This window comes from Salinibacterium sp. AL4.1, from assembly GCF_059767305.1.
Genome location: NZ_JBSOQK010000001.1, coordinates 1,704,967 through 1,820,309, shown reverse-complemented (window position 1 = coordinate 1,820,309; position 115,343 = coordinate 1,704,967). Strand labels below are relative to the sequence as shown.

Here is a 115,343-nt window from a genome sequence, read left to right as displayed (position 1 = left end):
TGAACGTCGTCGGTCATGCGGTGGTAGTGGTCAACCGCAACTTCGGGGGTGTCACCGTTGGCGACGGCGAGTGGCTGGCGAGCGTAGTGATCCCAAATGGAGTCTTCTTTGCCGCCCTCGTGGGCTGCTCCCTCAATTTGGGCAGCCGCGGTAGCGGAACCCCACAGGAAGCCCTTCGGCCAGGTGGTGGTGCTGAGTGAATTCATTAGCCTTTTACTGCTCCTGCCATGATGCCCGAGACGAGTTGACGCCCCGCGAGAATGAAGACGATCAGCAGTGGCAGTGTTGCCAGTACCGCGCCCGAAAGTACGACTGAGTAGTCGACGTATTTAGCGCTCTGCAGTTGACTGAGCGCGACCTGCAAAGTGGGGTTCTGGGGCGCCACGAGCAGCGGCCACAGGTAGTCGGTCCACGCGGTCATGAACGTGAAGAGACCGAGGATCGCCATGGCCGGGCGCGCGGCCGGGATGCCGACGCTCCAGAACGTGCGGAACATGTTCGCCCCGTCGACACGGGCTGCTTCAATCAGCTCGTCGGGAATGACATCCACCAGATATTGGCGCATGAAGAACACCCCGAAGGCGGTGACTAGCGTCGGCACGATGACGGCGCCGAGGGTACCGGTCCAGCCGAGCTCTTTCATGAGCATGAACTGCGGGATGATGCCCAGCTGGGTCGGAACAGCGAGCGTCGCGATCACGAAAATCATGAGCCCTTCGCGGCCCTTGAAGCGCAGCTTGGCGAAGGCGTAGCCGGCGAGCGTAGAGAAGAAAACAACCGAAATGGTGATCGTCGTCGACACAATGATGCTGTTCAGCAGCGACTGCCAGAACGGAACCGTCGAAAGCACTTCGCTCACGTTGATCCAGAACTGACCACCGGGCAGCAGTGGCGGCCAGGTTTCAGTGATCGCGGTGTTGTCACTCGAACCAACAACATATGACCACCAGAGCGGGTATGAACCGCCCAGGAAGAGAGCCATCAGGATGCCGTAAACCAAGAAACCGGGGCGTTCGGCGAGACCACGGGCTCGGGTGCGGCCGCGGCGGTTCTCCTTCACTTGCGTGCGCGCATCCGTCGTCTCTTTCGGGGCACGTGTGGGGCTCGTGGTACTCATGAGCGCTTCTCCTCGTCTGCGACGGTTGCCGCCGGTGCACCGGTGCTGGCATTGGCGGGGGTGTTCGCCGCGCTGGTGGCGCGGTATTTCGCAAGTTTCTTAGCGCGACGCTTGGAGATGACCTTCACTTCGGTCGAGGCGATCTTGCGAGAGATCGCAAAGTTCAGCAGCCCGAAGCCGACGATGATGATGAACAGCAGCCACGCAATGGCGGAGGCCTTACCGAAGTCACCGCGGTTGAAAGCCATATCCCACAGGTAGAGCACCGTGGTTTGGTATTCGCGATGAGCGCCGCCCAGGTTGGCGCTGGTGGGGTTGAAGAGCTTCGGTTCGGTGAAGATCTGCAGGCCACCGATCGTTGCCGTGATGATCACGAAGATCATGGTGGGGCGGATGCTCGGCAACGTCATCGAGAAGAAGCGACGCACAGCGCCCGCTCCGTCTAGGGCTGCCGATTCGTAAATGTCGCGGGGAACAGCCTGCATGGCAGCGAGAAGGATGAGGGCGTTGTACCCGGTCCAGCGCCAGTTGACCATCGAGGCGATCGCGAAGTGGCTCGCGAACACTTCGCTCTTCCACATCACGGGCTCAATATTGAACGAGGTCAGGATGTTGTTGATGAGGCCGTACTTCTCGCCGAAAGCACTCGAGAAGATGATCGCAACCGCTACCGGGGTCACGATGTACGGGATGAGGATACTCATGCGCCAGAACGTCTTCGCGCGCAGGTTCTGGTCGAGCACTGCCGCAATGAAAACTGCGGCAACGAGCTGCGGGATCGCGCTCAGCAGGAAGATGCTCATCGTGTTGAAGAGCGAGTTCCAGAAGTAGGGGTCATTGAGTTCGGCGACGTAGTTGTCGAAGCCGATCCATTCGCCGGGGCCGCTGAGGATGTCCCAGTCGTTGAGGGACACCACGAACGTGTAGACCAGCGGGAAGAGCCCGATCAGCGCAAAGAGCAGGAAGAAGGGGGCGATGTAGAGGTAGGGGGATGCTTTCACATCGAGACGACTAAGACGCTGCCGTCTGGTGAGCTGGGCCTTGTAGGCCTCAGAACGTTTCTTCGCCGTACCAGCATCTGGCCGGGGAGGGCTCGTCATGGTCGTCATGTGGGGAGTCGCTTTCAAGAAATGAGGCCCCCGGCAGAGGGGACGCCGGGGGCCTCAGTTGCTTCTAGGTGATTAGTTGAGGTCGAGGTTCTTCAGAACCTCAAGCGCGTTGTTCCACGCGGTGTCGCCGTCAACACCCGAGTCGAGTTCCTTAGTTGCAGGACCGAAGACCTGCTCCTGAACAACGGCGTCGTTCGGGCCCTTGAACTGAGCCTTGACACCCTCTGCACGCGATCCGAGGATCGTGCCGATGGGAGCATCGTTGAAGAACGTGCTGAGCTCGCTGCCGCCGGTCACACCGTCGTCAGTCTGTGCAGCAACAACGCTGGGGAAGGTTCCTGCAGCTTGGAAGGCGGCAACTTCGGACTCAGCCGAGGTGAGGTAGGCGGCAAGCTTTGCTGCCTCCTCGGGGTGCTCTGACTGCGTGGGAACGGTCAAGAAGGCGCCGCCCCAGTTAGCTGCTCCGCCGGGGAAGACGTCGGCGAAGTCCCAGCCGCTGTCGGCGTCTCCGCCTGCTGCTTCAACCTGTCCCTTGACGACTCCGAGCATCCAGCCGGGGCACATGAACGTAGCGAAAGAGCCATCAGTGAAGGCCTTTCCCCCGCCCCAGTCCCACGCGCTCTGCTGTGCCGAGAGACCAGATGCTGCGCCATCGGCGAGCTTGTCCCACTGGCTCTTGAGGTCAGCGTTGCCTTCGATGTCGAGCTCTCCACCTGCGGTGTAGTAACCCTCATCGAGCTGGTTGACCATGGCGTTCCACACGAAGCCGGAGTGGTCATAGAAGGCTGCGCCGGTGGCGTCGTTGTAGTCCTTGCCCACCTGGAAGAATTCATCCCATGTTGCGTCGTCGCCACCGAAGAGCTCGGCTACGGCGTCGCGGTCGGAGGGCATGCCAGCGGCTTCGAGGAGGTCTCCGTTGTAGCAGAGGCCTTCCGGTCCGATGTCGGTTCCGTAGCCGATGATGCGGCCGTCAGCGTCGGTGCCCTGAGCGAGCTTCCAGTCGACCCAGCGGTCCTTGATGTCGTCGGCGCCGTATTCGCGGAGGTCAACGAACGTGTCGGAGACCTGCATGACCTGGCCGAGCCATCCTTCTTCAACGGCCTGAACGTCGGCGAGACCGGCGCCTGCTGCCTGCTTGGTCTTCCAGTCGGTCAACGCGTTTCCACCGGTGTCGATGTTCGTTGCCTTGATGGTGATGTTGGGGTTCTCGGCTTCGTACGCTGCGTACAGCTCGTCGAGGCCCATCGTGCCGAAGGTGGTCACGGTGAGGGTGATGGGGCCATCGCTGTCGCCGCCATCTCCTGCTGCTGAACAACCCGTGGCGAGAAGGGCGATGGATGCTGCGCCGGCGACGGCTGCAACCATCTTGGTGCGTCGTTGAGTTTTCACGGTCACTTCCTTGTGAATGAGGGATATTGGTGCCGAAAGAGGTCCCTCATCAGGAATGAGAGCGCTCTCACGATTGCGGATTGAGTCTAAGAGAGCGCTCTCACGAATGTCAAGAGAGCGCTCTCACAAATCGTAAAACGTGACCGTCACCGCAAGCGCTTGCTGTTTTAGCGTCGGCCGAAAACCAGCACAGCCCCCGTACTGTGGCCGGCTGTGCGGCTCAGTGCGGGGGCTGCTGAGAAAAATTGGAGGCGCTTACTCCCAGATGCTCGGCGCTTCGGCGCGACTGACGGGCAGCGCAACATGGTCGGCCCACTCCTGAACCCAGTCGGGCATGACGGGCGCGGGGGCATCCCATCCGATAGTTTCCAGAAGTTCGGCGACGCTGACGGTACCGCCGCCGCGCTTGAGGAACCGGGCGCGGGTCATGGCCTGGGCATAAATTTGGCCGTCGACCACGAAGCGTTGTTCGACAAAGACGGCCTTCTCGTCGTAGCCGACGACACGGCTCTCAAGCTGAAATTCTTTCCACAGATCGAGCGACTTGCGAAAGCTAATCGTTTCGTTTGCCATGACCGGGTAGTAGCCCTTGCGCTCGAGCTTTTGCCAGCCGCCGGCACGGATCAGCAGGTCCATGCGACCGATATCCATGATGGAGAAGTAGCGGCCGTTGTTCATGTGGCGCAGCAGATCAACATCCGTGGGAAGCACCCGCATCGTCATGCTGCCGACGTCGGTGATGCCGAGCGGCGAACGACGTGTGCTGAGGATGCGGTGCAGAATGGTGCGGAAGATCAGATTCACTCGCCCAGATTAGGTGAATCGTGATCGAGTTCGTAAATCGTTTGTGGGGATGCTCTAGACGAGCGATCGCCTGCGGCCCGGTGCATCGGGAACCGTTCTAGCTCGGGCGCTCTCCCTCAGCCCGCTCTAGCTAGGCTCAGCGAAACGCACCACGGCTTGCACGGGCGCATGATCTGACGGCCAGCCGCCTTCGTACCGCGTGACGTTGATGCCGGTGCTCTCGGTGATGACTCCCGGTGTGGCCAGAATCCAGTCGATCCGTTTGCGATTGTGCTTGGGTGGGCCGTAGTTGGGGAACGTGCCCCACACCTGAGTGAGGCGTTCTTCTGCTGTGTTCCAGGTGTCGAGCAGCAGCCCATTACCCGTGAGCTCGGCATAGGGATGAGTGTCAGCATCCGTGTTGAAGTCGCCGGTCATGATGGTCGGATGCGGTGTCGCCTGCACGATATTTCGCAACGCGTCAGCGGAGCGAAGGCGCGACGTGCGCGAGCGATGGTCAAGGTGCGTGTTCACGGCCTGAAAGTAGATGCCGGTAGCGAGGTCACGAAAAATCGCTTCGATAACAACGCGCGGGGTGCGATTGCCCCACGACACCGATCCCGCCACGGTCGGAGTCTCGGAGAGCGCGGACTGCCGCCACTCGACCATCTCGAGCCGCTGGGAGTCGTAAAAAATGGGGCAGCCTTCGCCGCCCGAGTTCTTTTCGCGGCCATGACCGAGCGCGCGGTACCGCTCCCCCAGCGCCTGCTGCAGAAACTGCTTCTGGCTAAAGAGTGCTTCTTGCACGCCGATGAGCGCCGGTTGTTCGGCCGTCAGCAACCGTCTCATCAGCGGCTGGCGGTGCCGCCACAGGTCGGGGTTGCGCGGCAAAAGCTTCGGCAGGCGCCGCCGAATGTTGTAGCTCATCACGTGCAAGCCGGGAGCATCGACGGGGCCGATCAGCGAACTGCCGCGGGAGGGGAACGCCAGTCGCGGCTCACGCTCCGGGGCGAGCGCAGAAAAATGCTTTGACCGTGGGGCGGTGATTCCCGTCATTGCTACACCCTATGGGGTGAAGTTCTGAGAATTTCGACCATCGAGCGAGTGGTGGTTAAGCGGATCGGGTGATCTCGCCGCTGAGCCATTCGACCTGCCACGATCGAGCATCCGTGAAATGGATCGCTTTGACCGTCGGGTGGCAGCGCGGAGGCGAACCGGCACGGCCCAAAAAGATGTCGGCAGCCTTGAAAACACTGAGCAGAGCGCTCCAGCTCCAGCCGGGGAAGTTGTCTTCGACGTACTTCTGCGTGTGGCCCCTCCCCAGCGGAATGGCGTGCCCGTAGTGAAGCAGATGGTCAATTTGGGCACTGGTGCGGTGCTCACGATAGTTGTCCCATTGTGATTCGCGATTCACGAATCCGCTGTTCGGAGCAGCCATCCGAAAGTGTGCCGCCCCGTTGAAGTTGACCGGCTCTTGGTTCTCCGGGATGCCGTCGAGGGTCTTGAGGAAGCCGATTAAGGTGTGCGAGATCAGGCTGTTCCGCGCGGGCTGTTCGCCTTCGTCGACCGGATCCCAGCTCCACATCGAGCGGTCGTTCGATTCGTAGGGGCCGAAGGGTCCGCTCGCAGTAATGACGTCGGACTCGGAGCGGTACACGGTGACCCAGGCGACCTCTCGGTAGTCGACCGTGAAGCCGAGTTCGATGAGGTGGCCGGGCTGCAGTGCGTCGAGGCGAGCGAGAAGACCGGCGGCGATGGCGGCCCAGGTCGCTGAGGCGGGGATCTTGTAGACGCCTAGAGCGGCAAGATCGTCGGGGGTGTTCGGGCTGTGCTTGTTGTGCGGGTCATTCGAGGTGTCAAAGTTGTCGGGCATGGGATGCTCCTATCCGTCGAGCTTGCGGCTCGAGAACACGAGCCGCCCGTTCTTCCCCTGGGGCACCCGCTCGATGGATCGGGTTGCCGTGCGGCCAGCCAGGTACTGTGTGGTCGCAACTCTTGAACGTAGTTCTCACGCTAGAGACAACCCCCGACATTGGGGTCAGGGTTTCTCGGGCGCTGGGGATGATCCGCGATAGCGTGAAGCATCCGCTCATCGTTGACTGCGGACCGAATACCAACCGCTGATTGCGGACTTTTGACTGCCGACCACTAATCGGATGTCTCCGGCCAGCCATATTCTGATTGAGACATGTACCTTCTCTCCGATACCGCTCTCGTCACGAGCGCCAGCGATCTGACCCAAGCCTCGAACTGCGAGTTCGGCTTTCTGCGCGTGCTCGATAAGCGGTTGGGGTTCTCGACCGATCCGCTGCCCGATGACGATGCGATGCTCATGCGGGCGGCCGAGCTCGGCAACGCTCACGAGGCCCGGCTGCGGGATCGCTATCGCGACGAGTTCGGCGACGCGATGGTCGAGTTCGATAAGCCTCCGGGGCGGGATGCTGCGGTGCTGCGCGACTACGCGGCACGCACGCGCGACGCTCTACTGGCCGGCGCGCCCGTCGTTTTTCAAGGCGTGTTCTTCGACGAAACCGACCCCGAGTCCCCGTTCATCGGCTACGCCGACTTCCTCGTCAAGCAGCCCGACGGCAGCTATCGGGTGGTCGACTCGAAGCTCTCGCGCCACGTGCGCGTCACCGCGCTTCTTCAACTGGCGGCGTATCACGAGCAACTCCTGAAGCTTGGCGTTCCCGCCGATGGCACCGTCGAGTTGATCCTCGGCAATGACACCTCCGAACTCGCTGCTGTGGCCGATATCGCCCCCGTGTTTCGGCGCCGTCGCGCTCGCATGCACGCGATCATCGCCGAGCATCGCGCCGAAGCGAAGCCGGTCGACTGGCACGACGAACGCTATGCGCGGGATGGCCGCTGCAAGTTCTGCAAGGAACCATCGCAGGCTGCCGATGACCTGTTTACCGTCGCGGGATTGCGGGCCGGGCAGCGCACGAAGTTCCTGGCGGCGGGCATCCGCACCCTCACAGACCTCGCCGAAACCGAGGAGCGTCCCGACGACCTCGCGATCCCGAAGGCGAGTTTCGCGAAGCTTCACCTTCAGGCCAAACTGCAGCACACGGTCAATCCGGCTGACAGCTACGCGAAACCGCCCGTCGTGGTGGTCGATCCCCTGCCGATCGCGAGCCTGCCCGCGCCCAACCCCGGCGACCTCTTCTTCGACTTCGAGGGCGACCCGATGTATTCGGAACCCGGTATCGGCGGAACACCGCGATGGGGCCTCGACTACCTCTTCGGTTGGGTGGATGCCGCGGGCGACTTCGACTGCCTCTGGGCGCACTCCCTCGACGAGGAACGAATCGCACTGCGGTCATTCCTGAAGTTCGTCACGGAGCGGCGGCAGCAGCATCCGGGACTCCACATTTATCACTACGCCGCCTATGAGAAGACGCATCTGCTGAGCATTGCCGCGCGACATGGCGAGGGTGAGGATGTTGTCGACCAGCTGCTGCGCGAGGGGGTGCTGGTTGACCTGTACCCGATCGTGCGGGGCGCGCTGCGCATCGGAACGCCGTCGTATTCGATTAAGAAGCTCGAGCCGCTCTATATGGGCGACGAGGAACGCGCCGGGGTGACGAACGCGGCCGATTCGATTGGCGAGTACGTGGAGTCGAGCGTCGCGGCCACCAACGGCGATGTGAAGCGAGCGACCGAGATTCGGGATGCGATCGCCCGCTACAACGAGTACGACTGCGTGTCGACGCTCAAGCTGCGCGATTGGCTGCGGGCCCTGCCCGAAGTGCAGGGCGTGACGGGCGACGTCGACGAGACCGAGCTCGATGTGAAGGCTTTCGAACCCAGCGCGCTCGATCTTCAACTGCAAGCCCTCGGTGACGACGCCGAGGAACATGGCGATGACACTGCCGCGAGCGCCTACCGGATGGCCGCTGCCGCCATCGATTATCACCGCCGTGAGGTCAAGAGTTTTTGGTGGGAGCACTACGACCGCCTCGAGCAGCCTTCCGAACTGTGGGAAGACACTCGCGGAATCTTCGTGGTCGACAGCGCAATGCTCACTCTCGGTTGGCATAAAGAGGGACGCCAACGCACCGAGCGTCGGCACCTGTATCTGCGCGGCCAATGGGCGCCGGGCAGCAGTGCGCCGCGGCCGGGCGGCGACGTGTTTCTCGTCTACGGCAACCCGCTTCCGTATGTGCCGCCGGGCCATCGCGCCGGGCAGCGTCTTGCCCGCTCCGTGCGTTTCTCTGACCCCGCCGAGGATGCCGACGGCATCTTCGTGATCGAAACCCGCCCCGACGAGCTCCCGGCGTGGGATGAGATGCCCACCCACATCACGCCCGGGCCGCCCCCGCGCGCCGACAGCATCGTCGCCGCGATCGAAGCCTGGGGCGAGACGGTCGTTGCGGCCGCTCCCGAGTGGCCCGACGACGCGATGTCTGATCTTCTCCTGCACAAAGCTCCCGCCACGGTGAGTGCCCTCGAACCGATGAAGAGCGCGGATGACGGTGTACGCGCCGTCATCGCCTCGCTGGTCTCCCGAGAGAGTGGCTATCTCGCCGTGCAGGGCCCTCCCGGCACGGGCAAGACGTATCTCGCGGCCCATGTCATCCACGAACTTGTCGAGAGACACCACTGGAAGGTGGGCATCACCGCGCAGTCGCACAAGGTGGTCGAGAACGTTCTCGATGCGGTCGTGCTCGACGCGAACCTCAACCCGGAGCTGGTGGCGAAGGCGGTGCCGGGAGAGTTCGGGCCGGGCTATTACACCGAGGGCCCCTTCAGCGAGCTGCCCTACAACGGTCACGCTGGTTTCGCGCTCGAGCACGAGAATTCGGGCTATGTCATCGGCGGCACGGCGTGGGACATGACAAACCGCAAGCGCGTGCAGGCCGACCAGCTCGACCTTCTCGTGATTGATGAGGCGGGCCAGTTTTCGCTCGCGAACACGATCGGGGTGGCGGCGAGCGCGAAACGCATCTTGCTGCTCGGCGACCCGCAGCAGCTTCCGCAGGTGAGCCAGGGCATCCATCCGGCGCCGGTTGATGGTTCGGCGCTGGGTCATGTGATTGGCGAGCTGGCGGTACTTCCGGATGACTTCGGCTACTTCCTGGAGGAGAGTCGCCGCATGGATGAGGCTGTCACGCGCCCCGTCTCGCAGCTCTCGTATGACGGCCTGCTGCGCTCGCACGCGTCAACGGAGGGGCGGATGCTCGCCGGCGTCGCCCCTGGCCTGCACTCGGTGCCGACCGCTCATGTCGACAACTCGACGTTCGCGAGCGAGGAAGCCGACCGCGTGGTGGAGCTGGTGCGCGAGCACCTCGGAGCCCTCTGGACTTCGCAGGCCGGCGGCACCCCGAAGCCGCTCGATGAGGACAGCATCATCGTGGTGACGCCGTACAACGCGCAGGTGGAGCTCATCCGCGGCCGTCTCGATGCTGCGGGCTATTCGCGCGTCGTTGTGGGCACGGTCGACAAGTTCCAGGGCCGAGAGGCAGTCATCTCGATCGTGAGCCTCGCCGCCTCGAGCGCCGACGATGTGCCCCGCGGTCTCGACTTCCTGCTCTCCCGCAACCGCCTCAACGTCTCCATCTCGCGCGCTCAGTGGGCGGCGTACCTCGTCTACTCGCCGGCGCTGCTCGACTCGCTGCCGCAGACCGCGGAGGGGGTGGCGACGTTGAGTCGGTTTATCTCGTTGGTTGAGGGTGCCGCGGACGTGCAGTGAGCTTGGCCCTTACACCGCCTCCATCTCCCGGAGTTCCTGAGCAACGTCAGTCCTTAGCGAGCTTGGTATTTGAAGAAGCGGTAGCCTCTACTTCTTTCATAGTGTTTCGGCATTTCGGATAGTTGGTACAGCCATAGAACTGCCCAAACTTGCCTGCCCGGGGCACCATGGTGCCCTCGACGCAAGCCGGGCACGGAATCACTATGGCGTGCCCACCCTCTGCATCCCTCAGCTTTAGCCCGTGATCCTTCACTAGCTCTGCAAGGAACGGTGACACCCGATTGCGTACGGTGACCAACGTCACGGTACGGCGGGCGCGGGTGATCGCCACGTAGAACAACCGTCGTTCTTCGGCATAGGGAAAAGGCTCACGCGCTGGCATCGCCAGACGCAGCACCGGGTCATCCGCGATCTTGCTCGGGAACGAAGATTTGTCTTTGGTCAGGCCCGGAATGACTACATAGTCCGCTTCGAGGCCTTTCGAGGCGTGAATGGTCGAGAACCGCACATCAAGGTGAGCCCACTGTTTCATGGCCCCATGCGGAACAAGGCTCTCCTGATGACGATAGCGCCCGAGGATGAAGACGGATGCCTTTCCGCCGCGGCCGCCCTGCGCGAGTCCGGTGGCGATGCGATCGTTCAGCTCTGCCAAGTGTTTGCGGATTACTGACTGCACGTGGTCGTCATTGTTGGCGGCGATAGCGAGGAAAGCAGGTGGATGCTCCGGCGTCGACGACAGTACTTGTTTCGATAACTGTTGCGGGTTCTTCAGAACGAAACCGCTTGAGACATCGCAGATCGGTTGCGGGCAGCGGAAGGTGCGCTCAAGCCGCAGGGTCTCGCCTTTACCGAACCACTCTTCGAATTTGGTCATCACCGAGAGGTCGGCGCCGGCGAAGCGGTTGATGCTCTGCCAGTCATCGCCCACTGCAAACAGGTAGTGGCCTGGCGCTGTTACGAGCGCCCGCGCGAGCCGAGCACGCGCCGCGCTCACGTCTTGCAATTCGTCGACCATCACTAGGCGGAAGGGACTCTTCCAACCGGCTTCGGCGTGGTCGGCGGCAAGGTTCAACATGTCTTCGAAGTCGATGCTGTCGTGCGCCGTGAGTTCTTCTTGCCACCGCTGTTCGATGGTGCGATACAGCTCGAGGAAATTCTCGTGCCGAAAAAGGAACTTGCCCGTGCTCCCTTCGCGCGCGCGCTCGAGAAGCAGCTCCACACTCAGGCGATTGCTCTTGGCATGCACCATGAACGACCGAAAAGTTGCGATCAGCCGCTTGTTGTCGATCGGCGGTTGACCTAATGCTGGGCGATCAGGATTCGGGTCGAGCACTAAGCCTCGGTAAGACAACTGCTCAGTAAGGGCAGCGAAGGCTTTACCGTTCCACAGTTCAGCCATCGTGGTCTCAATCAGAGCCGTGCCGTGCTCGGCGTGCAGTGCTCGTTTCCAGTGCACTCCGTCGAGATAGCCGACGAACTCCTCTGGAGGAATGCCCTGCTCATCGAGAGCAAAATGCTCGTGATAGAGGTTGATATCGGGGTAGTAAAAGTCCGGATGATATTGGCTGTGCTCGGCATCCGCCGTGTCGACTTCGTAGCGCTGTTCGTATCGATAGCTGACGCCGTTGTAGTACAGCCAGTCAGCGATGAGACGTTCCGCTTGTGATTTCACGACTTCGCCCGCCAGAGTGCGATGCCCTTCTCGTCGGGCAACCGGATCCCAGCCGTCCGGCTCTGCTTCCTCCTGGCCAAACTCCGGCAGGTCGCGGCCGAACACCATCCGGAACAGATCCCAGTTGGTGCGGAAGACCACATCCGCATCCCGTAGTTCGTCGACGATGCGAGCGAGCTTTTCGATGTCGCCGCCTTGCTCGATCCAGGGGGCGAGGCGCGGCTTGCGCCCGGTGGCTTGGCCGATCAGGGCAAGCCCGAAGGAGTGGAACGTGCGTGCGACGATTCGATCAGCGGCCAACCCGAGTGGGGCGAGACGTTCGGTGACGCGTTCCTGAAGTTCGGCTGCCGCCTTACTGTTGAAGGCGAGCATCAGAATTTGTTCGGGCGCGACGAGCCCGCGGTGCACCGCGTAGCCGGCTTTTGCGATCATCGTTGACGTCTTGCCGGAACCAGCCGCGGCCACTAACTGCACACGGTTGTCGAAGCACACGACTGCCCGCGATTGCTCGTCAGTTAGTGGCGAGCGCTCGACGTTGTCGAAGAAAGACTTGTACGCAACGAGTTCGTGATCGAGAAAACGGTCATTCCAGCGGGCCACGTACTGGGCAAGGTCGGAGGACCACAGGTCAATCGCTTGCAGCGCTTCACCGCTGAGTTCCCGGCGGTGGGCTTCGAGTTCAGGCGCGGCGAGCAGCTCCGCGAAGCGCCCAACGGGTTTGTGCTGTTCCCACGTTGCGGTGAATTCAGTAGTCAGCCAGCCGCTATCGCGCTGATGTGCCTTAGCTGCGGCGAAGAAGCCACGCGCCCAGCCTGTAACGAGCGGGCAAAGAGCCTCAAATTCGCGCGCCAATTCAGCGAGCCGGATGACGGCGAGCACCCGTTCCCGTTCGTGCTCAACAGTTTCGTGCAGGTCGCGGGCCTCGCGGCGGGAGAGCCCTTTTAGCTGCAGCGGGCTCACCCCGCTCAGCTCGATCCTCGATGACAGCAAGCCGTGTCGTACGGCGATCCGGTCGACTTCAGCCAGCGCATAGCGGGTTATTTCGCCTGCGCTGCTGACGAGAAGCTCATTCCCGACGAGTTCAGCGCTCCACGACAATGTTCGCGCTACCCGCGCACGCCAGCTAGACGCTGTCCATGTCGATGCCACGCCCGATCCCCCGATCGTTCCCTCCTAGAACCATAGCTATCTTCAGGTTCCCATCTCGCCCGCCGTGAAATCAGCCAAGCCTGGACGGCCACATGCTTGGCTCGATCTTTCCGGATTGACCTGAACCTGCGGTGCATATACAGAGAACGAAAGATTATTGATGAAAGCGTTGCTTTCAGTTCAATGTTGATGTAGCTTAACTTTCATGCAAACAATCTATTTCGTAGACATCGAGAACCTCTGCCGCGGCGACTTTGCGAACGGAGCCTCGACCCTCGTAAATCTTCTAGCCCAGACCGGCTGCGAAGAGGGCGACCACGTCGTCGTCGCTACGTCGCACTACGCGCTCACTTTTTTCGCTGGCGACCGCCGTTTCAGCGGAGTCCGATTCCTGAAGCCGCGGTCAGGGAAGAACGGCGCCGACTACGCTCTCGTGGAGGAGATGGGATATCTTCCCGTTGGTCGCTACGACCGCGTGGTCCTCGCGTCCGGCGACGAAAAATTTACTGCCTCGGTGAGCTTGATCGGGCGCTCAACAAAAACGACGGTAATAGCAGCACCGGGGAGCCTGTCCCGAAAGCTTGCGTTCGCCGCGCATGAGACGATTGCTTTCACACACGACATGAAAGAGGCGGCATGACTCGGCGAACAGATCTTCTGCGCCCCGCTGATATCGCCCGTCTCGCTGGCGTCGATTCGTCTACCGTGGCGAACTGGCGCCGTCGACACGAAGACTTCCCCCCGGCAGCAGCGGGAACGGAACGCCTCTTCGACCGCGATGCCGTCATCGCTTGGCTCCACTCCCGAGATTTATTGCAAAGCACTGATCCGGTCACCATTCTGCGAGAAGGAGGAGTTCGCGACCTCGAACCGTTCGCTCTCGAGGTTGCCGCGATAGCAGCGATCTTCGACGGGACAACCAAACTCTCGCTCGGTGGATCCCTCACTGCCGATCTCAGCTCAACGCTTCAGCCCGGCACTCCAGATCCACAATTTCTGTCGATTCTCGGTAATGTCATTGAACTCGCGCAGAAGTATTGGGCCACGTCGAACGACTCGACAGCGCCCCTGTTCCCTCTGCTTTCGCAGATCGCGCAGTTTCCCGATCGCTTAGCCGTCGCCCGCCTCTTGCTGCCCCAGCTAATGGACACCGATCGCGCCGATTTCATTACGCAAATATCGTCGAATGCTCAGGTCGCTTTCGCCAAGTTCATTCTGGACACAGTCGAGTTGCCCGCCACTGGACACCTCTTAGATCTCGGCGCGGGGTCTGGTATCGCTGTGGCCGAGGCCGGGAGAAGAAGCCCCGAGCTCGTTCTCACGGCGATCTCTGCAAACCCCACGGACGCGCGATTAATCACGCTGCGCGCCATTGCATTGGGTGTCGAAATTCGAGTTGAGGTGGGCGACCTCGCTACAGCAGAACGGATAGTCGCCTCAGCGCCACCGCAGGTACTCCTCAACACGACGGGCGGCGTTCTAGGTAGCCCTTCTATTCGCGCCTACGACGGCGGTTTTCTGGCTGAGGCGGATTACAGCCTCGCTGCGCTTCTCGCTGCGGGTCGATGGTTAGCCCCCAATGGCTTCGCGGCGATTGGGACTGATCAGAAGGCCGTGAGCGACCTCCCCGATTACCTACGTGTTATCCGAGACACTGTACTTCTGAGAAAGCGCACCTCCACGATCGTGGCGCTGCCCACACAGTTTCAGGAGATCTCATCCAACTTGTGGATTTTCCATAATTCGGAATATGCGTCCAATGACGTATCGATGATCGACGCACGAACCGCGAATTTCAATGACGAGGCATACGTGAAGCAACTGGCCGCAGCTGCTCGATGGGCGTGGTCTGAAGAACCCGACGACTTTGACACATGGGATGAGAGCGAGATCGCCAGTCTAGCTCGTGTGACGGATCTCACGGGCTCGGCGTCTACCGTCGAACCTGGTTACTGGGCCCCCCCACGCGGACACTCTGATTGGTCCGAATATGGGGAGTTTTACTGGCCCGCTGCCGTCAGGGCAACCGAAAACCTTCTAGCGTTTGGCAAACAGCTGGACAGCACTGAGCCGCTTGCGTTCGGGTTGCGAGGACCGGAAACCGTAGGAATTCGGCTTGATGTACTGTGCAGCTCGGGTGCCGCGTCCTTGACTCGGGCGCCGGCCAACGCACGCTCCTGGCCGCTACGACCCGGTCTGGATTTAGTCAGATCGTTGAGCGATTTTGCTGGAGCACCCGAAGGCCTCACGCACCCCGAGGATCCACTCATTGCGGAGATAGGTGACGTGATTTTCGCGATCGAGAAAGGTGCGCTTTACGCCCTTCCTGTCACAGAGAATCCGATTCCCGTTGGACGTGGAATGTGGCTGGCGAAGGTCGATGAAGGGATTCTCGATGCTCGCTACCTGGCGATGACAGCGAACTCAGGCTGGGGACAGCGCGTGTCGAGACTGGTCGATCCAAAATCTCGCAATAATCCTGGTCGTATCGAGATAGCGCTCTCCGATATCGAGACTCAGCGCGTCATTGGGTCGGAGTACGAACGCCTGTCCCGATTGCGCGTAACGCTGAGCAGCCTCGCAACCGAGGCAGAACAAGTTCTAGAGCTTTACATGGGGCGCACGGCCTCAGGTCCACGTTTGGACACCGATGAATTGCATTCGCCTAGCTGAGATTAAACATCCTGTTCCAGCACCAAGATCTTCATTCGACAATCCGCGTCCTCGACTTCGGCGGGCTCAAGTCCAACAACGGCAGCGCTGCCCCATCGACTCCACGTCGTGTCAGGATTTCCATCATGTCCTCTTGGCGCGGCTGGCCGAGCGTGAACCGGTAGAGCGTGAGCGCTTCCTTCATGCGGTCGATCTTGGCAAGATCACGGCTCAAGGGGAACGACACCAGCTGACGTTCAATTTTCGCGTCTCCCGGGTAGACCCAGAATGGCGAAAACTCTCCGAGATCTCGATGAGTGCAAGCGGCTGCCTCGAAGGCTGCCTTCCACGGATTGGGATCCTCTGAGGCCATCACATCGGCACTATGAGCAGCGGCGATGTTCTTGCGCACCGCATGACCGGCGAAACGATTGACTCTGCCTTCGCGTTGCTCGAAGTCGACGGGATTCGATGGCACGTTCCAGTGCACGACGGCGTGACTCCACCAGTGGAAGTCGATGCCTTCTTGCCCCACGCTGGTTGATGCCAGCACGAACGGCCAGAAAGGGCTGTTGAAAGCGTTCCGAATTTCTGGTTGCCGTGCGCTTTCTTCGTTTTGTGTCTTACCCCCGTATCGAAGGGCAAAACGCGCCGTAAAGGCGATGGTCTCGCCACTCCGGCCCAAATCACGAGCGTGATAGATCGAGGGCCGCAAAGCGATTGCGTTCACCGCCCGGGCGGCCAGCGCCAGCAGGAGTTCATCATCGAGCACCGCTCCCGCAGCTTCGCTTCGCAGCTGAAAGAGGTATTCGTCAAGAGCAGCCTGGAGGTTTCCGTCAGCGCAGTAGTCGAGCACAGCTAGCCAGTAGAACTCATCCTCAGTTGACTTAACCTTGTCGAGCAGAAGCATGCTCTCGGCTCGGTTGAAGAGGCTTCGGATGCCGTTCGATAGCATCGCGGCCGCTTCCCACAGGCCGGCGTCGGTGGTCGAATCGTCAACACCGCGCAGTCGTCCGAGGGCGCGATAGGCAATGTTGCCCGGCGCGTGTAAGGCGAGTCTCGCAAGGTCGGGATGGGAAGTAGGGCCAGCCGAGCCTGAGATCGTTTCGACGGCGAGCTCGACGTGATTGGTGATCCTTTTACCCGCGGCGCTGACGTTCTCTTCTTCCGTATCGGCAGGTCTAGCCGAAAGCAGTCGCGCTAGGAGTTTTGGATCCAGCGCAAGATCTCTTGGGATCGATCCCGGAGCCCTGAAGAACGATTCCCAGGCCGCAGACGACTCTGCCCCGGTCTCGAGCGATGCAGCGACAACTCTTTGCGCATCGTCCGCGGCAATAGTCGTGTCGCCGCTGCTTCGCACGATGCGTAGAGGGTCCGCCGCGTCAGCGAGGGCGGGGTGTGGCCAGAACAACGCCAACGTTGACATGCTTGCCGGTCGAGATTCTGAGGTGACTTTGTAGTCCAGGCGCGCGGAGATCGCCGTGCGCGCCTCGGAGGAATTGACCGTGAGTCGCGAACCACTGACAATTCGCCGCTCCGCCTCGTAACTCAGCAAGCTAGCGACGGCAGTGGGAGTTGCGGTCCACGACGAGAACACCACGCGTTTGGTCACGCTGCCCGGCTCGATCGAACCGTAGACATTTCCGGGAGAGAAGTACGGGAGGGACGGCGGCGTCCACAGCAACTTCCACCATCCTCGATCTACCGTTTCGTCGGCGACCGCGCCGAGATGGCTGTTGCCGAGCTCAATCTCTCCGTAGCGGCCGACGGTGCCGGCATCGATCTGTTGAAGTTCGCCAAGGTGCCGATCGATGCTTCCTTGATTCTCAATCAACCGTCTTTCTACCGCGCGCCCAATTTTGTAACCGTCCATGAAACTGGCGAAGTACGGAATTGATTTCCAGTACTCCAGCCCAATCGGCACGTCGAGTTTTTCCGACAGCCGTTCCAGCGCCACGTAGCCGGCAAGGTCTGCCGCCGAAGGAGGCAGCGAGGGCAGCTGGCGCTCTCGAACCATGTCACCCGCTGGTGGTCGCTCAGTTCGGCTCATGACCGTGAGCAGGATCTCCCGCAGCTGCTCGACGTGCTCGCCAGCTCCGCTGCCGTTCACAACTTGCTGGCGGTATTGAGCGAATCCTGTTCGGATCTCGTCCAGCGGCACGTCAGAGCCTTCGGTCAAGAATCCGAGCGTCGTCATGAGGTCGCTGTAATGGTCGTCGCCAGACTCATCGTTGGCCTCGGTGAAGGGTTTGTAGGGAGTCGCCGAGAGTAGGAGCACTTTCGCTGCCGAATAGTTGAAGAGGATGTGGGCGAGTTCTGCCGCATCCCCTCCTTCTTCTTCATCGAGCAAGTGCCGAAATCGTTGGAACTCATCGAGAATGATTAGGTCAGGCTCGAGCGAGTCGACGCTCGCCCCGGCAAGGGCCGCTCGCAACTTCGCCGTGAGGTGCCGAATGGAGCCTTCTAAGAAAGCAGGAACACTGTGCTTGAGATAGAGGCTGTTCAGAATGGTTAGGTAGTTTTCAAGGAGCCCAGAATCGGTAATGCTCCTCTCGAATGCGCGCAGTATCGATGGGTCCATAGGTCCCTTCATGGCGCGCTTCATCCGTCCGATTTGATATTGGAAGGCTTCCGGAGTTTTGATCTGCCCCTGAAAAATCATCCGAGATGCGCGCCGCTGAGGGTTCGACAACACAGCGATCTTTGTCAGCATGATGTGCAGTAGCGCGCGCTCTTCACCTGAACCGGTGCGCCCAGAACCCATTTCAAAAGAGGTCCCTGGCGTAAACGAAACCAGGTTGACGGGTTTCCGCCCTGCGATCGGCGTCCCTGCAAGACGGTGCGATTCACGCGCGAGCAAGGTAAGCCGACTGGTGAGCCCGATGTGAGGGTCCCCGGTGACGTTCAGCCGACGCAGGTTCTGGGAGGCAAGGTCTGAGTTGGAGCAGATGTAAACGATGTCTATTCGCTCGACGGTGTCGTCGTGCTGCAGTCGCTCGATAGTCCGCGCGATGATTCCGCGGGCGATGACGCTTTTACCCAAACCAGTCTCGTCAGCAATCAAGAATCGTCCGCTGGCGTTACGCGCGTCATAGAGCCGGTGCATGACGTGCTCAACTGCATCACGCTGGAAGGTCTTGAGTTCGGAAAGAATTGCGTCCGCCGAGAAATCGTTCACGCCGTCTCCCCTTTCTGCGCGAGTCTGGCGTGCCAGATCGGCTCCCACACTTCGTCGAAGCCGGCGGGTAGCGAGCCTGCGGAAGCTTCGCCGCGCATCCGCTCGACCAGTCTGGCGAGGTCGTCGAGACCTTCGGGGTTGGTGGCGAGCGAACGCACGAGGGTCTCGAAGACTCCAGCGCCATCGCTAGACCACGAGCCGAATCCGCCCGAGTTGCCGAGAGCCAGTTGCGCGCTGGTCGAGCCCCCCAAGCTCAGCATGAGCTGCAGGAAGCGGAGAAACTTCTCGGGCGTATCGATCTGTCGAGCGAGCACGGCATCTCGCCGCTGGGCAACATCTCCGATCAGCTCGGCGTTCACCACAGCGCTTCGCCGCTCTCCACGGTGGTCTACGGCGTGGATGACGACGAAAGGGGTGATTTCGGTGAGGTCGAGTCCCGTGAAAACGACGGGCGGGGCGCCGTGGAGCGGAAACGAATGGCTGTTCCCCGGTCGGGTGAGCAACTGTACTTCGGTCTCGATCTCTGCCGTAGTCTTCGCCGTGTCCAGCGCTTCAACATCGATGGAGTACTTGTCGTCCTTCTCCAGTCGAACGGTGTTGCGCAGTCGGATGGTCGCGAGGGAGCGAATGGCGTCGTCCAATGCGCGATCGGCTTTCTCCGTCTCGGTTTCCTCGACTCCGCCTGCGGTCGAGTAGGGCGCGGTGAGTTTACGAAGTTCCGAGTCTTCGCTAAACACAGCCCCCACTCCCATGCGCGGCTGAGGACCTACCATCTCGATCAAAAATTCGACATTGCTACCGAAGGCCGCTCGGGTTGCGTTGGCCGAGCCGATGATCGCACGTGAGCCCGACGATCGATCGAGAAAATAGGCTTTGGCGTGCAGCCCGACGAGAGGATCGTCTTCGAACTCGTCGCTGTCGCGAACCGCGTCGTCGAGTACATGCGGTTCGATGAACTTGAGGGTCTCCGGTCTAAGCCGATCGAAGCTCTCCGCTCGCGAGATGACTGTCACCTTCTCTTTGCGTGACGCGGTAATGCTCGCGAGCCCGTCATCCGAGAGGAAAGGTGAGATTACGAGATGACGCTTGCCTGTGAAGTCGACCGTCTGCGGCCGGCCAATACCCAGCGCATGAAAATCCAGTTCGCGGATGTCGGCGGGGAGTTCCCACGACACGTTCGAGATGCGTGTGGCTAACCCTTCGATCCGTGCGCGGCGCTTCGGCGCGAGCGGCGTGACGGCCAGCGATGGAAGCGTTCGCACGAGGTCATGCAGCGGTTCGTTCTGCTCGCGGGGTTGATCACCTTCGTTCCCGTCGAGCCGGACGACAAGGTCCCAACTGCGGTCGCTAGTGATGTTTCGGCTGGAGCACAGCATCCGATAGCTGCGGTGTTGTCCGCGGGCGTACTCGAGGATCCACACCTTGGGGTGGAAGAGGGCGCCCTGACGGCGCAAGGCAACGGGGTGAATCATCGGCTCAAGAAACGCGACGAGGTCGGAGGCCTTCCGGGGCACCGCGATGTGGCCGGCTTGCGCAAAGATGTCGACCCGGTCGGAAGCCCGGCGTACGGCATCCAGAATGGCGATCGGGTCATCACTTTCGCGCACCTGATGACCGGCGAACGCGAGCGGCACGGCGAGCGCGCTGGTGAGGTCGAGAGTGAAGGTGGTTCCGACGGCGTGCACCAGCTCGTAGCCGCTGGGTGGCCGCAGTTGCTCCGTGAGGGCGGCCCGCGAATCTGGTTCAAGCATCGTTTCGCTCCAATCCGTCGTGGAGGTCTGCGAGGATGCCTTGCACCTGACGCCAGCGGAAAGTCAGGGCTCCGGCACCGGAGGCTCCTTGCCAGTTTTGTAGCATTCGAGTGTTCTGCAGTCTCGCTTGCTTACCTTTGTGGCGCTGTTCACGTCGAGTGATGAAGGCGCGAAGGTTTTCATCATCGGCGATGGTGATCGGGTCGCTTCCGGTAACAGCATCGAGCCAGCTGTCGACGAAGGCTCGAGACGAGCCGTTGATGTTCGGATTCTTCGACTTCACCAGCGACCAGAAGTCGCTTCGATTCCAGGTCGCGAGCTGTGTCGCGGCCTGATCGCGATCGTTCTGCCATTCGTCCAAGCGTTTGCGGTAAGCCTCTACCCGGCCGGTAACGCGGTCGTTGCCCGCGGCTTCATACGCTTCAGCCAGAAGGAGGTTATAAAGCAGCGAGGCACCGTGAAGGGCGAGCGAGAACATCTGGGCATGGGCCAGATCACTGACGGCACTCGGCGACGCGCCAGCAGCGGCGGGTTCCAACCACGGTGCAGCGGTTTCGGCCTGCGGCCGGTGCTCGATGAAGTGGGCGAGCAGTGATCCTTGGCTGCCGTTGAGCATCCGATCCCGCAGCCATCCCGCTTCGTCGCGACTGAGGTCGAAGCCTCCGCCAGTGCTGGCAGGAAACTTTTCGGGAAGCGGCGGGAGCGTTGGCGACCACGGGCCCGGCGTCCGCGAAGGCTCGTCTTCGTCTCCGAGCGCGTGGGGGATGCTGGCCGCGATGGCATCGGCTTGGCTTTGCGAGGGGTCTGCGAGGATTCCGTATTGCCGGAGGGCTGCCCAGTACGTGCTCGACGGAAGGGTTTTGAGCGCGGCACCGGCGGTCTTACCAAGCAGGCCTTCGCCGTCAGTTTCCCCTTTAAGAGTGGCGATGAGGTTGCGTTCGTTTTTATCCACCCAACGCGCAATCTCAGAGGCAGGTCGGCCCGGCCTTACGGCTGCAGTGAAAGCCCAAGGTATGAGGAGCATGTAGCGGGCCCGCGTAAGTAGGGTGGAGGTTCCGGGGAAGAGCGTGTCGCTGAGCACGTCGCGGATCTGCCCGATTCCGAGTTCGTCCCGGCTGTCGCGATCGCTAAACAGGTTGACGATCTCGCGCATACGGCGCTGGTCTTCGCTAGACGCATCAAGCCACGCAATCAGTGACGGCATTCCGCATTCCCCCTGCGCCGCCGATCGGGCATCGGTGCGCGCACTCTCACACTATCGCCGAGTCCCGACAGTGCGAGGGAGCGAGCGCTGAGCGAAACCCTCGACCCTGACCCCAGCAAACTTCCTCTCCCCCAATTGGGGCTTCAGGATTTCGTGCTGCAGCGTCAGAATTGAGAAGGCTGGCTCGCGTCGCGCGAGCTGTACGGGGGCGGAACGGTACGTTGAGTTAGTCAAAGGACTGCCTCCCGACTAGCGCGACTGTGCCACGCAGTGTTCTTTGAATAAAATGCAGTTGGTCAGAGGCGTTAGCTCTCGCCTTTCTTGCGAGATAAGTACAGGTTTCAACCAAAGGAGCACTTGTGGCCCACATTCATGAGCTGATTCGGCAATTGCGCGCGGCGGATGAGAGGCTCGCGGACGAAATCCAGCGCGAGCTTGACGTGCTCTCGAAGCGGCGCGCGTTTGGGCTGAATTTCGAGCGGCACACTCCCGAAGCAGTCGAGCTGCCTGGGCGACCCGTAAGAACCGGCGACAAGGTGCACATTCTTCCGCCACGCGGCGAGAAACCGACTTCCGCAAATTCGAAGCTGTGGCGTGTGGTCAGCACGGAAGGCAAGGGAGACGAGCGCTTCGCGACTCTGGAGCCCCATCCGGCGGCGGATATACACGACCCGACCACAGCCAATGTTTCAGATCTCGTCGTGGTGGCCGAATTCCGAGACCCGATCTATCCGGGCCTCGTGTCCACAGGGAAAGTTGCGCGAGGTGGGGACAAGCCGTTCCACACAGTGATCAACAGCGAGAATTATCACGCCCTACAAACACTTCTTTTCACTCACCGCGGCAAGGTCGATGCGATCTACATCGACCCCCCCATACAATACGGGCGCGAAAGACTGGAAATACAACAACGACTATGTCGAAGGCGATGATCTGTACCGCCATTCGAAATGGTTGGCGTTCATGGAGCGTCGACTCCTTCTGGCGAAAGAGTTGCTAAACCCTGACGACTCCGTGCTCATCGTCACGATTGACGAGAAAGAGTACTTGCGGACCGGCCTTCTGCTCGAGCAACTTTTCCCACAGGCTGACATCCAAATGATTACTAGCGTGATCAACCCGAAAGGCTCGGCTCGCCAAGGGCGGTTTTCGCGGACTGACGAGTACGTCTTTTTCGTGATGTCTGGGTCAGCTTCGGTAACTCCCTGGAACACCGACATGATCCGGGATGCTTCAGAAGGCAATTCGGCGCTAGAAGTCAGGTGGGCCGGTTTGCTGCGAAATGGCGAAGGCAGTGCACGAAGCCGAATCCCGAGCATGTTTTACCCCATCTACTTTGATGCGCAGAGCGGCGACTTTCATTCTGTCGGCGAGCCTCCACCCGCAACGCAAGCACGGGACTCGATCATCGGCCCTCCCGGGACTGTAACCCTGCTACCAATTGACGGCACCGGTCGCGAGCTGATGTGGAGACTAAATCCAGCATCTCTTCGCCAGTACATAAAAGATGGTCACGCAAAGTTTGGAAAACGTAACCCTAAGACCGGGCTTCGGAGCCCCGTGTACCTGCAGTCTGGCGTTCTCTCCAAAATCAAAAGCGGCCATGTCGTTATAACCGGCCGAAACTCGGACGGCGCAGTTGAAGTCGAGTATTTAGCCGGAAAGAAGACGGTCCAACCTATGACGCTCTGGAATAGGACTTCACATTCAGCGTCTGAACACGGCGCTACCATTCTGAAATCAATGATTCCCGGTAGAAAATTTCCTTACCCTAAATCGTTGTACGCAGTTGAGGATTCGCTTCGGTTCTTTGTGACAAACAAAAAGGAAGCTACAGTAATCGATTTCTTCTCAGGATCGGGCACGACCGCCCATGCTGTGATGCGACTCAACCGTCAAGACGGTGGACGCCGATTGTCCATCTCCGTCACGAACAATGAGGTATCTGCCGACGAGCAGAGCAGACTCCGGGAGGAGCGGCTTAGGGCGGGTGACGAAGCTTGGGAGAAATGGGGCATTTGTGAGTACGTCACGAAACCCCGCATCGAAGCTGCCGTTACTGGTTTGACTCCTTCAGGAAAGCCCGTCGCTGGCGAATATAAACACACGGACGAGTTTGCGATGTCCGCCGGTTTTGAGGAAAATGTTGAGTTCTTCACGCTCACATACGAGGCTCCGCTGCGGCTGAGGGCGAACCGGGATTTCGACAGGATCGCGCCGCTCCTCTGGATACGCGCAGGGTCACGAGGTCGGCGTATTAACTCTTTGACAAACGGCTGGGACGTTGCAGACGCATATGGTGTGATCGCTAATCTGGATAGAACTGATGACTTTTTCAAGGGCATTGCCGCATCCCCCAACGCGACTCTGGCCTTCATTTTGACGGATGATGAAGGTTTGTTCGAGGCAGTCGCAGCTGGACTGCCCGAGGGCGTCGAACCAGTGCGGCTCTATGACTCCTACCTTCGCAATTTCGAGATCGACGCAATGCGAGGAACCCGTTGAAATTCAAGCTGAAGGACTACCAGCACGACGCGGTGGTTCAGGTTCTCGACAATTTGGGTCGAGCGCGGAAGTCCTACCATGTCGACGACAAGGAGACATCCTTCGCGCTGACAGCGACGACCGGAGCCGGAAAAACAGTGATGGCCGCTGCCGCAATCGAGGCGCTGTTCTACGGCAACGACGAACTCGACTTCGATCCGGATCCCGGTGCTGTAGTGATCTGGTTCTCGGACGACCCGAACCTCAACGACCAGACACGGATGCGACTCATGCAAGCATCCGACAAGCTCACCCACGACCGGCTCGTCACGATTAAACCGCCCTTCGCCGTGCCGATTCTCGAACCGCGCAAGGTGTACTTCCTGAACACCCAGCGGCTCTCGAAGAATTCACTCCTGACGCGCGGTGCTGAGCAGACAGCGGACGATGAGGCCGGGCAAGGGTCCTTCATGACTCCCGACAATCTCGCCTACAACATCTGGCAGACCCTCGAGAATACGATTGAGGAAACCGACCTCACGGTCTACCTCATCCTCGACGAGGCCCACCGTGGATTCAACACCAAGACGTCTAGAGACAAACCCACCATCATTCGCAGCCTCGTAAACGGCGAGCAAACCGGTCTGCCGATGCCCGTCGTCTGGGGCATCTCCGCGACCGTCGAGCGATTCACTGAAGCGATGACCGAAGCAGAAGCCATCGGCACCCGGACTGCTTTACCGCCGATCACTGTGGATCCATTGCGAGTACAACGATCCGGCCTGATCAAAGACACAATTCGACTCGACATCCCCGCGGAGTCCGGCAACCTAGAAACCAACCTCGCCACAAGAGCTGCGCGCAAACTGAAAGACTCCGCGAGGCGATGGGGAAAGTATCTCGCCCAACAGGAAAAACTTCCGGGCGAATCGACGACCGAAGCGGTGCAGCCACTTCTCGTTCTTCAGATTCCGAACACGGAGAACACGGATGACGTCGGTCTCTGGCTCGACATCGTCGCCGCGGAACTCGGGAATCTCACCTCCTCGGGTGTACGCCACGTTCTCGGCGACCACACCTCGAAAGTTTTCGGGTCGTGGGAGATCGACTGGATCGAACCACAGCGCGTCCAAGAAACCAACGAGGTCAGGGTCCTCATTGCGAAGGATGCCATCTCCACGGGTTGGGACTGCCCCCGCGCCGAAGTGCTGCTGTCGTTCCGCCCCGCGAAGGATCATACCCACATCACCCAACTGATCGGCCGGATGGTCCGCACGCCCCTCGCACGCCGGATCCCGGGGGATGACATGCTCAACTCGGTCGACTGCATCCTGCCCCACTTCGACCGCACCACCGCGGGTAATGTCACGAAGTTCCTTACCGGGATCATCGACTCGATGCCGGGAGTCGGCCAGAAAGTTCTTCTCGACGGACGGGAGTTGCAGATTAACCCGACCGTGCCAGAAGGAGTGTGGAAGGTGTGGGATGACCTGCCCCACCTCACCGTTCCGCAGCGAGGCGCCCGCCCCGTGAAGCAGGTCGTCCAACTCGCCCACGCTCTCAGCACCGACGAGATCAAGCCCGGTGCGATCGCGTCCGTGGAGAAACAGTTCCATGGCCTTTTTGACCAGCTGACTGCTCGCTACGACGGCCAGTTGCGAAACGCTGAAATCGAAGTACGCACCGTACGCGGCATGACGATCGCGGGGTCGTTCGGCGGCAAGAAGCTCAAGTATGCCGATTTCATCGAACGCGCTGACGACCGCGCTATCGCCGTGGCCTTCGAGGACGCCAAACGAGCGTTTGGGGCTGATGTAGCCCAGTCGTACGTTGATCACGTCGCGGGCCCGGACGAGGACGACGAAGATGGCACAGCGCTGCGCTCTGCGTACGTGAAAGCGGCAGCCCTTGCCGTCGTTCCGACCGTTCGTGACAAGGTCGATCAAGCCGCTAAGGACGTGGTCGACGAATGGTTCGACGACCACCGGGTTACGGTACTCGGCCTGGCTGACGAGCGCCGCGATGTTTACGACGAGATCCGAGCACTCGCCGTCTCTCCGCAACGAACGGACTTGAGACGCCCCCGAAACCGCCTTGAAGACTTTGCCGACGCAGAGGGCAACCAGATTGCGTCCGCCGAGCTGATCGACAAACATCTCATGTCTGACGACGACGGGTGGTTCCCCCTTACTTCACTGAACGAGTGGGAGAAGACGGTAGTCCGAAAGGAGACCGCTCGAGTCAACTGCGTCGCGTGGTATCGCAACCCATCAGTGTCTGCGGCGGACTCCCTCGGCGTGACCTATCGCGACGCGGTCGGCAACTGGCGCGCACTACACCCCGACTTCATTGTCTTTAACGAAATCGGCGGTGAGATCCGGCCCTCGATCATCGACCCGCACGGCCACCACCTTGAAGACGCTCTCGTGAAACTCGTGGGGCTGGCTGACTATGCCGAGGTTTACGGCTCGCACTTCCTGCGGATCGAGGCACTCGCCGATGCGGGCGGAGAGATGCGAGTCCTCGACCTGCAAGACGAGGCAGTACGGGTTTCGGTTCGTGCGGCGCGCAAGTCGGGTGTCTCCGCCGCCGAGCTCTACCAGACAGTGGGGAAAAAATACGCATGAGCACCGCGGGACTCTCATACACCGACGCTCAGCGCCACGCGATAGAAGCCCCCGATGATATCTTGCAGCTCATCGCTTGCGCCGGTTCCGGCAAGACTCAAGTACTTGCCCAGCGGATCGCGCACATCCTCGGGAAGCCAGGAGTGCAGCCTGCCAACGTGGTCGCCTTCACGTTCACCGAGAAAGCGGCCTCCGAGCTCAAGGAGCGAATTCACTCCGTCGTCCGTAAGGAACTTGGCGATGTCGTGGGGCTGGCTGAGATGTACGTCGGCACGATGCACGGCTACTGTCTCAACCTTCTTCAGACCTTCGTGCCCGAAACCTTCAAATATGGCGTGCTCACCGATGTTACTCAGCAGCTGCTCATTGACCGTGAAAGCAACCGGTCGGGCCTGACCACCTGCACCAAGACGGTGGGAGGGGTCACGAGCACGCTCTCTCGTTGGAAAGATACGCGCTATTACAAGAGCGCCCTTTCCGTCTTGCAGGAGGATCGTGTCGCCTTTGCCGAGGTCCCAGAAGCCGTCAAGGCGAGCCTCGCCTCCTACCGGGACCTACTTACCCAGAAGAAGTATTTCGACTACACATCGATGATGGCGGATGCCGTGAGCTTCCTCGAGCGCGCCGAGACCGGCCTCGATCTGGACACGGCGGAACTCACGCTTCGAAACCATGTCAAAGACACTGTGAAATACGTCATCGTGGACGAGTATCAAGACGTGAACCCGATACAAGAGAGATTGGTGGAGCGCCTCACTCATTTCGGAGCGAACCTGTGCGTCGTCGGCGACGATGACCAGACGATTTACCAATGGCGCGGCAGCGAAGTCAGCAACATTCTTACCTTCGCTGGTCGTCATACAGACGTCCGCACCATTGAACTCGCCGACAATTTTCGCTCGAGCAAGGGCATCGTCGAACTCGGTCGGTCGGTCGCCGAGCGCCTCGACTCGAGCGAACGCCTACCGAAGAAGATGCAGTTCGCTTCCCACCACGCCTGGGAACGCGGCGACATGCTCGCTCTGCAGTTCGGCGACACTGCGGAAGAAGCCGAATGGACTGCTGAACGGATCGTCGAGCTCCGAGGAATGCCGTTCGTTGACGCCCCTGGTTCTGAACCTAGAGGTCTGTCTTGGGCCGATTGTGCCGTCCTCTTTCGAAGCGTCAAAGACGCAGACGCCCTTGTTGCCGAGTTCAAGCGCAGAAACATCCCGTTCATCATCAAGGGGCTCGCCCGTTTGTTCGATGCGCCCGAGATCCAGGCTTGTGCCGGGCTGTTCCGCTATATGCAAGGAGAAATTTCCGGAGCGGACCTGCGGACCCTTTGGGAAGCCGCAAAGCTGATCCCGGATCCGGCACGATGGGCCGCCGTCGTCAAAATACTGGACGTTGGTGCAGACTTCGAGGCGAGCGAACGATGGGGTACCTACAACATTCAGAGACTCTTCCTCAAGGTGCTCGAAACTCTCGATCTACACGAGGGCACCATCCCTGGCGACCCCGCGCGCGCTGAGCTCGTTATGTATCAATTGGGAAAGTTTTCGCAGGTAATCTCTGATTTCGAGGCGATCTATTTCTCCTCGAAACCTGCCTCGAAATACCAGAGTTTCGTGGGGTTCCTCACGTTTCACGCCCCCGGCGTTTACGAGGACTCGGACGAAGATGCCGGTTACGTCGCCCCCGACGCGGTAGTGATTTCTACCGTCCACCGCTCGAAGGGCCTTCAATGGCCCGCCGTGTTCATTCCGTATCTGCGAAGAAACCGGTTCCCGATGAAGGCACCCGGGGGAACCCAGACGATTCCCCACATCGTGCCCCTCGAAGCCGTGCCCAATGGCGCACGATACCGAGGAAGTGTTTCGGATGAGACTCGACTCTTCTACGTTGCGACGACGCGCGCGCAAAAGTATCTCTTCGTGACGTACGCTCCCGGCGACTCTGCAATGTACCGGAACGCCTCCGACTTCTACTTACACTGCACTGCGTCCGCGTGGATGTCGACCTCCGACGAAGGCCTGCCGGACATTCCTCGGCTCCCTCCGACGCCGAAGTCCGAAACGCCCAGCGTCTCGATTTCCTTCTCGGAGCTCAAGTACCTGATCGAGTGTCCGTATCAGTTCAAATTGCGATTCATGTATGGCTTCAACCCACCCATCCACGAAGCTTTGGGCTATGGAAAGGGCCTCCACGACGCCCTTGCCGAGATGCACAAGCGCTCCCTCGCAGGCGACATCCCAACCAAGTCGGAAACCGAGGAGCTGGTCGACCGGCATCTGCACACACCGTACGCCTACCCGGCGCTGCGAGAGAATCTGCGGGCGGCAGCGGTCAAAGCGATCGACCGGTACTTCGATCGACACGGCAACGACCTGACCCGCACCATCCATTCGGAGAAACAGGTGGAAGTGCAGGTTGCCCCCGGGGTAACCGTAAACGGACGCATCGACCTCATCAAGTTCCTCGAAACCGGTGAGACCGCAATCGTCGACTTCAAATCGACGGAAGACTCCCAAGCTGAAAGCGTAACGAAGGATCAGCTATCGATCTACGCCCTCGGCTATAGGGAATTGACTGGCTCCTCCGCCGACAGAATACAGATCCTGAACCTTGACGATCATGGCAAGAGCTCCAACGACCCTGTCGACGCTCAGCTGATGAGCACCATCAAGGCTAAAGTCGAGGCGGTCGCCGCGGAAATCCGCACAAACCATTTCGGTTGCGGACACGACCACTCCACGGAGACTGCGACCAACGACCTCTCCTGGCTAACGAAGGGCGCCTCCTCGTAAGGCAGCGTTCTCTCGAGCTAGCTTCACTGGCTCTGGTCTCCGCGATCAAGCTCCCCGGACGTCTCCTACCGGCAGGAGCACTCGAACTAGGGCCTCCGCGAACGGCAGGTCGGGATAGACGACATGGGTGTGTCGGTGCCAGCGTGACGGGTGACGGGGTCGGCCCTCCAGCATCCAAGTGCGAACGCCTTGAGCCTCGATTTCAGCTTCGAGCCACGAGAGCTGGTCCCGAAAGTGGAGTCGAGCCTCACCCGACGGCTCCTGGCAACCGTAAGCCAGAACTACCGCGTCAGCCTTAGACAGAGCAGCAGAGAGGCCCGCGCGTGCGGCCAACCAGCCGCCCGCGACAGCCCCAACGCTTGAGATACCCCCGGTGCGGTAGGTCGGGATGGAAAACAAGTTGGCAATCTGCACCGCAGAATAACCCAATGTCTCTCGAGCCAGCTCCACGCGCTGGAGCGTGCGAACCCCACTCGTCGTTGGGGGGTTCGATAAAACTACAAGGAGGTTGGTTTTTTGATCCTCATCGCTGCGTTCCATCGTTGAGCTAACTTACCCGCTCTCTGCATCCAAGACTCTCCCGACGGCCCGAGGTGCCGTTTTTAGAGCGAGTCCGCGATGACAGGGCATCCAGCCCGAGCAAATAGCCGCGCAGGCTTCCCCACCGTGCCGGCGGCGAGCTCGCCTGTCGCCGCGAGCTGCGGCTCCATGGCGCGGCGGAAGCTGTCGCGCATGAGGGGTTCGCCGGCGATGGTTTCGTGCAGGTGCTGCAGTTGGCGGAGGGTGAAGGGGTGCTCCAGCAGGCGGGCCGGGTCGGGGGCTGACGCGTAGCGTGAGCGGAGGGTGGCCACCGCCTGGTCGAGGATGTCGTTGTGGCCATACGGGAGGGCTCCAGCATCCGCCACCGGCACCACCTTCGCGAGGGACTCGTCGATCGTGAGACTCGGCCAGGGCACGACATCGAGGTGGGCGACCGAAAGCACCCAGCCGCGATTGTCGCGGGCGGGATCATCGAAGACATGGACCTGGCGGGGCGACAAGCCCGAGACTCCGGCCTTGGTGCGCAGGGAGCGCAGCACGGCATCCGCCAGCAACTCGCCCTCGTGCAAGAAGGTGCCCGGCAGGCGCCAGGTGGCGCCAGTACGCGCGCCAGAGCCAGTCCCAGCACCAGAGCCAGCGTCGGCACTGACGCCAGCACCCGCGCGCACCAGCAGCACGCTGAGCTCGCCGGCCGGCGGAACCGTAAGCACCGCGGTGTCGACGGCGACGGAGGGGCGCGGGTAGTCGGTCAGGGCCCGGTCGTGTGAGTCGCGGTAGATCTCCATACAGACGATTATCGCAGATTCGCGCTAAATGTCGGTGGGGTGTCATACTCTGAATTTGCGCAACAGTGCGCTAACTATCGGAGGCATCATGAACAGAGAGATCCATCGCCACCAGAACAGACCACTCCCCCAGCTCCACGTCGGCCACGGCAGCCACTACGGCGCCCTCAGCGTCTTCCCCCTCTGGGTCGACTCGCCCCGCGTCACCGGCCTCGACTGGAAGGCCAGCAGCATCCGCACCGCTGAACGCGAGGGTTCCCCCGTCGTTGGCGAACTCGTGCTGCACAACAGCACCGCCCGCCCCGTCGTCGCCCTCGAAGGCGACCTCCTCAAAGGCGGTTGGCAGGATCGGATGCTCGCCCGCAGCCTTCTGCTCGACCCCTTCGAGGCACGAGTCGCCGAAGTGTTCTGCGTCGAAGCCGGGCGTTGGGGCGCACGCTCTGGAGAGAGCCACGCCGCCCACGAGGCCAGCGGCCGCCGCAGTGCGCTCAGCGTGCGGCGCGGTAACGCAGGGGGCGGCGACGGCGAGCGCGGCGGAAGCCAGCAGTCAGAAGTGTGGCGGCGCATCAGCCGCTTCGAGAACACTCTCGGCGCTACGGCGAGTTCGTCGATGCTCGATCATCTCGACCGTTCCGCGCCACTCCACGCCCGCCAGCTCGAAGCCCGCCCACTCGACGGCCAGCGCGGCGTCATCATCGGCATCGGCGGCCGCGTGATGGGAGCAGAACTCTTCGGCAACACCGCGGGGCTGCGCAGCCGGTGGCAGGGCATCCTCGCCGCCGCCGCCCTGGACGCCCAGCTCGCCCCACGCCGCCGCACCACCGCCCACGATGCCCGCGTCTTCACCCGTCACCTGCAGGGCGTGACCCTCGAAGACGGCGGAGACGCGGGGCTCGCTCGCGCAGTACGGTCACAACAGGGCCGACTGCGGGCATCCGGAATCGTACACACAAACGCGCACACCAGCATGCACACCAGCACCAGCGCACCAACAGCCAGCATCATCCACCTCACCGCGTTTGACGACGCGCACCCCCTATTGGAGAACGCATGAGCGAACCAACCCCCGCCCGAGAACGCCCCATCCCCGAACCGCAACGTTTCTACACCCGCTTCACCGACACCGGCTTTCTGCACGTCGGCACCTTCACCGGCATCACCCTCGACGGCGAGCGCCGCTACTTCATGTGGCAAACGAATGACTGGGAAGAGATCTACCTCTCCGGGTTCGAGTACTACCGTGACGATGATGACACCCACTTTGCCGAGACCAGCCGAGACGACATCGAGCGACTAAACCCCGGAGCCGTCGACGCAGAGCCGGGTGGCGGAAGCTTTCTCGACGCCTACTTCGGTCGGGATCCCGATGACGAGATGTATCAAAAGAAGCGCAGCCCGGAAGGCGAAAAGATGAGCAACACAACCGACGCGACCGACGCAGCCGGCCTCGAAGACGATCGCGAGAGCGACACCGACACCGACACCGACGACATGCTCATGACCGAAGTGGATGCCATGGTGCAGCACGGCATCGCCGTCGGCATTGCGTCGATCGCCCACCGCGGGCAGACCGACAAGCTCGGCTACGACTACATCGATCACCCTGCCCGCGTCGCCGAGAGCTTCGATTGGCTGAACCAGCCGGTCGAGCACTGCGCCGCCTGGCTGCACGATGTGATCGAAGACACCGACATCACCGCCACTGACCTGCTGAAGGCCGGGATGCTGCCCGAGATAGTGGAGGCCGTCGTGCTGCTGACCAGGCGAGCGGATGTCGCCGACGCCGACTATTACGAAGGCATCCGCCACCATCCGATCGCTCTCGCGGTCAAGCTTGCAGACATTGATGACAACCTCGCCGAGTGGCGTTTTCGCAAACTCGACTACGACCTTCAGGTGCGGTTGTCGAACAAGTACTTCAGCGCCCGGCAGCTGCTGCAGGCGACACCCGAGTGAAGCACTGCCGCTGAATCCCAGCCGTACGACTCACCTCTTGACAATGCAGCATCCGACACCACGGAGACCCCATGAAACTTTCTAGTGCACAAACTGACCGCGCCACCGGCGTGATGCTCGCGATGGCCTGCGGCGATGCTCTCGGCGCCGGCTACGAATTCGGGCCTCCCTTCGAGGGCGAGGTCGTCATGAAAGGTGGCGGCGGCTTCGGCTGGGCGCCCGGCGAATGGACCGACGACACCTCCATGGCCGTGCCCATCCTGCGCGCGGCGGCCACCGGTCGCGACCTGCGCGACGAGGCTGTGCTCGACGAAATCGTCGCGGCCTGGGTCAACTGGGCCACAACGGCTCCGGATGTCGGGGTGCAGACCAGCGGAGTGCTGCGCGGCATCGAACCTACCGCGAGCGCCGCCCGAGCATCCGCCCGCCGCGTGCATGACGCTCGCGGTCGCAGCGGCGGAAACGGCTCGCTCATGCGCACCGCCCCGGTCGCGCTCGCCTACCTCGGCGACGAGAAGGGGCTCGCCGAGGCGGCCCGCGCGATCAGCGACCTCACCCACTTCGATGAGGATGCCGGCGACGCCTGCGTGCTCTGGAGCCTCGCCATCCGTCACGCTATCCTCACCGGCGAGGCGGATGTTCGGGTCGGGCTCTCAGCCCTCGCCCCCGACCGCGCCGCCCGCTGGGCCGCGTTCATCGCGGACGCCGAGACCCGGCAGCCCCGCGACTTCACCAAAAACGGCTGGGTTGTGGAAGCGCTGCAGGCCGCGTGGTCGGCGATCGTCAACGGCGAGAGCCTCGTCGACGCCCTCGAGCGTGCAGTGCGGGGTGGCCGCGACACCGACACCGTTGCCGCGATCGCGGGCGGTCTCGTCGGCGCCCGCTGGGGACTCTCCGCGATCCCCGCCGCCTGGCAGCGCATCGTGCACGGCTGGCCAAACCTCACGAGCCTCGACCTGGTGCGCCTCTCCACCGAGGTCGTGCGGGGCGAGCCGGCGCCCGAACGCATTGACTACACCGAGTTAGGCGACATATCGACGCTCGTGCGGCATCCGCACGACGCCGGCGTCTGGCTCGGAGCAGTCGGCGCGCTCGACGCACTTCCGCCCGAAGTGGATGCCGTGGTCTCGCTCTGCCGCATCGGCTCCAAACAGGTGCCGGCCCGCATCCGCCACCGTGTCGAGGTGCGCCTGATCGACAAGTCAACGCCCTCCGAAAACCCGAACCTGCTCTTCGTGCTCGCCGATGCAGCGGATGCCGTGGCCGCCCTGCGCGCCGAAGGCCACACTGTGCTGCTCCACTGCGTGCAGGCGCACAGCCGCACCCCCACCGTCGCTGCGCTCTATGCCGCGCGGCACCTCGGGCTGCCGATCGACACCGCGCTGGCTGAAGTGCGCGCGGCGCTGCCGAACGCACGCCCGAACGGGGCATTTCGGGCGGCGCTTGCCGACGCTAGCTTGGTCCCAACTCAGAGAGCATCCGGTTGACGATCGGTCTCCCCTAGCCGAACTGCCGCACCCCTACTTGTTCGCGTTTCGCAGCCGCGAAACCAACATGAGCCCGGCACCGAGCAGCAGCGCGACTCCGCCACCAATGATGAGTGGCCAGGGGAGGGATTGTCCTGTGGGGGGCAACAGCTCGATCGGCTCGCCCGCTGCGGGCTCGGACGCCGCCAAAGCTGTCACCGTGTAAGTAGCAGTGGCATCCGGCAGAGTGCCGTTACTGGCAGTCACCGTAAACGTGAACTCCCCCGCAGCGGTAGGAGTACCGGAAAGAAGCCCAGCAGCCGACAGCGTCAAACCAGCGGGCAAAGCGCCCGAGCTGACCGCGAACGTCGGCGTGGTCACCCCGGTCGCCGTCAGCTGGAACGAATACGCCTCGTCGAGCACCGGTGCCGGCGGTGTTGCCGAGGTGATCACTGGCGCAACGAGACTGAACGACGCCTGGATAGTTTCGGAGGGCCCCGTGTCGAAAGCCCAAGCCGCGACAAAGTTGCTGGCGGATGTTGCAGCAACTTGTGGCAGCGCTACGTTGCCGCCCGCTGCCGAGATGTCGGCGGGAGTTGACCACGTCACGCCCTGATCGATCGAGTAGCTTGCCTGAAGAACGCGGTCACTGCCGTTGTTGCGGTTCCACACCACAACCAGGGTGTTGTCGGGAGCAGCAGCAGCTTGCGGCTGTCGAGAATCTCCTCCCACGGCCGAAATATCCGTCGGGGTCGACCACGTCACACCGTTGTCGGCAGAGGTGCTCACTTGAACAATCCGGTTCGAGCCATTATCGCGCTGCCAGAGGGCAGTGCGGACGCCGTTTGCAGAAATCGTAATCTGCACTTGTTCGGTATCGCCGCCGGCAGCAGAGAGGTTCGCCGCAGTTGACCACGTCACACCCCCATCAAGGGACGTGCTCGTTTGAGCGATGATGTTGCTGCCATCGCTTCGCTCCCACACTGCGGTCAATGAGCTGTCGGGGGCGGCAGCAATTTGTGGAGTGTTGGGGTTTTGGCCTGTGGCAGAGACATCAACCGGAACGGACCACGTCGCGCCGTTATCGGTCGAAATACTGGACCGAATAACCTGGTTGCCGCCGCCGGCGTACTGCCAGAGAGCAGCACGGGTGTTATCCGGCGCAATAACGATATTCGGAGTTGTCGAGTTGCGCGAAGCATCGGAAAGATCAACCGGGGTCGACCACGTTGCTCCCCCATCCAGCGACGTACTCGACTGAATGACAATGCGGGTGCCGTTACTGCGGCGCCACAGCGCGGTGAGCGAATTGTCTGATGCCGCGCTAATCTCCGGCATGTCGGCAGGCTGGCCCGCTGCCGAAATGTCGACTGGAGTGGACCAAGTGGCACCGCCATCAGTGGAGCTGCTGGACTGAACGATGGTGTCGCTGCCATCGGAGCGGTCCCAGATCGCCGTGACAGTGTTGTTAGGCGCAGCGGTGATCCTTACCCCGTCGGCGTCGTTGCCTGCAGCCGACAGGTTCACCGGGGCAGACCACGTCACTCCGCCATCGGATGACGCGCTCGACTGAGCGATGTCATTCGCACCGTCGGTGCGAAGCCACACGGCGACCACAGTGTCATCCGGTGCCACCACAATCTGCGGCGGCACGGCTTCCGTCGCAACGATAGAAACATCTACCGGGGTCGACCAACCGTCAATAGCGCTCGCGTTTGCCGGCGCAATGCCGGTAAAGAGGAGAGCGCCGCTCAGAGCGAGCGCACCGATAACTTTGAGCTTCATGTGATGAGACTTCCGGGTTGAGCATGATGTCTCCATCAAGAATGTCAGTAAACGGCCTGCCGCGCATTCGCCGAGGCCCTTTTGGGGCCCGCTACCGGCCCCTCACACGCCCTCCGTCACCTTAATGCGAGCGGTGATCCTGAATCGTCATCCGTGGCCCAAACGCTGGCTTGCGAAAACCGGATGCCGTGATGAGTCGCACGACGCGTTGCCGGTGGCCGCGCCAGGGCTCGAGCAGTTCGAGCATCCGCTCATCGTCGACGGGTTCGCCAATCAGGGCCCAGCCGACGACGGCAGCGAGATGGTAATCGCCGACGCTGGGGCTGTCGGGGTCGGCATGGGAGCGCTGCATAGTTTCGGCGGCTGTCCACACGCCAACGCCCACGACTGATCGCAGCGCGGCCTCGATGCGCGGCCCGCCACGACCCCAGTCGGCCGTGCGCTCGAGGGATGCCGCTACTTGCGTCGCGCGCATCACGGTCGCCGAGCGCTGCGGCCCGACTCCCGCGCGGTGCCACTCCCACGACGGGATCCGCGCCCAGCCCTGCGGCGTCGGCACCACGCGCATCCCGGCCGGGGCTGGCCCGGGCGCCGGCGAACCATGCTTGGTGACGAGGATGCGCCACCCGCGCTTCGCTTCGATGCCGGTGACTTTCTGTTCAAGAATGGCCATCACGAGCGCCTCGAACACGAGCTTGGTACGAGTGAGCCGCAGGCCAGGGTTCTGCCGCTGGGCCTCAGCCGCGAACGGAAGCGCCGAAATATCGAAGTCACTCCAGTCGTCGCCCTCCCCCAGCAGCTCGGGAACGCTCTCGATGGCCCACTCGGCTCCGGCGCCCCAGGCGGTGCATTCCACATGCGACTGGTGCTGCACGAGACGCAAAGTTGCGGGGCCGTGCGGCGTGAGCATCGTGCGCCAGGTGCCCGTGGCATCCACCTTCATGGTCGGGTCACCGACACCGCGCTTGAGCGGTCGCAGCGTCGCGCGAACATCAACGGGCCGCCCGGGCGCGAAACGCATGCGCACCGGCTCGGCGGCTGCGAGCGCGAAGGTCATGAGCCCTAGATTACGCGCTACCCCTGACGTAGAGTTTCTCTCATGATGTGGTTCGCGATTATGACTCTCAGCGGTGCAAGCCTCGGCATTTACCAAGCACTCGCGACGGTGCCGCGGCTACGAGTGTTGCCTTTCATCGGCGGAGCAGTACTCATAATGGGGCTGATCGTGTGGCCGAACATTCCGCCCAACAATGTCGTCACCCCGGCGTGGCTCAACCTTGCTGGCATGGCTGCTTTTCTGATCACGTTCATCGCCGCCTCCAGTCTGTATTCGGCCAAGCTGTGGGCAGATTGCTTCCCCGAGGCGGGTCTTAGCTACTGGCAATTCGTCTGGCGTAATTTCTCGGGCTCCCCCTATCTGCGGCAGCAATACGCCGCGATGCTCGCCGACCGCGAAACACTACGGGCAACGTGGGACTACGACGGTCGCGCACAACGTCAACCAATCGGCGGCGACCAGACAGACCCCGAGTCGCCCACTGACCGCTGACTAAACTGCGCTCATGCTTCTCTTTATCGGCGCGATCATCGGCGGCCTGCTCATTGGAGCCGTCTACGCCAAGGTGCACGTACCGGCCCCGCGGCGCCTCTCCCACGTCGCCGCGATCCTCCTTGGCTTCGCCGGCGCGATGGCCACACTCCTCCTTCAGCCCGTCGAAGCAGCCGGCCAGCAGGCTCTGGTCACCCTCATCACCTACGCCCTCAGCTTCATGCTCGCCTCGACAGTAGTGCGCGGGATGCTCTGGCACCGGCTACTCCCCGACTCCGGTCGCACTCTCGCCCAAACCATCGGGCGTGTCTTTCTGCGCCCCTACGACGTGTACGACGAATGGATGCTCTTTCTCCAGGCCGAGCTCGCCGCCACCGAGAGCGACTCCCCCACCCAACAGCCGTAAACTTGCCCTGTGGCTGTTCCTAAGATCCTTCTCTTCTACGTGTTCACGCCGCTGGCCGATCCGGAGGCTGTGCGGCTGTGGCAGCGCGACCTCTGTGAGTCCCTCGGGCTCGGCGGCCGCATCATCCTCTCCAAAGATGGCATGAATGGCACCGTCGGCGGGGAACTCAAGGATGTGAAGCGCTACGTGCGCAAGACGCGGGAGTATCCGGCGTTCAAGAACATCGACTTCAAATGGAGCGAGGGCGAAGGCAACGACTTCCCGCGCCTCAGCGTGAAGGTGCGCGACGAGATCGTCAGCTTCGGAGCTCCCGGCGAGCTGCAAGTCGATGAGAACGGCGTGGTGGGCGGCGGCACGAAGCTCAGCCCCGAAGAGCTCCACGAACTCGTGGCTCGCAAAGACGTCACCTTCTTTGACGGTCGCAACCCCATCGAGGCGGCGATCGGCAAATTCACCGATGCGATCGTTCCGGATGTCGACACCACCCGCGACTTCGTCGCCGAACTCGACAGTGGCAAGTACGACCACCTCAAGAACACGCCCGTTGTCACCTACTGCACGGGCGGCATCCGCTGCGAAGTGCTCTCCTCCCTTATGCGCAGTCGCGGATTCGGCGAGGTCTACCAACTCGACGGTGGCATCGTTCGCTACGGCGAGAAGTACGGCGACTCCGGTCTGTGGAATGGTTCGCTGTACGTCTTCGACAAGCGCATGGCCATCGACTTCACGGCCGATACGCAAGCAATTGGCGAGTGCTACCAGTGCGGCACTGCCACTAAGCGCATCGAGAACTGCCACAACAAGGCCTGCCGCGAACAGTTCGTGGTGTGCGACGAGCACGCAGCGACCACGGCCTGCTCCGAGCATCCGATCGCCAGCCTCTCCCCTGTTAAATAACGCCCGAAGTTAACATTTTCTGGTTTTCGTGGCTTTCGGGCCTAGATGAATGCGCCATGATGGGTTCATGAAGATTGGAATCCTGACCAGCGGTGGCGACTGCCCCGGGTTGAACGCGGTTATTCGCGGCGTGGTGCTCAAGGGCACCCAGGTCTACAACAAAGAGTTCGTCGGTTTCCGCGACGGCTGGCGCGGTGTCGTTGAAGGCGATGCCATGCCCCTCGAGCGCAAAGACATCCAGGGCATCTCCAAGCAGGGTGGCACCATTCTGGGCACCTCGCGCACGAACCCCTTCGAAGGCACCAACGGCGCCGAGACGGTTCGCGAAAACATGGAGCGCCTCGGCGTTGACTCCCTCATCGCCATCGGTGGCGAAGGGACCCTCGCCGCCGCCAAGCGGTTGACGGATGCCGGCATCAAGATCGTCGGCGTTCCCAAGACGGTAGACAACGACCTTTCGGCCACCGACTATACGTTCGGCTTCGACACTGCCACGCAGATCGCAACCGATGCCATGGACCGCCTGCGCACCACCGGTGACTCGCACGGCCGCTGCATGGTCGCCGAGGTTATGGGTCGCCACGTCGGCTGGATCGCGCTCCACTCGGGCATGGCTGCCGGCGCGCACGCGATCCTCATCCCCGAACAGAAGACGTCGATGGCGCAGATCGTGGAGTGGGTAAATTCTGCTCGCGACCGCGGCCGCGCTCCCCTCGTCGTTGTGGCCGAAGGCTTCACGCTCGACACGATGGATGACGCGCACTCCGAGCGTGGACTCGACGCGTTCGGTCGCCCTCGCCTCGGCGGCATCGGCGACCAGTTGGCTCCCGAAATCGAAGCCCTCACGGGCCTCGAGACGCGTTCGACCACCCTGGGTCACATCCAGCGCGGTGGAACTCCCAGCGCCTACGACCGCGTTCTCGCAACGCGCTACGGCCTCGCAGCCGTTGACGCGGTCATCCACGGCCGTTGGGGTCGCATGGTCTCCCTACGGGGAACCGAGATCACCAACGTGGCGTTCGAAGATGCCCTCGGCAAGCTAAACACGGTGCCGCAGTCGCGCTACGACGAAGCTGCGATCCTCTTCGGCTAAAACTATTCATCCAGCGCGAGTGACGCGGGCCTAGGCCTGCGCACTCGCGCTGTCTTGTTCGCGCACCACCGCCCTCGCGCCTGAGCCAGAACTCAGCCTGCGGTTCTAGGCTGACGGTATGTGGCGTGGAATCGAAGTAGTCAAGAACGAGTCCGACCCGAAAGCTCCGGCACACGTCGAGCTTTCTGAGCAGTTGGATGACAGCATCCTGATGCCAGGCGACGTCACGATCGACGTCGAGTTCTCCAGCCTTAACTACAAAGACGGCATCGCCCTCACCGGCAAGCCTGGCATTGTTCGCGCGCCCCACCTCATTGCCGGTATCGACCTTGTCGGCGTCGTCGCCGAGTCGAGCGATGAACGCTTTACCGCTGGTCAGCGCGTCCTAGTGAACGGCTGCGGCCTCAGTGAAACCCACCATGGTGGTTTCGCCGAACGGGCGCGCGTTCCCGGGGATTGGGTTGTCCCTGTGCCCGCGGGCATCAATAACCATCAGGCGGCTGCGATCGGCACCGCCGGGTTCACCGCGATGCTCTCGGTACTCGCAATCGAGCGCGGCGGAGTCTCCGGCGAGGTGCTCGTGACCGGCGCTGCGGGCGGAGTCGGCTCCGTGGCAATCGCCCTGCTGAACAAGCTCGGCTACAGCGTTACGGCATCCACGGGTCGCGAAAGCGAACACGACTACCTACGTCAGCTCGGCGCCACCACAATCATTGACCGCGCCGAACTCAGCGCGGAACCGAAAGCGCTGATGAAGCAGCGCTGGGCTGGCGCGATCGACGCCGTCGGTGGCACAACTCTGGCCTCCGCGATCGCCGCGACCGAATACGGCGGCACGGTGACCGCCTGCGGCAACGCGCAGTCGAGCGAACTGCACACGAGCGTGATGCCCTTCATTCTGCGCGGAGTGAGCCTCGTCGGCATCAACTCCGTCTTCACCCCGCGGAAGCTGCGGCTCGAAGCGTGGAGCCGGCTCGAACGAGATCTTGACCTCGGTAGCCTCGAATCGACAACCTCCACGATCGGACTGAGCAACACGATTGCAGCGGGCTCGGACATCATGGCGGGCCGCATCCGCGGTCGCACGGTTGTCGACGTGCGCGGCTAACGATCGCGCCTGTGCCAGACTTTCGAGCATGAACAGTCTCTTCGCCATTCTTGGATCAGCTTTTATCTTTCTTGCCGCTCTCGTGCACCTCATGATTTTCTTCATGGAGAGCGTGCTGTTCCACACGCCTCGCGTGCAGCAGATCTTTAGCGTGCGCGCTCAAGACGTGGATGCCGTAAAGCCGTGGGCCTATAACCAAGGCTTCTATAACGTCTTTCTCGCTCTCGGCGCCGGCACCGGCCTCGTACTCATGGGCACCGTGAGCATGTGGCCAGCCGGAATCGCCCTCGCGCTGTTCGCAGCGCTCAGTATGCTGCTCGCCGCCGTGGTCTTGATCACGTCACAGCCCAAGCAGATGGCTCGACCCGCCATCATTCAGGGCGCCCCGCCGCTGCTCGGAATTATCTTTCTCGTACTGGCGCTCAACATCGGCTAACCAGCCGCTCTCCGAACTAAACAACGCGAACCGAGGCTGCTCGCGGAACTCACCACTCCGCTAGCGGCCGAGGTACTCCGCGAGGGTATCGACGAGCGACTGGCTCGAGCGGTCCTCGGCAATGACATGAACCGTGAGTCCGGCATCCCGAGCATCGAAAGCTGTGCGCGGCCCAATACAGGCCACAATCGTGTCCTCGGGCAAGGGCGCCAATTGTTCGGCGACCTGACGGGCGACTGAGCCGGAACTCACCAGGATCGCTGAGATGCGACCGGATGCAACGTCCTCCCGCACCTTGTCGGCAACGGGGATACCGACAGTGCGGTACGCCGAGACGGCAACGACCTCATGGCCGAGAGCGCCCAAGCCATCAACCAGCGTGGTGTCAGCCAGGCTCGACTGGGGTGCGAGCACTCGCAAGCCGGGGCCGGCATCCGGCCACTCCTTGACCAGACCGCGACCGGAGTTATCGAGCTCCGGCACGAAGTCGACCCGATGCCCGGCAAGAGTCAGGGCACTAGCCGTGGTCTCACCCACGGCCGCGATCTTCGTGTTCTCGGGGATCTTTACGCCGCTCACCATCAAAACATCAACGGTGGTTGCGCTCGTGACGGCGATCCAATCGAACTGCCCATCATTGAGTTCGTGGAACGCGTTAGCGAGCGCGGGAACGTTCTCCGAGGGTGCGAAGTTGATGAGGGGTGCGATAACGGGAATTGCTGAGTGGTCCCTCAGCAACGCTGCGACGCTGTCGCCCCAATTGCCTCCGCGGGGAACGAGCACGCGCAAACCATCGAGTGCTTTGCTTGCCATGTTCCTATACTCCCCCTGTTGGGGAGTAAGACGCTAATCGAGCTAGTCGTCGTCGCTCAGAATTGCCCACGCAACTACGGCAACAACCGAGACTGCGGCGGCTGCAGCGCCAATAATCCACGGGAGCGGATTGGTCTCGTACGAGCTGCGAACGCGGGTTGCGACCTCGTCAACGCGCTTGCCGACGTTGAACTTATCTTCGATCGCGTCAAGCGTTGCTTCGAGCTCTTCGCGAGCCTGTTCGAGCTTGTCGTTGGTTTTGATGCTCATATCTTCAGACATTATGACCTCGGCTTTCGGGTGCCTTTGATGGCACGAACGTCGCTCTTAATACTTTCGATCGTCTCGGTGGGCGCTGGTGGCGTTCCCTTTTTGACGAGCGCGACGCCCACCAAAACCAGAATTGCCACGATGACCAGCAGAATGCCGGCAACAATGAGCGCTGCCGCCCACGCCGGAACTACTTCAGCAAAGCCAAGCACTGCTGCAGCGATGAGAACCATGAGAGCGAAGAGTGCGAAGAACGCAGCTCCCGCAAACAGCCCAATGCCGATGCCGGCGTTCTTGAGCTTGCCCACCATCTCGCTCTTGAGCGATTCGATTTCACCGCGAACGAGCTCGCCCAGAAGGCGGGGAACGTCAGCGATGAGTGCAGCGAGCGAACGCTTCGGTTCGCGCTGCGGGTCTGACTTCGGTGTGTCACCGTTCATGGCAGCCCCTACTTCGAGTTAGTGGACTTCGTCGTTGATGCCGAGGACGAAGACTTCTTGGCGGCAGGCTTCTTCTTGGAGGAGCTGCTCGAGGACGTCGACGACTTCGACGCGGTGCTGCTGGAGGAAGAGTCGCTGGTGCTGCTCTTGCTGGTGTTGCTCTTGCTGCTCGCAACCTGCTTGACGACCTTCTTGGCGCCGTCTGCGAGGAATTCCGCGACATCCGGGGCCTTGTCTTTCACAAAGTCTTCAGCGTTGTGACGCTGCTGCGCGATGCGCGGATCGTTCCACAGCTTGCCAGCCGTGGCCTTGATCTTCTCGTACTTTTCACGGCCTGCGCGGGTTCCGAGCACGTAGCCGATGCCGAGTCCTACTACTAGGAGGATCTTGCCCTTCATGGCGAACTCCGTTTCTATTGGCGGTTGGTTATTCCAACATACTCGCGATAGCTGCAGCCCGTGGTCAGGGTTTTCTGGTATCGCAAGTAGCCAGTTTGGAGCATATTCTCAGATAGGCATAGCCCTAGCGCCCGAACTCACACAGAGTTTGCAGTTGGGTGTCATCCGCCGTTTACCTATTCGGGGGCGGATGCTGCGGCAGCAGCCTTAGCGGCGGCAGGCAGTGCTTCGACAATCTTCGCCACCACGCCATCGTCGTGGGCAGCCGAAACGAACCACGCCTCGAACACACTCGGAGGTAGCGAGACGCCCGACTCCAACATGGAGTGGAAGAAGGGCGCGTAACGGTAGCCCTGCTGCGCCTTCACGTCGGCAAAGTTCAGCGGCGCTTCGGGCGCGAACACGAACGAGAACAGGTTGCCCGCGTGCTGCACGACGTGCTCGACTCCCTCGGCAGAGAGCGCGGCCGAGGTTTCGGTAGAGAGCGTTTCAGCAACCTGGTTGAGCCGGGAATACACGGCGTCGTCGGCGAGCCGCAGCGTAGCGAGGCCCGCGGCGACGGCAACGGGGTTTCCGCTCAGGGTACCTGCTTGATAGACGGGGCCGAGGGGAGCTAGCAACTCCATGATGCGAGCCGAACCGCCCAGAGCGGCCAACGGCATCCCGCCACCAATGACCTTGCCGAAGGTGAAGAGGTCGGGAACCCAGCGCGCCTCGGGGGCATCGGGGGTGGCGGCGGCTGCGGCGCGAGCATCCAAGCCCCAGTAGCCGGCGGGGTCAACCCGGAAGCCGGTGAGAACTTCGTCGCTGATGGCGAGGGCGCCGTGCTCGTGGGCGATGCGCACGATGGTTTCGTTGAAGCCGGGCTGCGGGGCGAGAACACCCATGTTCGCGGCGGCGGCTTCGAAGATGACGCCGGCGATGTCGTGGCCGTGTTCGGCGAACACCTGCTCAAGAGCGGCAACGTTGTTGTACTCGATCACGAGCGTTTGCGCTGCGGTCTCGGCGGTGACACCGGCAGAGCCAGGCATCGAGAGCGTCGCGAGGCCAGAACCGGCTTCGGCCAGAAGCCCGTCGGAGTGACCGTGGTAGTGCCCGGCAAACTTCACGAGCAGGCGACGACCGGTGGCACCGCGAGCCAGACGGATGGCCGTCATGGTCGCTTCGGTGCCGGTGGAGACGAGGCGCAAGCGCTCGATCGGGCTGACTCCCCCGACGCTAATGCGGGCCCGCACGAGTTCGGCGAGTTCGGTCTCGGCGGGAGTGGATGCTCCAAAGCCGAGGCCGCGCGATGCCGCCTGCTGCACGGCGTCGATCACTTCAGGATGAGCGTGGCCGAGAATGGCGGGGCCCCAGGAGTTGACGAGGTCGATGTACGACCGGCCCTCAACATCCGTCACATACGATCCGGAGGCCTTCACGTAGAAGCGAGGCGTTCCGCCGACGGAACCGAAGGCACGCACGGGCGAGTTCACGCCGCCCGGCAGCACGCCGCGAGCGCGGTCGAACGACTGCTGGTTGGTAGTGGCGCTGCTGCTGGTGCTGGTGCTGGTACTAGTGCTCATCGGCGTAGCCATTCTGCAAGTTCTGTTGCGTAGTAGGTGAGCACCGCTTCGGCGCCTGCCCTCTGGATGCTGAGTACTGATTCTTCGATAGCGCGGCGGCGGTCGATCCAGCCGTTGGCGGCGGCGGCCTCGATCATCGCGTATTCGCCGGAGACTTGGTACGCCCACACCGGCACGCTGCTGATGGCGCTGGCGTCGGCTAGCACGTCGAGAAAGCTCATGGCGGGCTTGACCATCACGACGTCGGCGCCTTCGTCGATGTCGAGTTTGACTTCGCGGATGCCTTCGCGGCGGTTGGCCGGGTTCTGTTGGTACGCACGGCGGTCGCCCTCGAGCGAGGACTGCACGGCTTCGCGGAACGGGCCGTAAAACGCCGAGGCGTATTTGGCGGCGTAACCGAGCAAGGGGGTGTCGGTGTGGCCGGCGGTGTCGAGAGCATCGCGCACTTCGGCGACTTGGCCGTCCATCATGCCGCTGAGGCCGAGCAGTTGCGAGCCTGCTTCGGCCTGCGCAACTCCCATTTTGCGATAGCGCTCAAGCGAGGCGTCGTTGTCGACGACGAGCTCAGTCACGCTAGTGACAGGGTGAGTGCGCTCGCGCAGCACCCCGCAGTGACCGTGATCAGTGAATTCGTCGAGGCAGAGGTCGGTTTGCACCACGAGGGCGTCCCCGGCCTCTTCGACGGCCGCGCGGGTGGCGACGTTGAGGATTCCGTTCGGGTCAATCGCGCCCGAGCCCTCGGCATCCTTGTGCTCAGGAACACCGAACAGCATGACGCCACCAATACCGAGCTCGGCCGCTTCGGCAATCGCACGGCGCATCGAGTCGAGCGAATGCTGCTGCACGCCCGGCATCGAACTAATCGGCACCGGTTCGCTCAAACCTTCGCGTACGAACATCGGCAAGATGAGCTGGCCGGGGTGAGTGCGGTTTTCGGCGACCAATCGACGCATCGCCGGGCTCGACCGCAAACGGCGGGGGCGGATGATCACGCCCGCGCTCCCGTGAGGTCCCCGGCGCCCTGCGACAGAAGTTCGTCGGCGACCCGCTGGGCTGCCTCGCGCGCCGGGTCCTCGACATCGTTGACGTACAGCGCGTGCGAGCTGGTGAGGTAACGGGAGCCATCGAGGGCATAGACCCGCGCATCCAAGAAGATGAGGCCGTCGTCGATCACGGCGTGCGCTCCCAGGGGAGCCGAGCATCCGGCGTCGAGGAAAGCGAGAACGTAGCGTTCGGCCTCAGTCTTGGTGCGGCTGGGCTTGTGGTCGAGAACCTTGACGAGCTTCTCGTCGCCGTCGCGAACTTCGATGGCGAGTGCACCTTGACCGGGCGCAGTGGGCCAGCCCGAGATACCGAGGTACTCGGTAATGGCAGCGGCACGACCAGCGCGGGCAAGGCCGGCGGCGGCGAGGATGACGGCATCCAGCTCACCGTTCGTCACCTTGTCGAGACGCGAATCGATGTTGCCGCGAATATCGACAACTTCAAGGTCGGGGCGTCGCGAACGCAGTTGCGCTTGACGACGCGGCGAACCGGTGCCGACGCGAGCGCCCGCCGGAAGAGTGTCGAGCGTCATCTCGTCGCGAGCACACAGCACGTCGCGCTCGTCGGCGCGCTTAGGCACCGCCGCAATCGTGAGGCCGGGCACATTGGCGGTCGGCAAGTCTTTCAGCGAGTGAACGACAACGTCGCACTCACCGGCAAGCAGTGCTTCGCGAAGCGCGTTCGCGAACACACCCTGGCCACCGATAGTGGAGAGCGATTCGGTGGAACGGTCGCCCTGAGTGGAGATCGGGATGATCTCCGTCTCAACGCCGGTCTTGCTTTCGAGCTGGCGTGCCACCGTGGTGGTCTGCGCCATGGCGAGAGTGCTTCCTCGCGTGCCGATTCGGATGACGGTCACGGTGCTACCCCCGCGGCTGCGGGCTTAAAGCCGAGCCGCACATTCTCACAGCACCCGGGACGACACACGTCGTACCAGGGGCCGAGCTTGGTCAGTGCGGGGCGATCTGCCACCGGCACTCCGTCCCGGCGCTCCAACACGAGGTCAACAAGACCCGTGACGAACGCCGGATGCACGCCAGGCGTCGGAACGCGGACGGCAAACATGTTGTGCCCTCCCGCAGTTTCGAGCGCCTCCGTGTCGAGATCCCACTTCACTTCCATGTGGTCGGAGATGAAGCCGACCGGAACAATAACGACCGCTTCAATGCCGTCGGCGGCGAGCGCGTCAATCGCATCGTTGATGTCGGGCTCGAGCCACGGCATCGAGGGCGGGCCACTGCGTGATTGGTACACGAGGCTGTGGGCCGGAAGCGGAGCCTCGGGCGAATCGACAGCCTGCGCCGCCATGACAACTTCGGAGACAGCGAGGTGCTGCGCGGCGTACGCGCCACCCTCGCCGAAGCCGCGCGACTCGGGGCCGCTCTTGGCGGCATCCGTCGAGGGGATGGAGTGAGTGGCGAAGAGTACGTGCGTCTTCTCGGGCGCGATGCCCTGAGCCGCTACCTTCGCGAGGCCGTCGCGAACACCGTCGATGAACGGCTGAACGAAACCGGGGTGATCGAAGAACTGGCGAACCTTGTCGATCTGGATCGTGCCTTCGAGACCGGTCTGCTCGAGCGCGATCGCGTAGTCTTCGCGATACTGACGGCAGCTGGAGTACGAGCTGTAGGCGCTCGTACCCACGGCGATGAGCTTCTTGTAGCCACGTTCGTTGGCTTCGGTGAGCGCATCACTCAAGTAGGGGTTCCAGTTGCGGTTTCCCCAAATGACCGGAAGGTCGATACCGCGGCGAGCAAGCTCTGCTTCGAGAGCGGCCTTCAGTTCGCGGTTCTGGTCGTTGATGGGGCTGACGCCACCGAAGGCGCGGTAGTGGTGCGCGACCTCTTCGAGGCGTTCTTCGGGGATGCCGCGGCCGCGCGTGACGTTGCGCAGGAACGGGATGACGTCGTCTTGGCCCTCGGGGCCGCCAAAGCTTGCGAGCAGAATGGCGTCGTAGGCCACCGCTTCTTCCACGTGTTCGGGGCCGGATGCTGCGGCATCCGTTGCTCCCAGAATGCGAGTCACGACAGCACCTCCGCAATCTCGTCGAGCGTGATGCGTCGGCCCGTGTAGAACGGCACCTCTTCGCGCACGTGCATTCGCGCATCCGTCTGGCGCAAGTGACGCATGAGGTCGACAAGGTCAACGAGTTCGGGAGCTTCGAGCGCGAGCATCCACTCGTAGTCGCCGAGCGCAAAGCTGGCAACGGTGTTGGCGAGAACCTGCGGCATCTCGGAGCCCTTAATGCCGTGGTCGCGAAGCATCTTGCTTCGCTCCGCTTCGGGCAGGATGTACCACTCGTAGCTGCGCACGAAGGGGTAAATGGTGAGCCAGGCTTCGGGCTCCTTGCCGCGCATGAACGCGGGCATGTGGCTCTTCGAGAACTCGGCGTCGCGGTGCACACCCATGGCGTTCCACGTGGGAAGCAGCGCCGCGAGGGGTTCGCTGCGGCGGAGTTCACGCAGGGCCCACTGGATGTCTTCGGGATTGTTGCCGTGCAGCCAGACCATGAGGTCGGCATCGGCACGCATTCCCGACACGTCGTAGAAGCCACGAACGGTGACTCCACGAGCTTCGACCGCCGCAACGGCGGGAGCGAGATCGCCCGGCCCAGCGGGACGGTGCGGATCGCGACGGAACACCGCCCAGAGGGTGTATCCCAAAACTTCGGCGGGCTTCTCGACGTCAGTCATGTCTTCCATTCTCTCCCTTGCCTTCTGGGCAAACTGGGAGAATACCTGTGAGTTAGGTGAACCTAACTAGCTTACCTCGTTGGCTGCCTGGCTCGGCTCGTCGCCGGCCGCGGCAGCCTCGTCGTCAGCGGGACCATCGGCCGCGAGCGCCAACAGCCGATCCGCCGCAGCGTTCGCGTGCGTGACAATGCCCGCCAACCCGGTGCCCCCGACGGTTTCGCCCACGACGACCACGCCATCCGTGCGTTCAGCCGGGGCCAACGGTGCGGGGCGAGTCCACTCCCGACGAGCGAAATCGATGACCGCTTCTGCGGGAAGCGAGACGCCCAAGAGAACTTCGGCATCGCGGCGAGCAACCTCGGCCAGGTCACCGGCGGGCTCTTCGTTGTACGAGAGGCGCACCACGTGACGGGCCTCTGCCTGCTCCTTGAGCCACTGCCACTTGGCCGTCGCGTGCGTAAGCGCGCGAGCGGAAACCTTTGTGCAGCCGGGCGCGACGAGCACTCCCGAGCCGCGTGGTTCGGCATCCAACTCCGGCGCATCGAGCACGAGAGTCGCGAGCGTGACCGTGCGACCACGAACCGGCGCGAGGATGCCGGGAGCAGCCACGATGACCGTGCCGTCGAGGTCGGCGAGCGCCTCAGCACTCTCGATGCGGCGCTCGAACTCGACGATGACGCCGTACGTCGTGAGGTCGGCCGCGAGCTCGGCAACCAAGCGGTTGATGCCACCCCGGATGCCCTGAACCGCGGTTCCGGCCGGCATCGCGTGGCGCATCGAACGCACCGCTGCCGCCAGCGAACCGTGCAGGGCGAGGCGCTCCTTGAGGGTGGCCACGCGCTCGAGCGGCAAGTCGTTGGGGTGCAGCGAGTACACGCCGTGCACGACGGGAGCGACGAGCTTCTCCACGACGGCCTTGCCCATGCGGCGACGCACAAGCGCCCCGAGAGACACGTCAGTGCGCTTGCCGAACCACGGAATGAGTGAATCGAGTTGAGCGCGAAAAGCGCCGCCTAAACCGATTACTGCGATGGTGTCTTTGTCGAGCGGCGTCGCCGGGATGCCGAGAATGCCGGTGGCGGGCAATGGCAGGGCCGGGCCATCCACGGGCTGCAGCCACGCACCCTCGTCACCCGGAGACACGATGTCATCGCCCAGGCCCAGCTCGCGAGCGAGGTCGGCAACAGTATTGCCGCGGGTGGCGAAGCTTTCGGCTCCGGCATCCAGATTGAGGCCGCCGACGAGGTGGGATGCCACGGTGCCGCCGAGATGATCGCTCGCCTCAATAAGACGCACGGTTCGCCCCGCCATTGCGAGGCGACGCGCCACAACGAGTCCGGCGATGCCGCCGCCAACGACGGTGAATTCTGTCGTGCTCACGGCACTAACCTTCCTGGTGAACGAGCTCCACGATCTTGGTGAGCACGTCCGGATCGGTGTCGGGGCCCACTCCGTGGCCGAGGTTCACGACGTGCGAGGGAGCGACGCGGCCGCGGCTCATGACGTCGCGCACGTGTGCTTCGAGCACATGCCACGGGGCACCAAGAAGAGCGGGGTCGATGTTGCCCTGAAGCGGAACGCCGCCGCCGAGGCGACGGTCGGCCTCGTCGAGCGGGATACGCCAGTCGACGCCCATGACGTCGGCGCCGATCGAGTGCATGGCCTGCAGCACTTCGCCGCTCCCGACACCGAAGTGAACCTTGGGTACGTCGTAGCCGCGCAAGTGTGAAAGCGCGCGCTTAGAGTGCGGGGCAACCCGGCGCACGTACTGCTGCTCTGAGAGCGAACCGACCCACGAGTCGAAGAGCTGAGCGGCCGAGGCGCCCGCTTCGATCTGTGCCTTCAAGAATTCCCCCGCGATGTCGGCGCACCAGTTGAGCAGCGTGGCCCAGGTCTGCGGGTCGGAGTACATGAGCGTGCGAGCACGCTGCTGGTCTTTACTCGGGCCACCCTCGACCATGTACGACGCGAGAGTGAAGGGTGCTCCAGCGAAACCAATGAGCGGAGTCGTGCCCAACTGAGCAACGGTTTGTGCGACAGCCTCGCGGATGGGCGCAAATGCCGCAGGGTCGATGGGGTGCAGCTTGGCGACATCCGCCGCTGTGCGCACGGGGTTCGCAAAGACCGGGCCGCGGCCAGGAACGATCTCGACCTCAACTCCGGCGAGCTTGGCCGGAATCACGATGTCGCTAAAGAAGATGGCGGCGTCGACGTTGTGGCGACGCACGGGCTGCATCGTGATCTCGCTCGCGAGGTCGGGCGTGAGGCACGCTTCGAGCATCTCGTTGCCTTCGCGCAGTTTGCGGTACTCGGGAAGCGAGCGACCGGCCTGGCGCATGAACCAGACGGGAGTGGTTTCGGGGCGATCACCGCGGTAGGCCCGGATGATAGGCGAGTTAGCTGTGCGGCCGTCGAGAAGAGGGTGGTCAGTATTCAGGGTCACGGGGTTAACATTAGGTTGTGCTCCTGTGTCTTAGCTCGAATCATCGCAACGCGAGCTTAGACGTACTCGAAAGTCTGTCTGAGGTCGCCGCTGCGGCCACCAACGACCTCGTTTCGACGAATGACTTCGTTGCCGGCGCCGTTCTCGTTGCCACCTGCAACCGCTTCGAGGCCTACCTCGATGTTGAAGAACCCCTCACTGCTGGGTCGGCCATCACCGTGTGCTCGCTTCTCGAGTCGCTCAGTGAACGCACCGGCCTCAGCGTCGACACTCTCCACTCCTCTATCGCCGTTCATGAGGGTGCGGATGCCGCAGCTCACCTCTTTGCGGTGACCTCGGGTCTTGAGTCCGTCGTGATCGGTGAGGCCGAAATCTCTGGTCAAGTCAGCCGTGCTCTGGATCAGGCCCGCAAGGATGGCACCACGACCCGCGACCTCGAGCGCCTCTTTCAGCGCGCAACGCACACGAGCCGCGGCATCAAGAACAACACGGCCATCGGCGGGGCAGGCAAGTCTCTTGTGCGCCTCGCTCTCGAACTGGCCTCCAGCCGCGTTGCCGACTGGTCGACCGCGAGCGTTCTTGTCGTGGGCACCGGCCGCTACGCCGTCACCACCGTCAACGCGCTGCGCGACAAGGGCGCTCTCGACCTGCGCGTCTTCTCCCCCTCGGGCCGCGACGCCGCGTTCGCTCTCAAGCACGGGCTTACCCCCAGCGAAGACTTCGACGTTGACGTCATCGTCACGTGTACCGCGAGCGCCGTTCTCGGCACCGAACGATTCGCAGCCGCCAGCAAGTGCCTCGTGCTCGACCTCGGCCTCCCCCGCAACGTCGACCCCGCCGTGGGTCAGCTCAACGGCGTTGACCTGCTCGACCTCGAAACCATCAGCCTGCACGCGCCACTCGAAGAACTGAACGCGCATGCGGATGCTCGCGACCTGGTGCGCACGGCCGCCCACGAATTCGCTGCCGAAAGCCAGGCGGAGCCAGCCATCGTTGCTCTTCGCAAGCACCACTTCGCCCTCCTTGAAGCGGAGATCGCTCGCGCCACCGCCCGCGGAGCTGGCGACGAAACCATCTCCGCGCTGCGCCACCTCGGCGGCGTTCTGCTGCACGGCCCGTCAGTGCGTGCTCGCGAGTTTGCGGCGGAAGGCCGCGTCGCAGAGTTCGATGCTGCGCTCTCCGCGCTCTACAACATCCCGGTAGAGAGGTCGGCTCAGTCGACGGATGCTCGCGCTCGACCACACTCGGCCTAACTGCCTGCCATCACTACCCACAACGACGAGGGTCTCCGATGAAACCGTATGACTCACTCGCTCCGATCGTCACCGAACGTCTCGTGCTGCGTCGCCTTACTCTGAGCGATAACGACATCGATGACCTGCACGCGCAGCAGTCGAACACCGAGCTCACGACCTACATGCTGTACGACCCCCGCGACCGCGCGACGGTCATCGAGAAGATTCGCGAGTGGACGGGCAACGAAGTTCTCTCTGCCACCGACGACTACCTGCAGCTGGCCATCGATTTGCCGGATGCCGTTCCCCCGACCGCGGTGGATGGTACAGCCACCACAGACACCAGCACCACTTCCGCCACCGCCTCCCCCGGAGCCGCGACCACACCGCCCGCGGCACGCCGCAACGTGATGATCGGCACGCTGTATTTCAAGCTCACCAACGCCGAACAATCGACCGCGGAAATCGGCTGGGCGCTGCATCCGAATTTTCAGGGCACGGGCTATGCCCGGGAGGCAGCATCCGCACTCCTCGATGTTGCTTTCGGCGAGATGGAGCTGCACCGGGTGACCGCGCTCCTCGACCCGCGCAACGGCGACTCCATTCGGTTGTGCGAAGCCTTGGGCATGCGACGAGAGGCTCACTTCGTCGAGGATCTGTGGTTCCGCGGCGCCTGGGAAGACACCTACAGCTACGGAATTCTGGCTCGCGAATGGGCTTCTCTCCCGCGCCGCTAAACAGAAACAGCATGGCGCGGAGCCTCTCAGCTCTCCGCAAAGATGCCTGAAAACGTCGCATTTTGCGAGAAAAACTTACACCCACTTACGGGGACAGACAGAACGTTCTGGTGCAGTTTTCCGGGGGTCTTGTCAACATGTCCCCCCGAGTGGGGACTCGCCAATGCCTGCAAGGCCAAAGAGTCTAAATACAGCGCGGTACAACCCGACCCGTACCGCCGCTGTCTCAGTGCCTCGTTTCTGGCACTTCTCTGCACTCCAACCAACCGAAGTGGATCTATGTCTGAGCATGTCGTTTTGTTCGCCGGCCCGATGGGCTCCGGCAAGACGACCGCAATTCGCAGTCTGAGCGAGATCGACGTGGTGTCCACCGAGGCTACCAACACTGATCGCGCCACCGCAGATAAAGAGACCACTACCGTGGCTCTCGACTACGGCGAGATCACGCTCGACGATGTCACGAAGGTGCGTCTCTACGGAGTTCCGGGGCAGAAACGCTTCGACTTCATGTGGTCAATTTTGGCTGGCCGCGCACGTGGTCTACTGCTGCTGATCAACAATGATGCGCCCGACTCCGTCAACCTGCTCATTGAGTACCTCAGCGACTTCCGTGAGCTTCACGAACGCGGTGCCGTGATCATCGGCGTCACCAAGTCTGATGTTGCCTCCACACCGACAGTCGCCGAGTATTCGGCCGCGCTCACGGCTGCTGTTCCCGAACAACTGATTCCCGTGTTCACCGTCGACCCCCGCAACGCTGAAGAGATGCGCACGCTGCTCTTGAGTCTGGTTGCCAGCGTCGAAATGCGTGAACTCCTCGCCGCCGCCCCAGGAAAGATCTGATGAACCAGCCCATCGCACCCGCTGCCGCCGTCCCTTCGCACCTCAACCCTGTGCACATCGACGCCGGCAACCGCACCCTCGCCGAAATGCAAGACCTCGCGAGCTCGCTCACCTTTGCAGCAATGCTCACCGACGACGGCTTCGAAATTGTGCACCTCAACGGCGCCCACACCGACGGCGGTCGTTTCGCTAGCATGTCCAGCTCGGTGCAAGCCCTCAGCGACGCTGTCGCCCACGAACTGAAAATCGGCACGAACGAATACGTGATCATCGCGTCTGAGCTCGGCCACGTCATCCAACTGCGCGTACAGGGTCACCCCATCGTTCTCGCAGCTCTGTTCGACACCCACGAAACTTTGGGCAAAGGCCTCTCGATCGCGCGCATCGCCGCGCGACGCATGGCCGAGCTCATCGCGTAACCACGCACCGCTAGAAGTAACACCAAACCCGACACCATAAACGGAGAACACAATGTCAAACATCACCGAAACCCTCACCGCTCTTCTCGACACCGATGGCGCCATGGCAGCCGCCGTTGTCGACAGTGGCTCGGGCATGCTCCTCGGAAGCGCTGGAAGCGGCATCGACCTCGACGCAGCAGCAGCCGGCAACACCGAGGTAGTGCGCGCCAAGCTCAAGACCATGAAGGCACTGGGCCTCAGCGACTCCATCGATGACATCCTCATCACGCTGTCGAGCCAGTACCACATCATTCGCCCGCTGACCTCGAACCCTGAGGTCTTCATCTACTTCGTACTCGACAAGGCGAAGTCGAACCTCGCCCTTGCTCGCATCAACGCCAAGTCTGCAGACTCGAGCTTGAGCCTCTAAATAACTTCAGCTGTGGCGGTCACATGTTGACCGCCACAGTGGGTTAACCGCCCAGAAAGATTCACTATGACCGACGGCACCGACGTTCCCGCAGGGTGGTACCGCGACCCTCTGGGTGGCGAGCACCTCCGTTGGTGGGATGCGAACTCCTGGACTGAGCACATCGCCCAACTCGATAGCTCACCCCAGCCACCCACCTCGTCAGTGAATGGCACAACCAATTCCTTCGATGCCGCGTCAACCGCGCGCGCGCCCGAAGTCATGATCATTCACCCGTCGTCGAGCAAGCGCAGCGGGCGCTCCAATGGAGCGACCTCCACCGCGTCACAGGCAACACGCACCGGTGCCTCGGATGACAGCGGCACCGTTATCGAGGAGCCCACCCGGGCCAGCATCAAAGCTGCAGCCGCGGCGGCCGCCGCCGAGGAACCTCGCAATTCGGGATTCTCTGACATCGCCCTGACCGCGGAGACCTGGAACAAACTCAACCGCGCCATCACCGACGCGGTGAACTCGCCCACTGAGCCTCTCGTTGAACTGCGCTTCTCCGATGCACCCACGCTGGTCATCGACCCGCGCGGTTGCGCGTATTGGTGGGCAGACTCTATCGAGAACCTCGCCACGGCATCCACCGACGGCGACGTCGAAACTGTCCCACGCCCGCTCGGAATTCATCAGGATGAGGCGGGCCGCGACTGGGAGCCCCTCGTCTGGCTTATTGGTACTCACGCCCAGCCCGATTCCTTCGATCCGCTGAGCCTTTCAGGCGCTCGCTTCAAGCTGCGCCGCTGGCCCAACCTGACGACGCTGAACCACACGACCGAGCAAATGGGCATGACGGCAATGCTCGGCGCCGCCTTCTTGACCGTCACCGAATTGGCGTCTCTCGCCAAGGTCGAGGTCGACGATGCTCGCCGACTCATCTCCACGTTCGAGCTGATGGGCCTGTTGACTCACACCGTCGACACCATTGCCGACGATGCTCGCCAGCCAATGGCCACCCAGCCTGCAAAAGAGAGCATTTTCTCTCGTTTGAAAACTCGCTTCAGCCGCTAACCACAAGTGTCGCGCCGCGTACGTCGCGCCGCGTCGCAATAGCGCGCTTAGTGCACGTACTCCATGAGATCGAGTCCGAAGGTGCGCAGAGCTTCGATCACTTGCAGCCGCGAGTGCATGCTCTTGTCATCGAACTGAATGGATGCCGCATAAGCGACAGCGCGCCGGTTGCCGCGTAGCGCTCCGGCTTCCGCTCGCACGCCTCGGTCGATGCCGGTTTTGTTCACCAGCAGCGTGTTGTGGTCGGCACCGCGGTGAGCGAGTGGATCAAGCCCAAACGCGCTCGAGACCAACGACAGGTCGGTGTTGAGCGAGAGCCAGCCGAGTACGCGCTGACTCGCGATCGCGTTCACAATTTCGCCGCGCGCTAGGGCACCGAACAACCAACTGAGTTCCACCGCAGATCCGACGGAAAGTTGCGGGGCATCGTCGGGACCGCGGGTATCACGCACGAGGTCAAGCAGTGCCGTTTTGGTCAGGCCGAGGGATTCGGTACGAGCTCGCACAGCATCCAGCCCGATCAGGCGAAGCAGGATGTTCGTTGCCAAGTTGTCGCTTGTTGCCCCTACCAGGGCAGCAAGGTCGGCGACGGGCAGCGATGGTGCCTGCAAGTGTTGCCACAGGCCGGCGGCGCCCACGGATGCTCCAGGGACCTTGTCGAGGATGCCGTAGGGCGCAAAGTCGCTGTCTTCGAAGCGGGCAGAAACTTCGATCAGCAGCAGAATCTTGCCGATGCTGGCCGTGGGTAGCGCGACGCGATCGTCGATGCTGAGCACGGTGCGACCGCTGTTGATGTCGACGGCGCTGGCAGACACGCGAATGCTGCGATCAGCGAGCCGCAGTTTTCCAAGCGCGGCAAAGGTGCTGGTGAAGTTGGGTTCTTCTCCAGTTCCGGCGTGTTTCGCAACTCGGGGGGTGCGAATGCGACTCCGGCGTTCTCGGGTTTGCTCGATCTCTACCAAATAGTGACGCGATCTTTCGGGTCCAGCCACAACGAATCGGATTTCGTCACACCAAATGTCTCATAGAACGCATCAAGATTGCGAACAATTTGGTTACATCGGAACTCATTGGGCGAATGTGGGTCGATCGCGAGGAGACGGATGACTTCTTCGTCGCGCCCCTTCTGCTGCCAGGCCTGCGCCCACGACATGAAGAAGCGCTGCGCGCCGGTGAGACCGTCAATGACGGGGGCTTCGGCGCCGTTGAGGGAGAGTTGGTAGGCCTTCCACGCAATCGCGAGCCCACCGAGGTCACCGATGTTCTCGCCAATCGTCAGCGATCCGTTGACGTGGTGATCGGGAACCTGAGCAGGCGCCAGAGCGTTGTACTGGTCAATAAGCGACTTGGTGCGCTCTTCGAAAGCGGCCTTGTCTTCGGGAGTCCACCAGTCGATGAGTCGACCGTCGCCGTCGTACTTCGCGCCCTGATCATCGAAGCCGTGCCCGATTTCGTGACCGATAACCGCACCGATAGCGGCGTAGTTAGCAGCGTCATCCCGACCCTCATCAAAGAACGGGTACTGCAGGATGGCGGCCGGGAAGACGATCTCATTGAAACCGGGGTTGTAATAGGCGTTGATGGTTTGCGGCGTCATGAACCACTCGTCGCGGTCGAGCTCTTTGCCAATCTTGCCGAGTTCGCGCTGGAACTCGAACTCGTTAGCGGCCCGCACGTTGCCGGCGAGGTCATCCGCGCTGATCTCCAGTGTTGAGTAGTCGCGCCACTTGTCGGGGAACCCGATCTTGGGGGTGAACTTGTCGAGCTTCTCAAGCGCACGCTGCTGCGTGGTGGGCGTCATCCAGTCGAGACCGTTAATCGACTGGCGGTAGGCCTCGACCAGGTTGGCGACAAGAATGTCCATGGCCGACTTGGCGGTAGGCGGGAAGTGGCGCTCAACGTAAATCTTGCCGACGGCCTCGCCGAGCACGCCCTCTACGAGCGAGACACCGCGCTTCCAGCGAGCACGAAGTTCGGGAGTTCCCGAAAGTGTGCGGCCATAGAAATCGAAGTTAGCTTCTACGAAATCCCCCGACAGGTACGCAGCGTTGTTGCGGATGACCTGCCACGCCAGCCAGTCACTCCAGGCCTGCAGGTGGTCGTCGCTCAAGATCGCCTCAAGCCCCTCCACGAAGCTGGGCTGGCGCACAACGACCTCGTCGAAAGCGTGGGCTGGAACATCGATGGCGTCGAGCCAGACGTTCAAGTCAATGGAACCCGTGAGCTCGTTAGCAGCCTGCCACGTCATCGGGTTGTAGGTCTTTTCGCTGTCGCGGTTGGCGACGTTATCCCAGTGCTTCGACGCGATCTCGGTCTCGAGCGCGACGATGCGGGCGGCCCGCTCGGCGGGAGCGTCGAGGCCGGCGAGCGTGAGCATCCGCTCAATGAAGGTTTCGTACTTGGAGAGAATTTCGGCGAACTTCTCGTCGCGGTAGTACGACTCATCGGGAAGGCCAAGGCCCCCCTGCTCGAGGAAGACGAGATAGCGCTCCGGGTTGCCGGGATCGTTGTCAACGAAAAGCTGGAAGAAGCCGCTCGTGCCGCCGCGTTCGAGGCGACCGAGCGTGCTGAGCAGGGTGGGGATGGAGTCGACGGCAGCGGCCTCCGCGAGCGGCGCCGCTATGGGTGTGGCACCGAGTTCATCAGCCCGAGCTTCGTCGAGAAAACTCGCGTACAGGTCACCGACCTTGCGGGCTTCGGTGCCGGACTCAGCCGACTGCGACTCAATAATAATGTCGCGAACCGCCTCTTCAGCCTCTTCAGCGAGCACCATGAAGGAGCCATAGCGCGCCTTGTCGGAAGGGATCTCGGTGCGGTCGATCCACGCGCCGTTCACATGGCGAAAAAGGTCGTCTTGAGGGCGCACCTTTTCATCAAGATCGTTGACGGCAATTCCGGATGACAATGACGATTCGGCACTCATGCCATCCAGCCTAGAGCGTTCTTCCTATGCACGAGCCGCGAATCTCAGACCGGTGGATAGCCCTACACTTAACTGATGACAGCCCCTGACTCGGCCGCCACACCACCATCTCTTCCCCACGGCCTCACCAGCCGCAACGTGCTTTCGTGGCGCAATGCGATCGCGACGCTGTTCGCGCTCGCTGGCTTTTCGTTTGCCAGTTGGGTGGGCCGCATCCCGACGGTGCGAGATGCTTTCGATGCCAGCCATTCGGAGATTGGCATCCTGCTTTTTGGGCTCGCGATCGGATCGTTGCTCGGGCTCGTCGTTGCAGGCAAGCTCGTCGAACGGTTAGGCGCCAAGATTGTTGTGCGGGCCTGCGTCGTGCTGTTCGTGGCATCCCTTGCCGCCACCGCAATCATCATTGGTGTGATTGGCAGCTTCTTTGGGGCGGTGATTTCGCTCGCCGTATTTGGCCTCGCATTCAGCACTTACGACGTCGCGATCAACCTGTCGGGTACGGCAAACGAGCGCCTGCTCGGCCGTTCGAGCATGCCGACCTTGCACGGCTTCTACAGTCTCGGAACGATGGCGGGCGCCGGCTTTGGTGCTGCGGCGGAGGCACTAAGCGTTCCCCTCGCCACTCACCTCGTGATCGTCTCCGCGATCGTGCTGATCACCGCGCTGATCGTATCTGCGTTCATCCTGCCCGAACGGCTCGCTGACCCGCCGCTCAATACCGTCGAAATCAAGGTCGCTGCTGGGGAAATGGAAGCCCCGAAGCTGAAGAGCGTCTGGCTCGAGCCCCGCACCATCCTCATCGGCATCATTGTGCTCGGCATGGCCTTCGCTGAAGGCTCCGCGATCGACTGGCTCGCTCTCGCCATGGTCGACGGTTACGAAATCTCCAACGCCTTCGGCACTCTGATCTTCGGCGTCTTCGTGACGGCAATGACGGCAACTCGCTTCTTTGGCGTTCGCGCCCTCGACCGCTTCGGTCGCGTTCCCGTGCTGCGGACATCCGCTGGCCTTGCCGCTGCAGGTTTGTTGCTCGTCATCTTCTCGCCGGCTGTCTGGCTCGCCGTAATCGGCACCGCGCTCTGGGGTGCGGGTGCCGCGCTCGGTTTCCCCGTGGGCATCTCCGCCGCTGCGGATGACCCCAAGCGCGCCACTGCCAGGGTCACCGCCGTGGCAACCATTGCCTACGCCTCGACGCTGATCGGACCGCCGATGATCGGCGTTCTCAGTGACCAGGTCGGCGTACTGCACGCTCTGCTGCTGATCGTGGTTCTTGCGATCATCTCGGGGCTGCTATCGCCCTACGCCCGCGAACTGGCAGGTCGCCACGCGTACCCGTACGTCGACTTCTCGTCGCCGGGTCCGACATCCGCTGCCGTCACTATGGCCACGACCGAAATGCACTTCGTCATCACGCCCGAGCAGATCGAAGAGGCGCAGCGCGAGAACGAACGTCGAGGTCTGGGCCGGTTCAAGCGCAAGCGCCCCGGCGGGAAGTAGCACCGGGCGGCTCCCTCGATGATTCTCGGGTGCCTACTTCGTTTGATTCGGATGCGCCGTGTGAACAGCGACTAGGTTCACAGTTTTGTCCTCAACATAAAACCAAATGCGCGCGCCATTTTTGAGTTCGTACTGCCATTGGTCGTGGCTTCTACCTGCACGCACCACTACCGCTAGATCGCCCTTGAGCGGATGGCACGTGCCATCGATTCTCTGCGGATCGCGCGTGAGACGATCCCACGCATCGACAACCGTATTGAGTTGGGTCGCACGAACGTCACGCCAGCCCTTTTCGGCGGAAGCAGTCGCAAAAACGATCCCGTACTCAGCTCTCTTGATCGGTCGCGGCACCGATTGATTCTTAGGGCTCAAGTCGCGCGCGGGTCGGCGACTTCAGCCGCGACATCGAGCCAGTCGTTGGTCGTGTTTCGCAGCCCAGCCGCGTAGGCCTCGGCAGTGCCACGCCAGCCGTTCAGCGTGCCGAGGAAAAGGTTGTGTTGTTTGAGCGAGAAGCACGCCCGCGCCGACGCAACAAGCTCGTCCGCAAAAAGTGCACGCTCGTTCTCTGAAAGCGCCGCTGCCCATGGGAAAGCGTCGGTTAGTCGTTGAGCAAAAACTTCTGGATCGACCATGACTGCTACCCCAATAAGCGAAGCAGCTGCGGATAAGACCTGATCGGTTTCGTCTGCCGCCGCTTTGGAAGTAAGCACCAACGGCTCAGCGTCACGCCGCGTCACCAAGACGGGGCCGCTCTCCGCAGCACGAAAAACCTCGGCAGAGTTGCGCGACAGCTCCGACGACTGCACTTGAGAGGTAACCGCAGGCCGCGGTGTGGCGATTGACATAACTCCATTATTCCGAACACGTTCTGAATTGGCAACTCTACGGCTCGAATTCTCAGTAATGCCGACTGCAAAAATAAGTCACTAATGCTCACGGCTGCGCTCTTAGGCTAGAGGCGTGTTCGAACCCATCGCACCCCATTCGCACGGCTGGCTGAGCCGCCCCGATGGAGCGCGCTTGTTTTGGGAGGAATCCGGCAACCCACGCGGGCAGGCAGCGCTCTACCTCCACGGTGGCCCCGGCAGCGGGCTCGGCCCCGGAGGCTACCGGCGACGCTTCGACCCCACAGCGTATCGAATCATCGGGCTCGATCAGCGTGGCTGCGGGCAGAGTACCCCGCTCGCCATCGACGAACTCGATTCGCTCGATATCAACACCACTCAAGCGCTCATCGCCGACCTCGAAGCCTTGCGCGAGCACCTCGGTGTAGCTACATGGGTTCTGCACGGGGTCTCGTGGGGCTGCACGTTAGCGATGGCGTACGCGCTCGAGCATCCGGACAGAGTGCTCGGTCTGGTGCTCGTCGCTGTCACCACCGGCTCGCGCGAAGAAATCGAGTGGATCACCGACGGCGTTGGCACGATCTTCCCTGAGGCGTGGGCGCAGTTCAGTTCAGCAGCACGCGAGGGAGAGCGCCCAGTCGCTGCCTATGCGCGGCTTTTGCGAGACGAGGATCCGCAGGTTCGAGCTCACGCGGCTCACGCGTGGGAAACCTGGGAGAGCACCCACATATCGCTGGATCCTCATTGGGCGCCCGGCCCGCTGTTCGACAACGATCGTGACCGGGAAAACTTCGCCACCCTCGTGACTCACTATTGGGCGAACGACTGTTTTCTCGGCGGCGCCTCGCGAATCCACGATCGCATCTCAGAGCTCGCGGGGATTCCTGCGACTCTGATTCACGGTCGCCACGACATCAGCGGGCCCGTCAGCACCCCTTGGCGCCTTCACCACAGCTGGCCGAGCAGTGAACTTATCGTTGTCGAAGACGAAGGGCATGGTGGGCCCCGCGAGATGGAGTGCGCCGCCGCCGCTCTCTCGAAGCTGATCTCATCGGCTGATGATCCCGCCTCCGGTCAGCTACCGTAGGACGGTGCGACTTGTCATAGCCAAATGCTCCGTTGATTACGCCGGACGCCTCAGTGCCCATCTGCCCCTCGCGACGCGACTGCTGTTGCTGAAGGCTGACGGCAGTGTGCTCGTGCACTCCGATGCGCTCTCGTACAAGCCGCTCAACTGGATGAGCCCGCCCTGCGTGCTCTCCACTCTTGAACCCGAAGCCGAGCAGTCGGATGCCGGAGTCACCGAGATCTGGAAAGTCGCCCACACTAAGTCGGCCGACATGCTCATCGTCTCGATTCACGAAATCCTGCACGACTCAAGCCACGAACTAGGCGTCGACCCCGGACTGCAAAAGGACGGTGTCGAGGCTCACCTGCAGAAGCTGCTGGCCGAGCACATCGACATTCTGGGTGACGGCTACCGCCTCGTTCGCCGCGAATACATGACCGCCATCGGGCCGGTCGATATTCTCGCGACCGATGAGAAGGGCGCGAGCGTCGCCGTGGAGCTCAAGCGCCGCGGCGATATCGATGGCGTGGAGCAGCTGACGCGCTACCTCGAGCTGATGAACCGCGACCCGCTGCTGGCTCCGGTCACCGGCATCTTTGCAGCCCAGGAAATCAAGCCGCAGGCACGCACGCTCGCGAAGGATCGCGGCATCCGCTGTGTGCTGTTGGATTACGACGAGATGCGCGGCCTCGACGACCCCAACATGCGGTTGTTCTAGTCTTCCGGCGGTTGTTCTAGTGTTCAGGCACACGGCCTAGGCTGGTAGCGATGGCTACTAATTGGACTTGCATTCTCGTTGACCTTGACGGCACGATCGCTGACTCAGCGCCCGGAATTACGGCGTCTCTCGCGTTCATGTTTGAGGAAATGGGCCACCCCGTTCCCTCCGCTGAAGAACTGCGCGCCTACGTTGGCCCGCCCATCGTTGACTCGTTCCGCGACCGCGCCGGGTTCACTCCCGTTGAAGCAGCGCAGGCGCTCTCGATTTACCGCCGCCACTACATGGAGGGCAACAACGCCAACGGAAGCGACATCTTCCCCGGCATGCCCGAGGTGCTGAAGACGCTGCACGCGACCGGGATTCCGCTGTCGCTGGCGACCTCGAAGCCGGAGTTTCCGGCATCCGTGATTCTGGATCACGCGAACCTCACGCAGTACTTCCGCGTGATGGCCGGTGCTTCGATTGATGAGATCCGTAGCGCCAAGAAGGATGTCGTGGCCGAGGCGCTCAACCGCCTGAAGATGATCGGTGCCGACGTGAGCAATCCGGTCATGATCGGTGACCGCTTCTACGACATCGAGGGCGCGGCCGAGCACAACATCCCCACGATTTATGTTGACTGGGGCTACGGCAACCCCGGCGAAGCCGAGGGATCGCTCGCGGTGGTGTCGAAGGCAGAAGAGTTGCTGCCGCTGCTGCTTCCTAGCTAGCGCGCAATCAGGCCGTTTCGGCGGGTGCGAGTGCGGGCAAGCCGGATGTGCGCGCTACCATTCTCCGAACTTGGGGTCGAGCGGGTACTTGATTTCGCAGACGTACTGCACGGCGTAAAACTTCTCTTGGTCAAAGTCTTCGTTCACCACCCAGCCCATGCCGCCGCTGTCGTCGACCGTTACATCGAACCCTTCAGCGTTGAGGCAGTCGGCCCGTGCAGTCGGCAGTTCTTCGGGCGTGACATAGCGCACGAGCGACGTCTCTGGCACTTCGATGTCGGGATACAGCTCGAGCAATCTGTCGCGCGCGCGGTCGGCCTGCTCTGCGGCAAGCTGTGCCGCTTCGGCTGGTGGCACGACCGGGTGTGTGACCACCTTGGGATCCTCGGCGGCGCAGCCAGCGAGTATCGCGACGACTGACGCGAGGACCACGATAGAGATCCGGTGTGGTGCGCGCATCGTTGACATCGTTTGCTCTTCCTCGGCCGTGGAAACGTCGGTTGTCTCAACGTACGGCGCGGCCTGAAAGCCGTCAATGCATCCCAGCAGTTTTGCAGAGAAAATGTCAGATTGATGCGCCGGATGCTCGCCCGTTGCCTCTGCTGCTACCGGGCGAGGCTCTCCACCACGCGACCGTAAATGCCGGGCAGTCGCGCGGCGAACGGCACGATGGCTCGGCGCAGCGGTGAGTTCGCAGCCGCCACAAGCCCGGTAGTGAGCATCCGAAAATCGCGGGTCACTCGACGCCATTCGCGTTCGTACCGTTCAGGTTTGCCGGCGACGATGCACTCGATGGCGGCGCGCGCCTCCGCGAGCCCTAAGCGGATACCCTCCCCCGTGATCGCATCGACGTAGCCAGCAGCATCACCCACGAGCAACACTCGGCCCGCACGTTGCCCGGTCGTGTTCTGCAAGAGCGGGCCAGCCCCCCGCACGCTCGACGCAGGAGTCGCCCCGCGAAGTCGTTCGGCGAGCGCCGGCACACTCGCCAACGCCTCCTCGAACGATGTTCCCCGCGGGCCCAACACGGCAACACCCACCTCGGTGTCGCTCACCGGCGTGACATACAGCTCCGCGGTCGGAGCCCAATGCACCTCCACGAGATCAGTCCACGGAGCAATCTCAAAGTGCTGCCGGATGCCGAACCGCCGAGAATCACGTCGCCTCACGCGGCGAGGGCGCGCGGCCAGGCCAACCAGCTCGCGCACCGTGGAGTGCAGGCCATCGCAGCCGAGCATCCACCGCCCCTCGATGGTGCGACCGTCAGCGAGGTGCGCGGATACCGCGCCGCGCTTCTCGCCGTCGTCGCCTTGCTCGATCGCCTCGACCTTGCCGCGGTCGAACGCGACACCGAGCTCTAGCGCCCGGTCGCTGAGCGCCCGGTGCAGTTCGGTGCGACGGACGCCGAGCGCGGCATCCGAAGCGAAGCGATGTTCGGCGGTGCGGGTGCCGTCCTGATAGCTGATGCCCGCGATCCTGCGCCCGCGCGGGTGAACCCCGAGGGCAGCGAGTTCGGTGACGGCGCCGGGCATGACTCCTTCGCCGCAGGCTTTGTCGATGGTGCCGGTGCGGGGTTCGATCACGAGAGCGGTGAGGCCGTGCATCCGCGCATTGATGGCTGCGGCGAGACCAATCGGCCCGCCACCGACGACGATGACGTCGACGACTGGCAATGCGTTCGAGCTCGCCCCGCTTGCACCACCAGCGCCCACGTTGTCCGCACCCGCCCCCACGCCACTCATGGCGTCAGTTCGCGCAGGGCCCGGTTTTCGGTCGGGATGCGGAACGCCAACAGCAGCACCGCATTCAGCACGGTGAAGACGATCGCGGTGACCCACGCGGTGTGCACGAGCGGCAACGCGATGCCCTCGATCGCGACAACCAGGTAGTTGGGATGCGGCAACCACGTCAGCTTGTACGGCCCGCGGTTCTGCACACGGCCGGCTCCGGGCACGACGATCACGCGCGTGTTCCACTGGGCGCCGAGCGAGTTGATGATCCAGTAGCGCGCCGCTTGGCACAGCAGGGTGATGACGAGCATCGGGATTCCGAGCCACAGCAGGAAGGGGCGATCGCCGGCGATCACTTCGACAACGCAGGCGATCAGTAGGCCCGTATGCAGAGCCACCATCCACGGAAAATGCTTCTGCCCATACTCGCGACCGCCGCGCTCGAAGGCCGCCGCAGCGTTGCGCTTCGAGATGCGCAGCTCGTAGAGGCGCTCCATGCCGGTGCCGAGTACAAGCGCGATGTAGGCAATCACGGTCATGCGCGGGGCTCCTTCATGCTCATCACTCGGCCGCTACGACCGGCGCGAACTCCGGCAGCGGCGGCCATCACGACCACTCCAACAGAACGAATTCGGCGCTCACTCCTGGTCCGAGAGCGAAGGCGAGAGCGTGACTACCGGGGGCTGGCGCGGGATCGGCGTGCAGCGCATCCGCCAGCACAAGCAGCACCGCTGCCGACGACAGGTTGCCGACGCGAGCGAGGCAATCCCAACTCGACTGCAGGTCGCTGCGCTCAAGCCCGAGCGAACTCTCGAACGCTTCGAGCACGCGCGGGCCACCCGGATGCGCGATCCACGTATCGATGTCGGCAAGCGTCAGGCCGTTGCGGCCCAGAAACTCGCTGACCTCGCCCGGGAAGCTGTTCTGAATGACGTCAGCGACGCCCGCCGTCAGCACAATTTCGAAGCCGGTTCCGCCCACATTCCAGCCGATCACATCGTGGCTGTCGGCAATGAACGTGCTGCGCGTGTCAATGATGCGTGGGCCGACCTCACTGCGGTTCTCCCCCACCATCACGACAGCGGCGGCCCCGTCGCCGAAGAGGCCAGTGGCGACGAAGTTGGCCATGCTGTGGTCATCGCGCTGCAGGGTCAGCGAGCAGAGTTCGACGCTCAGCAGCACGCCGACCTCATCCGGATGCCCGACCAAATAGTCATGCACGCGGGCCAAGCCCGCGGCCCCCGCCAAGCAGCCCAAGCCAAACGAGGGAACCCGTTTCACGTCGGGGCGCAGCCCCAGCCGCGGGATCAGCAGCGCGTCGATCGACGGCGCCGAGATGCCGGTGACGGAGGTGAAGAAGACGAAGTCGACATCGCTCGGGGCGAGGCCGGCATCGGCGAGCGCCGCGGTCAGTGCACGCTCGAGAAGGTCGGTCGAGACGCGGATGAACTCGTCGTTGGTTTCGCGAAAACTGCCGAGTTCGCGGTAGCGCTCCAGCGGGAGGGCAGTGTGACGACGCTCGATGCCGCTGGCTCCGTGCATCCGCTTGATGACCGCCTGATGCGAGGGAGAGCCGGAGAGAAGCGGGCCAAGCTCTGCTGTGATTTCGGCCTGCGTGTAGCTGTGCTCGGGCACCACCGGGGCGACTGCTGCCACTCTGCTCATTCAGAGACTCCGCTCATTCAACAACTTCGCCGGTACCTCAACCTTGCTTCTGTAGGGAAAGTATCACGCAGTGAGGCCGAGCCCTCCCGTGCGGCGAGCGGCACGCCACGCGCGCCACGCCCCGGTAGACCACAGGGCCCAAAGAATCAGCACGGGTTGGAACGGCATCCGAATCCAGCGTTTGAGGTCGGAGTCCATACCGAGGGAATCGACCTGGTTCACGAGTTGGGAGACGTTTCCGGGATAGATCGCAATGAAGAAGGCGGCCGCGATCCAGCCGACCGCCGGGCGGTACTTCTTGGAGAAAACCAGAGCACTACCGAGAGCGATCTCGACGACGCCGGATGCCACGACCACAAAGTCTTGGTCGAACGGTTGCCAATTCGGCACCTGCGCTTGAAAGTCTTCGCGCGCGAAGGTGAGGTGGCTGATGCCGGCGAACACGAGTGAGGCGCCGAGCGCAATGCGTCCGATGCGGCGGCCAATACGGCTGGCTCGGGAGAGTTCGCCGGGCGCGGTTGAACCTCTCACTGATGCGACGTCGATCTGCTCGCGGGGTGGTGTCTGCTCCATCTGCCCTATCTTGGTGGGCTCGGCTTAGAGTCTGCCGAGCCTGACGCCTGCCGCGGCCCGAAAACCACGAACATCACGGCGACGATAATCGCCCATACCGGGTAGGTCAGCCAGACCCAGGATGCCCCGGGTTCGCCCGAATCGGCGAGCGCGTAGATCACACCGGCCGAGCCGCTTCCGGCAGCGCCACCGATCGCGTTGGCGAGACCCTGCACTCCGAAGTAGCTGGCGACGGCGCCTTCGGGGGCAAAGCGAGAAACGGTGGCATTGAGCACCGGCTGCGCAAGCATTTGGCCGACGATGAACACGGCAACGCCCACGAGCATCCCGAGCAGATTTGTGGAGAGGCCCATGATGCCAACGCCGACACCCAGACATGTTGTCGCGCCGGCGAGGGTGACGCGGTCGGGCAGAAAACGATTGGCGGCACCCGTGAGCGGCAGCATTGTGAGCACCATCACGATCGCGGCGCCCGAGTAGATGAAACCGAGATCGGACGGTCCCGAGGTGAACTCGGCGGCCCGAAACGGGATCACAAGATAGAACTGAGCAATCAGTACCGCGGTGCCCGCGACGAGAGCACAGTACCGCACGAACGCGAGGTCGGCGAAGGCAACTCGTAAGCGCGGCGGAGTGCGCGCCTTGTCATCCTCCCCCGGCCCGGGCAAACCGAACGCGCTGATGATGAACGCGATCACGAACATCCCGGCCGCCGACAAACTCACGAAAGCAAAGTCGGCCCCCGCTAAGAAACCACCGATGATCGGGCCGACGATGAAGCCGACATTGCTGACGACCTCGCGCGTCGAATACACGCGGATGCGGTCGCTGCCGGTCGTGAGCGCGGCATACGCCGAATAGCTGGCGGGGTGAAAGAGCGCGCCGCCGAGCCCCGTGAGAATCGAGGCCACTACGAGCAGCGGCACCGACTCCACCGTGCCGAGCATGGCGAATCCCGAGGCGCGAATCAGCACGCCGATCAGGATGGCGCGGCGAAAGTTGATGCGGTCGGCCACCCACCCGGCGATCGGCATCATGCCGTTTTGGGCGGCCGTTCGCAGCGCCGTCAGGGCCGCAACCACCGCGATCGTAAGGGTCAGATCTTGCAGAAAGTAGTACGCCAGCAGGGGCACCAGCATGTAGAACCCGACCGCCATGATGAAGGTGTCGCTGTAGAGAACCTTCAGCGCGAACGAGACCGGTGGGCGCTTCGCCACTGCCTAGTCCTGCTCGTCGTTCGCGGGCGGGCGCGGGCCCCAGGCTCGCACTCCCACGTACACCGGCACCGCGATGATCACGAACGGCGCCAAGCTCGGCAGCAGAATCGACGCCACGATCACCACCGTCAGCGTGAGCAACACGAGCAGCGAGTGACGCGGATGCTGCAGCATCAACACGAATCCCTCACGTGCCCAGGTGCGGGCATCCGCCTCGGGAAGGATCGTCGTGGCGGCCGTCAGCGCGACGGCGAATACTCCCACGGCGGCAGCGATCGGCATCACGGCGGCGGCGAACATGAGCGCGAGCGGATCGCCCGAGCTCGTCAGCTGTGCCGCGAGGAAGATGCCGTCGGCCACCAAGATTGCGAACACGACGGTCGCGATGACCCCGAGCCCCAGCGTGCGTCGCCACGTCTGGCGGAACTCGCGGAACGTATTCGTAAACACCTTATCGTTGTTCGTGACGTTCCAGTCGGCACACGCGCGGGCGTACGCAATCGCGGCCGGCAGCACCGTAACGATGCCGAGCGAAAGAATAAGAACCGCCAGCGACCCCAGGAAGATGTTTCCCGGATACGCGAGCGCACCGAGCAGAGTGGTCTCCCAGCGGGGAGACCGTCTCGTGCCCTGCGGTCGCTGCGGTCGTTGTCTCATCGGTGCGTGCTCGTGCTCCCCTGGAATCCATCGCCCACGACGGCCGTTGCGCCCAGCGTGGGAGCGTCGCCGTCAAAGCCCAACGATACGGTTTCGGTCACTCCATTGCGCTCGATCTCCACACGCACCCCGCCCGCTGCGACGTCGTAGCGGATGGCCGCCGGGGCAGTGTCATCCCAGCGACGCGACTCGAGCACCGTCACAAAGCGTGCGCTCGTGGTCGGTTCGCTCACGCGCTTGAGCGTGTGCTGCTTCTTGCTGATCGCCAAACTCGGCGTGGATGACGTGGGGTTGGCATGCACGAAGGTCTCGACAATCTCACTGGCGGCATTGTCGTCGAGCGCAGCGATCGGCATGACACCGTGACCGGCATCCGCTCGCCAGCGCTTATCGCCAAGGGCAACGGGTGCGTTGTCGGTTTGCAGCAGCCACGTCCAGGTGCGGGGCTGGTCGGCGGCGAGGTCGTCAGCGATCACGAGGGTTCCGCCGGGCGTGAGCACGAGGTGACGGCGAACCCGCGTGACGCCAAGGTCGCGGTCGTACATCGCGGAAGACTCGCTCACTGCGTGCGTCCAGCCATCCTTGATCGTTGTCGTCAGAATCTCGGCCGTGAACTCCTCGGCCAGCTCTTCGAACACGTGGTACCGGTCTTCATTCACGAAGCCGTTGCCGTCAATGAGGATCGAGTTGTGGTGTTCGGTGAGCTTGCGCGACGAGTAACCCTCGTCGATTGCCAAGTACGAGCCCTGACCTAAGAACACGAAGCTGCCCGAGTCGGGGTGGTGGTGTCCCGCGTTCAGCGTGACCCAGCCGTTCTCTTCACGCTGGCGATGCGATTGGTTCCACGCTTTGTGGCCGCCACCGGGTGATGCTTTGAACGAGACGAGGCTCGCCTGTTCATCCCACGAGCTGCGCCCGACGACGAGCCCGAGGTCTTCGAAGTACTTGCTCGGCGGGAGGGTTTCCGGGCCGGCCGGCTCAACTGTGGGGTCGAACCAGAGAAGCTCTTGATACGCCTCGGGGCGAACGCCGGGCCGCACTCCGCTCTCGTACGCTTCGCGCCAGTAGAACTCGGTCGATACCTTGTTGGCCAACCACTGGGCCTGCGGGATGCGGTACTCGGCGGCGAGCTTGTAATAGAGGGCGAGCGGATGCCCGCTGCGGCGGTCGTGGCAGTCACCGTGGTCAACGATGCGTTCCAGATCGGGAGCCGCTTGGTAGAGGCGGTACCAGAAGGTCTCCTTCAAGTAGGTGCCGCGGTTGAACCAGTCGATGCCTTCTTGGTCGCGCAGCACGTCAAGGTAGCTCGCGATCCACGGCACCCCGTAGCGCCAATAGACAATACCCTCGTTGTTGGAACCGTCGTCGGGAAGCGAGTCGAGAACCTTGCCGAAGTTGTCCTTCGCGCGCTCCGTCCAGGCCTTCGCTTCGGGGTACTTCTCTTGCAGGGCATAGCCGGCGGTCGCGAGGCCCGCGTAGCAAATCCAGTTGTGGTTCTGCCAGTACGACGACGACCACCATCCGCCCTCTTTCTCAACCGCGAACTCGTACATGCGCTGGCCCTGAAGCAAAAGCTTGTCTTCGAGGGCCTGCTTCTCTTCGGGGCGCAGCGCGTCACCCGCCCAGGAATACGCGAGCGACAGCCCGTGCAGAATCCAGCCGGCATCGAGATCGTGGTCGGGCAGATTCGCCTTGCCCCAGTGCGGGAACGACAGCGGCGGCGCCAACCAGCGACGCAACTCTTCGAGATACGCCTCTTGACCGGTCAAGCGGTACGCGAGCGCGAGGTTCGCCGAACCCGGCCCGAAATAGGTGATGGATGCCAGTGGGTGTTCCTGCGGAAGTTCCATCCCCTTCGCGCGCTCACACTCCTCAAGCAGCCGCCGGAACTGCGCGCTCCTGCTGCCGTCAAGTTCGCTGCGCAGCTGCTGCTCGCGGTCGCCGATGAGCATCGCGCGGCCCGTTGCCGACGAGAGTGACGCTGCGGTCGATGATCTGGGGGTTGTGGTCTCGGCGATATTGGTCACAGTCCTACCTCTATTAGTGATGAGTCGGGGGCGGCAGTGGGAACGGTAATCCGCACTGCGGTGTCAGAGAAGTCGGCTTCGACAGTGTCGAGGCTGAGCTCGGGGTCGAAGGAGTACACGCTCACGAAAGTTGCGGCGTTGGCGGTCATCGACCAGTCGCCAACATGCTGCAGACGACTGGGGTCATCCGATGGTCCGCGGCCCGCGGCCAGTTCAAGCGTGGCGTCGCGGGATGCGCGATGCCAGCCGGTCAGCGCATCGCCCCAGCCCGAACGCCACGAGTCGCCGTCAACCGTCACGCTGAAGTTGACGGCGGGACGAAGGCCAAGCGAGATCTCGTGGGGTTCGCCGTCATCGCAAACGACGTGCACGACATCCACGAGCAGTCCGTCGGCGAGCTGCACGGTGCGGCTCAGGCGCACACCCTCGATCGCGGTCGTGGTGACGGCCGTCACGCGAGAGGTCGCAGCATCCCACGCGGTGATGTCAGCGGTGGCTTCGACCTGGTCAGCGCCGTCAACGCGAACGGTCGGATGCGCGATCGTGCGCGCGTAGTACGAGTGACGGAGCGCGTGCCCATACGGCGGCACGGCCGGAGCCGGCTGCCACTTCGGGCCATCGCCGTACAGATAGAGAGCGAGCTTGTCGAAGTGACCGTGGGCTCCCCCATGAGGTCCAGCATCGAGGATGCCGACCATGCGATTGCGTGAATCACGCAACACGACATACCCGGCATCCTCGAATGCTCGCGAACCGACCACCACCGGTGCGCGGTCAAGCGGTGCGCCCACAAACCAGCCATCGAGCATCCACTCGAGACCATCGTGGTCAGCACCAAGCCTTTCAATGACCCACGACTGCACAGTCGTCAGGCCGGTATCGCTGAAGAGTTGTGCTCCCAGCGTGCAAATTTCGAGCACTTCGCGGTGCATCGCGACCCGGTCGTACGGACCGTCGTGCAGGGCCGGCAAGAAACCGTCGGGCGCCGCGATCGAGACCAGCACGTCGACCATGCGACGCAGAGTGTCGACGACGTCGGCCGGCAGTTCCGCGAGCTCGATTCCGCGCAGCCCCAAAAGATAGGCCCGTAAAACGAACACGTGATAGTAAGTGGATGCCTCCCACTCCCACCCGTCGGAACGTACCGCGAGCTGCATATGGTCGAAGACCGCCGCCGCAAAGTGCGGTGCGACCGAAGGCCCGCCCAGCGTGTGCGAGGCCAGTGCTACCAACCGGGCTGCGGCATCCAGCCAGGCGGTGTAGTTGCTGCGCTGATCGTCACGATCCTCCACGAGGATGCGGCGCGACTCGGCTAGTGTCGCGGCCAAGCCGTCGAGGGTGCGACTGAGGTCGCTCGATTCCTGGAGTTCGGGAAGCGGCCCCAGCGTGATGATGGCATCCGCGAACCCGACAGCCCACTGCGCCTCAGAGAGCGCTTGAGCAAAAAGCTTGCCCTGCAGCATCCAGGATTCGCTCTTGTCGCTCCAGCCGCCGGCCGAGATCTGCACATAGAGAGCGGAGTAGTCGAGAACGAGCTCGACGGCCCGTTCTCGATCGGCCGCCTCGCCGTGCAACGCATACCGTCGCGCAGCAACCCGGGCGGCACGAGCGAGCGCTTGATGTTCAAGCGCGAGCCACGCGGCCTCGACCTTGTCGCCTGAGAGACGACAGCCGTGGTCGCACAGAAACTCGTCGCAGTCGCGGGCGCCCAACTCGATGCCATGCGTGGGGCAGACATAGTCATGCCACCACCCACCCGGCTGCTGCGGAACAGAACTCATCGGAAGTTGAGGCCTCCATTGATATCGACAACCTGGCCCGTGACATACGACGAGAGGTCGGATGCCAAGAACAGGGCGACGTCGGCGACGTCTCCCGCGGTGCCCGCCCGACCGAGCGGGATGCCCGCGACGATGTTCTTCTGAGCTTCGCCCGGCGTAAAGGTCTCGTGGAAGGCCGTCTCGCCGATGAAGCCGGGAGCAACAGCGTTGACCGTGATCTTCTTGCCGGCGATCTCTTTGGCAAGTGCCCGTGTGAAGCCGACAACCGCAGCCTTCGAGGTAGCGTAGACAACCGATCCGGCACCGCCACCGTTTTCGGCGGCAAGCGATGCCATCGTGATGATGCGTCCGTGCTCCGACTCGGCGAGCGCGGGAAGCGCCTGCCGGGTGGTGAAGAAGGTGCTGGCGACGTTCACATCCATAATCTCGTTCCAGCGCTCATCCGTGGTCTCGGGGATGGTCGCGCGGCCCACCAAGTGGCCGGCGTTGTTGACGAGGATGTCGAGGCCACCGAGAAATTCAACGGCGGCATCCACCAAAGTGGTCGCCTGCGCTGAATCGGTGAGGTCAGCCTGAACGGCGAGCGAGCGCTGGCCGCCCGCTTCGATATCTTCCTTTACCGCGGTGGCGCCCGCTTCACTGTGGGCGTAGTGCACCACAACGTCAGCGCCCGCCGCCGCCAGTGCTTTCGCGATGGCCGCGCCGATTCCTGCTCCTGCGCCTGTAACGAGTGCGCGTCGTCCGGTGAGGTCAATGCTCATGTCTATCTACCGTGCCTATCTATTTGTGGGATGGGCGGCTGCCGTAGAGCAACCGTTCGTGAAGGGATGCGGCTACTTGATGCCAGCGTTGGTGAAGCCCTGAATGAAGTACTTCTGGGCGAAGATGAACAGCACCACCATGGGCACTGTCGCCATCGTGGTTCCCGCCATCAGGTACTGCCATTGCGTGTTGTCGAGCTGCTGGAACACCGCGAGCCCCACCTGAATCACGCGCAAGTCACTGCTGGTCGTGACGAGCAAGGGCCACAGGAAGTTATTCCAGCTCTCCTGAAAGGTGAGCAGTCCCACGGTCGCGATTGCCGGCTTGATGAGCGGCGTATAGATCTGCGCGAAGATGCGGAACTCGCCCAGCCCATCGATGCGAGCGGCCTCTTCGAGGTCTTTCGGCAGCGACAAGTAGAACTGACGGAACAGGAAGATGGCGGATGCGCTGAGCCCACCAGGAATGATGAGAGCCCACCACGTGTCTAGCCAACCGCTACCGCCTTGACCGAGGATGTCGTTGCCACCGAACAGCGGCATGAACTTCACGAGCAAGAACTGGGGAACGATCTTCGTATAGGTGGGGATCATCAGCATCGCAATGAAGGCGAGGAAGATCGCTTCACGGCCACGGAAGTAGATGCGGGCCAGCGAGTAGCCGGCCATCGCTCCGAGCGCGATCGTGATGAGCGTGTGAGTGGTCGCGATCACCAAGCTGTTGCGAAAGTAAAGGCCGAACGGCGCAGCATCCAGAGTCGCGGCGTAGTTGCTCCACATCCACTCCTGTGGGAGCACCGTTGGCGGAAACTGGGCTAGCTCGGCCGGCGACTTGAGGCTCGTCAGCACCATCCAGAGGAAGGGCACGAGCATCGTGATCGCGCCGAGGCTGAGAGCAACGTTGACGAGCACCGCCTGACGCCCTTTGGCGTGATGAAACCAGCGCTTGCGGGGTGCGACCGTGATCTCTTCGCTGATCGCGAGGGCCTTGATGGTGGGGAGAGTCATCGCTAGTCCTCTTCTTTCGTGGCACGACGGCTAATGAGGGTGACAACCAGCAGGAAAGCGAACAGCGCGACCGACTGAGCCGATGCCATCCCCATCCGGAACTCCTGGAACGCCGAGCGATAGACCTCGTAGGTCATCATCGTGGTCGCGTTTGCGGGCCCACCGTCAGTGAGCACGTAGATCTGGTCGAAGACTTGGAATGCTCCGATGATCGAGATGATGAAGACGAAGAACGTGGCCGGCTTGAGCATCGGAACGGTGATGCTGAAGAATTTGCGCACCGAAGAGGCACCGTCGAGCGAAGCCGCCTCATAGAGCGATTCATCGATGTTCTGCAGCGCCGCAATGTAGATGAGCATCTTGATACCGATGCCCTGCCACGCGCCGACCAGAATCACGGAGGGCAGTGCCCACTGCGGGTCAACAAGCCACGCTTGCCCGGGGAGGCCCACGGATTCGAGCATGGCGTTGAGCAGACCGTACTGCGGGTTGAAGATCCAGAGCCACACCATCGCAATGGCAACGGTGGCGGTGACCTGCGGGAGGAAGAAGGCGGTGCGATAGAACTTCTGAAGCTTCAGGCCCTGGTTGAGGAGAACCGCCACGACGACGGCCACGGCCATCGACACCGGCACGGTCCAGAAGGTGTACCAAATCGTGTTGCCGATCGACTGCATGAAGACCGGGTCGGTGAACATCTCAACGTAGTTGTCGAACCAGATCCACTTGGGCGCCGAGAAGATCCCGTAGTCCGTAAAGGAGAGGTAGAAGGTGGCGATGACGGGAATCAGCGTCCAGAGACCAACGTGAATCACCGATGGCGTGATCATCAGCCAGCCAGCACGTCGCCGCTTCTTTTCGGCAGTGGTGATGCGCTTGCGCTTGCGCGGTGGTGCTGTCGCAGTGCCGGGTACAGGCGCCGCTTTCGCGACCTGCACTGGCTGGTGGTCTGTAGTAGTCATCACGCCCTCGTGTGTTTGGTGCTGGGGAGAGGGATGCTCGGGCACGTGGAGTACCCGAGCATCCGGGGAGGAACTAGCGGTCTATCGAGGTCTGAACGAGAGCGGCGAGGTCGTCGAGCGCCTCTTCCGGTGTCTTCTGACCAAGCAGAGCTGCTTGAACGGCAGGGGCGAAGTCACCACGGACTTCGAGCCACTGAGAGGGGCCACCTTCACGCTGGGCGACCTCAAGGTTTTCCATCGCGAACTGAACGAAACGGTTCGACTGCACGTAGTCAGAGTCGAGCAGTTCGGTCAGGGCCGGCACATTTCCGCGCTGTTCGTTGGCGGCGAGTGCAGCATCCGGGCTCGACAGGAACTCGAGCAGTGCGCGCGCAGCCTGAGGGTTCTTGGAGTTGTTGGCCACGGTCGCCAAGGTTCCGCCAAAGAACATTCCGGATGCATCACCCTGAATAACGAAGGGCTCGAGGTTGTCGAGAACGGTTTCATCCGCTTCGAGCGCCTGCGTCCAGAGGTTGTTGTGGGCGATACCCATCGCGGCCCGACCGTTGATGAGCGGGTTCACGATGTCATCCGTCGACGTGAAGCCGATGTCTTCCACTTCGTACACGTTGACGAGGTCAGCCATGAGGCCCAGAGCGGCGACACCTTCATCACTGTTAAACGCGGGCTCCGTGGCATCCTCATTGAAGAGTTCGCCGCCGGCCGAGAAGAGCATCGTCTCGAACGCTTGGCGAGCATCCAACGACATCATGTCGAACCCAGCGCGTTCAAGTGAACCGTTTGATGAACGCACGGTGGTCGCTTCGGCGATCTCGATGAGCTCTTCCCACGAGGAGGGCGGGCTGTCGTAGCCAGCTTCCTCGAGGATGTCCATGCGAGCGACTCCGAAGCGAGTGTCGAGCATGATCGGCACAGCGTAGACGTTGCCGTCCCACATGCCTGCTTCGACGATCTCGTCGGTGTAGCTCTCCTTGAGGTCGGCTTCGCTGAGGCCGAGTTCACCGAGGTCGGCGAGCACTCCCTTGTCGGCGAATGCTTCGATCCAGCCGACGCCCATGAGCATTACGTCGGGCACGAGGCCCGAGACGACCGCCGTAGTGAGCTTCTCGTTCAGGTTTCCGTAGGTCGTGTAGTCAACGTTGACCGTGACGTTGGGGTACTCCTCGTAGAACTGCGGAAGCAGCTCATCTTCGAGAAGGTCTTGCCCGGGGCTTCCTTCAAAAATGGGGGTAAGCAGGCTGATCTCGCCCGAAACCTCATCGGGGTTCAGATCGGCATCCGCTTCTCCTGCTGAACAGGCGGCGAGACCGAGACCCATCAGGGCCACCATCGCGACCGATGCTGTGCGGCGCATTCGTGACTTCACTTCCATGTGCATGTCCTCTCAAGCTGAGACTGAGCGACGGCTCCAGTGCCTTCGTTCCGCGACGTCGTCGTCGGCTCATTCGATTCCTAACCGATTTCCTAAGGGGGGTGGATGAAATCGGTGTAACGATGCACTGACCATAGACGAGTCGTTCTCCATGAGTCAAGAGAGCCGCCGGATTATTTCTGAACGCTCAAGCAAGAACTGGACCACTGGTTGCTGAGATTCAATAAATCGTTACACTAAAACGACGATCATCAGGATCGACGACAACTGAAGGAGGTCGCGTGGCTCGAGTAACCATCCAGCACGTGGCGCAAGCTGCTGGGGTCTCCCCCAGTACCGTCTCCAACTTTCTGAACGACCGCCAGGGTCGAATGGTCGCGGCAACGCGAGCCCGCATCGAGGCGGCTATCGCAGAACTTGGCTACCGCCCCAACCGTGCTGCTCGCCAGCTGCGCAACGGCAAGACTCAAACCGTCGGCCTCGTCGTGCCCTCCGTCGGAAACCCTTTCTGGGGAGCCTTCGCTCATGAAGTAGAGGTCGCCGCATTGGCTTTGGGCTGCAGTGTTTTGCTCTGCAACAGTGAGCGTGACCCCGAACGCGAGCGCCGCTATGTCGAAGAGCTGTGGGAAGACGGCGTTCGCAGCATCATCCTGTGCACTTCGCTGCCCTCGCTCGACCACGTCAACCATGTCATTGAAGAGGGCCTGCGTCTCGTGACCTTCGACCGGCCAGCACAGCCCAACGACCCGCAGTCTGTCGTGAGCATCAGCATCGACAACAACGTAGGCGGCCAGGTTGCCACCGCGCATCTCTTAGAACTGGGCCACACGAACATCGCCTTTGTGTCGGGTTCGATCCGCTCGGTCAACCGTTCGGCGCGCTACCGCGGGTATTGCGATGCCCTCGAAGCCGCCGGCCTCTCGGTCGCGGATATGCCGCAGTGGACTGGGATGGATGCTTCGCACTTCGGTGACGTCGAAGCCGCCGAGGTGGGGCGAGCCTCAGCGCGCGATCTCTTCGCTGATCCCAAGACTGCGCCGACCGCGGTGGTAGCGATCAACGATATGACGGCGCTGGGATTCTGCCGCGGGCTCCGCGATCTCGGTCTCAAGGTCGGGCGCGATGTGTCCGTGATCGGGTTTGACGACATCATCCTCGCCGACCTCTACGACCCGCCGCTCACGAGCGTTCGCCAGCCCATCACGCGGATGGCGCAGCTTGCCGTCTCGGAGGCCATTGAGCGCGGCTCAAACGAGTCGACTGACCCGGGCAGCTCCGTTCTCTTGCGCCCAGAGCTTGTGGTGCGAGAATCGACGGAACATGTCTCCTCAGTCGCACAGCCCTAAGCAGCCTGCCGCACCGGCATCCGCACCCGCACCCACACCCCAGCGAGACCGCCCCGCCCTGCTGCGCCACTGGAACGCCACCGCGATCACGTTCGCGGTGCTCTCCGTCATCGGCCTAGTCGGCACGTGGGTCTTCAACGCGCTAGCGATTGTGCAGATGCGCGACTACCTCGGCGACTGGTTCGGCAGCGGGCCCGCCGTCAACTCGCTCGGTGTCGACCTTCTCGTCGTAGCCGTGGCGGGCAGCATCCTGATCATCATCGAAGCGCGTCGCCTCGGGATGAAGCGGGCCTGGCTCTACATCGTGCTCTCGGGCATCACGGCCTTTGCGTTCACTTTTCCGCTGTTCCTCGCGATGCGCGAGCGCAAGCTCGTGGAGCTCGGGCGTCGCTAACTCAGGGCACCAAAAAGGGGAGCAGCCGCTTGCGGCCACTCCCCTAATCACACAACTACGCCCGACGAATGAGCTTGCGGTTCACGAATTCGGCCATGCCGTATTCGCCAAGCTCTCGGCCCATTCCTGATGACTTCACTCCACCGAAGGGGAGGTCGGCCTGGGTTTGCGACGGGGCGTTGATTGCGACCATGCCGACTTCGAGCTGCTCGGCAACAGCTTGCGCACGCGCATCGTCAGAGGTGAAGATCACACTTCCGAGTCCATACGGCGAATCATTGGCGAGACGAATCGCGGCATCCTGATCCGCAACCCGGTACACCGCGGCGACAGGCCCGAAGATCTCTTCCGTGTACGCGCGGGTGCCCGGTTGCACATCCGCGATGACGGTCGGCTCCACGTAGGCGCCGGGGCGATCGATGCGCCCGCCACCGGTTAGGAGCGTTGCGCCATTGGCTACCGCATCCTCAACCTGTCCAACGACCTGAGTTGCAGCAGCTTCAGAAGACAGAGGGCCGAAGGCGACGCCTCCCTCTCTAGGCTCACCCACCTTCAGCGCCTGAACCTGAGCCACGAAGCCCTCAACGAAACGGTCATAGATCGCATCGAGCACGATGATGCGCTTCGAGTTGTTGCAGGCCTGACCCGCGTTACCCATGCGGCCGGCCACAGCGCCCGCGATCGCTGCATCGAGGTCGGCGTCGTCGAGCACAATGAACGGGTCTGATCCACCCAGCTCAAGAACGAGCTTCTTCATCTCGCGGCCAGCGATAGCGCCCACGGCACGCCCGGCACGTTCCGAGCCGGTCAAGGAGACGCCCTGTATAACGGGGCTTGAGATGATCGTCTCGACCTGCTCGTTGGTGGCGAAGAGGTTGACGTACACGCCTTCGGGGAATCCAGCATCCTCGAAGATCTCGGCAATGGCTTCGGCCGACTCGGGGCAGCTCGGAGCGTGCTTGAGCACCATCGTGTTGCCCAAGGCGAGGTTCGGCGCGGCGAAGCGGGCCACTTGGTAGTACGGGTAGTTCCACGGCATGATGCCGAGAAGTGCGCCGATGGGTTCGCTGCGCACATAGGCCGAACCAGATGCCACGGTGATGGGCTTGTCGGCGGCAAATGCTTCAGCGTTGTCGGCGTAGAAAGCGTAGATGCTCACGCACAGGTCAACTTCGCCGAGAGCTTCCGCAGTGGTCTTACCCATCTCGCGAATGATGATCTCTGCAAGACGTTCGCGATCGGCAGCGTAGCGGTCGGCAACCTTCTGCAGCAGTGCAGCGCGCTCGGCGATAGGCACGAGGCGCCACTGGCGGTACGCGTCTCCGACTGCGTCAACAGCCACGGTTACTTGCTCATCGGTCGCGGTGTCGTAGCGTGCGACGACAAGCCCGGTCGCGGGGTCAGTTACGGCGTAGTCGGTCATGAGCGGTCCTTGTCGGTGTCGTCAGCGGAGTCGGATGCCGTCGGCGCGAGTTCGCCCGCGACCAGCCGGAGCGTCACGTCGGCGATCACGGCGAGACCAGCAACGAGGTCGTCATCAGTGGTGAATTCGCCCTCAGCGTGGGAGATTCCTTCGACTGAAGGCACGAAGAGCATGACCGTGGGCACGATGTCTTTCATGTTGGTCGAGTCATGACCGGCAACCGTCATGATGTCCATGTGCGAAAGCCCCAAGGCCTTCGCCGAGGAACGGCTGACATCGACACCCTCGGGCTGGTAGGGATTGATGCCCCACGAGTGCGACAAATTCATGTCGACCGTGACCTTGGCATCCGCTTCAATCTCGGCGATAGTGCTGGCCAGAATTTCGTCGGCTTCCTTGAGAACTGCTTCATCACCCGACCGCAAGTCGAGAAGAAGAGTTACTTTCGACGCCACGACGACGGGTGAGTTCGGGTACACGTCGAGTTGACCGATCGCGGTGTGGAGACGGCCGGGAAAACGGTCGGCGAGGCGCCGGGCGGCAACAACAAGAAGGGATGCTCCCAGCAGCGCGTCGTGACGGTCTTCCATGACGGTTGCGCCCGAGTGGGCTTGCTCGCCGTTGACGACGATGCGGTATTTACTTGCCGCCCACGTCGCCGTGACGAGGCCAATCGTGACCTTGGCGTTCTCGAGCAGGCGACCCTGTTCAATGTGAATCTCCGCGCAGCCGACGGCCTGCGGGCCATCGCCGGAACCGACAAACTCCGTCTCGGCGAGTGCTTGTTCGACGGTGACGCCGAGGTGGTCGGTCACCGCGAGAGCGGTCTCCAACGCCATCTTGCCGGTGTAGACCGAGCTGCCCATCATCGAGGGGGCGAAGCGAGAGCCCTCTTCGTTGAACCAGTTGACGACGGCCAAGTTGTACACGGGAGTAAACGAACCCTGTTCCCAGGCCTGCTTGAGGCGGAAGGCGGAGTGTGCTGCTGCGAGCACTCCGTAAGCTCCGTCGTACTTGCCCGCGGTCGGCTGGGAATCCATGTGCGATCCGACAATGATGTACGGCGCGCCCGGAACCAGCTCAAGCAGACCGAACTGGTTAGCGATGCGGTCGTACTCCACGGTGAAGCCGTGAGATTCGAGCAACCCAGCGAACCAGCGGCGCTGCTCATTGTCGGCAGCGCTGGCGGCTTGGCGGTCGACGCCGCCGTCGCCGGTTGCCCCGAACTCGCTCATCGTGGCGAAATCCGCCAAGAATGCGGCGTCGGTGGTGATGTCGATAGCGTCCATGAGGACGAGTCCCTTCTTCGGATGTGCACGAGCGCTCAGGGCAGATATGACTATTTGCACACCTCGCTATCCGCAGGTGATCACTGGCCATCAGCTGACAGTAGAACGGGTAAATCAATGATTCCAACGATTCTCAGTCCCGGCAATTGCGAATACGTTTATCATTGAGCAGACATTATGTGCACCTGCACAGCTAGAAATCTGTCGGAAATGTAGTGGAAATTGGCCGACTCCTCCGTGCCCACAATCCTCGCTCAAGCCACCAGCGCCTGCCTGCGAGAAGTCGACTCCCTTGTCGCCCGCTGGACGGTTCAGTTGAGCACCATCGATGCTTACAAAGAGGGGCTTGTCGACCTCGATCGCGTAGTCGCTGACTGTCGGCTTATTTTTGTGCGCTTACTCAGCGACATCGGCGGGCACGAGATCCCGTCCGAAGCTCGCGATGTTTCCGAGCGCGTGGGGCATTCCCGCGCCCTCCAGGGGATTCCGCTCGTTGACGTCATGGCTGCTGTCCGGCTCGATTACCGCATCATGTGGGAAGCGATCTCGGGGCACACCACCGACGCGGAAATGCGGGAGGTCTTCGACAGCGTTCCGCGCATTTGGGATGCTGTCGAACGTCACAGCCAAGAACTCACCACGGCCTATACGGCGACCCAGTTCGGCATGGCTCAAGTGCGCCAGGACGAGCGTCGGCTCTGGTTTGCCCGGATTCTTGAAACGGACGGCAAGAACCACGTTCTCAACACCCGGGCCTGCGCGGTGCTGTCGTTCGCGCCCGAGAGCGATTTCACCATTTTCACTCACGCCGACAGAGTCGACGAGTCCCTTGATCGCCTTCACGAGACCCTGCGCCAAGCCAGCATCGTGGCCCATCATCATGAAACCGAGGCTGGGCCCGTATTGATTGCGCAGATGCCCCGCGAGGGCTCTCTGCCCCTCAACGCGATCACGCATGATCACAAGGTGCTGATGTTGGATGGAATCAGAGGTATCTCCTCGGTTCCCGCCGCCATCCGAGTCACGCAGTCGGTTGCTCTCGTCTTGCCGCCAACTGACGCTCGTCTTGTAGATGTGACCGATTTCTGGCACATTGCTGTCTTTCAGAATCCGCTGGATGCCGCCCGCATCATCCACCAGCGACACGTCGAGGCACTCCTCAAGCTGCCTCTCGCCGAGCGCGCGGTGCTCGAGCGGACCGCGAACGAGTTTCTCACCACAGGCTCAATCGCTCTCGCGTCGCGAGCTCTTTTTTGTCATCGCAACACGATCACTAATCGGCTCGACAACCTCGAGCGCGTGACCGGCTTAGATCTGCGGCTCCCGGCCGAAGCGTCGTTGTACATTCTGGCGCGGAGCGCAGCACGGGCCGAAGCAACCTCACTCAGCGACTGACTCGATAACCCGAGGTACGTCTGAGAACAGGCCTCCCGCGTCATGGCTCACGAGCCCACCGACGAGCGTTGCGGCAACATCGATCTGACCAATGCGATCGGGCTGAACGTCCAAGGGGCTGTCGCCGAGCACCACGAGGTCGGCGAGCATTCCGCGGGCGAGGGTGCCTTTGCGAGTACCCCATCCCGTAGCTACGGCGGAACCGACGGTGTAGGCGCGCAGAGCTTCGAGCGCGGTGATCTTCTCCCCTTCGCCGTAGCTCGCCCCTGACTGCGTGAGACGCTCGACGAACGATTGCATCACTGCGAGGGGCGCACCGGGCGCGACGGGGCGGTCAGAACTTCCCGGTAGCACAATGCCCGCATCGAGCACGGACCGCGCACGGTAGCTCCATTGCGCCCGTTCGGCGCCGAGCCGTTCGATCATTCCGTCTCCAAACAGGCGGATGAAATGGGGTTGCGGCACGATGCTCGCGCCGGTGGCCGCAAGGCGCTGCAACTGATCGGGGCGGATGACGCCTCCGTGCTCGATGCGGTTCGGCATCGCTGGGCGCGACGGATTTTCGCCCGCGCTCTCAAGAATCTCCAGCGCAAAGTCCAGGGCGCCATCGCCAATGGCGTGCAGCGCAAGGGCCCATCCGGTGCGGTGGGCTGCGAGCGCTTGTTCGCGCAACGCTTCGGGGTCGCCCTGCAGGTAACCGTGGTTGTGGCAGTCACCCTCATAGTGCTCGGTCATCAGGGCCGTCGAGGCAAGAAGTGAACCGTCAGTAAAGATCTTGGTGGGGCCGATCTGAAGCCACTCGTCGCCAGCGCCCGAGCGGATGCCCGCTGCCAGCCCCACTCCGGCGGGGTCCTCGTTGTGCCCGGGGAGGTTTTCGAGCGCGTCGATGCTCACCATCACTTGCATCCGCGAGAGGAGCTTTCCGGCGTCCTTGGCGTTTTGGTAGGCGGCGAATTCGCGAGGACTGTGGCCGATCCAGCCACCGGCAATTCCGGCATCCGTCACGCTGGTGAGACCTTCGCTGGCGTACTGCGACGTCGCCTTGGCAAGCGCCTCTTCGATGCCGGCCAGCGGATACGGGAGCATGAGGTCCTGCACGAGACTCATCGCGGTTTCCTCGAGAACGCCCGTCGGGCGCCCGGTGTTGTCGACCACGACACGTCCCCCGTTGGGCACCGTCGGTGCGACGTTTTCAGCACCCACGAGTTTCAGAGCCACACCATTGAGAACGCAGGCGTGTCCGGAGCTGTGTTTGATCCACACCGGGCGGCCCTGGGAGGCTCTGTCGAGCGCATCACGGTCGGGATAGTTCCCGCCGGTGGCATGGTGGTTGAGACCGCTGGCGATAATCCAACCGTCGCCCTCGGAGCCAGCCGCGGCTTCCGCAATGACGTCATAAATATCGGTCAGTGCTGTCGCTGCGCTGACGTCAGCTTCAATAAGCGTGAGCCCGAACCAGACGCTGTGGGCGTGCGCGTCGTTGAACCCGGGGACCACGGTCGCTCCCTGCGCGTCGATGCGATTGCGGGCTGAGATTCCCTGAAGTTCTTCGTCGATTCCGACGATTATGCCGTGATTGATGCCGACACTGTGGGCGAGTGGCCGGGCCTCATCCATGGTGATGATTGACGCGTTTTCGATGATGGTGTCGATGAGCACTGAGGCATCCTTGAGCTGATAAATCGAAGAAGACATCGCTGGATGCCGGGCCGTCAAGACCTTGGTCGCCTATTTAACCGGTGCAGAAAGTCACTATCAATGGGATTTTGTAGCACTTGCGGGCAATAGGCTGTGCAGATCACCAATTTGATGTTTTAGCTCTGATCGGGGTTCGGCATGAACGCACACGGCAACTCAGCTGTAGAGCGCGCCGACGTGGTCGATAACGAGTGGCTAGCGCTCGTCGATCAACTCTTCTTCCACCTCGATGAGATCGTTGCCGATTTCCTCCACCGGTTTGCCGAGGCCGACTATTACGAGCCTCGAGTGGTTGAGGAGAGCGACCTCGCGCGCACGGCCAACGATGTCCTCAGCATGCTGCTCTACAAATTGGGCAACAAGCCGCTTCCGGCAGAACTCACCTCCCTCGCCCACGATTTTGGTGCCCGCCGCGCGCGCCAAGGCGTTCCCGAAGATGTCCTCCTTGAGGCCATCCGGCTCGATTTTCGGGTGCTCTGGTCTGCCTTGCAGCAGCACGCCGGGCCAGATTCTGAGGGACTGCTCGTGCGCAATGTGGAGCGTGTGCTGACAACCGTTGAGGACTACGTCAGCGAAGTACAGCAGTCGTTTTTGGCGGAACATGCCCGACTCACTCGAGATTCTCGCCTGCTCACCGCCCGCCACGTATCTCGACTCTTCTCCAGCGACATCACCCGGCCCGAACTCGTCGCAGAAATCGCGGCGGGCTTAGGCGTCTCCCCCACAGCGCGATTTGAGATCGCCGTTGTTGTCGGTGAAGGCGTCGCCGAGCTACAAGCCCAGCTAGCGAAGGGCACAGTCTCCGCTAGCTGGTTTGGTTACGATCGCGGCGATGGTTTCTGCCTGTTCCGCGAGCAAGGCACTCCCACCGCGTCCACAACGGTGACAGTGGAATTAGCGGATTTGCCCGGGGGTTATGTGGATGAGGTAGTCGGCCTCGCCCACGTTCCGGCCGCAGCCGATGCCGCTGCCATTTTTGCGCGGCACGCCTCGCGCTCGACCCACCCGCGAATGATCGGCAGCGACGAAGCGTGGCTCTCCGTGGCGCGGGATCTGCTGAACGCCGCCATCCCTGACTTCGGACGCGATGTCCGCGACACACTATCCGAGTGCACGGTGCACGAGCGTGAGCACCTTGTGCAGGCGGTACTCGCGTACGCTGAGACAGGATCGATCAAGCTGACTTCTGAACGCTTGTTCTGTCATCGCAATACTGTGGTCAACCGCCTCAGTTCGTTTCGTCAGGTCACAGGGCTCGACATCACGGTGCCCAAAGATGCCGCAATTGCGTTGGTGGCACTGCACTCTCCCTGACGGATATTTCCGGCATGTTTCGCCCACGATTCCGGTTGGGCTCATTCCGCCAGATTTTGGGCAATTGCACAGCGAGTCATCCAAGATCGCACAATTACGACATTGCCGATGACTCTTTGCTGCATCTAGCGTTGCTTCAACGAACCGGAACGCACGGTTGAGGCAGTGATAAAGCAGCGCTGAGATACGACAAATGTTCGCTGTTTACGAACCTCCATCTGCCCACATTTTTACCCAGCAGTCAGGAACGCACATGAAATCTCTCCTCTTCGATGGCGTCGGCACCGAGCCGTACCTCGCAGAAGTTGCTGTCGCTGATCCGCGTGCCGGTGAAGTACTTGTGCGCATGACCAGCGCCGGCGTCTGCCACTCAGACCTTCACGTCATTAATGGCGACTGGCCCTTCGACCACCGAGTCGCCCTCGGCCACGAAGGCGCCGGAATCGTCGAAGCGCTCGGCGAGGGCATCAGCGATCTCGCTGTCGGCGACCAAGTGGTGCTCTCGTGGTTCGCACCGTGCACCACCTGCGCTTCATGTATCGCTGGGCAGTCCTGGCTGTGCCAAGCATCGGGCGCCGCAACCAATGGTCTGCCCGACGGCACCACTCCCCTTACTCCGGCCGACGGCAAAGAGGCACGTCCCTACCTCGGTGTTGGCACGTTCTCTGACTACGCCGTCGTTCCCCGCTCGGCAGTCGTTCCAATCCCCGCCGCCGTTCCTTCCGCCGTTGCAGCGCTCATCGGATGCTCGGTCACGACCGGCGTCGGTGCCGTGCTCAACACGGCAGATGTGCGCGCCGGCCAAACCGCCGTCGTTGTTGGCTGCGGCGGAGTTGGCCAAACCATAATCATGGGCTTGAAGCTCGTCGGCGCCAGCACCATCATCGCCATCGACCTCTCGCCCGACCGGCTCGAGACGGCCACCGAGTTTGGGGCAACCCACACGCTCCGTGGCGACGACCCCGAGCTTGCCGAGAAGATTGTCGCTCTCACGGAAGGCGGAGTCGACTACGCGTTCGATGCGATTGGCCTCGCCGCTACATCCGCTCGCCTCCCTGATTACCTCAAGCCGGGTGGCGCAGCTGTCCTGGTGGGGATGCCCGCGCGCGATGTCGAGGTTGGCTTTAAGACGTGGCACCTCGTGGCAACCGGAAAACGCATCCTCGGCTGCAATTACGGTTCATCACGCCCTCAGGTCGACTTCCCTCGAATCGCTCGCCTGTACCTCGGCGGCCAGCTCCCCCTCGACAAATTGATCGGCGACACCATCCCCGTTGCCGATGCAGCCCGTGCCATTGACGATCTGCGCGCCTCCACCGGGCGCCGCATGGTCGTCGATCATTCCCTGTGAGCCACTAACTCTGCAGTATTTCTCGCACGGCCGCTTTATCTGCGCCCCCTCAGCGGGCGCAGTCCATCCGCAGCATCACTCCCAATAAAGGACACAGCAATGTCTACAACCTCATCACGTTTTCGCCGCCGAGCTCTGAGCACGGTCGCAGCAGCATCCGTTCTCGCTCTTAGCCTCGGAGCCTGCAGCAGCGCTGCGGACGACTCGTCAAGCACGACAGCAACCAACGGTGCGATCGCCATGGGCTTCGCCGGCATGGACATCACCATCTGGAACGACCAGCTGAAGATCATGCAGCCGATCATCGAAGATGCCGGGTACGAGTTCTTGACGAGCGACCCGCAGTGGGACGTCCAAACTCAGGTCTCTGACTGGGACGCATGGATCCAGCGCGGCGACGTGAAAGCAATCATGGGCTTCCCCGTGCAGAGTGATGCCATGGTTCCTGTAACCGAGCGCGCTCAAGCAGCTGGCATCCCCGTTCTCGGCTACGCCGTTAAGTGGGATGGCGTGGAATACGGCACCATCATCGACGCCTACGAAGACGGTCGCCTCCTCGGCACCGCCGCTGGTGAGTGGATCAACGAGAACATGGCTGATGAAGCCGAAGTGACCGTTGCTCTCATCGCCGACAAGACCTCTGACCTCGGTAAGGGCCGCACGCAGGGCATCGCGGATGCGCTCCTCGAGACCGCTTCCAACGCCGTAATCGATGAGCTTCCCGGCATCTCGCGCGCTGAAGGTAACGACAACGCCAAGAGCCAGCTCATCGCCGACCCCGACACCAAGGTCTGGTTGGGAACAAGCAACGACAACACCGCCGGTGTGTACCAGGCTCTGCTCGACTCCGGCGTAGCCGCCGATGACGACAGCTACCTTGTCGGTTCGCTTGACGCCACCAACGAGACGCTCGACATCGTGAAGGACGCCGACAGCATCTGGCGTTTGGCCTTCATCCTGCCGGCTCAGCTTCTCGCCGAGAGCAACGCCTCGCTGCTCCTCAAGGCTGCCGCCGGTGAAGAACTCGAAGACACCGTGTTGACCTCGATTCAGGTCACCCCCGAGAACGCAGAATCCTTCTACGTTCAGTAAGCACGCAGCACTTGTCCCGCCGTCGACTCCAACCTCTGTCGGCGGCGGGACTTCTACAAGAGAGCAAGTCATGACATCCACTCCTGAGAGCGTTCGACTCCGCTTCGACAAAATCACGATGCGCTACGGATCAACTCTCGCGGTTGACGGCATCGACCTCTCTATTAGAGCGGGTGAGATCGTCGGCTTGCTCGGGCACAACGGTGCCGGCAAATCCACCCTGTTGAACGTCGCCACGGGCGCAGCAACAGCAACCTCCGGTGACCTCTGGCTCGACGGTTCCAAGATTCCCGCTGGCTCAACGCCCGGAGAAATCGCCCAGAGCGGGATCACCGTCATTCACCAAGAGCCAGCCTTGGCCTCCAACCTCTCGATCATCGACAACCTCTTTCTGGCTCGATCGAATGCACCAGCGCGTGCCGAGCGCCTGCGCCGTGGCCGTGAAGCGCTCGATTCTGTCGGTGCTTCCGACCTCGCTCTCGACGTTCCCGTCGGCTCTCTCACCCTCGGCGAACGCCAGCTGGTCGACCTTGCGCGCGGCTACCTCGCCGGCGAGATGAAAGTTCTCATGCTCGACGAACCGACGGCTGCCTTAGGCGCCGCCGAGACCGAAGCACTCCACGACCTGATCCGCCGCCTTGCCAGCCATGGCACGGCCGTCATTTATGTCTCGCACCGTCTCCCCGACATCCTCGAGGTATGCCAACGCATTGTGGTGCTGCGCGGCGGCGAACTCGTTATGGATCAACCGGCCACCGGCATGAGCCTGGCCGCTCTTTCCGCGGCGCTCGCGCCTGAAGTCGACTTCGATTCCGAATGGCACCCCGAGGTCGGCGAAGAACGCCTCCTCGTCAACGATGCTTCGGGTCCCCTCGTTTTCCGCGATGGTGAGATCGTGGGTCTCTTCGGCATGGCCGCAGGAGAACAATTCGACCTTCTCGCCGATCTGTTCGGCCTGGGTGGCGCTGTGGATTCCCAGCTCTCCGGGCGGCGGTACCGCGCGCTCTCGCCTCAGCACGCCATTAAGAGTGGTGTGCATCTCGTCCCTGCCGACCGCGAGGTCGACGGACTCGTCGTCGGCATGAGCGCCATCGACAACACTTTCCTTCCTTGGCGCGGTCGCCTGGGGCGCACAGCAATGACGAAGCAGTACGCCACCATTCGGGACACCCTCAACGTTGTTGGCCCCGATGGCGACGCCCCCATTGCGAGCTTTAGTGGTGGAAACCGGCAGAAGCACCTCCTCGCCCGCTGGATGTTCCCCGTTGCCCCCAAGGTCCTCCTGCTTGCTCAGCCCACTCAGGGGGTCGACATCGGCGCAAAGCACGACATCAAACTTGCTCTGCGCGCACTCGCGGCGACCGGGGTGAGCATCATCATCGCGTCTGCCGAAACCGATGAAATCGCTTCACTGTGCGACCGCAGCTACGTGCTGGCCCACGGCCGCCACCAAGAACTACACCGCACTGGAGGCTACGAAGAGCGCCTCCTCAACACCCTTCTTGATCTCACTTCAGCCGAAAGAAGCCCCGCATGAACCGCATCAAAATCGCTCTCGCTCAGAACGGGACATTCATCGCTCTCCTCGTGATGATCATCTTCTTTGCGTCGATGAATCCGCGATTCCTCAGCCTTGCAAACGGCCAGACCATTCTTTTGCAGATCGCTGAGTTGGGAATCATCGCTCTGCCACTCGCCTTCCTCGTGATGTCGGGAACCCTCGATCTCTCGGTGGGTTCCGTTGCGAGCTTGAGCGCGGTCGTCTCCGCCATGGTGATGCTCGAAACGAACTCGGCGCTATGGGGCTTTGCCGCAGCAATTGTTGTCGGCGCGATCACCGGGGCACTGAACGGCCTACTTGTTGCGTATCTCAAGCTCAACCCGCTCGTCATCACTCTCGGTTTTTTGAGCGTCTGGGGCGGCCTCGCGTTGTTCCTCACGCAAGGCTCGACATTGGTGGGCTTCCCCGATTCCTTCAAAGCACTCGGAACGATGACAGTCGGGCCCGTACCGCTTCAAATCATCATCCTTGCCGTGGGCGTTTTCTTAGCGTGGTACGTGCTGAATAGAAACTCGCTGGGCCGCAACGTGCTCGCAATCGGTGGCAACCCGCGGGCCGCTCATCTCATGGGCATTCGGGTTCCCCGCACGATCTTCTCGCTCTTCGTCGCTACCGGGGTTGCTGCTGCCATTTCAGGAACGCTGCTCGCCGCGAAGCTGCAATCTGCACCACCCACAGTCGGTAACGGCATGGAAATTCAGGCGCTGACTGTGGTGCTTCTCGGTGGCGTCGCTCTCGAGGGTGGCATGGGCCGCATCACCGGTGTTGTCTCCGGTCTACTGTTCGTTGGAGTTCTGCGCAACGGCCTCGTCATTATGGGTGTCTCACAGTTCCTTCAGACCATCCTCATCGGCGCCACGCTTGTCGTCGCCGTGTTGCTCGACGGCTCAGTGCAACGTCTACTCAAGAAATCGTGGACGACTCTCGACGTCAAGAAGACACCGAAAGCGAAAGACTCCACCGAAGAGGTTGCTGCCTGACCCGCGGGCGCGGGTCAGGCAGGCCCCGAGCGCTGAGTACGACAGAAAGTGGGAGAATCAAAGGATGAAGATCCTCTCGATTCAGTCCGCAGTAGCGTTTGGTCATGTCGGCAACTCTGCCGCGGTGTTCCCGCTGCAGCGCATCGGCGTTGAGGTTGTGCCGGTCTATACGGTCAACTTCTCGAACCACACTGGCTACGGCGCCTGGCGCGGGCCCATGATCGACCCCCGCGACGTCTCCGAGGTCATTGCTGGCGTCGAGGATCGCGGCGTCTTCCCTCAGATCGATGTCGTCCTGTCGGGCTACCAGGGCGGCGAGGGCATCGGCGATGTCATCATCGACACCGTTGCTCGCGTCAAGGCGGCGAACCCCCACGCGATTTACGCGTGCGATCCCGTGATGGGCAATGCGAAATCCGGATGCTTCGTGGCCCCCGCTATCCCGATCCTTCTCCGTGAGCGCGTGGTTCCCGTCGCCGACATCATCACCCCTAACCAGTTCGAGCTGGGCTTCCTCACTGAAACCGAGCCCGACACGATCGAGTCGACGCTGGCATCCGCCGATCTCGCCCGCGCCATGGGCCCGAGCACGGTTCTCGTGACGAGTGTTGAACGGCCCGACCGCGAACCAGACACCATCGAAATGATGGTCGTGACGGATGCCGGAGCCTGGATCGTGCAGACCCCACAGCTACCCATGAAGGCCAACGGTTCCGGTGACGTGACTGCGGCCCTCTTCACCGCCCACTTCACGCAGACCGGCGACGCGGCGGATGCGCTCGCCCGCACCGCATCCAGCGTCTTCGACCTGCTCACCACGACGCTCAAGTCGGGCGAACGCGAACTGCAGCTCGTCGAGTCGCAAGAGTTCTACGCGAACCCGCAGATGCAGTTCACGTCGCGCCAGGTTCGTTAACCGACAGAAAACAGGCCAGAGCGCCACAATCCAACAGAAAAGGCCCACCAACCGGTGGGCCTTTTCTTTTACTTCTGCTGTGCGATTGCACTGTGCGCGAGGGGGGACTTGAACCCCCACGTCCTTTCGAACACACGGACCTGAACCGTGCGCGTCTACCAATTCCGCCACTCACGCGTGGGTTGAGTTGAACACTCAACTGGGTGAGATTATCACAGCGCCGGGCTGTTCAACGATTCGTGGGCAGGAAGATGTTTAGTGACGATTCACAGCTTCGTCATATAAGGTCGATAGCTGTCCGTGTGCCTAAAGCCACGGGTTCAACCAGACTTGATCCAAAACTGTCCAACCAGACAGAACACAGACCACACCCCTGGGGGTTACCGCGTGAAACGATTGCTGACACTCAGCGCAATCATGGCTGTTGTCGTGAGCGTGACTGTTCCAGCCGCAGCGCACATGGAACCTTCGTCGCGCGACATCGAATCGACTGCTTCTGCAGCTTCGGCATCCGCAATCCTGCAGCAGTCTGCTGCTGTCGCCACGACTGAACCTGTTCAAAGTGTGCCGATCCAGTCCTTCGCTTCTTCAGTAGAAACCGAAATTAGCGCCGCACAGCGCGACAAGCTCTCGATTAAAGAACCTGAGCCCGAGCCAGAGCCCGTTGCAGAGGTTTATTCCGCGGGAGCCTCCGGTTCATTTGCGGGCACATATGGCGGAGAATTCGCCGGGTTCCTTGCGGTTTGGCCCGCTAACGCCCCGGTCAACGATGGCTTCGGCTACCGCGGATCAGAATTCCACGGCGGAATCGACATCATGACCGGTAGCGGAATGACGATCGTCTCGGCATCGCCCGGTGTTGTTACCCAAGTCACTTACGGTGGCGGCTGGGGCCAGTACGTCAAGGTTGATCACGGCAGCGGCGTTTCCACCCTCTACTCCCACATGATTGCTGGCTCTCAGATGGTGTCCCCCGGCCAAACAGTTGCCGCCGGAACCCCTCTGGGCCTCAGCGGCGCCACCGGTTACGTCACCGTCGCCCACCTCCACTTCGAGACCTACATCAACGGCACTCGCGTCGATCCCATGGGCCTCCTTCCTTAATAGCTCGACCCTGAGTAACGGGTTAGCCGCATACACCGGCTAACATCGACGTACTACAACGAGCCACCACGAGGAGAGCTTTGGGTCTTCTGGACAACTTTGAGCGAGGTCTCGAACGCGCAGTAAACGGCGCCTTCGCAAAGACCTTCAAAAGTGGTCTGCAACCCGTCGAAATCACTAGCGCCCTGCGCCGCGAACTCGACACGCAGGCCGCTGTTGTGTCGCGCGACCGCATCCTCGTGCCCAACAACTTCACGGTTCGCCTCAGCGACACCGACTACCAGCGCATGGCTGGCCTCGGCAGCACGCTGATTTCCGAGCTCACCGAACTCGTTCAGCGCCACGCCACCGCCCAGCACTATTCCTTCTCGGGTGGCATCGCCATTGTTCTCGCCCCCGACGACTCCCTGAGCCAAGGCATGATCGAAGTCGATTCGGTCAGTGTCAAAGGCACGGTCGCGTGGACTCCTGTCGTCGACATCAACGGCGCCCGACACACCCTTGCGCACTCGCGCACCATCATCGGTCGCGGCAGCGAAGCCGACATCACCGTCGATGACAACGGCATTTCTCGCAAGCACGTCGAGATCCTCTGGGATGGCTCGCGTGCCGAAGTGAACGACCTCAACTCCACAAATGGGTCCAAATTGAACGGATCACCAGTTTCTCGTGCACCACTCGCGCCGGAATCCGTGATTGACATCGGTCGAACCCGTATCGTGTTCCGTGTGCTTGCCCAATCCTCCGATGCCGACCAGTCCGCTGATCGCCGCAATGACCGGGGGTTCACCCTATGAGTGAACTCACCCTCCTGTTGCTGCGCATCGCGTTCCTCGCCATCATGTGGGGCTTCATCTTCGCGATCGTCTACGCGCTCCGTTCCGATCTCTTCGGAGAAAAGGTGCGCCGGATGCCCGTGCAGAGCGCAGCTCAGGCGCAACAAGCTCCCGCCACTCCCCCGGCACCCGTTGCCGCCCAGCCCACTCGCCCGGTGGCTCCCGCCGCTCCGGCAACCGGCAGCTCTCTCGACGCGACCCGCCTGGTGATTGTGTCTGGCTCTAAAGAGGGCCTCGAAATTTCTCTTCCCGAAGAGCAACTGACTATCGGCCGCTCGAGCGAATCGGGTCTCGTTATTCGCGATGACTACACCTCAACGCACCATGCTCGCCTTTTGCGCTGGGCTGATAGCTGGGTTGTTCAAGATCTTGACTCGACGAACGGCACTTTCTTAGCCGGTCAACGAGTGAGCGTTCCGACGCCGATTCCGTTGAATACGCCGATCAAGATCGGCACTACTAGCTTCGAACTGCGACGGTAACTGAATGGCCACTTCGGGCAACAGTGCCGCCGCATCCCATGTGGGTAAAGTTCGGGCGAACAACCAGGACAGCGCCTACGCCGGCAGCCATCTCTTCATTGTCGCGGACGGTATGGGTGGCCACGCGGGTGGCGATGTTGCTTCGGCCATCACAATCAAACACGTAGCCGAAGCTGACCGCAGTTTTGAGTCGGCAGACGACGCCGCTCAGGTATTGCACGACACTCTCCTTGCTGCCAACGGCATCCTCTCCGACACCGTCATTGAGCACAATGAGCTCACGGGAATGGGCACCACTGTCAGCGGAATGATTCGCGTTGGCAACAAGATGGCCATGGCCCACATCGGCGACTCGCGTATCTACTTGCTGCGCGAGGGCGAAATGACGCAGATGACGCACGACCACACGTTCGTGCAACGTTTGGTGGAGAGCGGCCGCATCACCTTAGAAGAAGCTGCCGTTCATCCGCGCCGCTCCGTTCTCATGCGCGTTCTCGGAGACGTCGATGCATCGCCCGAGATCGATACTGAAGTTTTTACGACCGAGCCCGGTGACCGTTGGTTGCTGTGCTCCGACGGTCTCAGCAGCTTTGTCACTGAAGACAAGATCGCCGCGACCCTGCGCCGCGTTACGGATCCACGAGTGGCAACTGAGCGTCTCGTTCAGGCAAGCCTCGACCAGGGCGCTCCCGACAACGTCACCGTAGTGCTCGTCGATGTCGGTGACGATGAATCTTCAGCGCACGAGCCGCCGATCATGGTCGGTTCGGCCGCTTCCCCGCTTTCCTTCGAGCCGACGATCGCCAAAAAACCGGTTCGTCTGCCCAACCTGCTGCTGCACCCGCTCAAAGCGACGCAGCCCGACGACAGCCACTTTGAGCCTGAGTCCGACGAGTACTACCAGGCGATCATCCGCGAAGACCGTCGTCGGGTTCGTAACCGCCGCATCTCGTGGATCACGTTCATCACCCTCACCATTGCCGCGATCACTACGGGCCTCATCTTGGGTTACCAGTACACGCAACAGCAACACTTTGTGGGTAGCGTGGATGGAAAGGTCGCTATTTATCAGGGTGTCCAGCAAGACATCGGCCCCATTTCGCTCTCGGACGTGTACGAAGTCAGCGATGTGCGCGTTGTCGATTTGCCGCTGTACCTGCGTGCCAGCGTCGAGAACACCATCAACGCGACTGGCATCGAAGACGCCCGCCGCATCGTAAGAATGTTGTCTGATGCCCAAATCCCCTAGCGCCGACGCTCGTGCCTCGGCTTCGGCCGGCCCACGAGAGATCACTGAAAACATCCGCCTCAAATTGCGGGTGCCTGCTCGCCTGCGCAACCTTGAGTTGCTGCTGATCATTGTCGCGATTTCGATCAACCTCGGGTCAATTGCTCTCGTTCAGCTTGGCGTCATGGGCCACCTCGGCTTCACCGTACTGGGGCTTTCCGCGCTGCTCGGAGCACTGATTCTCGCTATGCACATCACGCTGCGTGTTACTGCTCGGGATGCCGACCCGCTAATTTTGCCGATCATCACGGTGCTCAATGGGCTCGGCATCGCCATGATCTACCGCATTGACCTAGCCGATGAGGCTACGGGGTGGGGCAGCGGCGGCGTTCGTCAGATCGTCTGGACAGGTATCGCGATCGTCATCGCGATCGCGGTGTTGATCATTATCAAGAACCACCGCATCCTGCAGCGCTACCGCTACATCGCAATGTTCAGTGGTATCGCTTTGCTCCTGTTGCCGCTGGCTCCCGTGATCGGCGACACGCGCTTCGGCGCCCGCCTCTGGGTTCAGATCGGCGCGTTCTCGTTCCAGCCGGGTGAGCTCGCCAAGATCGCTCTGGCCATCTTCTTCGCGGGGTACTTGGTGTCGGCGCGCGATTCGCTTTCGATGGTCGGCCGCAAGTTCCTCGGCATGACCTTCCCGCGCGCCCGAGATCTTGGCCCGATCATCGTTGTCTTCGTGGCATCCATGCTCGTCTTGATTTTCCAGCGCGATATGGGAACGGCCCTGCTCTACTTCGGCCTGTTCCTCGTCATGATCTACGTTGCCACCGGACGCTCGAGCTGGATCCTTCTCGGTATGGGCATGTTCCTCGGCGGTGCTTTCGTAGCAAGTCAGTACCTCACGTACATTTCTGGTCGCATCGACGCCTGGCTCGACCCCTTCAATCCTGAGGTGTACCAAGCCTCGGGAGGCAGCTACCAATTGGTGCAGGGCCTCTTTGGGTTGGCAGATGGTGGACTCATCGGCACCGGCCTCGGTCGCGGCAGCCCCGAGATCACGCCCCTCGCCGAGAGTGACTACATCGTCGCGTCGCTGGGTGAAGAACTGGGCCTTATCGGCATCTTCGCAATTCTGGCGTTGTACCTTCTCTTTGTGTCTCGTGGATTCCGTATCGGCTTTGCCGGTCAAGATGATTTCGGCCGCCTCTTGGGTGTCGGTCTTGCTTTCGTGATCGCTCTTCAGGTGTTCGTCGTTATCGGTGGTGTCACGCGCGTTATTCCGTTGACGGGACTCACCACTCCTTTCTTGGCAGCGGGTGGTTCATCGCTCGTTGCCAACTGGATCATCGCGGCCCTCTTGCTTCGGCTCTCTGACACAGTGCGCCACCAGCCGCAGCTTGTGATCGAGCCGTCGATCGAGAACCGATTGGTGGTGGGACAGTGAATCGCGAACTTAAGCGAGTGAGCACAGTCGTGCTGATCATGTTTGTGAGCTTGTTTATCTCAAGTTCCGTCATCCAAGTCGTTACGGCCGATCAGCTTCAGGCGGATGGCCGCAATGTGCGCACTCTGTATGCGAGCTACTCGGCCGAACGTGGCCCCATCCTCGTCAATGGCGAGCCGATCGCGTACTCAGAGCCAGTGGATGACGAGTTCAAGTTCTTGCGCGTGTACCCGCAGGGCGAGTTGTATGCGCCCGTTACCGGCTACCTCACCTTGAACCAGGGCAACACTGGTCTCGAGAATTCGCTCAACGACTACCTCAGCGGTTCATCGAACGACCAGTTCTTCGACCAGGTTAACTCGATCCTCACAGGCCAGAATCCCACGGGTGCTGCCGTGGAGCTCACTCTCGACCCGGTTATTCAGCAGGCCGCCTGGGATGCACTCGGCGACCTCAAGGGTGCCGTTGTGGCAATCAACCCGAAGACGGGCGAGATTCTCGCGATGGTGTCGAAGCCTTCGTACGATCCCAATGAGCTCGCGGTACACAACACCAGCGAAGTCATCGATGCGTATGACCGTTTGCTCAACGACCCTGACGATCCCTTCTTTAACCGCACCCTCGCGGGCCCGCTTGATCCTCCCGGTTCCACGTTCAAGCTCGTGGTGGCGGCGGCGGCTCTCGAGAGCGGCGACTACACCGCAGACAGTTCCTTCCCGAACCCCGCTGAGCTGCAGTTGCCCGAGAGCACCTTCAAGATCAGCAATGCCGACAGCGGCACCTGTGGCTCGGGCTCGACGGCAACGATCGCTACGGCCATCCGCCTCTCGTGCAATATTCCATTCGCTGAGTTGGGTGACGAACTCGGCTCGAATGCAATTCGTGAGCAGGCGAATGCCTTTGGTTTCAACGAGAGTGTCTCCGTGCCTCTCGTCTCGACCGAGAGTGTTTACCCTCGCGCCCTTGACCGCCCGCAGACGATGCTTTCGGCATTCGGCCAGTCGAGTGTGCGCGCGTCTCCCCTGCAAATGGCAATGGTGTCGATGGCGATCGCCAACAGCGGCACCATCATGCAACCCAACCTTGTTGAGAGCATCGTTTCGTCCGATCTCACAACCATCCAGTCCTTCGAACCGGCGCTGTTCAATCAGGCAATCAGTCCGCAAACCGCGGCCGCACTCACCCAGATGATGGTGGATGGGGTCAACAGCGGTGCAGCGAACACTGCCGCCATTGATGGCGTCGAGGTCGCAGGAAAAACCGGTACAGCAGAAAACGGAGAAGGCGAGCCATACACGTTGTGGTTCACCGGATTCGCGCCGGCAAATGATCCAGAAGTTGTAGTAGCGGTAGTGGTGCAAGACGGCGGCGGACTGGGACAGTCCGGTACCTCGAGCGGCCTGTCCGCACCAATTGGGCGTCAAGTACTAGAGGCGGTGCTAAACAAATGAGACCGACCAGTGGACTCACTTTCGGTGGCAGATACCAGCTATCCAGTCGCGTAGCGATCGGTGGAATGGGCGAGGTGTGGGAAGCCACAGATCTCGTAATCGGTCGAACGGTCGCGATCAAGATCCTCAAGGATGAGTATCTCGGCGACCCTGGTTTCCTTGAGCGCTTCCGGGCAGAAGCCCGCCACGCGGCTCTCGTTAACCACGAAGGAATCGCAAACGTCTTCGACTACGGCGAGGAAGACGGCAGCGCCTACCTCGTCATGGAACTCGTTCCCGGTGAGGCACTGAGTGCCATTCTCGAGCGAGAGCGCGTGCTCGATCCCGACCGCGTGCTCGACATGGTCGCGCAGACTGCGGCCGCTCTTCAGGCTGCCCACGCTGCGGGACTGGTTCACCGCGACATCAAGCCGGGAAACCTCCTCATCACGCCCGAAGGCCGCGTCAAGATCACCGACTTCGGTATCGCGCGCATCGCCGACCAGGTCCCGCTGACCGCTACCGGTCAGGTCATGGGAACGGTGCAGTACCTCTCGCCCGAACAGGCCAGCGGTCACCCGGCATCCCCGACCACCGACATCTATTCGCTCGGCATCGTCGCTTACGAGGCCCTCGCAGGCCGTCGCCCGTTCACGGGTGAGTCGCAAGTCGCTATCGCCATGGCCCAGATCAACGAGACTCCCCCGGAGTTGCCGATCACTGTCGCTGAGCCCGTGCGCAACCTTGTCTACGCCTGCTTGGCTAAGTCGCCCGGCGACCGTCCGGCATCCGCGTCACACCTCTCACGTGCGGCACAATCACTGCGTCGTGGCGACATCGCCGCTGCCGCAACAGCCGTGCCCGGAATCATGGGAGATAACTCTCATGCCGCGACCGTGGGCCTCAACTACGGCAACGCAACTCAGGCCACACGCGTACTGACGACCGCCGGTGCTGCTGGCGTTGCTGGCGAGCCGGCTACAGCCGCAGAGATTGCGGCGGAATCCAAGCCGCGCAACCCGTGGACGTGGCCCATCGTTGCCGTGATCTCACTTCTTGCTGTCGTGCTGATTGGCGTCATCATCGCGCTTCTCGCCAGCCCCGGAGAGGAAGAACCCGTCGCGACAAGCGCTTCACCCAGTGCATCGGAGACTGTAGTCCCCGAGCCAGAACCAACGCCTACGGTTGTCGCCCTCAGCGAAGATGAGCTCCTGGATCGTAAACAAGACGCGGTTTCTCAGATCTTGGAAGACAAAGGACTCGTGCTCGATGCACAAGTCGGTTCCGAGGCGCCTTCGTCTGAAAAGGTCGGCTTCTCCTACCGCGCAGCTCCGACCGGCAATGTCGCTAAGGGTGAAACCATCACGGTCTACTTCTACGACGAGATCGCGGTTGTTCCTACCCCGCCACAGCCCCAGGCAAACCTGCTGGAGCCCTCAGGACCCTACCAACCGGGTGACACCGTGACGGTTAAGTGGAACGCTTACGGGGACTGCCCCGCCGGGCATCCACGTTCCGGCTACAGTTTCTTGATTCAGGGCGGTCCCAGCGCTGGTTCGTCGACATGGGGATCAAACGACACCCAATTCGACATCACGCTGCCGGACGATCCCAGCGTCGAAACCAAGATCTCGTATTCGGTTTCGTGCACGGATCTATCGTCGCCTGCATCAGAACAGGTCATCGTAACCGTCGTAGACGAGTAAGCAGATATCACGTTTACCAGCGGATAGACTGAACCGGTACTTTCCGCGACAACAATCAGGAGTGAACTAGTGAGCGAAGGCGTTGCACAGGGCGTACGCCAGCTCGCTGGGCGGTACCAGATTGGCGAGCTTCTCGGCCATGGCGGTATGGCCGATGTTCACCTCGGTATGGATTCGCGGCTCGGGCGCCGGGTTGCTATCAAGCTGCTCAAGCCGACGCTCGCCAACGATCCAGCTTTCCGCACCCGGTTCCGTCGCGAAGCCCACGATGCAGCAAAGATGGCGCACCCCACCATCGTTCGTATTTTCGATGCGGGCGAAGAGTCTGTCATCGATGCTTCGGGTCACGAGACGCTTATCCCGTTCATCATCATGGAGTACGTCGACGGTCGACTGCTGAAAGATATCGTTGCCGAGGGCGCCCTCGCGCCAGAAGAAGCAGCACGCATCGTTTCGCAGGTGCTCACTGCTCTCGAGTACTCACATCGCGCTGGCGTTGTACACCGCGACATCAAGCCCGGCAACATCATGGTCACCAACAGTGGCCAGGTGAAGGTCATGGACTTCGGTATCGCCCGTGCGGTCTCCGATTCTGCCGCTACCATCGCCGAGTCCAGTGCCATCGTCGGCACCGCGCAGTATTTCTCGCCTGAGCAAGCTCGCGGTGAAGGCGTGGATGCTCGCTCCGATCTGTACTCGACCGGCGTCGTGCTGTTCGAGCTCCTGACTGGTCAGCCTCCCTTCAGTGGAGAGAACCCGGTCGCGGTTGCCTACAAGCACGTCAACTCCGAGCCCGTTCCTCCGAGCACAACCACCGCTGCGGTGTCACCGGCGCTCGACGCTGTCGTGTTGCGTTCGCTCGCCAAGGATCGCTTCGACCGTTACCAAAGTGCTGCTGAGTTCCGCACCGACGTTGAGTCCGCTGCAGCGGGTTCCGTTCCGGAGCGCAAACAGCTCGCATCCACAGATTTCAACGCCACCCTCTTCGGTGTAAACCCCAATGCCACCGCGGGCAGCGATGCCACGTTCCGTCAACTTGCCGTCGACGAGAACGACCGCACGCCCCGCACCCAGAACCGTCCGCCCGTCGCGTGGATCTGGGGCGGTATCGCACTGATGGCTGTCATCATCGTTTCTGTTGTGGTCTGGGCCTTCAGCCTCAGCCCCGCGCAACTCAGTGGCACGAGCGCGGTCGACATTCCCGACGTCGCTGCCATGACCTACGACGATGGTGCAGCTCTACTCACAGAACTCGACCTCGTTCCCAAGCGCGTCAACCAAGCCAGCGAAACCGTCGAGGAGGGTGTCATCATCCGTACCGATCCTGGCCCTGGCCAGACGGTATCCCTCGGCTTCGAAGTTCAGGTCGTTGTTTCCCTTGGCCGCACTCCTGTCACCGTTCCGAACGTGGCGAACATGCAGGAAGATGCTGCCATCGAGCTGCTTGAATCGGCTGGTCTTGTCTACGGCTCTACTTCGCAGTCATACTCGCCCAACCTCAAGAAGGGCACCGTCATCAGCTCTGATCCGCGCGGAGACGCCGAGCGCACAGCCGATGGCGCGATCATCCGCGAGGGTGAGACGGTTAACCTCGTCGTATCGAACGGTCTCGTGCAGGTGCCCGACGTCACAGGTAAAGACATCGGTGAAGCCAACAGCACCCTCACCGCTCTTCAGCTCAGCGTGAAGCTGAGCGCTGACTTCGGATGCTCGGGCAATGTCGTGAGCTACCAGTCGATCGTGGGCGATCAAGCTCAGAAATCTGAGATTACGCTCCAGTACTGCGCTGGCTAATAACGCCGCTAGTTGTGCACCAGCGGCGTGAGCGTCTTGGCCAGAGCGGGAGCTTCGGGCATCCCCACTTCGGAGAGCCAGTTGCCGAGCATCAGGTATCCGCCTTCGGTGAGTACCGACTCAGGGTGGAACTGCACGCCGTAAACCGGCTGCGTAGCGTGCTGAACACCCATGATCACTCCACCTGGAGTGCGCGCGGTCACGATGAGCTCGTCGGGAACAGTCCCGTCCACAATGGCGAGCGAGTGATAGCGCGTCGCGGTGAACGGCTGCGGTAGATCGCGGAAGATCAGGCTGTCGTCGTGTTCGATCTTGGAGGTCTTGCCGTGCATCAGCTCATCGGCGTGAGTAACCGTAGCTCCCAGAGCTTCAGCGATGGCTTGGTGACCAAGGCAGACACCGAACAGTGGCTTGCCCGTGGCAAGGGCGGCATGGACAATCGGGATGCTCACCCCAGCGTCTGCGGGTGTGCCAGGGCCTGGCGAGAGCAGAACGGCATCGTACTCGGCGATGCGTGCCGCCGCGTCATCCGCACTAAAAGCATCGTTGCGCACAACGTCTGTTGTAGCGCCGAGCTCGAGAAGATACCCGTTGAGGGTGTAAACGAAGCTGTCGTAGTTGTCGACGACGAGGATGCGGGTCACTGTTGCACCGTCGCATCCAGCGGGGTTACCAGGGGCAGCACCCACGGGAACACCCATGTAAAGAGCACAGCCACAATGGCTGCTGCCAAGATCAGCAGAATCAGAACCCGCACGAGTGCTGGGCCCGGAAGTACACGCCAGAGTGCTGCATACATTAGCCAGCTCCTTCAAGGTTTTGAGCGATCGCTGCGATCTCTGAGGGGGCACCCTCTGAGCGGGGATACCAAGTGTCGTACACGGCGTAGGCGATGATTCGCTCGTCGGCGGTGTGAATGGGGTTACAGCTCGTGAGCGTCATGATGCGGTCACTTGCGGCGGCGCCTTCAAACTGCGGAACCGGGTTGAGCACTCCAACACCAGAAGCCAACACATATTCTAGAGACCGGAAAACGTAGCGGTACCAGCCGGCTTCAGTCTCGACGTAAATGCTGTCGCCGATCTGAAGCTTGTTGATGTCGTAGAAGGGGTCACCCCAGCCGGTGCGGTGCGCAGCGACGGCGAAGTTGCCGACCTCACCGGGCATCTGGGTTCCCGTGTAGTGGCCAACGCCCTGAGTATTGAGCACGCTGGAGAGGTTCACACTTTCAGCGATGGGGATCGCGTAGTCCGCACCAAAGCGCGGAACGATGAGTGTTCCGAACGCGACCGCTTGAGCTGGAGCCTCATCCACGACGGGAACGCCGGGGTCTGCACGCTCATCTGGCGCAAGCTTGACCGCTTCGCCCTTGTTCCATTCTTCGCTCAGTACGAGAGCATCGTCTCGCTGGGCGTTGCTCACGAAGTAGCTGTTCACCCAGGTCTGCCATACCAAGAAGAGAAGCACGACTACGCCGGCGGTAATAAAGATTTCGCCGAGAACTCCAATGAAGGAGACAGGGCGGCGGGCTTTCGCTCTGCGCCGCGACGGGCGGCCGTCTTCGAGAACCATAGGCGCAATTCTATCCGCAGTCTCCTGCTGGTTTCCGCGCGGCCGTTCGTCACTCAGGGCGTTCGCGCTAGAATCTCTCCCATGGCCCGTAATTCTGCAGATAATTCACCGTCGCGTCCCGCTGAAGACGCTCCCAACGCGGTCTGGTTCAAGCCCGTAATGTTCGGCTTCATGCTGATCGGGCTCGCCTGGATCATCGTGTTCTACGTGAGCAACCAGCAGTTGCCTGTCGCCTCACTCGGTAGCTGGAACATTCTCGTTGGCTTCGGCATCCTCTTCATCGGATTCCTCATGACAACACGGTGGCGCTAGAAATTACACGCGTGTAGTTATACCCAGTGTTAATAAACCTGTGGATAACTTTTAGTCACCTATAGAACGAAGATCCGCACGAGGGTCAGGCTGATGAGAGCCGCTATAACGAGCGCGACTAGAGCGATCTCCGGGTTGGCGGACGGCTTGTTGCGCTGTCGCAAGAATACGAGTGCGAGCACCGCTCCCGTGATGAGCCCACCGAGGTGAGCTTGCCAAGAAATACCGGAGCCGGGGATAAACCCGATCACTAGGTTCGCGGCCAACACGATAAGCAACAATCGGTTATCCACACCCATACGGCGTTGGATAACAAAGAACGCCGCGGCCAAGCCAAATACCGCTCCGGATGCTCCGATTACGACCGATTGCGGCGCAAGCAACAGCACGGCGACCGAGCCACCGAGCGCGCTGATCAGATAGAGCGCAATGAACCTCGCTCTACCGAGAGGCAGTTCCAGAGCGCGCCCGAAAATGAAGAGCGTGAACATATTGAAGAGCAAATGAAAGATGCTGCTTTGAGAGTGCAGGAACGCTGCGGTAATCATGCGCCATGGCTGCTCAGCCGTGAACGGCGGGTAATAAGCGAGAGCTTGGTACACCCGACCGTCAGACACCAACTGCAGTAAATACATCAGGACGGTTATGCCGATGAGGGTGTAAGTAACTACTGGCTTTCCCCGCGACGCGCGGGAGGCGCGAACCAAGACTGGTTTGCGCTTGGGCCCGTTGGCTCGGGCCTCTTTGATGCATTCGGGGCAATGTACGCCCACAGCCGCCTGCGTTTGGCAGCTGGGGCATACAGTGCGCCCACATCGCTGGCAGAGAGTGAAACTTTGCCGGTCAGGATGCCGGTAGCAGTAGTTACCGCTGGCATCCGGCGATGTGGTCACGAAGGTTAGACCTCGTCGATCGTGACGCTCTCGATGACAACGTCGGTGAGGGGCTTGTCGCTACCGTCGGTGTCGACTGCCTCGATGGCGTCGACGACCTTCTTCGACTCGTCGTCAGCAACCGCACCGAAGATGGTGTGCTTGCCCTGGAGCCACGGAGTAGCGACTGTGGTGATGAAGAACTGCGAACCGTTGGTTCCCTTGCCCGCGCGCGTGCCGGCGTTTGCCATGGCGAGGATGTAGGGAGCCGAGAAGTCGAGCTCGGGGTGAATTTCGTCGTCGAAGTTGTAGCCGGGGCCGCCGATGCCCTTACCAAGGGGATCTCCACCCTGAAGCATGAACTGCTTGATGATGCGGTGGAAGATTACGCCGTCGTAAAGAGGCGCAGTGGTCTTCTGACCGGTGGCGGGGTGGGTCCATTCGATATCGCCCTTGGCGAGACCGACGAAGTTAGCAACGGTCTTCGGCGCGTGGTTGCCGAAGAGGTTGAGACGGATTTCTCCGAGGTTTGTCTTGATCGTGGCAACTGCGGTGTGTTGAGACATAGCGTCAATTCTTACATAGCGAACCTGAGCCTCAGATACCAGTTATTCAGCCTGCTCACAGGCAAAGCAGTGCGGACTCGGAAGGCACCGTGGCAGTATGGAGTCACCGTTCGACCATCTTTGGAGGTTTCCCGTGGCACTAACTCGCAAACGCCGGAAAGAACTCAAGCGCTTGAAAGGTCAAGCCGAAGACCTTTGGCATGACCAGAAGGAGCTGCTCGATCACGCATCTGCCGTAGTACGAGAGGCGAGCCAACAGGCTGCCAACTACGCTCGTGAAGAAGTCAGCCCCAAGATCCACAGCACAATCGACACTCGGGTGAAGCCCGTTGTCTCGTCATCAGTGGCTGGCGCCCGCTCAGCGGCCGAAAACACGAAGTCGAAGATCAAGGGCGACGTATTGCCTGCAGTCACCTCGGCGCTCGGCACAGCTCTTGCCGCGCTCGAAGTAGCGAAGAACCAGCAGGTTCGGGATGCTTTCGCTCGCGTCTCGGGACTCGCGGCCTCCGCGGGCGAGAAGACTGGCCTTGTTAAGCCTCAGCCTAAGTCGGCTGGCTTTGGCCGCTACATCCTCATCGGTGTCGGCGTAGTTGCTGCCGTAGGCGTTGCGTACGCCGCATGGCAGACGCTTCGTGCAGACGACGACCTGTGGATTGACGACGAAGCAGAGACTGCGTAACTATTCTCTGCTGCTCACCGCCAGCGGTGTAGCCACAACCTCTTAAACAGCTCTGGCCCGGTTCTTGCGAATCGGGCCAGAGCTGTTTTGTCGTTGAGGGCGCCAGCGGCTGCCGCTTCACCCCCCTCTCCCACCACCGCGGATCGAAGGGGTGATGCTCTCGCGCATTCGCTCAGAAAGCTGCGAGTGTTCGCTCTGCTCCGGTCACAGGATTATGGCAAGCGCGACACCGCTGTGTGCGGCCATTACCTGGTGCGCGCCGACCTCGGTGTCCACCGTAGGCGTCCTTGGGTCGCGAGACGCTCCAGGACGCCCTGCAAGAGCCAAAGAGCGTGTGTGCCAGCCTTCGGGCCCACGCAACCGCGTTTGAGCCGAACAGCAGCCTGTAGGCGTTGGGGTCAACCAGCGCGAAGGCGGTGTGGCGATCCCAACCCACCGGAGGCCGACGAGCGGTTCACCCGAGGGCTCCGCGGCACGCTTCCTGCTCAGGTATTTTTCCCCCACGAGATCGACAATTGATTCGAGAAGGCCGGCCTTGTCTCTGAAGGTTCGATAGAGAGCTGGTTGCTGAATCCCGGATGCCGTGCACACGGCCCGGGTAGAGATGTCGCCATCGGCCTTCTCGGCCAGCAATCGCGCTGCAGCCTCGAGTGTTCTCGTCGCGCAAAGAGTCCGTGACCTCAACAACGCCGCCCGGGTATGCAAAAACCCCGACCAGATAACTGGCCGGGGTTTTTGTAGTCGTGCTGTGGAGCCTAGGGGAATCGAACCCCTGACCTCCTGCTTGCAAAGCAGGCGCTCTACCAATTGAGCTAAGGCCCCATTTAAGGAATTTCTTGTGGAAATTCCAGTGGGGGTACGTGGACTTGAACCACGGACCTCTTCGTTATCAGCGAAGCGCTCTAACCGCCTGAGCTATACCCCCGTTGGGCAGATACGAGAGTACCGCATTCTGCCCGTTTGGCGTAATCGACTAGTTGTTAGTGAAACCCACGAGGATTCCACCGGTCAGTCGCACGCTGAAGTTATAAAGCATACTCGCAATCGCGCCGAGTGCAGTACCCACCAAAACGTTGAGAATTGCCACGACAAACGAGAATCCTGCGACCTGTCCCAGCGAGAAACTTGTCGCAACACTGAAGGACTCGTCGCTCAAAACATCGCGCAAAATCTCATCGAGCTTTCCAAAGATTCCTGTGGAGTTAAGCACGATCCAGATCAGGAGCGATGCCACGACCAAAACGATTCCGAGCGACACGGCCACGAGGAACGAAAACTTAACGGCCGACCAGAAGTCGATGTACACCAGCTTGAGGCGAACCTGTTTGACTGATGTTTGGCGCTGCGACTTGCGCTGCAGCTTCTCCGCGACACTACTCATCTACCGACTCGTCCTTCCCAGCAGGGGCATCTTCACTCGGAACACTATCGTCCCCAGCTTCAAGTTCTTTGTTGTCTAGATTTCGTTCGCTATTTCGTGCGATTGCAATGATCTTGTCCTCCGCTGCAAATCGGGCGAAAACTACGCCCATCGTGTCACGGCCCTTGGCCGGAACCTCAGCGACAGAAGAGCGTACCACCTTGCCACTGGCAAGAACCACAAGAACTTCGTCCTCGTCCCCAACCATCAAAGCACCCGCCAAATCGCCGCGAGTTCCGTCGAGCTTGGCGACCTTGATGCCCAAACCACCACGTCCCTGGACGCGGTACTGATCAGCGGCCGTGCGCTTCGCGAAGCCACCCTCGGTGACCACAAAGACGAAACCGCTCTCGGGTACAACGCTGGCACTCAGCAACTGGTCGTCTTCACGGAAGCTCATGCCCATCACACCCGAGGTCGAACGACCCATGGGACGCAAGGCTTCATCGGATGCCGTGAAGCGAATCGACATTCCCTTGCGAGATACGAGCAAGACATCATCCGTGTTCTCCACGAGCATCGCCGAAACAAGTTCGTCGCCCTCGCGCAGGTTTACGGCGATGATTCCACCGCTGCGGTTGGTGTCGTACTCTGCCATCGCGGTCTTCTTGACGAGACCATTGCGGGTAGCAAGAACCAAGTACGTTGACTGCTCGTAGTCGCGGATGTCGAGAATCTGAGCGATCTCTTCACCGGGCTGCAGTGCCAAGAAGTTAGCAACGTGCTGGCCCTTTGCGTCGCGGCCACCCTCTTGCAGCTCGTAAGCCTTCGCACGGTAAACGCGGCCCGTGTTGGTGAAGAACAGCAACCAGTGATGAGTGGTGGTGACGAACAAGTGGTCGACCACGTCATCCGCACGCAGCTGGGCACCCTTGACGCCCTTGCCGCCGCGGTGCTGGCTGCGGTAGTTGTCGCTGCGTGTGCGCTTGACGTACCCGCCGCGCGTGACTGTGACCACCATCTCCTCTTCGGGGATGAGGTCTTCCATGCTCATGTCGCCGTCGAAGCCCATCATGATTTCGGTGCGGCGGTCATCGCCGTACTTAGCGAGGAGTTCGGTCAGTTCTTCACTGACGATGTTGCTCTGACGTTCCTTGCTTGCGATGATCGCCTTGAAGTCAACGATCTCGCGCTCGATCTCGTCGTGCTCGTCAATGATCTTCTGGCGTTCAAGAGCGGCAAGTCGACGCAACTGCATATCGAGAATCGCGCGAGCTTGAATTTCGTCGATGTCGAGCAGCTCGATAAGGCCGTTGCGGGCATCTTCGACGGTGGGCGAACGACGGATGAGCGCGATGACCTCGTCGAGAGCATCCAGAGCCTTGAGGTAACCACGCAAAATGTGGGCACGCTCTTCGGCCTTGCGTAGACGGAATTCGGTGCGGCGAACGATAACTTCGATCTGGTGGGTAGCCCACTCGGTGATGAAGCCGTCGATCGAGAGCGTGCGCGGGATGCCGTCAACGATCGCGAGCATGTTTGCGCCGAAGTTTTCCTGCAGCTGCGTGTGCTTGTAGAGGTTGTTGAGAACAACCTTGGCTACCGCGTCGCGCTTGAGCACGATGACGAGGCGTTGGCCTGTACGACCCGACGTCTCATCACGAATGTCGGCAATGCCGGCGAGCTTGCCATCCTTGACGAGGTCGGCAATTTTCAGTGCCAGGTTGTCGGGGTTGACTTGGTACGGCAGTTCGGTGACGACGAGGCACGTGCGCCCCTGCAACTCTTCGACGTTAACAACGGCACGCATTGTGATCGAGCCACGACCCGTGCGGTACGCATCCTGAATGCCCTTGACACCAAGAATCTGGGCGCCTGTCGGAAAGTCCGGTCCCTTGATGCGCTGGATGAGCGCTTCAACCAGTTCTTCTTTCGACGCGTCAGGGTTGGCGAGGTGCCAGAGGGCACCCTCTCCGACTTCGCGCAGGTTGTGCGGCGGAATGTTCGTGGCCATACCGACCGCGATACCGACCGAACCGTTGACGAGAAGGTTGGGGAAGCGGCTCGGCAGAACCGTGGGTTCCTGCGTGCGACCGTCGTAGTTGTCTTGGAAGTCGACGGTGTCTTCTTCAATGTCCCGAACCATTTCCATGGCGAGCTGAGCCATTTTGGTTTCGGTGTAACGGTGAGCAGCAGCGCCGTCGTTTCCGGGAGAACCGAAGTTTCCCTGGCCCAGCGCCAGTGGGTAGCGAAGGCTCCACGGCTGAACCAAACGAACGAGAGCGTCGTAGACCGACGAGTCACCGTGCGGGTGGAACTGGCCCATCACATCACCGATGACACGGGTGCACTTGGAGAACCCCTTGTCGGGGCGGTAGCCACCGTCATACATCGCGTAGATCACACGACGGTGCACGGGCTTGAGACCATCGCGCACTTCAGGAAGCGCACGCCCCACGATGACGCTCATGGCGTAGTCGAGGTAGGAGCGCTGCATCTCCAGTTGAAGATCAACCTGGTTGATCTTGTCGTGACGGTCGTCTACCGGTGCGTCTTCGAAGGTCTTCTTCGGAGTTTCTTCGTCAGCCATTAAATTTCAGTTCCAGTCTGTATCTGTCGCGAGTGCGGGCGCCGAGAGCTCGGTGAGAGCTAGATGTCCAAGAAGCGGACGTCTTTGGCGTTGCGCTGGATGAAGTTTCGGCGAGACTCAACGTCTTCACCCATAAGAGTCGAGAAGATTTCGTCGGCCGCGGCAGCGTCATCCAAGGTGACCTGAAGCAGCGTGCGAGTGGCGGGGTCCATCGTGGTTTCCCACAGCTCCTTGTAGTCCATCTCACCAAGACCCTTGTAGCGCTGGATGCCGTTGTCTTTGGGCATGCGCTTACCTTCTGAAAGTCCCAGTTCGGTGAGCGCATCGCGCTCCGCGTCGCTGTAGACGTATTGGTGCTGCGCGTTGCTCCACTTCAGGCGGTACAGCGGCGGCTGAGCCAAGTAGACGTAACCGAGATCGATAAGCGGACGCATGTAGCGGAACAGCAGAGTCAGCAACAGCGTGGTGATGTGCTGGCCGTCGACATCAGCATCGGCCATCAAGACGATCTTGTGGTATCGAGCCTTCTCTGGGTCAAAGTCTTCGCCGACTCCCGCACCGAAGGCGGTGATCATGGCCTGAACTTCGGCGTTGCCAAGAGCACGGTCAAGGCGCGCCTTTTCAACATTGAGGATCTTGCCTCGCAGCGGAAGAATCGCCTGGAACTCGGGGTTACGGCCCTGAACGGCGGAGCCGCCAGCCGAGTCACCCTCAACCATGAAGATCTCGGAGAGCGAAGGATCCTTGCTCGAGCAGTCCCGCAGCTTTCCGGGCATTCCGCTCGATTCAAGCAGTCCCTTGCGTCGGGTCTGCTCGCGAGCCTTGCGGGCAGCGAGTCGAGCTTGCGATGCCTGGATCGCCTTGCGAATTACGTCGCGGGCTTGAGTGGGGTTGCGATCGAACCAGTCACCGAGCTGCTGACCGGCGATGCGCTGAACAAAGGCCTTTGCTTCGGTATTACCGAGCTTGGTTTTGGTCTGCCCTTCGAACTGAGGTTCGCCGAGCTTGATGGAAATAACGGCGGTCAAACCCTCGCGAACGTCGTCGCCGGAAAGGTTGTCGTCCTTCTCCTTGATGATGTTCTTCTCGCGGGCATAGCGGTTGACGAGAGTGGTCAGCGCAGCCCGGAAGCCCTCTTCGTGGGTTCCACCCTCGTGAGTGTTGATGGTGTTCGCGTAGGTGTGGACACTCTCGGAGTATCCGCCGGTCCACTGCATCGCTACTTCGAGGGAGATGCGCTTTTCGGTGTCTTCAGATTCGAATGCGATGACATCCGGATGGATGAGCTCGTTTTTCTTGGTCTTGTTCAAGTACTCGACGTAGTCAACAAGGCCACGCTCGTACATGTAGCTCTCAGTGACTTCTTCTTCGCCACGCTCATCAGAGATCGTGATGCGCAGACCCTTGTTGAGGAAGGCCATCTGCTGGAAGCGGGCGCGAAGCGTCTCGAAATCGAACTCGACAGTTTCGAAAGTTTCTTTGCTCGGCCAAAAAGTTTGTTGGGTTCCGGTCTGGTCAGAACTTTCGCCCTGCGTAAGCGGACCGGTCGGAACGCCGTTCTTGAAACTCATTCGCCATACGTGTCCCTGACGGTGAACTTCAGTGTCCACTTCTTCAGAGAGCGCGTTAACGACGGAGATACCCACACCGTGGAGTCCACCTGATACGGCGTAGCCGCCACCGCCGAATTTTCCACCAGCGTGCAGGATTGTCATGACGACTTCAACCGTCGACTTCTGCTCTTGTTGGTTCAGGTCGACGGGGATGCCGCGGCCGTTGTCACGGACTCGAACCGAACCATCTTTGCGAATCCACACATTGATGGTGTCGCAGTAGCCGGCGAGGGCTTCATCAACAGAGTTGTCGACGACTTCATAAACCAGGTGGTGCAAACCGCGAGGACCGGTGGAACCGATGTACATACCGGGGCGCTTGCGCACAGCTTCAAGACCCTCAAGGATCTGAATTTGATCGGCGCCATAGCTATCAGCGGCAACATGACCGTTGGCAATGATCTGGCTCTCGGGCACGTCGTTTTCGGGCGTCGATGTCATCTGAAGTTAGGCTCCTGCCGCTAGTTCACACAGGCCATTCAGAGCGGATAACTCCATAAGGAGGTGCGTCCGACGGCTCTTGAGATTCTAACAAATTCCGAGCGGTCGCGGCGGTCAAATCGCGTTCTACGGGAGTTTCTTTAGCGGCGTGACCTATTTTGTCTCCCTAACCGTAAGTATCGCGCGGGCCCCTACCTGGAATTGATCTGGGGCCTCTTTTCCACGAAGGGGCGTTGGGGCCTTCGAAGCGCACGGTTTCCACACCCGCTTCCGGATGCTGCTGAGCGATCGTCGTAGTGATGTGTCCACGCATAAGTCGCAGCTGTGTTGCCCACGCTGTGGAATCGCAACGGATGGTGAGCACACCTTCCTCAATTCCCACAGGTTCAGAATGTTCGGCTGTTTCAGCACCGACGATCGTGGTCCAGGCCAGAATCAGTTCCGAACGAGCGAGCGGGGACTTCCATCCCATATTGGAAGTGAGGCTGTCCATCACATCGCCCAATCCGTGCGGATCACGGCCTGGAGCAAAGGGAACGCTAGTCCCCGGCTCTTTCTTGTTCCGCTTTCGCGCCATGTACGAACGTTTCGTGGCGTCGCCAAAGACATCGCGAAATCGCAGATACACGGCAACGTGTTCGTCAACATTGGGATCGCGATCATTCACCGACAATCACCTCGCCAGCTTTGATGCGCACGACGTTCGCTGCAAGTTCCTCCGGAACATCTCCAAATACCGCAGCTGTAATCAAAACTTGCTCAAACCCGGAGATCGAACTCGCCAACCGCTCGCGGCGTGACTGGTCAAGTTCGGCAAAAACATCATCCAAAATCAGCACGGGGTCACCCGCCGATGAATCACGACGCAACAACTCAGCGGATGCCAATTTGAGCGCCAGCGCGAACGACCATGATTCACCATGGCTGGCGTAGCCTCGCGCCGGCAGCCCATTGAGCCCAAAAATCAAGTCATCGCGATGCGGGCCAACCAGCGTAATCGCACGATCTCGCTCTGCTTTTCGCACGGAAGCGAGGGCCGCCGTGAATGCTGTCGTCGCGTCAGCGACCGAAATTATTTCGCCGACGGCATTGGTGGCAACAGCGTTGTCCGGGTCATCCTGTCGCGAAATGATGCTCAATGAATTAGCAAGCGATGCACCATGATCTGCACCGACGATTTGTTCGTACGCACGAGCCACTTCAGGGCTCAGATCGGCGATGAGCGCGCTTCGAGCACTGATGATCTCTGCACCAAAAGCCACCAGCCGTTCGTCCCACACATCGAGCGTGCTCAATTGAGCGTCTCGGACCCCGGATGCGCGAGCCGATTTAAGCAGCATGTTGCGTTGCTTCACGACGCGCTCGTAGTCACTCATCACTCCGCTAAAGCGCGGCGACCGCAACACCAGCAAGTCATCGATGAAACGTCGACGGCCAGACGGTTCGCCGCGAACGAGAGCGAGATCTTCGGGAGCAAAGAGAACGCTAGAAAAGTACCGTGGCAGTTCGCGAGTGCGGATAACAGAACGATTAATCTGAGCACGATTCGCCCCGGAGCGATTGATCTGTACTTCTGCCAAGAATTTACGATCGTTGTGTTCGAGACGCACACGCACGATCGCGGCATCCATTGCTTGGCGCACCATCGCATGATCGGTCGAGACTCGATGCGATCCGAGGGTACTCAAAAACCCGAGCGCCTCGACCAAATTTGTTTTGCCCTGGCCATTCGATCCGACAATCAGAGTCGGGCCAGCGCCGAGCTCGAGAGTGAGCTCCTTGTAATTGCGAAAATCTTTAAGTTCGACGTGAGTTACGCGCATTGCGGCAGAGCTTAGCTCTTGCGGACGCTATGCCCGCCGAACTGATTACGGAGAGCAGCGACAGCCTTCATTGAGGGCGAGTCTTCTTGACGAGAGACAAAGCGCGCGAAGATTGCTGCGCTGATAGTGGGAACCGCAACCGCCTGGTTGAGTGCTTCGTGGACTGTCCAGCGGCCCTCCCCTGAATCTTCGACGTAGCCGGCGATGTCAGTGAATTCAGGATCTTCTTCCAATGCTTTCACCAGGAGTTCGAGCAGCCAGGATCGAACGACTGTTCCGCGTTGCCATGCCTTGAATGTTCCGGGAACGTCTTCGATGAGATCTTTGCGACTATCGAGCAGTTCGAATCCCTCGGCCCAGGCCTGCATCAATGCATATTCGATGCCGTTGTGGACCATTTTCGCGTAGTGTCCGGCACCTACGGGGCCAGCATGCACGAATCCTTCATCGCGAGGACCTTCAGGACGAAGCGCGTCGAATATCGGCATCGCGCGCTCAATGTCAGCTTTTTCGCCGCCGGCCATTAGCCCGTAACCGTTTTCGAGGCCCCAAATTCCCCCCGAAACCCCAACATCAACGAAGTGAAGCTTCAATTCAGCTAGCTTGTCTCGGTGAAGTTGGTCATCAGTGAAACGGGTGTTTCCGCCATCGATGACGAGGTCGCCCGGCTCAAGAAGTGTTGCAACGTCGCTAATCACCGAGTCGGTAATCGGCCCCGAAGGAACCATGACCCACACGATTCGCGGGGTAGGCAATGCATCCACTAGGTCAGATAGTTCGGCAACATCGGAGACCTCGGCGTTCGGGTCATATCCGGTGACCGTAAGACCGGCAGCTCGCATGCGCTCGCGCATGTTGCCGCCCATTTTTCCGAGCCCGATGATTCCGACGTGCGTGGTGTCTGCCATGAACTACCTCAACAAGAGGTTGGGCTGGAGAAGGTACTTGTAGTTGTCGCTGCCCGGCTGGTCTTTCGACGACTGGCTAGTGATCAATACGGGACCTGGCTTGTTCGGGTTTTCCGTCTTGGTAAACGAAATGCGCACGAACTCCGAGTGCACGGAACTCAAGCCATCGATGAGGAACTGTGGCTTCAGCGAAACCACAGTGTCATCACCGGTCAAGAACGCATCAATGGTTTCGGATGCCTGGGCCTGCTCAGATCCGATCGCCTCAAGAGTGACTCCCTCTTCGGTGAAGGTGAAGCGCAATGCGGCTTC

103 protein-coding genes, 3 tRNA genes and 1 riboswitch (2 of these 107 only partly in view) are annotated in these 115,343 nt (G+C 61.6%); of the genes, 45 read left to right on the top strand and 61 right to left on the bottom strand.

From position 1 onward, the window contains the following. The 7 genes from ACWTV3_RS08795 to ACWTV3_RS08765 form a co-directional block, all read right to left on the bottom strand. Positions 1 to 206, bottom strand: partial view of a GH1 family beta-glucosidase gene (locus ACWTV3_RS08795; RefSeq protein WP_498477809.1) — the start only. The gene continues 1,219 nt to the left of window position 1, outside the view; the window shows 206 of its 1,425 coding nt (coding positions 1–206); it begins with the start codon at positions 204 to 206; its stop codon lies beyond the left edge, outside the window. Continuing rightward, positions 206 to 1,117 (bottom strand): carbohydrate ABC transporter permease, encoded by a 912-nt coding sequence (locus ACWTV3_RS08790; protein ID WP_498477808.1) that lies wholly within the window; start codon positions 1,115 to 1,117, stop codon positions 206 to 208. The genes ACWTV3_RS08795 and ACWTV3_RS08790 overlap by 1 nt, the downstream gene beginning before the upstream one ends. Next, on the bottom strand, positions 1,114 to 2,226 hold the full coding sequence (locus tag ACWTV3_RS08785) for a carbohydrate ABC transporter permease (protein WP_498477807.1): 1,113 nt from the start codon (positions 2,224 to 2,226) through the stop codon (positions 1,114 to 1,116). Before ACWTV3_RS08785 ends, ACWTV3_RS08790 begins: the two co-directional genes overlap by 4 nt. 72 nt (positions 2,227 to 2,298) lie before the next feature. Continuing rightward, on the bottom strand, positions 2,299 to 3,615 hold the full coding sequence (locus ACWTV3_RS08780) for an ABC transporter substrate-binding protein (protein WP_498477806.1): 1,317 nt from the start codon (positions 3,613 to 3,615) through the stop codon (positions 2,299 to 2,301). 255 nt (positions 3,616 to 3,870) lie between these two features. Then, positions 3,871 to 4,419 carry a thioesterase family protein gene (locus ACWTV3_RS08775; RefSeq protein WP_498477805.1) on the bottom strand — a complete coding sequence of 183 codons (549 nt, stop codon included), beginning with the start codon at positions 4,417 to 4,419 and terminating at the stop codon, positions 3,871 to 3,873. A 126-nt stretch (positions 4,420 to 4,545) separates the two neighbouring features. Beyond that, on the bottom strand, positions 4,546 to 5,454 hold the full coding sequence (locus ACWTV3_RS08770) for an endonuclease/exonuclease/phosphatase family protein (protein WP_498477804.1): 909 nt from the start codon (positions 5,452 to 5,454) through the stop codon (positions 4,546 to 4,548). 55 nt (positions 5,455 to 5,509) lie between these two features. Beyond that, positions 5,510 to 6,271, bottom strand: coding sequence for a hypothetical protein (locus ACWTV3_RS08765; RefSeq protein ID WP_498477803.1), 762 nt, complete (start codon positions 6,269 to 6,271; stop codon positions 5,510 to 5,512). 13 nt (positions 6,272 to 6,284) lie between these two features. Then, positions 6,285 to 6,399: riboswitch (SAM riboswitch) on the bottom strand. 187 nt (positions 6,400 to 6,586) lie between these two features. Between ACWTV3_RS08765 and ACWTV3_RS08760 the strand changes: the two genes are divergently transcribed. Further along, positions 6,587 to 10,093, top strand: coding sequence for a TM0106 family RecB-like putative nuclease (locus ACWTV3_RS08760; RefSeq protein ID WP_498477802.1), 3,507 nt, complete (start codon positions 6,587 to 6,589; stop codon positions 10,091 to 10,093). A gap of 46 nt (positions 10,094 to 10,139) precedes the next feature. Here ACWTV3_RS08760 and ACWTV3_RS08755 read toward each other — a convergent pair whose 3' ends face one another. Next, the gene (locus tag ACWTV3_RS08755) at positions 10,140 to 12,914 is read right to left on the bottom strand and encodes a UvrD-helicase domain-containing protein (protein ID WP_498477801.1); all 2,775 of its coding nucleotides are present in this window, start codon (positions 12,912 to 12,914) and stop codon (positions 10,140 to 10,142) included. A gap of 205 nt (positions 12,915 to 13,119) precedes the next feature. Here ACWTV3_RS08755 and ACWTV3_RS08750 point away from each other — a divergent pair, with 205 nt between their 5' ends. After that, a complete protein-coding gene (locus tag ACWTV3_RS08750) occupies positions 13,120 to 13,554 on the top strand; it encodes an NYN domain-containing protein (protein WP_498477800.1) in 435 nt (144 codons plus the stop codon). Beyond that, positions 13,551 to 15,587, top strand: coding sequence for a hypothetical protein (locus ACWTV3_RS08745; RefSeq protein WP_498477799.1), 2,037 nt, complete (start codon positions 13,551 to 13,553; stop codon positions 15,585 to 15,587). The genes ACWTV3_RS08750 and ACWTV3_RS08745 overlap by 4 nt, the downstream gene beginning before the upstream one ends. Positions 15,588 to 15,618: 31 nt before the next feature. Here the strand turns inward: ACWTV3_RS08745 and ACWTV3_RS08740 are convergent, their stop codons facing one another. From ACWTV3_RS08740 to ACWTV3_RS08730, 3 genes are read right to left on the bottom strand one after another with little or no spacing between them, the layout of a single operon-like run. Continuing rightward, complete coding sequence (locus ACWTV3_RS08740; RefSeq protein WP_498477798.1) at positions 15,619 to 18,744, bottom strand: helicase-related protein; 3,126 nt, start codon at positions 18,742 to 18,744, stop codon at positions 15,619 to 15,621. Continuing rightward, on the bottom strand, positions 18,741 to 20,495 hold the full coding sequence (locus ACWTV3_RS08735; RefSeq protein ID WP_498477797.1) for a phospholipase D family protein: 1,755 nt from the start codon (positions 20,493 to 20,495) through the stop codon (positions 18,741 to 18,743). Before ACWTV3_RS08735 ends, ACWTV3_RS08740 begins: the two co-directional genes overlap by 4 nt. Then, positions 20,488 to 21,699, bottom strand: coding sequence for a DUF6361 family protein (locus ACWTV3_RS08730; RefSeq protein ID WP_498477796.1), 1,212 nt, complete (start codon positions 21,697 to 21,699; stop codon positions 20,488 to 20,490). Before ACWTV3_RS08730 ends, ACWTV3_RS08735 begins: the two co-directional genes overlap by 8 nt. Before the next feature lie 359 nt (positions 21,700 to 22,058). On the opposite strand from ACWTV3_RS08730, the gene ACWTV3_RS08725 reads away from it, so the two are divergent. The 4 genes from ACWTV3_RS08725 to ACWTV3_RS08710 are packed head-to-tail and all read left to right on the top strand — an operon-like array spanning position 22,059 to position 29,599. After that, complete coding sequence (locus ACWTV3_RS08725) at positions 22,059 to 22,631, top strand: restriction endonuclease subunit M (RefSeq protein ID WP_498477795.1); 573 nt, start codon at positions 22,059 to 22,061, stop codon at positions 22,629 to 22,631. Continuing rightward, positions 22,552 to 24,204, top strand: coding sequence for a DNA methyltransferase (locus tag ACWTV3_RS08720; protein ID WP_498477794.1), 1,653 nt, complete (start codon positions 22,552 to 22,554; stop codon positions 24,202 to 24,204). The genes ACWTV3_RS08725 and ACWTV3_RS08720 overlap by 80 nt, the downstream gene beginning before the upstream one ends. Next, positions 24,201 to 26,810 (top strand): DEAD/DEAH box helicase, encoded by a 2,610-nt coding sequence (locus tag ACWTV3_RS08715; RefSeq protein ID WP_498477793.1) that lies wholly within the window; start codon positions 24,201 to 24,203, stop codon positions 26,808 to 26,810. Before ACWTV3_RS08720 ends, ACWTV3_RS08715 begins: the two co-directional genes overlap by 4 nt. Next, entirely contained in the window at positions 26,807 to 29,599 is a 2,793-nt protein-coding gene (locus tag ACWTV3_RS08710; RefSeq protein WP_498477792.1) for an ATP-dependent helicase, read from the top strand. The genes ACWTV3_RS08715 and ACWTV3_RS08710 overlap by 4 nt, the downstream gene beginning before the upstream one ends. 45 nt (positions 29,600 to 29,644) lie before the next feature. Here the strand turns inward: ACWTV3_RS08710 and ACWTV3_RS08705 are convergent, their stop codons facing one another. After that, a complete protein-coding gene (locus ACWTV3_RS08705; protein ID WP_498477791.1) occupies positions 29,645 to 30,139 on the bottom strand; it encodes a DUF1643 domain-containing protein in 495 nt (164 codons plus the stop codon). 62 nt (positions 30,140 to 30,201) lie between these two features. Beyond that, positions 30,202 to 30,924 carry an NUDIX hydrolase gene (locus tag ACWTV3_RS08700; RefSeq protein WP_498477790.1) on the bottom strand — a complete coding sequence of 241 codons (723 nt, stop codon included), beginning with the start codon at positions 30,922 to 30,924 and terminating at the stop codon, positions 30,202 to 30,204. An 88-nt stretch (positions 30,925 to 31,012) separates the two neighbouring features. Here ACWTV3_RS08700 and ACWTV3_RS08695 point away from each other — a divergent pair, with 88 nt between their 5' ends. The 3 genes from ACWTV3_RS08695 (at position 31,013) to ACWTV3_RS08685 (ending at position 34,367) form a co-directional block, all read left to right on the top strand. Then, positions 31,013 to 31,978 carry an ARPP-1 family domain-containing protein gene (locus ACWTV3_RS08695; protein WP_498477789.1) on the top strand — a complete coding sequence of 322 codons (966 nt, stop codon included), beginning with the start codon at positions 31,013 to 31,015 and terminating at the stop codon, positions 31,976 to 31,978. After that, positions 31,975 to 32,880 carry a hypothetical protein gene (locus tag ACWTV3_RS08690; protein ID WP_498477788.1) on the top strand — a complete coding sequence of 302 codons (906 nt, stop codon included), beginning with the start codon at positions 31,975 to 31,977 and terminating at the stop codon, positions 32,878 to 32,880. The genes ACWTV3_RS08695 and ACWTV3_RS08690 overlap by 4 nt, the downstream gene beginning before the upstream one ends. A 71-nt stretch (positions 32,881 to 32,951) precedes the next feature. Beyond that, positions 32,952 to 34,367 carry an ADP-ribosylglycohydrolase family protein gene (locus tag ACWTV3_RS08685; protein ID WP_498477787.1) on the top strand — a complete coding sequence of 472 codons (1,416 nt, stop codon included), beginning with the start codon at positions 32,952 to 32,954 and terminating at the stop codon, positions 34,365 to 34,367. A 33-nt stretch (positions 34,368 to 34,400) separates the two neighbouring features. Here ACWTV3_RS08685 and ACWTV3_RS08680 read toward each other — a convergent pair whose 3' ends face one another. Together ACWTV3_RS08680 and ACWTV3_RS08675 are read right to left on the bottom strand one after the other, a co-directional pair. Next, a complete protein-coding gene (locus ACWTV3_RS08680) occupies positions 34,401 to 36,131 on the bottom strand; it encodes an exo-alpha-sialidase (RefSeq protein ID WP_498477786.1) in 1,731 nt (576 codons plus the stop codon). A gap of 121 nt (positions 36,132 to 36,252) precedes the next feature. Next, positions 36,253 to 37,188: a DNA-3-methyladenine glycosylase family protein gene (locus ACWTV3_RS08675; protein ID WP_498477785.1), complete on the bottom strand. Its 936-nt coding sequence runs from the start codon at positions 37,186 to 37,188 to the stop codon at positions 36,253 to 36,255. Positions 37,189 to 37,230: 42 nt separating this feature from the next. Here ACWTV3_RS08675 and ACWTV3_RS08670 point away from each other — a divergent pair, with 42 nt between their 5' ends. The 6 genes from ACWTV3_RS08670 (at position 37,231) to ACWTV3_RS08645 (ending at position 41,620) form a co-directional block, all read left to right on the top strand. Next, a complete protein-coding gene (locus ACWTV3_RS08670; RefSeq protein ID WP_498477784.1) occupies positions 37,231 to 37,680 on the top strand; it encodes a hypothetical protein in 450 nt (149 codons plus the stop codon). A gap of 13 nt (positions 37,681 to 37,693) precedes the next feature. Beyond that, complete coding sequence (locus ACWTV3_RS08665) at positions 37,694 to 38,086, top strand: hypothetical protein (protein WP_498477783.1); 393 nt, start codon at positions 37,694 to 37,696, stop codon at positions 38,084 to 38,086. Between the two features lie 9 nt (positions 38,087 to 38,095). Then, positions 38,096 to 38,983, top strand: a complete 888-nt coding sequence (gene trhO, locus ACWTV3_RS08660; protein ID WP_498477782.1) for an oxygen-dependent tRNA uridine(34) hydroxylase TrhO — start codon at positions 38,096 to 38,098, stop codon at positions 38,981 to 38,983. A gap of 67 nt (positions 38,984 to 39,050) precedes the next feature. Next, a complete protein-coding gene (locus tag ACWTV3_RS08655) occupies positions 39,051 to 40,076 on the top strand; it encodes a 6-phosphofructokinase (protein WP_498477781.1) in 1,026 nt (341 codons plus the stop codon). Positions 40,077 to 40,194: 118 nt separating this feature from the next. Next, entirely contained in the window at positions 40,195 to 41,184 is a 990-nt protein-coding gene (locus tag ACWTV3_RS08650; protein WP_498477780.1) for an MDR family oxidoreductase, read from the top strand. A 28-nt stretch (positions 41,185 to 41,212) separates the two neighbouring features. Further along, positions 41,213 to 41,620, top strand: a complete 408-nt coding sequence (locus tag ACWTV3_RS08645; protein WP_498477779.1) for a DUF1304 domain-containing protein — start codon at positions 41,213 to 41,215, stop codon at positions 41,618 to 41,620. A 60-nt stretch (positions 41,621 to 41,680) separates the two neighbouring features. Here ACWTV3_RS08645 and ACWTV3_RS08640 read toward each other — a convergent pair whose 3' ends face one another. The 11 genes from ACWTV3_RS08640 to hemE form a co-directional block, all read right to left on the bottom strand. Then, positions 41,681 to 42,433, bottom strand: coding sequence for a uroporphyrinogen-III synthase (locus ACWTV3_RS08640; RefSeq protein ID WP_498477778.1), 753 nt, complete (start codon positions 42,431 to 42,433; stop codon positions 41,681 to 41,683). Positions 42,434 to 42,475: 42 nt separating this feature from the next. Further along, positions 42,476 to 42,703: a DUF3618 domain-containing protein gene (locus tag ACWTV3_RS08635; RefSeq protein ID WP_498477777.1), complete on the bottom strand. Its 228-nt coding sequence runs from the start codon at positions 42,701 to 42,703 to the stop codon at positions 42,476 to 42,478. An 11-nt stretch (positions 42,704 to 42,714) separates the two neighbouring features. After that, positions 42,715 to 43,143: a phage holin family protein gene (locus ACWTV3_RS08630; RefSeq protein WP_100387720.1), complete on the bottom strand. Its 429-nt coding sequence runs from the start codon at positions 43,141 to 43,143 to the stop codon at positions 42,715 to 42,717. Positions 43,144 to 43,151: 8 nt separating this feature from the next. Next, positions 43,152 to 43,541, bottom strand: coding sequence for a YtxH domain-containing protein (locus tag ACWTV3_RS08625; RefSeq protein ID WP_498477776.1), 390 nt, complete (start codon positions 43,539 to 43,541; stop codon positions 43,152 to 43,154). 176 nt (positions 43,542 to 43,717) lie between these two features. Continuing rightward, entirely contained in the window at positions 43,718 to 45,106 is a 1,389-nt protein-coding gene (hemL, locus tag ACWTV3_RS08620; protein ID WP_498477775.1) for a glutamate-1-semialdehyde 2,1-aminomutase, read from the bottom strand. Beyond that, positions 45,103 to 46,098 (bottom strand): porphobilinogen synthase, encoded by a 996-nt coding sequence (gene hemB, locus ACWTV3_RS08615; RefSeq protein WP_498477774.1) that lies wholly within the window; start codon positions 46,096 to 46,098, stop codon positions 45,103 to 45,105. The genes hemL and hemB overlap by 4 nt, the downstream gene beginning before the upstream one ends. Continuing rightward, positions 46,095 to 47,009 carry a hydroxymethylbilane synthase gene (gene hemC / locus ACWTV3_RS08610; protein ID WP_498477773.1) on the bottom strand — a complete coding sequence of 305 codons (915 nt, stop codon included), beginning with the start codon at positions 47,007 to 47,009 and terminating at the stop codon, positions 46,095 to 46,097. Before hemC ends, hemB begins: the two co-directional genes overlap by 4 nt. Continuing rightward, positions 47,006 to 48,175, bottom strand: a complete 1,170-nt coding sequence (locus ACWTV3_RS08605; protein ID WP_498477772.1) for a ferrochelatase — start codon at positions 48,173 to 48,175, stop codon at positions 47,006 to 47,008. Before ACWTV3_RS08605 ends, hemC begins: the two co-directional genes overlap by 4 nt. Further along, the gene (gene hemQ / locus ACWTV3_RS08600) at positions 48,172 to 48,852 is read right to left on the bottom strand and encodes a hydrogen peroxide-dependent heme synthase (protein WP_498477771.1); all 681 of its coding nucleotides are present in this window, start codon (positions 48,850 to 48,852) and stop codon (positions 48,172 to 48,174) included. Before hemQ ends, ACWTV3_RS08605 begins: the two co-directional genes overlap by 4 nt. Positions 48,853 to 48,909: 57 nt before the next feature. After that, a complete protein-coding gene (locus ACWTV3_RS08595) occupies positions 48,910 to 50,223 on the bottom strand; it encodes a protoporphyrinogen/coproporphyrinogen oxidase (protein ID WP_498477770.1) in 1,314 nt (437 codons plus the stop codon). A 4-nt stretch (positions 50,224 to 50,227) separates the two neighbouring features. Next, positions 50,228 to 51,286, bottom strand: a complete 1,059-nt coding sequence (hemE, locus tag ACWTV3_RS08590) for a uroporphyrinogen decarboxylase (protein ID WP_498477769.1) — start codon at positions 51,284 to 51,286, stop codon at positions 50,228 to 50,230. Between the two features lie 17 nt (positions 51,287 to 51,303). Here hemE and ACWTV3_RS08585 point away from each other — a divergent pair, with 17 nt between their 5' ends. The 6 genes from ACWTV3_RS08585 to ACWTV3_RS08560 all read left to right on the top strand — a co-directional run bounded on the left by ACWTV3_RS08585 (position 51,304) and on the right by ACWTV3_RS08560 (position 55,988). Continuing rightward, complete coding sequence (locus tag ACWTV3_RS08585; protein WP_498477768.1) at positions 51,304 to 52,539, top strand: glutamyl-tRNA reductase; 1,236 nt, start codon at positions 51,304 to 51,306, stop codon at positions 52,537 to 52,539. A 38-nt stretch (positions 52,540 to 52,577) separates the two neighbouring features. Then, positions 52,578 to 53,258 carry a GNAT family N-acetyltransferase gene (locus ACWTV3_RS08580; RefSeq protein WP_498477767.1) on the top strand — a complete coding sequence of 227 codons (681 nt, stop codon included), beginning with the start codon at positions 52,578 to 52,580 and terminating at the stop codon, positions 53,256 to 53,258. Positions 53,259 to 53,537: 279 nt separating this feature from the next. Next, entirely contained in the window at positions 53,538 to 54,101 is a 564-nt protein-coding gene (locus ACWTV3_RS08575) for a GTP-binding protein (RefSeq protein WP_498477766.1), read from the top strand. Then, positions 54,101 to 54,520, top strand: coding sequence for a roadblock/LC7 domain-containing protein (locus ACWTV3_RS08570; RefSeq protein WP_498477765.1), 420 nt, complete (start codon positions 54,101 to 54,103; stop codon positions 54,518 to 54,520). The genes ACWTV3_RS08575 and ACWTV3_RS08570 overlap by 1 nt, the downstream gene beginning before the upstream one ends. Before the next feature lie 52 nt (positions 54,521 to 54,572). Next, positions 54,573 to 54,932: a hypothetical protein gene (locus ACWTV3_RS08565; protein ID WP_498477764.1), complete on the top strand. Its 360-nt coding sequence runs from the start codon at positions 54,573 to 54,575 to the stop codon at positions 54,930 to 54,932. 66 nt (positions 54,933 to 54,998) lie between these two features. After that, positions 54,999 to 55,988 (top strand): DUF2510 domain-containing protein, encoded by a 990-nt coding sequence (locus ACWTV3_RS08560; RefSeq protein WP_498477763.1) that lies wholly within the window; start codon positions 54,999 to 55,001, stop codon positions 55,986 to 55,988. Between the two features lie 47 nt (positions 55,989 to 56,035). Here the strand turns inward: ACWTV3_RS08560 and ACWTV3_RS08555 are convergent, their stop codons facing one another. Beyond that, positions 56,036 to 56,950 carry a serine hydrolase gene (locus ACWTV3_RS08555; protein WP_498477762.1) on the bottom strand — a complete coding sequence of 305 codons (915 nt, stop codon included), beginning with the start codon at positions 56,948 to 56,950 and terminating at the stop codon, positions 56,036 to 56,038. Next, positions 56,944 to 58,911, bottom strand: a complete 1,968-nt coding sequence (locus tag ACWTV3_RS08550; protein ID WP_498477761.1) for a M13 family metallopeptidase — start codon at positions 58,909 to 58,911, stop codon at positions 56,944 to 56,946. Before ACWTV3_RS08550 ends, ACWTV3_RS08555 begins: the two co-directional genes overlap by 7 nt. 75 nt (positions 58,912 to 58,986) lie before the next feature. On the opposite strand from ACWTV3_RS08550, the gene ACWTV3_RS08545 reads away from it, so the two are divergent. Continuing rightward, complete coding sequence (locus tag ACWTV3_RS08545) at positions 58,987 to 60,408, top strand: MFS transporter (RefSeq protein ID WP_498477760.1); 1,422 nt, start codon at positions 58,987 to 58,989, stop codon at positions 60,406 to 60,408. A gap of 368 nt (positions 60,409 to 60,776) precedes the next feature. Here ACWTV3_RS08545 and ACWTV3_RS08540 read toward each other — a convergent pair whose 3' ends face one another. Further along, positions 60,777 to 61,253 carry a hypothetical protein gene (locus ACWTV3_RS08540; protein WP_498477759.1) on the bottom strand — a complete coding sequence of 159 codons (477 nt, stop codon included), beginning with the start codon at positions 61,251 to 61,253 and terminating at the stop codon, positions 60,777 to 60,779. A 115-nt stretch (positions 61,254 to 61,368) separates the two neighbouring features. On the opposite strand from ACWTV3_RS08540, the gene ACWTV3_RS08535 reads away from it, so the two are divergent. Genes ACWTV3_RS08535 through ACWTV3_RS08525 form a run of 3 tightly spaced genes read left to right on the top strand, consistent with a single transcriptional unit; the run spans position 61,369 to position 63,753 of the window. Further along, on the top strand, positions 61,369 to 62,340 hold the full coding sequence (locus tag ACWTV3_RS08535; protein ID WP_498477758.1) for an alpha/beta fold hydrolase: 972 nt from the start codon (positions 61,369 to 61,371) through the stop codon (positions 62,338 to 62,340). Between the two features lie 4 nt (positions 62,341 to 62,344). Then, complete coding sequence (gene nucS, locus ACWTV3_RS08530) at positions 62,345 to 63,040, top strand: endonuclease NucS (protein ID WP_197156429.1); 696 nt, start codon at positions 62,345 to 62,347, stop codon at positions 63,038 to 63,040. 50 nt (positions 63,041 to 63,090) lie between these two features. After that, positions 63,091 to 63,753 carry an HAD hydrolase-like protein gene (locus ACWTV3_RS08525; RefSeq protein ID WP_498477757.1) on the top strand — a complete coding sequence of 221 codons (663 nt, stop codon included), beginning with the start codon at positions 63,091 to 63,093 and terminating at the stop codon, positions 63,751 to 63,753. Between the two features lie 54 nt (positions 63,754 to 63,807). On the opposite strand, the gene ACWTV3_RS08520 is transcribed toward ACWTV3_RS08525, so the two are convergent. From ACWTV3_RS08520 to ACWTV3_RS08460, 13 genes are all read right to left on the bottom strand, one after another. After that, positions 63,808 to 64,128 (bottom strand): hypothetical protein, encoded by a 321-nt coding sequence (locus tag ACWTV3_RS08520; protein WP_498477756.1) that lies wholly within the window; start codon positions 64,126 to 64,128, stop codon positions 63,808 to 63,810. Positions 64,129 to 64,358: 230 nt separating this feature from the next. Further along, entirely contained in the window at positions 64,359 to 65,495 is a 1,137-nt protein-coding gene (locus ACWTV3_RS08515) for an NAD(P)/FAD-dependent oxidoreductase (RefSeq protein ID WP_498477755.1), read from the bottom strand. Beyond that, positions 65,492 to 66,022 carry an isoprenylcysteine carboxyl methyltransferase family protein gene (locus tag ACWTV3_RS08510; protein ID WP_498477754.1) on the bottom strand — a complete coding sequence of 177 codons (531 nt, stop codon included), beginning with the start codon at positions 66,020 to 66,022 and terminating at the stop codon, positions 65,492 to 65,494. Before ACWTV3_RS08510 ends, ACWTV3_RS08515 begins: the two co-directional genes overlap by 4 nt. A gap of 67 nt (positions 66,023 to 66,089) precedes the next feature. Continuing rightward, entirely contained in the window at positions 66,090 to 67,148 is a 1,059-nt protein-coding gene (locus tag ACWTV3_RS08505) for a type III polyketide synthase (protein ID WP_498477753.1), read from the bottom strand. Between the two features lie 63 nt (positions 67,149 to 67,211). Beyond that, the gene (locus ACWTV3_RS08500) at positions 67,212 to 67,721 is read right to left on the bottom strand and encodes a DoxX family protein (protein ID WP_498477752.1); all 510 of its coding nucleotides are present in this window, start codon (positions 67,719 to 67,721) and stop codon (positions 67,212 to 67,214) included. Between the two features lie 5 nt (positions 67,722 to 67,726). Continuing rightward, entirely contained in the window at positions 67,727 to 68,938 is a 1,212-nt protein-coding gene (locus ACWTV3_RS08495) for an MFS transporter (RefSeq protein WP_498477751.1), read from the bottom strand. A gap of 3 nt (positions 68,939 to 68,941) precedes the next feature. Continuing rightward, entirely contained in the window at positions 68,942 to 69,595 is a 654-nt protein-coding gene (locus tag ACWTV3_RS08490) for a DUF624 domain-containing protein (RefSeq protein WP_498477750.1), read from the bottom strand. Further along, entirely contained in the window at positions 69,592 to 71,622 is a 2,031-nt protein-coding gene (locus ACWTV3_RS08485) for a DUF4962 domain-containing protein (RefSeq protein ID WP_498477749.1), read from the bottom strand. Before ACWTV3_RS08485 ends, ACWTV3_RS08490 begins: the two co-directional genes overlap by 4 nt. Then, the gene (locus ACWTV3_RS08480) at positions 71,619 to 73,403 is read right to left on the bottom strand and encodes a heparinase II/III domain-containing protein (protein ID WP_498477748.1); all 1,785 of its coding nucleotides are present in this window, start codon (positions 73,401 to 73,403) and stop codon (positions 71,619 to 71,621) included. Before ACWTV3_RS08480 ends, ACWTV3_RS08485 begins: the two co-directional genes overlap by 4 nt. Next, complete coding sequence (locus tag ACWTV3_RS08475) at positions 73,400 to 74,164, bottom strand: SDR family oxidoreductase (protein ID WP_498477747.1); 765 nt, start codon at positions 74,162 to 74,164, stop codon at positions 73,400 to 73,402. Before ACWTV3_RS08475 ends, ACWTV3_RS08480 begins: the two co-directional genes overlap by 4 nt. Positions 74,165 to 74,236: 72 nt before the next feature. Then, on the bottom strand, positions 74,237 to 75,172 hold the full coding sequence (locus ACWTV3_RS08470) for a carbohydrate ABC transporter permease (RefSeq protein ID WP_498477746.1): 936 nt from the start codon (positions 75,170 to 75,172) through the stop codon (positions 74,237 to 74,239). A 2-nt stretch (positions 75,173 to 75,174) separates the two neighbouring features. Then, positions 75,175 to 76,134 (bottom strand): carbohydrate ABC transporter permease, encoded by a 960-nt coding sequence (locus ACWTV3_RS08465; RefSeq protein ID WP_498477745.1) that lies wholly within the window; start codon positions 76,132 to 76,134, stop codon positions 75,175 to 75,177. A 73-nt stretch (positions 76,135 to 76,207) separates the two neighbouring features. Continuing rightward, on the bottom strand, positions 76,208 to 77,506 hold the full coding sequence (locus tag ACWTV3_RS08460) for an ABC transporter substrate-binding protein (protein WP_498477744.1): 1,299 nt from the start codon (positions 77,504 to 77,506) through the stop codon (positions 76,208 to 76,210). Between the two features lie 281 nt (positions 77,507 to 77,787). Between ACWTV3_RS08460 and ACWTV3_RS08455 the strand changes: the two genes are divergently transcribed. Together ACWTV3_RS08455 and ACWTV3_RS08450 are read left to right on the top strand one after the other, a co-directional pair. Further along, complete coding sequence (locus ACWTV3_RS08455) at positions 77,788 to 78,852, top strand: LacI family DNA-binding transcriptional regulator (protein WP_498477743.1); 1,065 nt, start codon at positions 77,788 to 77,790, stop codon at positions 78,850 to 78,852. Beyond that, entirely contained in the window at positions 78,827 to 79,246 is a 420-nt protein-coding gene (locus ACWTV3_RS08450) for a DUF2834 domain-containing protein (RefSeq protein WP_498477742.1), read from the top strand. The genes ACWTV3_RS08455 and ACWTV3_RS08450 overlap by 26 nt, the downstream gene beginning before the upstream one ends. Before the next feature lie 55 nt (positions 79,247 to 79,301). Here ACWTV3_RS08450 and ACWTV3_RS08445 read toward each other — a convergent pair whose 3' ends face one another. Next, a complete protein-coding gene (locus ACWTV3_RS08445) occupies positions 79,302 to 80,669 on the bottom strand; it encodes an NAD-dependent succinate-semialdehyde dehydrogenase (protein WP_498477741.1) in 1,368 nt (455 codons plus the stop codon). Then, the gene (locus ACWTV3_RS08440) at positions 80,666 to 81,958 is read right to left on the bottom strand and encodes a M20 family metallo-hydrolase (protein WP_498477740.1); all 1,293 of its coding nucleotides are present in this window, start codon (positions 81,956 to 81,958) and stop codon (positions 80,666 to 80,668) included. Before ACWTV3_RS08440 ends, ACWTV3_RS08445 begins: the two co-directional genes overlap by 4 nt. A 222-nt stretch (positions 81,959 to 82,180) precedes the next feature. Between ACWTV3_RS08440 and ACWTV3_RS08435 the strand changes: the two genes are divergently transcribed. Further along, on the top strand, positions 82,181 to 83,353 hold the full coding sequence (locus ACWTV3_RS08435; RefSeq protein WP_498477739.1) for a PucR family transcriptional regulator: 1,173 nt from the start codon (positions 82,181 to 82,183) through the stop codon (positions 83,351 to 83,353). Here ACWTV3_RS08435 and ACWTV3_RS08430 read toward each other — a convergent pair. Beyond that, the gene (locus ACWTV3_RS08430) at positions 83,339 to 85,048 is read right to left on the bottom strand and encodes an amidohydrolase (RefSeq protein ID WP_498477738.1); all 1,710 of its coding nucleotides are present in this window, start codon (positions 85,046 to 85,048) and stop codon (positions 83,339 to 83,341) included. The genes ACWTV3_RS08435 and ACWTV3_RS08430 overlap by 15 nt on opposite strands. Before the next feature lie 141 nt (positions 85,049 to 85,189). On the opposite strand from ACWTV3_RS08430, the gene ACWTV3_RS08425 reads away from it, so the two are divergent. The 6 genes from ACWTV3_RS08425 (at position 85,190) to pdxY (ending at position 92,265) form a co-directional block, all read left to right on the top strand. Next, positions 85,190 to 86,365, top strand: a complete 1,176-nt coding sequence (locus ACWTV3_RS08425) for an RsbRD N-terminal domain-containing protein (protein WP_498477737.1) — start codon at positions 85,190 to 85,192, stop codon at positions 86,363 to 86,365. A 253-nt stretch (positions 86,366 to 86,618) separates the two neighbouring features. Continuing rightward, positions 86,619 to 87,716 carry a zinc-binding dehydrogenase gene (locus ACWTV3_RS08420; protein WP_498477736.1) on the top strand — a complete coding sequence of 366 codons (1,098 nt, stop codon included), beginning with the start codon at positions 86,619 to 86,621 and terminating at the stop codon, positions 87,714 to 87,716. Positions 87,717 to 87,815: 99 nt separating this feature from the next. Continuing rightward, entirely contained in the window at positions 87,816 to 88,808 is a 993-nt protein-coding gene (locus tag ACWTV3_RS08415; protein WP_498477734.1) for a sugar ABC transporter substrate-binding protein, read from the top strand. A gap of 70 nt (positions 88,809 to 88,878) precedes the next feature. Beyond that, a complete protein-coding gene (locus ACWTV3_RS08410; RefSeq protein ID WP_498477732.1) occupies positions 88,879 to 90,345 on the top strand; it encodes an ATP-binding cassette domain-containing protein in 1,467 nt (488 codons plus the stop codon). After that, a complete protein-coding gene (locus ACWTV3_RS08405; RefSeq protein ID WP_498477731.1) occupies positions 90,342 to 91,349 on the top strand; it encodes an ABC transporter permease in 1,008 nt (335 codons plus the stop codon). Before ACWTV3_RS08410 ends, ACWTV3_RS08405 begins: the two co-directional genes overlap by 4 nt. A 64-nt stretch (positions 91,350 to 91,413) precedes the next feature. Continuing rightward, positions 91,414 to 92,265 (top strand): pyridoxal kinase PdxY, encoded by an 852-nt coding sequence (pdxY, locus tag ACWTV3_RS08400; protein ID WP_498477730.1) that lies wholly within the window; start codon positions 91,414 to 91,416, stop codon positions 92,263 to 92,265. A gap of 93 nt (positions 92,266 to 92,358) precedes the next feature. Here the strand turns inward: pdxY and ACWTV3_RS08395 are convergent. Beyond that, positions 92,359 to 92,442: transfer RNA gene (locus ACWTV3_RS08395), tRNA-Leu, on the bottom strand. A gap of 210 nt (positions 92,443 to 92,652) precedes the next feature. Here ACWTV3_RS08395 and ACWTV3_RS08390 point away from each other — a divergent pair. From ACWTV3_RS08390 to pknB, 8 genes are all read left to right on the top strand, one after another. After that, positions 92,653 to 93,369 (top strand): M23 family metallopeptidase, encoded by a 717-nt coding sequence (locus ACWTV3_RS08390; RefSeq protein ID WP_498477729.1) that lies wholly within the window; start codon positions 92,653 to 92,655, stop codon positions 93,367 to 93,369. An 80-nt stretch (positions 93,370 to 93,449) separates the two neighbouring features. After that, the gene (locus ACWTV3_RS08385; RefSeq protein WP_498477728.1) at positions 93,450 to 94,166 is read left to right on the top strand and encodes an FHA domain-containing protein; all 717 of its coding nucleotides are present in this window, start codon (positions 93,450 to 93,452) and stop codon (positions 94,164 to 94,166) included. Continuing rightward, positions 94,163 to 94,687 carry an FHA domain-containing protein FhaB/FipA gene (locus tag ACWTV3_RS08380; RefSeq protein WP_498477727.1) on the top strand — a complete coding sequence of 175 codons (525 nt, stop codon included), beginning with the start codon at positions 94,163 to 94,165 and terminating at the stop codon, positions 94,685 to 94,687. Before ACWTV3_RS08385 ends, ACWTV3_RS08380 begins: the two co-directional genes overlap by 4 nt. A 4-nt stretch (positions 94,688 to 94,691) precedes the next feature. Continuing rightward, positions 94,692 to 95,936: a PP2C family protein-serine/threonine phosphatase gene (locus ACWTV3_RS08375; RefSeq protein WP_498477726.1), complete on the top strand. Its 1,245-nt coding sequence runs from the start codon at positions 94,692 to 94,694 to the stop codon at positions 95,934 to 95,936. Beyond that, on the top strand, positions 95,920 to 97,365 hold the full coding sequence (locus ACWTV3_RS08370; RefSeq protein ID WP_498477725.1) for an FtsW/RodA/SpoVE family cell cycle protein: 1,446 nt from the start codon (positions 95,920 to 95,922) through the stop codon (positions 97,363 to 97,365). Before ACWTV3_RS08375 ends, ACWTV3_RS08370 begins: the two co-directional genes overlap by 17 nt. After that, positions 97,362 to 98,816, top strand: coding sequence for a peptidoglycan D,D-transpeptidase FtsI family protein (locus tag ACWTV3_RS08365; RefSeq protein WP_498477724.1), 1,455 nt, complete (start codon positions 97,362 to 97,364; stop codon positions 98,814 to 98,816). Before ACWTV3_RS08370 ends, ACWTV3_RS08365 begins: the two co-directional genes overlap by 4 nt. Beyond that, positions 98,813 to 100,501 carry a protein kinase domain-containing protein gene (locus ACWTV3_RS08360; protein WP_498477723.1) on the top strand — a complete coding sequence of 563 codons (1,689 nt, stop codon included), beginning with the start codon at positions 98,813 to 98,815 and terminating at the stop codon, positions 100,499 to 100,501. Before ACWTV3_RS08365 ends, ACWTV3_RS08360 begins: the two co-directional genes overlap by 4 nt. Positions 100,502 to 100,570: 69 nt before the next feature. Next, positions 100,571 to 102,295, top strand: a complete 1,725-nt coding sequence (gene pknB, locus ACWTV3_RS08355; RefSeq protein WP_498477721.1) for a Stk1 family PASTA domain-containing Ser/Thr kinase — start codon at positions 100,571 to 100,573, stop codon at positions 102,293 to 102,295. A gap of 8 nt (positions 102,296 to 102,303) precedes the next feature. Here pknB and ACWTV3_RS08350 read toward each other — a convergent pair whose 3' ends face one another. Genes ACWTV3_RS08350 through ACWTV3_RS08340 form a run of 3 tightly spaced genes read right to left on the bottom strand, consistent with a single transcriptional unit; the run spans position 102,304 to position 103,867 of the window. Further along, complete coding sequence (locus ACWTV3_RS08350; RefSeq protein WP_498477719.1) at positions 102,304 to 102,939, bottom strand: anthranilate synthase component II; 636 nt, start codon at positions 102,937 to 102,939, stop codon at positions 102,304 to 102,306. Then, positions 102,936 to 103,094: a hypothetical protein gene (locus ACWTV3_RS08345; RefSeq protein WP_498477718.1), complete on the bottom strand. Its 159-nt coding sequence runs from the start codon at positions 103,092 to 103,094 to the stop codon at positions 102,936 to 102,938. The genes ACWTV3_RS08350 and ACWTV3_RS08345 overlap by 4 nt, the downstream gene beginning before the upstream one ends. Continuing rightward, positions 103,094 to 103,867 (bottom strand): class E sortase, encoded by a 774-nt coding sequence (locus ACWTV3_RS08340; RefSeq protein WP_498477717.1) that lies wholly within the window; start codon positions 103,865 to 103,867, stop codon positions 103,094 to 103,096. Before ACWTV3_RS08340 ends, ACWTV3_RS08345 begins: the two co-directional genes overlap by 1 nt. 81 nt (positions 103,868 to 103,948) lie before the next feature. On the opposite strand from ACWTV3_RS08340, the gene ACWTV3_RS08335 reads away from it, so the two are divergent. Next, entirely contained in the window at positions 103,949 to 104,179 is a 231-nt protein-coding gene (locus tag ACWTV3_RS08335; protein ID WP_498477716.1) for a cell division protein CrgA, read from the top strand. Positions 104,180 to 104,238: 59 nt separating this feature from the next. Here the strand turns inward: ACWTV3_RS08335 and ACWTV3_RS08330 are convergent, their stop codons facing one another. After that, complete coding sequence (locus ACWTV3_RS08330) at positions 104,239 to 104,886, bottom strand: rhomboid family intramembrane serine protease (protein WP_498477715.1); 648 nt, start codon at positions 104,884 to 104,886, stop codon at positions 104,239 to 104,241. A 191-nt stretch (positions 104,887 to 105,077) separates the two neighbouring features. Continuing rightward, entirely contained in the window at positions 105,078 to 105,617 is a 540-nt protein-coding gene (locus ACWTV3_RS08325; RefSeq protein WP_100387770.1) for a peptidylprolyl isomerase, read from the bottom strand. A gap of 133 nt (positions 105,618 to 105,750) precedes the next feature. On the opposite strand from ACWTV3_RS08325, the gene ACWTV3_RS08320 reads away from it, so the two are divergent. After that, a complete protein-coding gene (locus tag ACWTV3_RS08320) occupies positions 105,751 to 106,296 on the top strand; it encodes a hypothetical protein (protein ID WP_498477714.1) in 546 nt (181 codons plus the stop codon). Between the two features lie 204 nt (positions 106,297 to 106,500). Here ACWTV3_RS08320 and ACWTV3_RS08315 read toward each other — a convergent pair whose 3' ends face one another. The 10 genes from ACWTV3_RS08315 to dnaN form a co-directional block, all read right to left on the bottom strand. After that, entirely contained in the window at positions 106,501 to 106,980 is a 480-nt protein-coding gene (locus tag ACWTV3_RS08315; RefSeq protein ID WP_498477956.1) for a TetR/AcrR family transcriptional regulator, read from the bottom strand. 65 nt (positions 106,981 to 107,045) lie between these two features. Next, a tRNA-Ala gene (locus ACWTV3_RS08310) sits at positions 107,046 to 107,118 on the bottom strand. 29 nt (positions 107,119 to 107,147) lie between these two features. Further along, positions 107,148 to 107,221: transfer RNA gene (locus ACWTV3_RS08305), tRNA-Ile, on the bottom strand. A gap of 48 nt (positions 107,222 to 107,269) precedes the next feature. Beyond that, complete coding sequence (locus ACWTV3_RS08300; protein ID WP_100387774.1) at positions 107,270 to 107,677, bottom strand: DUF3566 domain-containing protein; 408 nt, start codon at positions 107,675 to 107,677, stop codon at positions 107,270 to 107,272. Then, a complete protein-coding gene (gene gyrA, locus ACWTV3_RS08295; RefSeq protein WP_100387775.1) occupies positions 107,670 to 110,246 on the bottom strand; it encodes a DNA gyrase subunit A in 2,577 nt (858 codons plus the stop codon). Before gyrA ends, ACWTV3_RS08300 begins: the two co-directional genes overlap by 8 nt. A 59-nt stretch (positions 110,247 to 110,305) precedes the next feature. Beyond that, positions 110,306 to 112,300: a DNA topoisomerase (ATP-hydrolyzing) subunit B gene (gyrB, locus tag ACWTV3_RS08290; RefSeq protein ID WP_498477713.1), complete on the bottom strand. Its 1,995-nt coding sequence runs from the start codon at positions 112,298 to 112,300 to the stop codon at positions 110,306 to 110,308. Between the two features lie 166 nt (positions 112,301 to 112,466). Then, a complete protein-coding gene (locus ACWTV3_RS08285) occupies positions 112,467 to 112,967 on the bottom strand; it encodes a DciA family protein (RefSeq protein WP_100387777.1) in 501 nt (166 codons plus the stop codon). Beyond that, positions 112,960 to 114,123, bottom strand: coding sequence for a DNA replication/repair protein RecF (recF, locus tag ACWTV3_RS08280; protein ID WP_498477712.1), 1,164 nt, complete (start codon positions 114,121 to 114,123; stop codon positions 112,960 to 112,962). The genes ACWTV3_RS08285 and recF overlap by 8 nt, the downstream gene beginning before the upstream one ends. Positions 114,124 to 114,134: 11 nt before the next feature. After that, complete coding sequence (gnd, locus tag ACWTV3_RS08275) at positions 114,135 to 115,031, bottom strand: phosphogluconate dehydrogenase (NAD(+)-dependent, decarboxylating) (protein ID WP_498477711.1); 897 nt, start codon at positions 115,029 to 115,031, stop codon at positions 114,135 to 114,137. A gap of 3 nt (positions 115,032 to 115,034) precedes the next feature. Continuing rightward, a protein-coding gene (gene dnaN / locus ACWTV3_RS08270; protein ID WP_100387780.1) for a DNA polymerase III subunit beta crosses the window boundary here: on the bottom strand, positions 115,035 to 115,343 show its 3' portion. Its footprint extends 837 nt past the window's final position; only the last 309 of its 1,146 coding nucleotides appear in the window; the start codon falls outside the window, past its right edge; it ends in the stop codon at positions 115,035 to 115,037.

Coding starts and splice junctions, on each gene's coding strand:
- ACWTV3_RS08790 (WP_498477808.1), bottom strand. CDS start 1,117: ATGAGTACCACGAGCCCCACACGTGCCCCGAAAGAGACGACGGATGCG.
- ACWTV3_RS08785 (WP_498477807.1), bottom strand. CDS start 2,226: ATGACGACCATGACGAGCCCTCCCCGGCCAGATGCTGGTACGGCGAAG.
- ACWTV3_RS08770 (WP_498477804.1), bottom strand. CDS start 5,454: ATGACGGGAATCACCGCCCCACGGTCAAAGCATTTTTCTGCGCTCGCC.
- ACWTV3_RS08765 (WP_498477803.1), bottom strand. CDS start 6,271: ATGCCCGACAACTTTGACACCTCGAATGACCCGCACAACAAGCACAGC.
- ACWTV3_RS08760 (WP_498477802.1), top strand. CDS start 6,587: ATGTACCTTCTCTCCGATACCGCTCTCGTCACGAGCGCCAGCGATCTG.
- ACWTV3_RS08750 (WP_498477800.1), top strand. CDS start 13,120: ATGCAAACAATCTATTTCGTAGACATCGAGAACCTCTGCCGCGGCGAC.
- ACWTV3_RS08745 (WP_498477799.1), top strand. CDS start 13,551: ATGACTCGGCGAACAGATCTTCTGCGCCCCGCTGATATCGCCCGTCTC.
- ACWTV3_RS08735 (WP_498477797.1), bottom strand. CDS start 20,495: ATGCTTGAACCAGATTCGCGGGCCGCCCTCACGGAGCAACTGCGGCCA.
- ACWTV3_RS08730 (WP_498477796.1), bottom strand. CDS start 21,699: ATGCCGTCACTGATTGCGTGGCTTGATGCGTCTAGCGAAGACCAGCGC.
- ACWTV3_RS08720 (WP_498477794.1), top strand. CDS start 22,552: ATGCGATCTACATCGACCCCCCCATACAATACGGGCGCGAAAGACTGG.
- ACWTV3_RS08710 (WP_498477792.1), top strand. CDS start 26,807: ATGAGCACCGCGGGACTCTCATACACCGACGCTCAGCGCCACGCGATA.
- ACWTV3_RS08705 (WP_498477791.1), bottom strand. CDS start 30,139: ATGGAACGCAGCGATGAGGATCAAAAAACCAACCTCCTTGTAGTTTTA.
- ACWTV3_RS08700 (WP_498477790.1), bottom strand. CDS start 30,924: ATGGAGATCTACCGCGACTCACACGACCGGGCCCTGACCGACTACCCG.
- ACWTV3_RS08695 (WP_498477789.1), top strand. CDS start 31,013: ATGAACAGAGAGATCCATCGCCACCAGAACAGACCACTCCCCCAGCTC.
- ACWTV3_RS08690 (WP_498477788.1), top strand. CDS start 31,975: ATGAGCGAACCAACCCCCGCCCGAGAACGCCCCATCCCCGAACCGCAA.
- ACWTV3_RS08685 (WP_498477787.1), top strand. CDS start 32,952: ATGAAACTTTCTAGTGCACAAACTGACCGCGCCACCGGCGTGATGCTC.
- ACWTV3_RS08680 (WP_498477786.1), bottom strand. CDS start 36,131: ATGAAGCTCAAAGTTATCGGTGCGCTCGCTCTGAGCGGCGCTCTCCTC.
- ACWTV3_RS08675 (WP_498477785.1), bottom strand. CDS start 37,188: ATGACCTTCGCGCTCGCAGCCGCCGAGCCGGTGCGCATGCGTTTCGCG.
- ACWTV3_RS08670 (WP_498477784.1), top strand. CDS start 37,231: ATGATGTGGTTCGCGATTATGACTCTCAGCGGTGCAAGCCTCGGCATT.
- ACWTV3_RS08665 (WP_498477783.1), top strand. CDS start 37,694: ATGCTTCTCTTTATCGGCGCGATCATCGGCGGCCTGCTCATTGGAGCC.
- ACWTV3_RS08655 (WP_498477781.1), top strand. CDS start 39,051: ATGAAGATTGGAATCCTGACCAGCGGTGGCGACTGCCCCGGGTTGAAC.
- ACWTV3_RS08650 (WP_498477780.1), top strand. CDS start 40,195: ATGTGGCGTGGAATCGAAGTAGTCAAGAACGAGTCCGACCCGAAAGCT.
- ACWTV3_RS08645 (WP_498477779.1), top strand. CDS start 41,213: ATGAACAGTCTCTTCGCCATTCTTGGATCAGCTTTTATCTTTCTTGCC.
- ACWTV3_RS08640 (WP_498477778.1), bottom strand. CDS start 42,433: ATGGCAAGCAAAGCACTCGATGGTTTGCGCGTGCTCGTTCCCCGCGGA.
- ACWTV3_RS08635 (WP_498477777.1), bottom strand. CDS start 42,703: ATGAGCATCAAAACCAACGACAAGCTCGAACAGGCTCGCGAAGAGCTC.
- ACWTV3_RS08630 (WP_100387720.1), bottom strand. CDS start 43,143: ATGAACGGTGACACACCGAAGTCAGACCCGCAGCGCGAACCGAAGCGT.
- ACWTV3_RS08625 (WP_498477776.1), bottom strand. CDS start 43,541: ATGAAGGGCAAGATCCTCCTAGTAGTAGGACTCGGCATCGGCTACGTG.
- hemL (WP_498477775.1), bottom strand. CDS start 45,106: ATGAGCACTAGTACCAGCACCAGCACCAGCAGCAGCGCCACTACCAAC.
- hemQ (WP_498477771.1), bottom strand. CDS start 48,852: ATGGAAGACATGACTGACGTCGAGAAGCCCGCCGAAGTTTTGGGATAC.
- ACWTV3_RS08580 (WP_498477767.1), top strand. CDS start 52,578: ATGAAACCGTATGACTCACTCGCTCCGATCGTCACCGAACGTCTCGTG.
- ACWTV3_RS08575 (WP_498477766.1), top strand. CDS start 53,538: ATGTCTGAGCATGTCGTTTTGTTCGCCGGCCCGATGGGCTCCGGCAAG.
- ACWTV3_RS08570 (WP_498477765.1), top strand. CDS start 54,101: ATGAACCAGCCCATCGCACCCGCTGCCGCCGTCCCTTCGCACCTCAAC.
- ACWTV3_RS08565 (WP_498477764.1), top strand. CDS start 54,573: ATGTCAAACATCACCGAAACCCTCACCGCTCTTCTCGACACCGATGGC.
- ACWTV3_RS08560 (WP_498477763.1), top strand. CDS start 54,999: ATGACCGACGGCACCGACGTTCCCGCAGGGTGGTACCGCGACCCTCTG.
- ACWTV3_RS08550 (WP_498477761.1), bottom strand. CDS start 58,911: ATGAGTGCCGAATCGTCATTGTCATCCGGAATTGCCGTCAACGATCTT.
- ACWTV3_RS08545 (WP_498477760.1), top strand. CDS start 58,987: ATGACAGCCCCTGACTCGGCCGCCACACCACCATCTCTTCCCCACGGC.
- ACWTV3_RS08540 (WP_498477759.1), bottom strand. CDS start 61,253: ATGTCAATCGCCACACCGCGGCCTGCGGTTACCTCTCAAGTGCAGTCG.
- ACWTV3_RS08525 (WP_498477757.1), top strand. CDS start 63,091: ATGGCTACTAATTGGACTTGCATTCTCGTTGACCTTGACGGCACGATC.
- ACWTV3_RS08515 (WP_498477755.1), bottom strand. CDS start 65,495: ATGAGTGGCGTGGGGGCGGGTGCGGACAACGTGGGCGCTGGTGGTGCA.
- ACWTV3_RS08510 (WP_498477754.1), bottom strand. CDS start 66,022: ATGACCGTGATTGCCTACATCGCGCTTGTACTCGGCACCGGCATGGAG.
- ACWTV3_RS08505 (WP_498477753.1), bottom strand. CDS start 67,148: ATGAGCAGAGTGGCAGCAGTCGCCCCGGTGGTGCCCGAGCACAGCTAC.
- ACWTV3_RS08500 (WP_498477752.1), bottom strand. CDS start 67,721: ATGGAGCAGACACCACCCCGCGAGCAGATCGACGTCGCATCAGTGAGA.
- ACWTV3_RS08490 (WP_498477750.1), bottom strand. CDS start 69,595: ATGAGACAACGACCGCAGCGACCGCAGGGCACGAGACGGTCTCCCCGC.
- ACWTV3_RS08480 (WP_498477748.1), bottom strand. CDS start 73,403: ATGAGTTCTGTTCCGCAGCAGCCGGGTGGGTGGTGGCATGACTATGTC.
- ACWTV3_RS08475 (WP_498477747.1), bottom strand. CDS start 74,164: ATGAGCATTGACCTCACCGGACGACGCGCACTCGTTACAGGCGCAGGA.
- ACWTV3_RS08470 (WP_498477746.1), bottom strand. CDS start 75,172: ATGACTCTCCCCACCATCAAGGCCCTCGCGATCAGCGAAGAGATCACG.
- ACWTV3_RS08465 (WP_498477745.1), bottom strand. CDS start 76,134: ATGACTACTACAGACCACCAGCCAGTGCAGGTCGCGAAAGCGGCGCCT.
- ACWTV3_RS08460 (WP_498477744.1), bottom strand. CDS start 77,506: ATGGAAGTGAAGTCACGAATGCGCCGCACAGCATCGGTCGCGATGGTG.
- ACWTV3_RS08450 (WP_498477742.1), top strand. CDS start 78,827: ATGTCTCCTCAGTCGCACAGCCCTAAGCAGCCTGCCGCACCGGCATCC.
- ACWTV3_RS08445 (WP_498477741.1), bottom strand. CDS start 80,669: ATGACCGACTACGCCGTAACTGACCCCGCGACCGGGCTTGTCGTCGCA.
- ACWTV3_RS08440 (WP_498477740.1), bottom strand. CDS start 81,958: ATGGACGCTATCGACATCACCACCGACGCCGCATTCTTGGCGGATTTC.
- ACWTV3_RS08430 (WP_498477738.1), bottom strand. CDS start 85,048: ATGTCTTCTTCGATTTATCAGCTCAAGGATGCCTCAGTGCTCATCGAC.
- ACWTV3_RS08425 (WP_498477737.1), top strand. CDS start 85,190: ATGAACGCACACGGCAACTCAGCTGTAGAGCGCGCCGACGTGGTCGAT.
- ACWTV3_RS08420 (WP_498477736.1), top strand. CDS start 86,619: ATGAAATCTCTCCTCTTCGATGGCGTCGGCACCGAGCCGTACCTCGCA.
- ACWTV3_RS08415 (WP_498477734.1), top strand. CDS start 87,816: ATGTCTACAACCTCATCACGTTTTCGCCGCCGAGCTCTGAGCACGGTC.
- ACWTV3_RS08410 (WP_498477732.1), top strand. CDS start 88,879: ATGACATCCACTCCTGAGAGCGTTCGACTCCGCTTCGACAAAATCACG.
- ACWTV3_RS08405 (WP_498477731.1), top strand. CDS start 90,342: ATGAACCGCATCAAAATCGCTCTCGCTCAGAACGGGACATTCATCGCT.
- pdxY (WP_498477730.1), top strand. CDS start 91,414: ATGAAGATCCTCTCGATTCAGTCCGCAGTAGCGTTTGGTCATGTCGGC.
- ACWTV3_RS08380 (WP_498477727.1), top strand. CDS start 94,163: ATGAGTGAACTCACCCTCCTGTTGCTGCGCATCGCGTTCCTCGCCATC.
- ACWTV3_RS08375 (WP_498477726.1), top strand. CDS start 94,692: ATGGCCACTTCGGGCAACAGTGCCGCCGCATCCCATGTGGGTAAAGTT.
- ACWTV3_RS08370 (WP_498477725.1), top strand. CDS start 95,920: ATGCCCAAATCCCCTAGCGCCGACGCTCGTGCCTCGGCTTCGGCCGGC.
- ACWTV3_RS08360 (WP_498477723.1), top strand. CDS start 98,813: ATGAGACCGACCAGTGGACTCACTTTCGGTGGCAGATACCAGCTATCC.
- ACWTV3_RS08345 (WP_498477718.1), bottom strand. CDS start 103,094: ATGTATGCAGCACTCTGGCGTGTACTTCCGGGCCCAGCACTCGTGCGG.
- ACWTV3_RS08340 (WP_498477717.1), bottom strand. CDS start 103,867: ATGGTTCTCGAAGACGGCCGCCCGTCGCGGCGCAGAGCGAAAGCCCGC.
- ACWTV3_RS08335 (WP_498477716.1), top strand. CDS start 103,949: ATGGCCCGTAATTCTGCAGATAATTCACCGTCGCGTCCCGCTGAAGAC.
- ACWTV3_RS08325 (WP_100387770.1), bottom strand. CDS start 105,617: ATGTCTCAACACACCGCAGTTGCCACGATCAAGACAAACCTCGGAGAA.
- ACWTV3_RS08300 (WP_100387774.1), bottom strand. CDS start 107,677: ATGAGTAGTGTCGCGGAGAAGCTGCAGCGCAAGTCGCAGCGCCAAACA.
- gyrA (WP_100387775.1), bottom strand. CDS start 110,246: ATGGCTGACGAAGAAACTCCGAAGAAGACCTTCGAAGACGCACCGGTA.
- gyrB (WP_498477713.1), bottom strand. CDS start 112,300: ATGACATCGACGCCCGAAAACGACGTGCCCGAGAGCCAGATCATTGCC.
- recF (WP_498477712.1), bottom strand. CDS start 114,123: ATGCGCGTAACTCACGTCGAACTTAAAGATTTTCGCAATTACAAGGAG.
- gnd (WP_498477711.1), bottom strand. CDS start 115,031: ATGGCAGACACCACGCACGTCGGAATCATCGGGCTCGGAAAAATGGGC.